Here is an 82,179-nt window from a genome sequence, read left to right as displayed (position 1 = left end):
TAGGCTTACTGATAGGCACAAGACTATCCCTTATTTTAAGAGAGTCCTCGTGTCCTCAGATACGTGGGGCCGCTCCACCTATCGCCCGGACGTCGGCGCGGCGGACTTGGGGGATGACTGGCCTGGTGGCTTTTTTTGCCCTTGCCATGGTTCCAAGTTTGACCTGGCCGGCCGCGTGTTCCGCAACGTCCCAGCGCCGCTCAATCTGGAGATCCCACCGCACGCGTATCAAGGCGAAACCCGTCTGGTGATCGGCCAGGATCGCAATGGAACCGGATGATGACTTACCCCGACAGTGCACTGCTGATCGTCCAACCCTGCGTTGTCAAGGAGGCGCCCATGAGTACCATATGTGTTATTGCCATCGTGCCCTCTGAGCTTTTGGAGAAGCTGGAGAAGCGCCTCGCAACCGTCCACGCGCCCGGATTGACCGCAACGAAAGTCAAGGGGTACGGCGAGTATCGGAATTTCTTCTCGAGCGATCTGACCACCCGTGCACACCAAGATCGAGATCTTCGCGGAGGAAAGCGACGTCGAGGCCATCACCAAAGCGATCATCGAGGTAGGACAATCCACCGTGCCAGGCGCCGGGATTGTGGCGGTAATCGCCGTCGAGAGGTTCTTGCATCTACACGTTCCCCCGGGAGCGTCAGTGGATACAGCCGAATGACCCGAATCGGCTGGTGCGTTGGGTGCCGGCGGGGATGAGCGCCCATGAATGCGGCGAGGCACAGATCGGCCGCAGGGCCAGATAACGATGCCCGTTGAACGGAGTTGCGGCGGCACGTGGCACCGGTCGGAATGCAAGTGGCACGAGCCGCGGCATTGCGTGGCCGGTAATTCAGTTCCAGAGGTGGGCTATGCAAACTGGCATGGCAGTGGCGCGTACGGGCGACACCGGGCGAGTATGGCGCTTGGCTCCGGGGCAATTCCTCCTGGGGCTGCTCCTCGTCACGTGGCTCTGTATCGCGGGCGCCGCTGGCGTTTCCCGCGCCGTGGGCGAGGAAGATCTTCTGCCGCCTGAGCGGGCCTTGCGCTTTGCGGCCCGGCAACTCGACGAACACGCCATCGAGGTGCACTTCGACATCGCGGACGGCTATCACCTCTACCGTGAGCGATTCGCCTTTGCTGCCCGGCCGGCAGGGGTGAAGCTCGGTACACCTGTGCTTCCACCAGGGCAGGTTAAGTACGACGAGGCGTTTGGCAAGGAGATGGAGATCTACCATGGTGGCGTCAAGATTCGCGTGCCAGTGGAGGTCACTCCTGCGGATGGCGAATGGACGCTGGTCGTGACATCGCAAGGCTGCGCCGACAAGGGAATCTGTTATCCACCGATGGAGAGCGTATACAAGGTGGGCGGCAGCCCGCTCGGCGGGCCTATTTGATAAGCGCGAGGGTGGCACGCCAATGGCGATGCTTGTGCCACCGACTGCAGTAACCTCTCCCGGAGCGGGCGAATACCAGGGCGGGCATGCGATACCGGAGATCGTGCCACATGGCGATGACGGCGACCGCATCATTCGCGCGCTGACCAGCCACCAGCTTGGGGCAATCGCGCTGCTCTTCCTCGGCTTCGGCCTGCTGCTGACGGTCACGTCGAGCGTGCTGCCGATGGTGCCGATCCTTTGGTCCATCGTCGTGGGCGAGCACGTGACACGCAGCCGTGCGCTGATCATCTCGCTAGACTACGTGCTCGGCTCGGCGGTAGCCTATGCCGGCGTCGGCATGGCCACCGGGTGGCTCGGTGAGAGGGTCTTGACAGGGCTGCTGACGCCCTGGGCGCTCGGGGCCTTCGCCACGTTGCTCGTGGCCCTGGCGCTATCGATGTTCGGGCTCCGCGCGCTGCTGCGGCAGCCCCGATCGACGACATCCGCACAGCAGCTGGATCGTCGGGCTGCCGCAGCACTGGGGGCGATGTCCGCGTTGGCCGTCGCGCGCATCATGCCGGCGCCGCTATCGAGCACGCTCGCCTATCTCGCACGAACCGGTGATGCCATGACCGGAGGCGGTGCGTTATTCGCATTGGCGATCGGCATGGGGTTGTCGCTGGTGCTGGCCGGCGTCGCCGCCGGCAATCTCCCGCCGCGCGCCGGGCACTGGCTGGAGGTGACCAAGCGTTGCCTTGGCTTTCTGCTGCTGGGCGAGGCGAACTTGGGTGATCACCCCGCTATTGCCACCCTGGGCCGTGATGGCAACGTGGGCCGCTCTGCTGCTGATCGCCGCAGTTTTCCTGGGCGCCTTCGATTCGCTTGGCCCCAAACCGCATGGCGTGGCCCGGCTGGGCAAGGGCCTGGGCCTGATCGCCGCGCTGGCGGGAACCATCCTGTTGGTCGGGCTGGCGTCGGGCGGGCGGGATCTGCTGCAGCCTCTGTCGCACCTGCGCACTCGCCAGTCGTCGCCAGCCACCGCCGCCGACCACGCGGTGGTGCACTTCGCGCGGATCCGCTCGGTGGCCGAGCTCGACGCACGTCTGGCGCAGGCCGTTGCGGCCCGCAAGCCGGTACTGCTCGATTTCTATGCCGACTGGTGTGTCAGCTGTAAGGAGATGGAGACGACTTTCAGCGATCCCGGAGTTCAGACGCAGTTGGCCGGGGTTGTCGTACTTCGAGCTGATGTGACACAAAACAACGCCGACGACAAGGCGTTGCTAAAGCGCTTCGGCCTATTCGGGCCGCCCGGCATCATCTTGTTCGGCGCCGATGGGCGAGAGAGCCCGGTGCGGGTCATCGGCTATCAATCCGCATCGCGTTTCCTTGATAGCCTCGAGCGCGCCTTCGGTAAGGAAGGCAGGCCCTAAGGATGACATCACCGACTCCAACCCGCGAGGATAACGGCACAATCCGAAAAAAAATGGGCTATGCAGTGCGCCACTGCGATGGTGAGTCCGGCGTGCTCGTCGCACTCGGCAGCAGCCGATGGGCGTAACGTGCAATCGGAAAATCGAAAGTACCACGCAAATTGATGCCTTCCAGACGAGTCGGCGCAATCTGGCGCAAATCCTCGGCACGCATGGATTCGCCGCCGATGGCCTCAATCGCGTCCAGCGCGCGCTGCATGTGCAGCGTGTTCCAGGCCATCACGGCATTGGACAACAAGGTCAGAGCCGACGACACCGCCGCCAGCGACGCATCGTGCCGGGTCAATTCCAACGGAATCTTGCCATAGTGGATGGCCCGCTGCACCGTGTGGACCGCCTCGCCGCGGTTCAAGGCATGCTGCATCTCATGGCGGAACGCGGGATTGGTGAAATAGTCGATGAGGAAGATCGTGCGAAACAGCCGCCCGAGATGCACGCCAGCCTCATAGATGGGTTGACTTTTCGCCGCTGCACCGAAACGCATCAGGGCCTGCACTGCCGTACATTGCCCCGCTTTGCACCGATGCCGCGATCCGGACCAGTTCGTCCCAGGCACGTTCGATCAAGACCAGCCGGACATCCGCGTCCGCCACCGCAGCCAATTCCGCCGGTATCTCGTGATCCCTGGGCACATGCAGGCGGCGATCGCGCAGGTGGGCAAGCCGCGGGCAGAGATCGAAGCCAAGTAGCCGGGACAGGCTCATGGCGAAATCGGTGTAGCCATGGGTATCGACCGCTAGTTGTGCCACGTCTTCCGATCCGCTCTGGCGGATGACGCCCTCAATGGCGACACCGGCCTGCCGCTCGTTCAGTAGGATCGGCTGGTCATAGAAGATGCCCCAGCGGTCCCGGACATGCGTGTACATACCGATCGATGCCGTGCGCCGGCGCGGATCAGCCCGTGCCCGCCAGACTGTGCGCGTGGTCTCCAGCGACATCATGTCCGACGACGCCAGATCGGCGCGCCCCCAGTGCTGGGCGATCGGGTGCTGATGCATGAAGATCAGGACGGCATCGGCGGCCTGGCGCAGTTTGCGCTCGTCCGCGATGCGATGCATCATTTGCCGGATCGCGCTGGGCGACAACTCCGGCACCATCCGTGCGAGGTCCGCCGCCGACATTGAGGTGCCGTGCGCCAGCACTGCAGCGTAGATCATCAGCAGCTCGCTGCGCGAATGCGGTTCCCGACCCAGCAGGAGCCAGCTGAAGTGGGTGCTGCTGTCAATCTCCAGCAGGATTTCGGGCAATTGTCCACCGGGGTGCCGCTCGAACAGCGCGCGTCGCAGCGCCTCCACAGAGGCTTCCGGTTTCTTTGCCGTGAGCGGATCGATATGGATGGCGCTATCAATGTTCAGCTCCCCACGCTGGACTGCATCGCGCAACCTGGCGAGCCCCGCGTCCAGGTGCGCCACCACAGGATCGAGGAACGCCTTGGCGTCCTGCGGCAGCTTGAGATGACCGTAGAAATGGTTACGCCGGGCTTGCCAATCCTCTTTGGAGATGAGTAGGGCCGCCTGACTGCGGAAGGCGAAGCTGTGGTCCAGGAAGACCGAGCCATTGCGCAGCGCCACCCGCAGGGCAAACAGCGTCCCCCACTCGAAGGCGGCCAGGGCCCGCTTGCGATCCAAGCCCTCTAGTGCTGGCTGCCAGGCGCGTCCCAATCGAACCATCACCCGATCAGGGAGCCAGTCGGCCCTGCGCGCATAGAGCTTGCGCAGTACCTCCATTGCCTCGATCACCGGGTGGGCCGACTGTGCCGCAAATGGCAGATGAACCAGTCTGCCCAGCAAGGCACGGGATAGCCTGTGTCGCGACAGGAGTTGCGCGCGGATGAGGCTGGCACGGCTCGCTAGATGCTGACCAGCTGCCTCGTCAGCCAGATTGCTCAGTTGCTGACAGAGGGCATCCCTTGTCTGCGTCTCGTCTGCGACCAGCGCTTTGACGGCGGCAGCGAATTCCCCCAACTTGGTACCTGGGTCCGGTCGGCCCGCGTCAATTAGGCGTCCGGCATCGTTGACGCATTTGCGAATCCAGTGCCGCAGCATGGACGACAATTGATCCGTGGCCGCGCATAAGGCATAGCGTAAAAAGCAAGCCGATTCCAGGCGGCGGGACTGTTGCGCGACCCGCTTGCTGACCGACGCCGGGCGGTTGGCACAGCGCCGCGCATAGTGCCGCACCACCGCCTCATTGCAGGCTGCCGGCCAACCGCTGTGGATGCCCAGCTTGTACAGGCGGTCGATCTTGTCGAACAACTCGCCCATCTGATGGGTCGAATTGCGTAGCGGGACAGCCCACAGCCATTGTTGTAGGCTCGGCCGGTCGTTTTCTGGCCGCGGTAGCAGGGCACCCCACGCATCGAGGGAAACCTCGCCGTAGGCCTGCACCAGCGCGTCAGCCAGGGCCGACTCGAATGCCTCTCCGGCCTGGCTGATCAGCCGCTTCAGCGCTCGGTCATGCGGAATCAGGATGCGATGCTCGTAGAGCCAGCGCTTCAACTCGTGCAGCAGGTCACTGCGGCTCGGTTGCCCTGCCAGCCGCTCCTTGAGCCAGCGCGTCACGTAACGTCGCTGATGCTCTGCCATCGGGCTGAACCCCAGGGCTTGGTAGGCCAGCATCTGATGGTCCACCAAGGTATCGGTGCGCCCGTCATACAGCGCGCTCAGCGTGCCCATGTCCGGCGGCGTGATGCCGAGTTGCGCGCCCACAAAGGCCCAGAGGAATTTTGGCACCTGCTTGTAGGCATCGAGGGTGCGCCCCGTCATGCGGACAAAGCCAATGTGAACGGCACAGGCCAAGCGGTACAAATGGCTGCGCCGCGCATGGATCAGGGCCCGCTCTTTGGCGGAGAAGGTGAAGAACGTGGTAAGCTCAAACTCGCTGAGTTCGCGCGGAATCTGCCGCATGCCCAGATACGCCAGTTGCCAGTGATCCATCGCGCTCTCCCAAGCGTAAGACGGACCGCTGAGGTTATCGGCAATGAGACCGGGACGCAACGTTTCGACACAATAAGTGCGCTATGAGGCAATCGCGCCCAACTGGCGACAGTAGACAGCAACTTATTGATTTACTGGGGTATTTTCCCGGACGCCGCCCGGAAACCCGCGTGAATGCTAAGGGTGGCTACCCCGGTAAATTGCACCGAAATCAAGGGGACGCCGATCACCGCCGTCATGCCGAGCAGGACCATCCCCACGGCGCGGGTCGCTAGTCCCAGCAACAGCAGAGCTGGGGCGGTCAGCTCGATTGACACCGCCAGGTAGGCCGCAGACTTCGAGGGCACCAGCGGCACCCGGTAGTCCCCGCGGAACAGTTCGAGGGCGGTATTCCAGTTGGCCAGCTTGGCCATCGCCGAGTTCCAGACGGTTGGCTTTTTCTCAACCCGCACAGCAAGACAGTTGCGTGACGTCCTTGGCAAAGGTCTGCGCCGCGAGCTTCAGCCCCTCGACCATCGTCAGGTATGGGAACAAGTGGTCGGCCAGCTCTTGCACGGTCATCCGCGCCCGGATCGCCAGCGCCGCCGTCTGGATCAGCTCACCCGCTTCAGGCGCCACCGCCTGCACGCCGATCAGGCGGTCCGATCCTGCCTCGGCAACCAGCTTGATGAAGCCGCGCGTGTCGAAGTTGGCCAACGCGCGCGGCACATTGTCGAGCGTGAGCAGGCGGCTATCGGTCTCGATGCCGTCGTGGTGCGCTTCCGCCTCGCTGTAGCCCACGGTGGCGACCTGCGGGTCGGTGAACACGACCGCCGGCACGGCGCTCAGATCAAGCGCGGCATCGCCTCCGGTCATATTAATCGCCGCGCGGGTGCCGGCCGCCGCGGCCACGTAAACGAACTGCGGCTGGTCGGTGCAGTCGCCGGCGGCGTAGATGTGTTGCGCGGTGGTTCGCATGCCGTTGTCGATGACGATGGCGCCCTGCGCGTTGACCGTCACCCCCGCCGCCTCCAGTGCCAGCTCACGCGTGTTCGGCGCGCGGCCGGTGGCGATCAGCAACTGGTCGGCGCGGATTTCGCCGTGCCCGGTAGTGAGCACGAATTCGCCGTTCGCGTAGGCCACTTGGCTGGCCTGCGTGTGTTCCAGCACCGTGATGTCCTCGACACGGAAGGCGGCCGTGACGGCCTCGCCGATGGCCGGATCCTCGCGGAAGAACAGCGTGCTGCGGGCCAGGATCGTGACCTGACTGCCGAGCCGGGCGAAGGCCTGCGCCAGCTCCACGGCCACCACCGACGAGCCGATCACGGCCAGCCGCTTAGGAAGGATGTTGCTGGCCAGCGCCTCGTTCGAGGTCCAGTACGGGGTGTCCTTCAGACCGGGGATCGGCGGCACAGCCGGACTGGCACCAGTAGCGATCAGGCAGCGGTCAAACGCCACCTCGCGCTCGCCGCCTTCGGCCAGGCGCACGCTCAAGGTGTGTCCGTTCTGGAAGCAGGCCTCGCCGCGCAGCACCGTGATGGCCGGCGTGCTCGCGAGGATGCCCTCGTACTTGGCGTGGCGCAGCTCATCGACACGCCCCTGCTGCTGGGCGAGCAGGCGCTCGCGCAGGATCGCCGGTGGCGTGGCCTGGATGCCCCCGTCGAACGGGCTTGCGCGGCGTAGATGGGCAATGTGGGCCGCGCGGATCATGATCTTGGACGGCACACAGCCAACGTTGACGCAGGTGCCGCCGATGGTGCCGCGCTCGATCAGGGTCACCTCGGCGCCTTGCTCGACGGCCTTGAGGGCCGCCGCCATCGCGGCGCCGCCGCTGCCGATGACGGCGATGCGAAGCCCGCAGCCTTCGCCTGCGGATTTCTCACCGCGGCCCAGCCAGCCGAACGCCTTGTCGAGCAGGCTGCCGCGCTTTTCCGCCGGCGGGGCCTCGGCGAGCATGGCCCGGTAGCCGAGTCCGGCCACGGCGCCAGTCAGCGCATCTGGCGACGTGCCGGGTTCGGCGGCGATTTGCGCCGTCCCCTTCGGGTAGGACACGACCGCAGACCGCACGCCCGGCACCTTCTCCAAGGCATCCTTGACGTGGACGGCGCACGAGTCGCAGGTCATTCCAGTAATCTTCAAGTGGGTCATACCACAGTTCCAATGTTCACTTCGGCAGCGGCCAATGCGGTCAGCCGCGCTTGACCGGGGGTTCACAGGCGTTCGGTGCCCCGCAGCGCTTTGCCGGCGAGATGAAGTCCCAGATCGATACGCCGACCATGAAACTCAGGCCGACATAGAGCAGCGCCTCGCTGCGCCGGCCAACCGTCAAATACACCGCCGTCAGTACCAGGAGTGGGCCGATCACGCCGAGTGCGGTCCGTTGCCACTGCCGATGGCTAAACCAGGCAGTCGCATTGGCGAGTAGCGCGATACCAGCGAACACCCGCAGCAGAACGCTAATGAACAGCCCTTCGTACTGGCTCAGGAAGCCTAGGCCAATAGCCGCGCCCAAGCCGGCGATGGCGGGAAAGCAACTCGCGCAACCCATCGCCGAGACGATACCGCCGAGCGCCCCTGCCTTGTTGGTCACGCGCGTGATCCGTCCCATGCGGTCACTCCCATGTTCGATCCGGGGCTTACCGCTTGACGCTGGACGGATAGCCCGCGTCCTCGGTCGCCTTGGTCAGTTTCTGCACGCTGGTCTTGGCATCGTCGAAGGTGACGACGGCCTGGCGCTTCTCGAAGCTCACTTCGGTCTTGGTCACGCCGTCGACCTTGGAGAGCGCCTTTTTGACCGTGATCGGGCAGGTTTCGCAAGTCATGCCCGGCACGGACAGCGTGACGGCTTGCATGGCGGCCCACGCCGGAGCAACGGCGGCGAGAGCGAGGGCGGCAAACAGCTTCTTCATGGCGAACTCCTGATCAGTAGAACCATGGCATCACGTAGGGAAAGCCGAGCGCAACCAGAACCAGCAGGGCGACGACCCAGAAAATGAGCTTGTAGGTGGCGCGTACCCGCGGGATAGCGCAGGCCTCGCCCGGCTTGCAGACTTGCGCCGGGCGTAAAACGCGCCGCCAGGCGACGAACAGAGCCAGCACTGCGGTGCCGAGAAACAGCGGCCGATATGGCTCCAGCGCCGTTAAATTCCCGATCCAGGCCCCGCTGAAACCGAGCGCGATCAGGAGCAGCGGCCCCAAGCAGCAGGTGGAGGCGAGGATTGCGGCGATGCCACCGGCAAAGAGCGCACGGCGCCCGGCTTGCAGTCGTGACATGCGTTTTTCCTTTCTTAGTAGGTAGGGATAGCGTAACCTTACTTCCGTACTTATGTACGGAGTCAAGCGATATGCGGAGCGGATTGGAGAGCCTGACCATCGGCGCCTTCGCCAAGGCGGCTGGTGTCAACGTGGAAACGATCCGGTTCTACCAGCGCAAGGGGCTGCTGCCAGAGCCAGATAAGCCCGCCGGCGGGATTCGTCGCTATGGCGAAACGGATGTGGTCCGGGTGCGCTTCATGAAATCGGCGCAGCGGCTGGGATTCAGTCTGGAAGAAATCGGTGAACTGCTTCGCCTGGAGGACGGCACCCATTGCGAGGAAGCGAGCAGCCTAGCCGAGCGCAAGCTCAATGACGTGCGCGCAAAGCTGGCCGACCTGAGACGCATGGAGGCCGTGCTGTCCGAACTGGTGGGCGCCTGTCATGCCAGCCAGGGTAACGTATCCTGCCCGCTGATCGCAGCGCTGCAAGCGGGATAAGTGCGCCAAAGGACGTAGTGGACGCGGGCTACGCTGCCCCAGTTCGTTCCGGCTTCTTTTGTACGGCTTCGGCGCAGCCAGCCTCATATGCCCCGTATCGAGGGGCAAGCGACCTAGTCGAGTCAGACATCGTCGGGGGGACAAAGCGGCACCAGCGGGCGCAGCGCTTGCAAGGCGCGCTTGTGCTGTAAGATCCAGTCGTACATTCCTCTACGACGCCCTCGGCTTGGCCAACGAGGGGCGGCCCAGTGGTTGGATACGACAATGTGGCGCCGTGTAAGTGCCATGCCGGTGTTGGCCCTGCCCGAGAACGGTCGTGAAGTCGTAACGCCGGTGAATTGCGGGTTCAGGCAGCGCTAGGCCAACGCACCTCCGGAAGCGATCGCAGCGGGCGGAATTTTCCATCTTGGAGCTTTTGGCTCTGACGCCACACGTAGTCGCCGGTCAGGTTGATGTGTTCCCAGCCGAGCGGCGACAGGTACGAAAACAGGGACGGATCGATGGGCATGCCGCGCTCCACCAGCGCCTGCACGGCACGTTCAAGGTAGACCGTGTTCCACAGGACGATGGCCGCGGTGACCAGGTTCAGTCCGCTGGCACGGTAGCGCTGCTGTTCGAAGTTGCGATCGCGGATCTCGCCAAGCCGGTAGAAGAACACGGACCGTGCCAAGGCGTTGCGCGCTTCCCCCTTGTTGAGCCCCGCATGGGAGCGCCGACGCAGTTCCAGGTCCTGCAGCCAGTCCAAGGTGAATATCGTCCGCTCGATGCGGCCGAGCTCGCGGAGGGCGACCGCCAGTCCGTTCTGTCGCGGGTAGCTGCCGAGCTTGCGCAGCATCAGCGAGGCGGTGACCGTGCCCTGCCGGATCGACGTCGCGAGGCGCAGCACCTCGTCCCAGTGCGTGCGAATCAGTCTCTCTTTGTACGCGCCGCCGATCATAGGGGCCAATGCCGGATAGTCGTCAGGATTGCCGGGGATGTACAGCCTTGAGTCCGCGAGGTCGCGAATGCGCGGGGAGAACCGGAACCCGAGCAGATGCATCAGGGCGAAGACGTGGTCCGTGAAGCCGTTGGTGTCCGTGTAGTGCTCCTGGACCCGCAGGTCCGACTCGTGGTACAGCAGGCCGTCGAGCACATAGGTGGAGTCACGGACGCCGACGTTCACCAGCTTGGAGTGATACGGCGCGTACTGATCCGAGATGTGCGTGTAGATCATCCGGCCGGGCTCCGAGCCATACTTTGGGTTGACGTGGCCGGTGCTTTCGGCACGGCCGCCCGCCTTGAATCGCTGGCCATCCGACGATGAGGTGCTGCCATCGCCCCAATGGGCAGCGAACGCATGGGCGGACTGCGCGTTGACCAGATCCGCCAGGCCCTGAGCATAGGTCTCGTCCCGAATATGCCAGGCCTGCAGCCAGGAGAGCTTGGCGTAACTGGTGCCCGGGCAGGATTCCGCCATCTTCGTTAGCCCGAGGTTAATGGCGTCGGCAAGAATGGTCGTGAGCAGCAGCGTCTTGTCGGCGGCAGGCTCACTGGTCTTCAGGTGCGTGAAATGCCGGGTAAAGCCGGTCCAGCCGTCGACTTCCATCAGCAGTTCCGTAATCTTGACGCGCGGCAGCATGAGCGCGGTCTGATCGATCAGGGTCTGCGCTTCCATCGGGACGGCCGCATCGAGCGGCGAGATCTTCAGGCCCGACTGAGTGATGATCGCGTCCGGCAGCTTGTTGGCGGCGGCCAACCGGTTGGCGGTGGCCAGCTTCAGTTCAAGCAGCCCGCGCCGCTCGCTCAAGTAGCGCTCGCAATCGGTGGCGATGGGCAGGGGCAGCAAGCGGCTCTGTCTGAGTGCGACGAATTTCTCGGCGGGCAGCAGGTACTCATCGAAATCCTTGAACTGGCGCGAGCCCTGGACCCAGATGTCGCCGGAGCGCAGGCGGTTTCTGAGTTCGGACAGCGCGCACAGCTCATAGTAGCGACGATCGATGCCGTTCTTGGTGCGTACCAGTGGCTCCCAGCGCTTCTTGATGAAGGAGGTCGGCGCGTCGGCCGGGACTTTGCGCACATCGTTGACGTTCATCGTCCGGATCGTATCGATGGCAGCCAGACTGCCGCCGTGCGGCCTGATCAAATATTGCGGCGCCATCAACATTGCGTGGCGCTGGTGCCGACTCTACTAGATTAAAGCGTATCGCCCGTAGGGCGGTGAGCGCTGCGAGTTGTACTTCCAGCAAGTTTTGCGCCCGGCCGTCCTTCGCTGCTGCTGGCCGACTGCGCACAAGTCGGCGACGTTGCAAGGCGGCGTTTGCCTGAAGCGACGCAATCAGGATGTCAAGGCGGGAGAGGTTAATGATGGCTAGATGATTGTTAGGCATGATGCATGAAGGCGAGGTCCGATAACAAAGGCACGCTGGCCGACGGTCAAACTGGCGGCGACTCCGCCGCCAGTTCGCCGCATTCCGCTACCGAATGAGCCGACCCAGCTACCATAGTGCTCCCGGCTGCGCCAGCCGCGCGGCAGGCTCAATCCGATCAACGCAAGCCCTGCGACGGCCCCAAATGCCGCCGCCGCGGAATTTCCGCCGCTGAGCACCCACGGTGCGATGACCAACCAAGCGCCAAAGCCGACATTGATCCAGCGCAGTAACCTTGCTACCTCTGCGAGCGCGGCCACAGCGACAACAATTACGAGCGCACCGATCAAATGATCGCTGTCCGCTAACGGCGGAATGGTGCCAAACAACAGGCGCGTGAACATCAGCGCGATGCCAACTCCGACACACGCAACCAGTGTCCAGGGCCATTGCACACCACGCAACGCCGACGCCATCGCGTCGGACAATGCGCTATCGAAACCGGGACGCCGGTCGCGCTGGCTTCCTGGCGAGGCGCCGCCCACGAAGAAGAGGCGAAGTACCGGCTCGCCGCGCCGATGCGCTTGTCCCAGAAACTGACCCATTGCAACCAGTTCATCCAACGTATAAGGGATCATCAGCGTCATTGCGCCCGCAGCGATCAGGCACAACGTGCACCAGGTCCCGATCACGATTGGCTGGATAATGATGAAATAGATGCTCACCACGCCAAGGGGCACGACGACGATCCCAAATGCCGCCACCATCCAAGGCATGGTGCGCCAACGCTGGCGCCCACCCATCGCGCCCATCAACACCTCCAGCAGATAACTGACCGCGCCAAGGCCACCGTCCGGAATCGGCCAGGACCGGGACACGGCGGAGGTAATAATGGTTTCCGTCCCGTTTTTTTGCGCGTCAGGAGAAAAGAACGGCTCCCAAACCGCCGCCGCATGGCCGAGTTGATACGCCGTGAGCTGGCGTGCGATCAGGAACCCGAACAGGGCCAGCCCGATAATGGGCAGCCGCTGCAAATAGGTGGACGGCGAGTACGTCCACCCGACCGGCAGATCGGACTGGTCCTTCATCGACGCCATGCTCATGCCTGGCATCATGGGTACGAGGATGGCAAAGGCGATGAGGAAGCCGCCGACGATCACATCGTTGTTGTAGACGGCCGGGGACGGCGCCCAGAACACCAGTGGCGCGAACAGCAACCAGAGCCCGACACAGGCGTTGCCCCACTGCGCCCATGAAAAGCGACGCGAAAGAGACAATGTGGCGAAGCCCATGATCAGGCTGCCGCTGGCCATGTCGCTCCAGCCCAGCCACGTCATGCGCAACGCAGGGGGCGCAAGACCGCGTTCTGCGGTCACTTGCATTACCAGCGTGCCAAACTCCCGAGTATCAAAGGCGCCCAAGACAAAAGGGCTTGTGAGTAACCAGGCACCAAGCAAGATGTTGAGATAATGCGCCCATAACAGGCTGTAATGGGCGTCGCGCATATGCTGCGCGTGCTCGTGCTCGTGCTCGTGCTCGTGCTCGTGCTCGTGCTCGTGCTTAGCGGCGGAGCCGCTGATTTCCGGCGCGCCCTTGACGGTCACGCTGCCGTGTCGCACCACGGGGTGATGGTCGGCGATGATGGCCGTGTTTAGCCGGTTAGCGCGATACCAACTGACCGGGTCCTGCTTCAGCGCCGCGATGATGCGAGGCATCGTTTCTAGAATTCGGCGCTCAGGCCGCCAATTTAGCCTCTCGCGCGCGCTGGCGCTGTCCACTTCATAATGATCGCTTGCCAGGCATCGCAGTTCCGGGTCAGAGGCGTCACCGACATTTCGCGCATGCTGGCAGCGTGAGTAAAGGCGCGCCCCGACGCCGGCCTGCGGCCGCATCGCTTCGCCCGGGCCATCCAGTGCGTGCAAAATTGCTGCCCGCAGTTGCCTTGGTGTCACTGCCTCCTCCTCGGCAAGCACTAACGACAACTTGCAAGGCAACTGGCCGCGCGCTGCGACAGCGTGCGCGACCGCCGCTGCCGCGTCATCGACGTGCAGGAACACATGGGCGGTGTCCGGATGTGCGTCGGCCCGGGCGACAAGGCTGGACTCGTAGCTTGCCGCGATCTGCTGCACCAGGAAAGCGTTATGACCGAGATCGTCGTAGAGCGGCGCGAGCCGCAGCATCAACCGCGGTACGGCGCCGAGTTCGTGCTGGAGCAGGTGCTCCGCCCTGATCATCATCGCCCGCAATGGCGATTTGGGATCGATGGGCGAGGCTTCATTGATCGGATTGCCGGGTTGCGACGGGGCATGGACTAGCAAGGTGCCGGCCAGCACGAATTGACCCACCGCGCACCGCAGCAATTCAACAATGATGCGTTGCAGGTTGCCGACAAGGTCGAGTTCCGCCGCGATCCGCTGCACGCTGCCGTCCGCATTGGGCGCGTCTTCCATCTCGCTGACCACATAGACGACCGACGTTATAAGCTCGCCGTGACCGGCTATCACCGCATCGAATGCCTGCGCCATATCTTTTTCACGTGTCGCGTCGATGCGAAGCGCTAGCGCACTGGGGAACGCTGCGGCAAGGTCTTCGCCATCGAGCGCGACCACACGGTATTGCTGCAACAGGCGCGCCACTACGGCGCGGCCGAGCAGCGATCCTGCCCCCACTACCAAAATCGTGTCCGTGCTATGTGCCAACGCCGACTCCTTGCCGGGGTGTTATCTGACTATCATGAAGAGACCGAGCAGGCCAGCCACGGCGGCCACACCGATCGCTGCGGACACTTGCCAGCGATGCACGCAGATCCACCACTGCGCACTGGTTGACTTCGCTTGATTGTCAAAGCGGCCATGTGCTGCAAACAAGCCCACGACCGGTACAAACAGGTTATCGGCCCGATCGGGGTGGGCGGGTTCCTGGGTCTGCTGTGCCTCATAGGCCTGTCTGGCCGCCACACGATCACCCAGGCCTGGGAAAAATCGACTGGACAGAATGGTTTTGGCGGCTGGCCAGCCCACCCATACCTCGCGAGGGCCGTGCGTGGCTGCCCAGACAATGGCCTCGCCGGCGATTTCCGGCTGGAATATTGGCGGCACTGGTTGGGCACGGCGTGGCAACTTGCTGCGGCACCAATCGAATTGCGGCGTATTGAACGCCGATAAATGCACCATCGTCAGTCTCACCGACGAATGATCGTGAACGAGTTCCGAACGCAGGGAATCGGTAAAGCCACGGATCGCCGCCTTCGCCCCACAGTATGCTGACTGTAGCGGGATGGACCGATAGGCCAGCGCCGAGCCGGTCTGCACAATACAGCCATGATTGCGCGCCGACATGCGTTTCAGCGCGGCCAACGTGCCATGCACCGCGCCCAGATAGACCACTTCCGTGACGCGGCGATACTCGGCCGCCGTTGTTTCGGCGACCGGCGCAAACACGGTCGTCGAGACATTGTTCACCCAAATCGTGATCAGTCCCAGTTCGAGCTCAATGCGCGACGCTGCTGCCTCCACCTGCTGGGCATCGGCGACATCGACGGGGATGCCCAGCGCCAGGATCCCCAGGTCGCGCAATTCGCTACAGACCCGGGCCAGGCGATCCGGCTCTCTTGCCAGGATTGCGATCCAGTCCCCGCGCTGCGCAAAGGCCCGCACGGCAGCGAGCCCCACGCCTGCGGTGCCACCGGTGACGACAACAACGTTGGGCGGATGCATTCAGGCCTCCCCGCGTTGCTGCGCTTGCTGAATGTCCAGCGCAGCCTGGATCAGTGCCAGATGGGTATAGCCTTGCGGATAGTTGCCCAGCAGCGCCTTGCTATCCGGGTCGATCTCTTCCGCGAATAAGCCGAGATCGCTGGCAAACGAGCAGATGTGCCGAAAGAGTTTGATCGCCTCCTTGGCCCGGCCTTGTCGGGCCAGGACTTGTACCAGCCAGAAGCTGCAGATGGCGAGGGTCGCCTCTTCTCCTGGCACGCCATCGTGGATGCGGTACCGATAGACCAGCGAATCCTTGGTGAGATCCCGCTGAATGCGGGCCACGGTTGCTTTCACGCGCGCGTCAGTTGGGGGGAGAAAGCCGGTCAGCGGGATCAGTAGCGCGCTCGCATCCAAAGCTGGCGATCCGAAACTTTGCGTGAACGCGCCAGTCCCGTGGTGAAACCCCTGCCCCTCGATGACGCGACGCAGCGCGTCCCGTTCGAGCTTCCAGACAGCAACGTTTCCGTCGAGTTGCCCAGCCTGTGCCAGCGCAATGGCACGGTCCAACGCGACCCAGCACATCAGCTTGGATGATACGAAATGCTGGGGCACCCCGCGCGTTTCCCAGAATCCTTGGTCCGGCTCACGCCAGCGCGCCGCGGCGGCGTCGGCTAGCCGGGCGAGCACGCGCCGCATTGGGGCGGACAGTGTCATTGGCATGCCCTGTTGGCACACCCAGGCCGCGTCGAGGACATGCCCATAGACATCCAGTTGCACCTGTTCCGCCGCCGCATTGCCGATACGCACCGGACGGGACGCACGGTACCCGTCAAGATGGCGAAGCTCCTGCTCAGGCAGGTTCGGGCTGCCATCGATCCGGTACATGATCTGCAGTCGTTTGAGATCGCAAAATCGCTCGATCCAACGAAAGAAGTCCATTGCGGCCTCGTGATGGCCCAGCGCCATCAACGCGCGCAGCACCATGGCCGAGTCGCGCAGCCAACAAAACCGATAGTCCCAATTGCGGCTGCTACCGATCCACTCCGGCAGCGAGGTGGTTGGCGCCGCCACCAGTGCTCCGGTCGGGCCAAACGTCAGCAACTTGAGAACACAGGCGCTGGTGCGCACTTCTCGTTCGAAGGGACCGCGATAGGTGCATTGCTGCTGCCACTCGCCCCAATGTCGTAGGGTCTCATCAAGGACCGCCTGGGGGTCGTGCACAGGCCGGTCCGGCCCGTCTTGTTGGAAGGACGCAATCGCCCACAGCGGCGCGCCGGGCCGCACGATGGCCACGCCTTTGGCGCGGTGCGCTTCGGTCGCCAGCGGCAGCGGCGGCGAACATACCAGGCTGAGACGTTGGTGTTCGCATACAGCGGTCACGCCATGCGAACCGACTTCCCATTGGTGGGGCTTGCGCGCATAGTCAAAGCTCGGACTGAACACTAGTTCCACCCTCACCTCGCCAACGGTCGCCTCAATGCGCCGCAACAGCCGATGGCACTCGGGTGAGTCATGGTCCAGCCGACTGCGTGCGAGACGCTCGCTATGCATGAAGTCGGTCAGGCGAAGGATCCCGCCGCTGGCTTCAAACATGGTTTCCAGTACGCCCCCTGGGACCCGGTAATAGCGCGAACTGATCGCACGACCCGTCGGCCGGATTTGAAAGTAGCCTCCTCGGTTAGCATCGAGCAATCTGCAAAATACGGCGCCGGCGTCAAAGTGCGGCATACAGCACCAGTCGATGGATCCCGACGTGCTCACCAACGCCACGCTATGCGTGTTGCCAATGACGGCATAGTCGGCAATGGGCGGATACCTGGGGTTGGTGAACACTCCGTCTCCTTGACCCTCGCCACGCTGGCAACACGCGTTGCCGAGGTCGGGATCCTGGCTTACATCTGGCGCTAGCGCGGGAAAGAACTACAACGCGCTATGCCTGCCGTTACACGGCTCAAGTTCGCGGCGTGCCATGGCTTCACCACCCGAGCCGCGCGTTGCCGTCCAAGATCGAGTCGTTGGGCTACCTGGATCTACGCCATGGCGCGACAGACCTGCGCGCACTCCTGACAGGCACGTGCGCACTCTTGGCAATGCTGCGCTTCGTGCTTGGCGCACTCCGTCCCACACTCTTCACAGACCTTCGCGCACAGCGCGCATATCGCGCGCGCGTACTGGCTGTCGCGCGCCATCATCGCCGCGGCATAGGCACATGTTTCGGCACAGTCCAGGTCGAGTGCGATGCAGCGTTTCATGGCCTCAACCTCTGGCTCACGCAGACAAGACGCAGCACAGTGATGACAGGCGACTGTGCAGGCGTGACAGGCTTCAATACAAGATAGATAGTTTTCATGTGGCATGGCAAAGCTCCTAAAGAAATTCGACCAGCGTTGCGAGACGCCGCCAAATTGAGAGCAATTCGCGCGCCACAGGAAGCAGACGACAGCATGGGAGCGACTGCCTTACAGGAGCATTACGCGACGATGACGAAACCGGTGACAGCACATGTTTTGGCCAGGCTGATGACGCTAAAGGAGCTTTTGCTTCGACGTGGCGCGCACTATGCTAAGTGGACGTTTCACCATTGCGCGAGGAGACAACGTGTTCGAACGCCCTAGCGATGCCATGCTTCGCCCCGTCTCACTGAGCCGCCGCCGACTGCTGGGAAGTCTGATCGCCGGAGGCGGCTTGGCGAGCCTGGGCGCGTATCCACGCGCCGTTTGGGCCTTGAAGAGCCAAGGCTATCCGGTCGTGCTGACAGGGACCACGTTTGACCTGGCCATTGGCGCGACGCCCATGTCGTTTACCGGCCGTATCCGGCCTACCACCAGTGTGAACGGCTCCATCCCCGCGCCGATTCTGCATTGGAAGCAAGGCACCGAGGTCACGCTGCGCGTGACCAACTTGCTCGATACCCAAACATCGATTCACTGGCACGGCATCTTGCTGCCGTTTCAGATGGACGGCGTGCCCGGTATCTCCTTTCCCGGCATCGGGCCGGGCGAGACGTTCGTGTATCGCTTTCAAGTGCGGCAAGCCGGCACCTATTGGTACCACGCGCATACCCGTTTTCAGGAGCAGACCGGCTTGTACGGACCGCTGGTCATCGAGCCAATGCATCCAGACCCGATCAAGGTCGATCGCGACTATGTCGTGATGCTCAGCGAATGGACGGATGAAAACCCGGAAATGGTGTTCGCGAAGCTCAAGAAGATGAGCGACGTCTATAACTTTCAGATGCCGACGGTGGGCGACTTTGCCCGAGATGTGTCCGAAATGGGGCTGTCCGAGGCCTTGGCTAAGCGCGCGATGTGGAACCAGATGCGAATGAATCCGACCGATTTGGCCGATGTTTCGGGAGCCACTTTTACCTACCTGATCAACGGCACGCCCGCAGATAAAAATTGGACAGCGATCGCTAAAGCCGGGGAGCGCGTGCGGTTGCGCTTTATCAACGGCTCGGCGACCAGCAACTTTGACGTCCGAATTCCCGGCGTGAAGATGACGGTGGTATCGGCTGATGGGCAGGATGTCGAACCGGTACCGGTGGATGAAATCCGCATTGCCGTCGCCGAGACTTACGACGTAGTGGTGCAGATGCCGGACGATAAGGCGCACACCATCTTTGCTCAGTCGATCGATCGCAGCGGCTACGCCAGGGCGACACTTGCACCGGAAGTCGGGATGGAAGCCGACGTGCCCAAGCTCGATCCGAAGACCTGGCTCACCATGGCCGATATGGGCATGGGCGACATGGCGGACATGGATATGGGCAGCATGGAAATGGGGGCCATGAAGATGGATCAGAAACCATCCATGGCCATGGATCGCATGGGGATGGAGTCCATGGGTGGCGCACCCACGATGCAACCAATGACGCCGGAGGCGGGCATGGGCGCCATGGGGGGCATGGGGGGGCATGACATGTCGACCATGTCCGGGCCAGCGAAGGACGCCCATGCCGGAATGGCCGGCATGGACCACGGCAAGTCCGACGCGAAGCCGGGGATGCAGAAAACCGGTGGCGAGATGGGGCATGACATGGGCAAGATGGGCAATATGCCTGGCATGGGGCCACAGGTCGACATGCGCTCGATGAACCCTTCCCGCTCGCTGTCGGATCCGGGGCCAAGACTGCGCAACAACGGCAGGCGAGTGTTGACCTACGCGGACCTTAAAACGCTCGGCCCGGTGATCGACAAGCGCCCGCCCAGCCGGGAGTTGGAACTGCACTTGACCGGCAATATGCGCCGTTTCATCTGGGGCCTCGACGGCAAGAAGTTTTCCCAAGCCGAACCGATCCGGCTCTACTACGGGGAGCGCCTGCGCATCACGCTGATCAACGACACCATGATGAACCACCCGATGCACCTGCACGGGATGTTCAGCGAGCTGGAAAATCACGAAGGCCAGGCGCTGGTCAGAAAGCACACGATCAACGTCCAGCCGTCCAAACAAGTCAGCTTCCTGGTGACGGCCGATGCGCCGGGACAATGGGCCTTTCATTGTCACTTGCTTTACCACATGGAAGCCGGCATGTTCCGCAAGGTCGTGGTCGCATGAGCGGGTTGAACCTCGCCAACGCCAGGGAGATTGACGTGCCCAACCACCGTCTCATCCTTCTCGCAAGCCTGGCTCTCTTGGCCAGCGTGCAGTGCCACAGCGTGGCGGCGCAGACGATGGCGCCGATGCCAAGTATGACACACGATACGCCGATGCCAGGCATGGCGCACGATGCCCCGATGCCACCAAAGACCGCAGCTCCAGCCGGGAAGCCAGCGCCAAGCCATCCCGCAGTCAGTCCGACAGAATCTGCCTCAGTGCCCGGCGGCGCGAATGCGATCATCCAGGTGAATGAGGCCCCGGTGCCGATGGCAGATCCGAACCGAGGCATTCCCATGCCTGGGGATACGATGGCCGATAACGATATCTACTATCAGGTGCTATTCGATCGCCTCGAGTACGTCAAGGCACCCGGCGGCTCTGGACTGGCCTGGGACATGCTCGCCTGGGTAGGACGGGATCTGAACCGGTTATGGGTCAAGTCGGAAGGCACGCGTCTGTATGGCAACACAGAGGATGCCAGAGCTGAGGCACTGTGGGGACACGCCTTTGCGCCGTTCTGGGATTGGCAACTGGGCGTGCGCCAGGATTTCGGCAATGGGCCGCCGCGGACCTGGGGCGCCTTTGGCGTGCAAGGCCTGGCGCCTTATTGGTTTGATATCGAAGCCACGGCTTATCTGGGGTCGTCGGGACGCGCTGCCGCCCGAGTGCGGGCTACCTACGATATTCGCTTCACCCAACGTCTGCTGTTGACGCCGGAGTTCGAGGCGAACGCCTATAGCAAGGCAGATGAGGCGCGAGGCATTGGCAGCGGCGTGTCCGAGTTCAAGCTTGGCTTGCGACTGCGATACGAGATCCGTCGCCAGTTCGCCCCCTACCTAGGCGTGGTGTGGGGCAAGAAGCTGGGCAATACCGCGGATTTTGCGCGTGCTGCCGGAGAGCGGACCACCGACAAGCAAATCGTTGCCGGCGTGCGAATCTGGTTCTGAACCCATTTGAGACGCCGGCCAGGTTCAAGCCCGCTGCTGGTTAACCGCCAACTTACTGTGCGATTACATTTCGTATCACGCCTGCGAAGGCCGCGCGCGGGAAAATAGAATGGTCATTATGACGCACGTGCAAGCAGCCATAGGGGGGCCCCGTTTGATGGGGCATTAGTCTGCGTCCTCTCCGCGTGCCATGCTGGCGCGCGTGGCACACGTCGCCGGCCAACTCAGGAAAGGACCCATGAAAGCCGGAAAGCTGCTGGTCCTGCTCGGTGGCGCGGCAATGGGCATCGCGCCCGGTGCGATTGGCGCCATTCAAATCGGCTGGGAGCCCAGGCAAGAGCTCAGCAGTAACTGGTGGCTGCAGTGCGGTGGCGTGCCGGCTCCTGCCGCGCCCGCGATGTGGCCTGCCGTGGACCATGAATGGGAAAGCAGGTCGCTGGACTGTACAGCGCAGCGGGACAAGGAAACCCCGCAGTATGCGCTTGCCGTGAACCCCCGGCACCGCTTATTCAAGCACGGCAACGGCGCCGCGGCGCCATCGAATACTGCCAAATCTAAGCCGTCGCGAGAGGCGAAGCGACAAAACCGTGACTGCGGCCAGCCCCGACCGGCGCCACCGCAATAGTCTAGACGTTCCCCCTTTTTCGGTACGCGCTTTCCGCGTGTGCCAACGCAGTCTCAACCTGTGCCACCGAGCCAAAGGAGATCTCGAAGATGAAAAGCAAACTTGTCGTTGCAAGCCTGATTGCCGCGGTATCGCTTACTGCCGCCGCGACCGATTTGAGCACGGTCGTGAAAACCTATGAGCTCAAAGACGGATCAAAAGTCCACGTTTTCAAAGACGGCAAGATGGGCATGGAGAACAAGTACGGCAAGTCCGTCAGCATGCCAGAAGGCAAGGTCATGGAGACCAAAGACGGTAGCAAGATCCTGATGAAGGGCAATGAGGTGTTCCGTCTGGACGACGCCCTCATCAAAGGTCACCGCGAAGGCGGCTAAGCGGGCGACCTGACACGGGCTCTGAGCAAGCGGGCGCCGTGCAGTGCCCTTGCTCGGAGCCCGTCCGGGCCGCTTGCCATGCTCAGCGTCACCCACGCGGCCCGAGCGATGAGCGAGCGCTGCATTATTTCTCAGCGTACACGGACACGCTAAGCGACCGAGAGGCCTGCAGTGTCAGGGCATGGCGACCATGAGCAGGGATGCGCAGCGATACCGGGCGCGTTCCGGGCATCGCGTGTCCGGCGTCATCCTGGGAAATCACTACGGTGACCTCGGCTGGCTCGTTGCGGGGATTGTCCAAAACCAGCACACACCCCTCCCCCGCACCAAGTGTTCGGCGCCAGGTCGCGTTGACCCGCGCCCCGACGTCGATCAGCCACTCCGTAGGGCGCGGCTCGGCCAGGCCACCGGGCACGAAAGCGGCAGGACCCCGATCAAGATCCAAAATGGGGGCGTGCGCCAACGCAGAAGCGCTAAGACTAACAAGCAACGCCGATAAGCCGGTTCGGATCAGATTCAATCGAAGTCTCCCTAAAAAAGAACTGGACGCAGGCTGTCTTCGTGGGATCTGACGGCCAGCATCATGACGCGGCATGCCACCTGGCACCTGGAAAGAACGGGGCGCTCCTGTTGACCCAAGGCGGCAACGCGATTGATTCTAGGGCGGCCGGTCTGTCACAGAGATTACGAGAACATGACAAGACATCATCCCGCCATCGCGCACTCTCCTGTCGTCTACTTCCCATTAGCCCAGCGCGAGCGCATGCCTGCTAACTCCGTGGGAATGGGCGACCGCTGCGCGCTGCACAAGTTGCATCCGCCCCAACAATGTAACCGGCTTGCAATGTCGCAGTAAGCTTGGTCTCACTAGACTTCAGTGCCTATCGAATACCAATAACGTGGCGAACTGGAGACGCTATGAAAAGAAGAAAGATGACCGCCGCTGGCATGCTGCTGGGGTCGCTGTCATTGGGGGCTTATGCGCAGACGAGTGTCACGCTATACGGCGTCGCCGATGTCGGCATCGAATATTTATCGAATGTGCCATCGTCGAGCGGCGGCACCAACCAGGTGCGCATGTCGGCCGGCAATATGTCGACCTCGCGTTGGGGCTTGCGGGGTACGGAAGATCTCGGCGGTGGCCTCAAAGCGGTGTTCGAACTGGAGAGCGGCTTCGCCCTTGATACCGCGCAGTCGAGTAGCGCCGGCCGGTTATTTGACCGGGGCGCACTGGTCGGGCTGTCCAGCCCATATGGTCAGCTGACCCTTGGTCGCCAGACCACGGTGCTATACGACACCGCCATTCAGTTTGATCCGATGGGTTTCGCGCCGCGATACTCGCTTTTCAAGAGCGACGATACCATTGCCGGTCGCGCGGACAATTCCGTCAAGTACAAGGGCACGTTTGGCGGCGTGACCGCCATGGCACTGTACAGCTTCGGCCGCACTGGCGGCGGCGAAGTCCCCGGCGAGCTGAAGGTGGACCGGGAGATGAGTGCGGGTCTGGTGTATTCGACTGGACCGCTTTCCCTGGGCGCCCTGTACGACGAGTACCAGGGGTCAACCGTTGCATCGCAGGGGCAAAAGGACCGGCGCGCGTTAGTGGGGATCAGCTATGGGATCGGACCAGCAAAGCTGTATGCCGGATATCGTTGGCTCAACGGAAATATCTCGAGCGCGGTAAGCGCAATGCGCTCCAACTTGTATTGGGCAGGCCTGCGTTATCAGCTGACCTCGGCGCTGTCGCTCACCGGCGCAGCGTACTATACCGATGTGCGGGGTTCCGGCGCCGATCCGCTGATGTTCGTGGCCTCGACCGATTACGCGTTTTCCAAACGCACCGACATGTACTTCAATGTCGGCTATGTCCGTAACAAAGGTGGCTCACAGTTGGGCTTGAACGGCTTTAACGCCAGCAGTGGCGCGCCGGTCAATGTCGTGCCGGGCGACAACCAGACCGGTGTCGTGCTGGGTCTACGCCATAAGTTTTAAGCAAAGCCGCCTGAATACCTGTTGATCCGGCACACAAATAGGGGACGTTCTCGAGAGGGTTAGTCAGATGATGCATGACAAAATCGACTCGAGGACGCTGTCGGTCGACGCGTTGAACGAGCGGCGACGGCGAGCGGTGAGAATGCGGCTTCAAGGCGTGAGCGTGAACGAGGCGGCGGCGCAGTGCGAGCTGACGCGCGCGACGGTGAGTGCGGCATTCAAGGCGTATGAAGCGGGCGGCTGGAAGGCGGTGGACACTACGCGGCCGGGACGACCCCGCGGCATTGGACGCACGCTGACGGCCGAGCAGGAGAGTGAAGTGCTGCGCCTGATTCGCGACCGTACGCCCGATCAGATGAAGATGGGGTACCCGCTGTGGCAGCGCCAGGCGGTGGCAAAACTGATCCGCGATCGCTACGGCATCGAACTCGCTGCACGCACCCTAGGTCTTTACCACGAACGCTGGGGCTTCACGCCGCAGAGGCCGATCCAGAAGGCCTACGAGCCGCCAGCGGCAGTGAAGAAGTGGCTCGATGAGGAGTATCCGGTCATTTTAGCGAGCGCCAAGGCAGAAGGCGCCGAGATCCATTGGGGCGATGAGACCGGCTTGCGCAGCAACGACGTACGCATGCGCGGCCATGCTGCGCAAGGCCAGGCGGCGGTGGTACGGGCGAACAACGAGTGCCATGGCTTGTCGGTCATCTCCAGCGTTACCAACCAGGGAACGATGCGCTGGAAGATATTCGACGGCGCGCTCAATTCCGACATCCTGATCAAGTTCGTGAAACGGCTGGTCAAGGGTATTAAGCGCAAGGTCTACCTGATCCTGGACAATCTGCGCGTGCATCACAGCAAGCCCGTAAAGGCGTGGTTGGCCGAGCACAAGCACGAAATCGAAGTCTTCTACCGGCCAAGCTACAGACCCGAACTCAACCCCGGACGAGAGGGCCTTCGCCGACCTCAAGCCGGCCGTCACAACGCTGGCGCCGGCGCGCACCAAGCTGCAACTGGTCAAGGCGACGTCCATGTACCTGTGAAGGTGTCAACGACAGCCCGAGCGGACCAAAAGCGAGTTTCGAGCCCAAACCGCTTCGTGATGCCGCATGAGATTCTAGATACAATGCCGGATCAATAGGTTGAACGGTCCTTTTACCGAAGGACCACTAGCCACGGCGCCGCAACGCCGTGGCTATTTTTATGCGGCGACGCGCTGGAGGCCAACCGTCTAGCTCCGGGCGGCGTTTCGCTGGCGGGGAAACGTCAAAATGAAGCGCGTAGTGCCTTCCGACGATTCCGCCGAAATCTGGCCCCCGTGCGCAAACATGATGGCTTGCGTGATGGAGAGACCCAGTCCCACGCTTTCGGACTCCGCACGGGTCCTTGATTTGTCGGCACGGAAAAAGCGGTCGAATAGCGATGGCAGCAACTCGGGACTGATTTCCTCGCCCTCATTCTCGACTACGATCGACGTGCTGCCGCCCTGCTCGCGCGTCTCGACCCGGATCTCTTTGCCGGACGGCGTATAGCGTAGAGCGTTCGAGAGCAGATTGCTGAGCGCTCGGCGTAACATCAGACGGTCGCCGGTAATTTTCGCCTGCCCATCAAGCCGTAGATTGACGCCCTTGTCCTCTGCCAGCGCGTCGTAGAATTCGAACAGCGCCTGTACTTCATCAGCCACGTTGATCGCTTCCTCATTCGGCAGTGTGATGCCGTGCTCCATCTTGGCCAAGTACAGCATATCGGACACCATGCGCCCAAGCCGCTGCAATTCCTCGGCATTCGAGGCCAGGACCTCTCGATATTTGGCGGCATCTCGCGGCTGCGATAGCACGACATGCGTCTGCGTCATCAGGTTGGTGATGGGCGTGCGCAGCTCATGCGCCAAATCGGAGGAGAATTCCGAGAGCCGCCGAAAATCATCCTGCAGTCGCTCCAGCATCGCGTTTAACGTGATCGCCAGATCTGCCATCTCGACCGGCACGGCTTCGACCGGCATGCGCGCATCCAGTTTGTTCGCGGTGACGCCCTTGGCGCGTGAGGCCATCATGCGCAGGGGTGCGAGCCCGCGTCGCGCCGCCCACCAACCAAAGAGACCGCTGGCGAGCACCGCCAATGTGGTATAGAAGGCCAGCGAACGACGAAATGCATGCATGAAGTGCGCGTGGATTTCCGTGTCCATGCCGACCACGACGCGCAAAGGTGCAATGCGCGGGTCAGCCGCACCAACCTGCGCGCGCATGCCGCGATACTCCTGCTCGCCTTGCTGCCAGACGAAGGTATTGTCACGCGCCAATTCGCGCGGAATCGCCTCGAAAGCAATCGCAAAATCGAAGTCCTTGGTCGCATACAGCTTGTGGCCTTGTGCGGTCTGCACCTGCGCGACGAAGCCAGGATGGTGATCGACCATTTCCCGAAGCCGCTGGGGCAAGCGCTCGGCCGGCGTTTCCTGCGCGATCTTTTCGATCAGGCGAATATTGTCGCCGAGCACCACATAATCCTCGGTGGCGAAGTGGCGGTCCATCGCCAGCCAGATGAGAACGCCCAAGCCCAGCAGCACCACGGCAGAGCAGAGCGAAAACAGGATGGTCAGACGCATCGTCAGGGACAGGCGATGCGTCATGCCTGCTCCTCCGGCGCTTCCAGCACGTAGCCCATGCCGCGCACGGTCTGAATCAGCTTAATATCAAAGTCATCGTCGATCTTCGCCCGCAAGCGGCGAATGGCCACATCGATCACGTTGCTATCGCTGTCAAAGTTCATGTCCCAGACCTGGGAGGCAATCAACGAGCGTGGCAGCACCTCGCCGCGCCGGCGAGCGAGCAACTCCAGCAGCGCAAACTCCTTGCTGGTCAGCGTGATGCGGCGCCCGGCCCGCGACGCCCGGCGCCTGCCCAAATCCAGCACCAGATCGCCCACCTGAATGCGGTCCATCGCTAGCTGTACAGTACCGCGCCGCAATAGCGTACGTACGCGCGCCAGTAGTTCCGAGAACGCGAATGGCTTGACCAGATAGTCGTCAGCGCCCAACTCCAACCCCCTGACCCGATCGGCCACGCTGTCGCGGGCGGTCAGAAATAACACCGGAACCGGGTTGTCCGCGGCGCGGATCGTCTGCAAAATACGCCAGCCATCGAGATCGGGTAGCATGACGTCGAGGATAATCAGGTCGTACGCTTCGTTAAGCGCCAAGTGCTGTCCGTCCAGCCCGTTGGCGACCAAGTCGACCACGAATCCTGCCTCGGTCAGCCCCTGGCGCAGGTACTCGCCGGTCTTGGATTCATCTTCTACCACCAGCAGCTTCATCTTCGTGCCCTCCCCCTCGTCTTTCGGATTATGTGCCCGCCTGTTGGACCGGCTCTAATACGGGGTAGTCTACCGAGACGCTCTGTGGGTAACCCAGACCTTACCGGAATGTAATGTTTGGGTAAGTTGACGGTAGCCTCGCTGTCGTTACTCTCTTGCTGCCGCCTTCCGACGCGGCCATTCAAGCAAAAAGGACTATTTCATGCGACGTGATCGACCGTCTGGCCTTGTGCTGCCTAATCTGCCGCGCCGCCGTTTTGTACAGGGTCTGGCCGCCGGTGGCGTGATGGCGGGGCTGTCTGGCTTGGGCGGTGCGGCCTGGGCTCAGCCGTCAGGCCGACCGGCAGATGTCTTATCCGGCACAGCACCAGTGCTGCGCGGGACCGACTTCGACCTCGTGATCGGCGAGTCGGTGGTCAACTTCACCGGGACGCCACGCGTCGCGACCACCATCAATGGCATGTTGCCGGGGCCGACGCTGCGCTGGCGTCAAGGCGAAACGGTGACGATTCGGGTCACGAACCGGTTGCGCGAGCACACGTCGATTCATTGGCACGGGATCATTCTGCCGTTCGAGATGGACGGCGTGCCGGGGATCAGCTTTGCGGGCATTGCGCCGGGCGAGACCTTCACCTACCGCTTCAAGGTCGACCAGATTGGTAGCTATTGGTATCACTCGCATTCGGGCTTCCAGGAGATGACCGGCGTGTATGGCGGCATTGTCATCGATCCAGCCACCGGCGTGGATGGCGTGCGAGCCGATCGCGATTATACCGTGCTGCTCTCGGATTGGACCGACGAAGATCCGATGCGCGTGCTCTCGAAACTGAAGGTTCAGAGCGACTACTACAACTATAACCAGCCGACGGTTATCGATTTTTTCCGCGACGTCTCCAGTGAAGGGATGAAGAGCGCGCTCGCTAAGCGCAAGATGTGGAACGAGATGCGGATGAGCCCGACCGATCTGGCGGATCTCTCGGGCGCCACGCTGACTTACTTGATGAACGGCGTCACACCGGCCGGCAACTGGACCGGCGTGTTTAAGCCGGGCGAGAAGGTTCGTCTGCGGTTTATCAACGGCGCAGGCAACACGTTCTACGATGTGCGCATTCCCGGCCTCAAGCTTAAGGTCATCCAAGTCGATGGACAGAACATCGAACCGGTAACCGTCGATGAGTTCCGCTTCGGCCCGGGCGAGACCTGTGACGTGCTGGTCGAGCCGCGCGACGAGGCCTATACCATTTTCTCGCAGTCGATGGATCGCACCGGCTATGCCCGCGGCACCCTGGCAACTCGAGCCGGGCTGGCGGCACCGGTGCCCGCCGTGGATAAGCCGCAGTGGCTCACCATGGCCGACATGATGGGCAGTATGGGAGGCATGGGCGGCATGGATCACAGCGCCATGGGCGGAATGAGCCATGGCGGCATGGCCATGCAAGGCATGGACCACGGCTCGATGGGCATGCAAGGCATGAACCATGGCGCTATGGCCATGGATCACAGCCAGCATGCCATGGGTAGCATGTCGGGGGGCATGGCGACCGATGCGTCGCTGAAGGTGCCCAGCACCAAGGCGCGCCACGCCAAGACCGAGTATGGCGCCACCACCGATATGCGCGTTGACATGGCGCGCACCAACTTGGACGACCCGGGCATCGGTTTGCGCGACACCGGGCGCCGCGTCCTGACACTGGCCGATCAGCACACCATTGGCGGTCCGTTGGACAAACGCGGTCCCGGGCGCGAAGTGGAACTGCACTTGACCGGTAATATGGAGCGTTACTCGTGGTCCATCGACGGGGTGGAGTTCGGAAATTCGACGCCGGTGCACTTTAAGTATGGCGAGCGGCTGCGCGTCATTTTGCACAACGACACCATGATGACGCACCCAATGCACATGCATGGCATGTGGAGCGAACTCGAATCGCCGGATGGCGCCTTCCTCGCGCGTCGACACACGATCGCGGTGCAACCGGCGCAACGCATCAGCTTCCTCGTCACCGCCGACGCCTTGGGCCGGTGGGCCTGGCATTGCCACCTGATGTTGCACATGGACGCCGGGATGTTCCGCGAAGTGGTGGTGGCCTGACCCTAACCGATATGCACATGGAAAAACCAACAAGAACAGTACTTGCCGCCGTGCTTGCTTCCGCTGGCATGAGCGCAGCTTGGGCCCAGCACGCCCACACCGAAGCGGTTCCAACGCAAACTTCGTCGCCCGCCGTCGCGGAAAAGGCGAAGTCCATTCCGAAAGCAAAGTCTTCGGGCAAGGTTGGCGGCACCGCTGCCACCGACGGCCAGATGCAAGGCATGGACTCGATGCAGGGCATGGACCACAGCCAGATGCAGGGCATGGACTCGATGCAGGGCATGGACCACAGCCAGATGCAGGGCATGGGTTCGATGCAGGGCATGGACCACAGCCAGATGCAGGGCATGGGTTCGATGCAGGGCATGGACCACAGCCAGATGCAAGGCACGGGTTCGATGCAAGGCATGGATCATGGCGACATGCAGATGCAAGGGGGGAGCGCGCCCGCGGATGCGCGCGACCCGCACGGTTACTCAGGGGGCTATCAGCTCGGCGTGGGTCAATACGCCATTGGTCCGCACCGTTCGCTGCACATGGCAGACGAACACCTATTTGCCTCGGTACTCGTTGACCGGCTGGAATGGGTCAAGGGAAATGAGAGCAATGCCGCTGCCTATGAGGCGCAAGCGTGGATTGGCAGCAGCTTTAACCGCCTCGTGATCAAGGCCGAAGGCGAATCCGAGAGGCGCAAGATCCACGAGGCGCGGACCGAATTGCTGTGGGGTCATGCCATTGCCACCTATTGGGACACGCAGCTGGGTATCCGCAACGATGCCGGCTATGGCCGGCCAACCCGAAACTGGCTGGCCTTCGGTATCCAGGGCCTGGCGCCATACTGGTTCGAGGTCGACGCTACTGGCTATATCGGCACCGAAGGTCGCACTGCGCTGCGCCTGTCAGCCGAGTATGAATTGCTAATTACCCAGCGCCTGATCCTGCAACCCCGAATCGAGGCCAATCTTTATGGCAAGAACGATCCCGAGGTCGGCGTGGGCAGCGGGCTTTCCAGCGGTGCCGTGGGTCTGCGCCTGCGCTATGAGTTCAGCCGTCAGTTCGCTCCCTATATCGGCATTGAACGGTACCAAACCTTTGGCAATACCGCCGACATGGTTCGCACCGCCGGCGGCCGAAGTGGCGAAACCCGTTTTGTAGCGGGTGTTCGCATGTGGTTCTAACCACGTATTTCAATCCACACTCATATTTGGAGTTCACCATGCAAGCGCCCCGCTTCACCATTCGTGCCGCTCTGGCAGCCGCCGCTGTGCTGGCTAGTACTGCAGCCTTCGCCCATCCAAAGCTGGTATCGTCCATGCCCGCCGACAAGGCCGAGGTGGCGGCGCCGCAGAAGATCGAGCTGAAGTTTTCAGAGAACCTCGCGACCCAATTCTCCGGGGCCAGCCTCGTCATGACCAGCATGCCCGGCATGGCCAACCATGCGCCGATGAAAATTGCCGCCAAGGTTGCCGGCAGCGACGACCCCAAGACCATGGTGATCACCCCGGCCCAGACGCTGGCGCCTGGCAGCTACCGCGTCGATTGGCGTGCAGTGTCGTCCGACACGCACCCGATTAATGGCAACATCGCGTTCACCGTGAAGTGATCCGCCGATGGACTGGGCAACTGTTGCAGTGCGTTTCGCACTCTATTTCGACCTGACTGCACTGTTTGGTCTGCCGCTGTTTGGCTTGTACGCACTGCGCCGTGAGGAAATGGCGTCGCCAACGGGTGCGCGCTTTTTGACGCTTGGCGCGGCGGTCGCGGCCCTGGGCATCGTCCTGTCGCTGGCCAATATCACCATCATGGCCAAGGGCATGACCGGTGCCGCATCCTACGCCGAACTGCAAGGCCATGTCTTCGAAATGATTGTGACAGGCACCGCGTTTGGCGCGGCCTGGGTCGTGCGACTCGTTGCCCTGGTCCTCTGCGTGCTGGTCGCGTTGTTTGTCCGCAAACGGCCAGAACTTCAATTCTGGGTTCTGGCTGCAGCGGGCGGCGTCGCGCTGTCCACGCTTGCCTGGGGCGGCCATGGCGCCATGGATGATGGCATTCGACGCTACATTCACCTTGCCTCGGATATCGCGCATCTAATGGCCGCCGGCGCATGGGTCGGCGCTCTGCTCGCGTTCGTGTTGTTGTCGCATCCCTCTGCCACACCTGCCAAGGTTGCCCTACTGAGCCGCACCTCAAACGGCTTCGCTCAGGTGGGTATGATCGTTGTCGCAACCTTGGTCATTACCGGCGCAGTGAACTATTGGTTGATTGTCGGTCCGGTCTTGCCAGAACTGTCGCTGAACTCATACGGTGGACTGCTGGCGTCCAAGCTGGCGCTGTTCGGTACCATGCTCGCCCTTGCCGCGGCTAACCGTTTTCATCTGAGCCCGCGCCTGGAGCATGCCCTACGGACGGGCGACCATGCCGTCGCCGTTCGTACCTTGCGGCGCAGCCTGATGTTCGAGACCAGTGCGGCAACGCTCATTCTAGCTCTTGTCGCCTCGCTCGGCATCCTATCCCCCGCGGGCATGTAGCCACGTTTTCACGAACCGCGCAGCAAGGCTGCGCTTGTCTTGCTCTCAAACAACCGCCAAGGAGATGCCATGAAGACGCTCAAGTCGTTGCTGCTGGTGTTGGGGCTGTCGCCGATGCTGGTGTGGGCTGCCGGCAGCATGGAGGGCCATGCGAGCCCAGCTAGCGCCAGTAAGTCCGCTGCCGGTCAGCCGGGCAAGCCGGCCAAGGTCTCACGCACGGTTAACGTGACCATGAGCGACACGATGCGGTTCGCGCCCGACTCGATTCAGGTCAAGCGCGGTGAAACCGTGCGTTTTGTCGTGCGGAATGTCGGCAAAGTGGAGCACGAAATGGTGATCGGTACCGCCGCTGAGTTGAAAGAGCACGCGCAGATGATGCGCAGCATGCCTGATGCTAAGCACTCTATCCCGAACCAGATTATGCTCGCACCTGGCAAACAAGGCACACTGGTGTGGCAGTTCGACGGTCCTGGGACCGTCGACTTCGCTTGTCTGGTGCCGGGCCATTTCGAAGCCGGCATGGTCGGCAAGGTGGCCGTCAAGTAAAAAGCGCGACGACGGGTGCGTCCGGCGGCGAACAAAACGGCGCACCGATGCTGAGGGTTCGACAGCGTAGGTTGGGTCATGGTGCCGCCGTGGCGGACCCGTTTTCTTGCGCGTGATCCTCCCCACTTGGAAGCGTTGACTTGTGGGGCATGACGTGGACCACATTGTTACCTGTCCAGAATGTAACGTTTGGGCAACGTTATCGTTGGAATGCCCTGATTAGACTAGATCGTGCGGCAACTCGCGTTTGGGTGCCGGTAGCCTTGCCAGTTGCCCACAGATCAGCGCAGCACCAAGCTGCGTGCGTCCTTGGCGCGGGTGGAAGTCGGGTTGTCGCAAAGGCGGGTCCGTTAGACCTTGCCGCACATCGACAGGGAGTCTCATTATGACTACCACGCAGGCTTTACGGATCGCACTGGCACTCTCTGCCTTCGGCATGGCGTCGGCGTGTGCGCCTTTGCCACCTGCTAGGGCCGATTTGTATGGTACCGTCGCTGCCGTCGAGACGGCGACTCGGTCGATCACGCTGCGGCCAGGTGCGCGATACGTTAATGTCACCTCTGGAGAAACCGTTGCTTTCCGGGGCGCCAACCGCACGGTGGCTTGGACCTTTATGACCACAAGTAGTGGACGATCGGCAGTTGCGCTGAACTTCCTTTTGCCGGATCTGCCGGAAGCCAAAGGCATCACGGCCATCATCGCGCCAAGCCCGCTCTATCGGGGCAGCTCATGACGTATTGGTTGCTTACTGGACGCTGTGCCAGACGACCACTTCGACAGCCCTCCCCCACGCCGCATCCGGACCAGTAGGCGGTGGAACGTCCGCCTTGGTCCGCTGACTTGGCGCTTGCAGACCCGAGGGGCACCGCCGGGTCTAGCCATATCGCGGCATACTGCGCAACGCGCAACGCATAGCCTTCAGTGCGCAAGTGCGTTTGCAGACCAGCCTAATGCAATTTAGCGAGAGCATGCAAAAAGTCACTGCCCCGCGGCGTGATGTGCAGACGATCGCCGTAAGCCAATTTTTCCAGATGCACCAGCTGCCGCTCAATCAATGCCTCGATCGACGCGTGATCGAGGTCGGCGAGATTGGGGGCTGCGTCGTCGATCAGCATAAGGGTGGCCACTTCATGTGGTGTCAGCATCGTAGTCTCCAGGACCCCTAGAAGTGAATCGGCGGATGGTTCCGCTCTCGTGGCGACGCGTTTCAGCATTCATTCAATGACCGCCGTGCAGACACGTCAAGGTAAATCACCGGCGCTGGGTCTACCATATGGCAATGCTCGACTTTCCATAACGGCTATGAGACTCGTCTTTCACCGGCGAGGCCATCCAGACCAGCCCCTGCATGGCATGCGCTACTACTCGATCATTGGGGCGGCGCTGGTCGTGCTTGGGCTTTTGTATCTCTTCTGGACGACGTAAGGGGATTAGTGCGGCGCAGCGTTCGCCGATCTTCGCCCACGACGAGTCATCGGCGTAGCGGCACGCGTGTTCGAGCCGTTTCGACGGCGCGCGACCGCTGCTCGCATACAGCTGTGTGCCACGCGCGAGCGGGCAGGCAGGCAAGAGACAGAAATTACCAGGCGCGATCCAAGCGCCTGAATACCAGCAAGCCGGCCGCTCAACGCGACATGTTCGTCAGCTGTGGCGTACACACCGCGACAGCTCGTGCAGGGTCACTGCAGCAGCCCAGGCTAGGCTCGAAACGGACGTAGGCGCCATCGCTGACCGGAGCGCCTGCTTGCGGTGTTTGCTTGGGTCGCTACTTCGGGCTCGCATACTGCGCGGTCGCTTCGCGCTGCGCTACTGCCATTTTCTCAGGCCAAGTGCTCTTGATGTACGCGAGCACGGCAATGATGTCGTCATCCGACATCGACTGGCCGAAGGCTGGCATGTCACTGACATAGCCTCTCGGCGCGGTCACGCCGGCAACGAGCCCGTTCTTGGTGATGGCAAACAGCACCGCGTCCGCATGGTGCCAGGTATGACCCGATGCATCATGCGGGGGCGCCGGCATCCGGCCATTTGCGAGCCGCTCGCGCCAGTTAGGCTGGCCTTCGAGCTTGACGCCATGGCACGACGCGCAGGCCTGTGCGTACAGCTGCCTGCCGCGACCGAGCTGCGCGGCATCCGTGGCATCGATGCGCAGTTGGCGCCCTTCCCTGAGCGTCTGCGGTCCACCGGAGGGTGGCTCCAGATAGCGTTTCGCCTTGAGCGCGACCCCGGTGGCCGCCGCGGCGGCCACCACCAACACGCAGGCCACGATCCAGCGCGACTGAGTTGACTCTTCCATGTCCTTTGTCTGGCAGTTCTGAAGTTCTGGCAACGCTTACCCGCGCAGCCCCGCTGCAGTCCTAGTCTTTCGAGAATGGCTTGCCGCTAAAATCCACTGTCACAAGCTTTCCGTCCATCTGCCCCATGCCTGGCGAGTTTGCCGGCATGCCGGGCACTGCGACCCCTTTCAAGGTCGGCTTCGCAGCGAGCTTGCGCACCGCTGCTGCCGGCACGTGCCCCTCCACCACCTGCGCGCTGCCATCGATCACCGCGGTATGGCAGGAGCCGAACTGGGTCGGGACGCCGAGCCTGGCTTTGACCGCCGTCATGTCGGACGAATCAATGACCTTGGTCTGGATGCCGGCCTGGTTCACGTGTTTGACCCATTCTGCACAGCAGCCACAACTGGGATCCTTGTACACCGTTAGCGTCGGCGAGGCCGCTTGCGCGCCGGTGGCGGCCGCGAGCAATGCGGCAGTGGCCAAGAAATACTTCATGGATTCTCCGAAAAACATCATGTCAATAGACAAGTCAGCACCGGTCGAGTGCCTCATCGCCAGCTTAAATCTCTGCCTGCCGCAGGCGTAGCGCATTGGAGATCACCGAGGCCGAGCTCAGGCTCATTGCCAACGCGGCAATCATAGGCGAAAGCAGCAAACCGGTGAACGGGTACAGCACCCCTGCCGCTAACGGTACCCCGAGCGCGTTATAGATAAACGCGAAGCCAAGGTTTTGTTTCATGTTGCGAATGGTTGCCTCGGATAGCTCGCGTGCGCGCGCAATGCCACGCAGGTCGCCTTTGACCAGCGTCACCTGAGCACTGTTCATCGCCACATCGGTGCCCGTGCCCATGGCGATGCCCACATCCGACTTGGCCAGCGCCGGGGCATCATTGATGCCGTCACCGGCCATGGCGACCACCGCCCCGCTTTGCTGCAGTTGGCTCACCAGCTGAAGCTTGTCCGCAGGCTTCACTTCGCCGTGGAACTCCGCAATGTCCAGCCTTGCGGCCACCGCCTTTGCCGTGGCCACGCCGTCGCCGGTGGCCATGACCACGCGGATGCCCTCGGCCTTCAGGGCCGCCAGCGCTTCGGGCGTTGAGCCTTTGACGGGATCCGACACCGCCAGCAGCCCGGCCAGACGGCCATCGACGCCAAGATACATAACGCTCGCGCCTTGTACGCGCAGCGTATCGGCTTGGGCGCGCAGCGCCTCGGTGTCGATGCCGTCGGCTTGCATCAGCGCCGTGTTCCCAATGGCGAGTGTCTTCCCACCGACCGTACCGCGCACACCGATGCCCGTGCTCGATTCAAAGTCCTGTGGCTTCTCCAGCGCCAAGCCACGAATGCGGGCCGCCTCCACCAGCGCCGCGGCCAGCGGATGTTCGCTGCCCTGGTCCAGGCTCGCCGCCAGCCGCAGGACCTCGTCGTCGGCATAGCCATTGGCGCCAATTGCACGCTCGAAGGCTGGCCGCCCCTCGGTCAGCGTACCGGTCTTGTCGACGATCAGGGTGTCGACCTTGCGCAGGTTCTCGATCGCGGCGGCATCGCGGAACAGCACGCCGTTGGTGGCGCCCTTGCCGCTGGCAACCATGATCGACATCGGCGTGGCCAGCCCCAATGCACAGGGACAGGCGATAATCAAGACCGCAACTGCATTGATCAGACCGAACACCCAACTCGGCGGTGGACCGAACAGGCCCCAGGCAAAGAACGTCACCACGGCGACGCCGATGACGCCGAGCACGAACACGCCCGCGACCTTATCGGCCATGCGTTGCATCGGCGCCTTTGAGCGCTGCGCCTGCGCCACCATCTGCACGATCTGGGAGAGCACCGTTTGTGCGCCAACCTTCTCCGACCGGATGATCAGGCTGCCTGAGGTATTCATGGTGGCGCCAATAACGCGGTCGCCTTCGCGCTTGGTGACCGGCATCGGTTCACCGGTGATCATCGATTCGTCCACCGAACTGCTGCCTTCGGTCACGATGCCGTCGACTGGCACCTTTTCCCCGGGCCTGACGCGCAATAAATCGCCGACATGCACATGAGTGAGAGGCACATCCTCCTCGGCGCCATCGCGCCCGATGCGGCGCGCCGTCTTGGGCGCGAGCCCGAGCAACGATTTGATCGCCGCGGAGGTTTGCGATCGCGCCTTGAGTTCAAGCAGCTGGCCGAGCAGCGTCAACGAGATGATGACGGCCGCGGCCTCAAAGTACACGCCGATGCGGCCGTGGGCGGCAAAGGTCTGCGGGAACGCATCCGGTGCCACGGTTGCCACCACGCTATAGGCATAGGCCGCACCGGTCCCCAGACCGATCAGCGTCCACATATTGGGGCTGCGATGCAGGAACGACTGGGCGCACCGCACGAAAAAAGGCCAACCCGCCCAAAGCACCACCGGCGTCGACAGGACCAATTCGACCCAGCTCTGCGTCGCCGCCTGCATCCACCCGAATCGATGGCCGAGCATGGCCAACACCGTGGTCACCACCGTCAACGGCAGCGTCCACCAAAAACGGTGCCGAAAATCCACCAGCTCCGGATTCTCGGTCTCGTCCAGGTCTGGCAACAGCGGCTCCAGCGCCATGCCGCATTTCGGGCAGTTGCCGGGATGATCCTGCCGGATCTCGGGGTGCATCGGACAGGTGTAGATCGTGCCCGGCGGCCCCGATTCCGCATCCGGGGCGGCTGAAGGGGCCGCGGCAGGCGCTGCCGCAGCCACGGCATACTTGGCCGGGTCCGCCTCGAACTTGCGCTGACACGATGCGCTGCAAAAATAATAAGGGTTGCCAGCGTGTTGGGTCTGGAATGCCGAGTCAGCCGACACCACCATGCCACAGACCGGATCTTTGGCCGTGCCGACACTTGACACAGGGCTCTCGTGCGGCGCACCGTGGCCATGGGAATGGTGCTGGTCAGCATGCGCGCCATGACCGGGGCTTGTTGCGTTGTCATGGTGGCCCGCTTTCGGTGGGTGGCGCTGGCTGCTGGGTTCATTCATGGAAGGCCTCCTGTTAGTCGTGGCGCTGTCCGTCCACTGGATCGCCGCCCTCTTTCGAAGGCGCGCTGCGCCCGTGGCCGCCATGGAATAGATGCATCAACGGGCACAATAACACTAGCGCAAACGGCAACCAGGAAGCAACCGCACTCCAACGCGGCATCCCGAGCGCGATGGCGGCGATCATTGCCACGGCAGCAAGGACGATCCCCCAACGCAGCGACCAGCGAAACCGACGGACTTGGCCGGCGTTGGTGCCGTGATGCGTCGATGGGGAATGACATGCTTTCATGACAGACTCTTTACTTGACCATGACGGGAAGCTGACCGGCAGTCAATCGCCGCGCCCAGCTTTCTTGTGATAACGGTAGAGCTTCCGATAATGGGAAGGTCAAGCCGGTTCGCGTCAACATTGCGCCAGGTCAAAAGGCCTCACGGTGATACACTGCCCGGCAAAAATGCACACCATGACCGACACCATCCGCATCCTCATTGAGCGCTGGAAGACCGATCCCGCCGGCGCCTATCAAACCTGGTTTCTTTGGCCGGAGCGGCTGAAGAATTTCCGCTCGATTCGGCGTGGCATCGGCGCGGTGGTCGACGAGATCCAGGCCGGTACATTCGGCAACGCGTATCGGGGGTCATCGCTCGAGACCGTGGTGTCTTCAATCGCAGAGCAACGGCAGATTTTCAAAGGCGCGGATCACGCCTTTCTGTGGAAGCCAAAACTGCGCATTCCAGACATCTATGAGCATGCCGACAATCAGCGTGCTTTTGCCAGACTGCTCCATACCTGCAACTGCTGTGACACCGAATCCGAAGTCCTTGATGCGATTCGCCAGCTGAGCAGCCTCGGCATCAAGGGTCTCGGGCCGGCGGCGGCCAACCTGCTGTATTTCATTCATCCCACGCTGGTGATGCCATTCAATACCGCGATTGTCAATGGCTATAACGCCCTGACAGGCTCGTCGGTCAAGCTTGGCAAATGGGATCACTATCTGGCGATGCGCGAGGGGGTGCTCGCCCTGAATCAGCGTTATCGGGATTTGCTCTCCAATGACCTTGGCGCGATCGCGGGCCTGCTGTTTGACATCGGCATGCAGCGCTATCCGCTGCCACCGCGGCAAGCGCAGGCCCACGATGTGGCCGTCTGGCAGCAGGAACTGGCCAAGGTGCGCGAGCAGGCTGCCGCGCTTGCCAGGCAGATTCAGCTGGGGCAGGCCGAAGACGCCACCCATACCGAAGTGCAGGGATGGCTGCGCGATCTCGGCAAGTCGCTCGGCTTTGCCGTTTGGATTGCCACGAACGACCGAAGTCGGCTGTACAACGGCGAGCCCTTGAGCCAGGGCTGTCTCTCAACGTTGCCGCCGGCGCTGCTTGTGGCGGGAGGCGATACCGTTCCATTGATTGACACTGTCTGGCTAAACGCCACCACCCTCGAGGTCGAAGCCGCCTTTGAAGTCGAACATACCACCTCGATCTATTCCGGCATCGTGCGCATGCTGGATCTGGCGCTCGGTTCCGACCAGTCCGCCCGCAAGCATCTCTTCCTCGTCGCACCCGATGATCGCGAAGGCGACGTGCGCGCGCAACTGAGCCGCCCGGCCTTTAGCCGTGTGTCGGCACTTAATATCCGCTATGTCCCCTATTCCAGCCTGCGCGAGCATCGCGAAAGCATTGCGCGCTTTGGCAGTGGCTTAAAGCCGATCGAGGCCATCGCGAGACAGTTGTGAGTCGCGTTCTGGCGGTGGTCTGCGATGGCGCGGGCAGTCTTCCTGGCTTTGGCGCGGCGCGGCGCTGGCTAACCGCACGTCGGCTCCCAGCGCCCACGCGAGTAGCAAACTTACCGCCCACGCCACCCAGAGGGTCGCGAGCGTGTGCGACAGGAAGTGCGCGCCCTGCGCCATGCGGGCCGCGCCAAGTGTGCCGCCCAGTAGCAGTCCGCCAGCCAGCCCAACCCACGCCCAACGACGGCCGGCGGGACGCAATGCGATCCCCCACACGACCCAGAGAAAGCCGGTGGCCGCGTGACCGGCAGGAAAGCATTGTCCCGGCTTGACGTCAGCTGGCAGCGGATCCAGCAGCCGCATATAGGGCAGGCTGCCGCCGAACTGAGCCATGTCCCAGGGACAATGGCGTCCCGTCATGAGCTTCAGGAGCGTGACGCTCAACGGGATCACCACCATGCCCGCAGCGGCAAGCAACACATTGCGACGCGGCAGCCAAGGCAGACGCCCTCGCCAGCCCAGCCAGCAGACACCCATGGCCGCGGCTACGGCGAGGTAAGTGAGCCACTTCGCGCCTTTGTGGAGCACCGCTTCAAATAGCCAGTGCTGGCGCAATGGGAAGACCGCCCGACCGGCATCGTAGAAACGGCCCTCAAGCCAGAGGTCAAGTTCGGTGCGCTGGAACACGTAGGCCAGCACCAGCGCGGCCGATGCCAGCAGCCACCATTGCTGGCGCAGCCAACGCTGACTGGCGGGCGTCTGAACCAACGGCATTTCTCTCATGAGCGGCATTATCCGTTGCGGCAGCGTGCCGACAAATCCATGGTGGCATCCCGGGTCTGGGTGCGGATATCCAGCAGGCCCAAGACCGTGGAGAATAAGTGGTCATGCGTGGCGGGTTCGCGCGCACGCGCGCGCAGGCAGGAGACATCGAGCCGCATGCGGTGGGCGAATGAGGCTGAGAACCACATCACCATCGGTACATCGGTCTGCTCCCGCGGAGCAATCGCGTAAGGCATGCCATGCAAGAACAGTCCGCGCTCTCCCAGCGACTCGCCATGGTCGGATACATAGATCATGGCCGTGTCATAGCGCGCCTCGAGTTGTTGTAGCCAGTCGATGGTGCGTGCGAGCATATGATCGGTGTACAGCAATGCATTGTCGTACGCGTTGCGAATTTGCTCTGGGGTACAGCGCGAGAGATCATCGGTGTCGCAAGTCGGACCGAACTGCGCGAATCGGGCCGGATACCGCCGGTAGTACGCGGGACCATGATTGCCGAGTTGGTGCAGGACCACGACCAAGCTGCCAGGTAGCTGGTGCCGCAAAGCTTCCGCCCCGGCTAACAACACTTCATCCAGGCAGCGGTCGCGATCGCATAACGCCGACATAGCCTGAGGATCCGGCTGCCACGTGGGCAGGCCTGCACAGACGCCTTTGCATCCCGATTGATTGTCTGCCCACCCCACCTTCAGTCCCGCTCGTCCGATGACGTGTAGCAATGACTCGCTGGCCTTGATGGCATCTTCGTCGTAATTGCGACGTCCCTGGGACGAGAACATACAGGGCAGAGAGACCTCGGTATTGGTGCCGCAACTGGTGACTTGAGCGAAATTGATCACAGCGCGCTGCGCCAGGTTCGGCGTCGTGTCATGAGGCGACCTGCCACTGAGCCCCCAGTTCGCCGCTCGTGCGGTTTCTCCCACGACCATCACGAAGAGCAGGGGCTTGTTGTGCTCGCCCCAGCTAGCGCCGAGCCGGGCATCGGTGCCCACCGGCTGGCGCGGCCGGTTCGCGATACTGGCATCGCGTGCCAGCGCCCCGCTAAAGGCGTACACTACATTGACCGGCGCGAGCAGATAGCGGATCTCCTTATGATTGCGCATCTGGGCTGCGAAATCCTTAAACACCAAGGACAGCGTCCCCACGCCGACAACAACGGCCACCAACATCGCGACCACGCGCAGGCCAACGCTTCGCGTCAGTGAACGCTGGCGCAGCGTCACCCACGGCAACAACAACAATGGTGGTAGTGCCAAGAGCGCGATGCTGCCCATCATACGCAGCGTCAGCAACTCGCGAGCTTCCGCCACGTCGGTGCGCAGCACATTGCGGGCCATGCCGGGGTCAAGGTAGATGCCGTATTGACCCATGAAATAGCTGGCACCGGCGGCCACTACGACCAATATTGTCAATAACGGTTTGGCGGTCCAGCGGTTCATGAACGGCGCCAGCAGCACAAAATGCGCCGTGACCAGCGCGGTGCCCACTGCCACGCCGTAGCCCAGATCGCGCAGCCCGCTCAACGGCCGTTCGGCGAAGAGCGCCCGCCAAAACGGACCGTTCAGGACGAGAACAAAATATAGGCAGCAGCCGAGCAGCAAGGTCTCGACGCCGACCTCCAGACGCCAGGGGCGACCCACCCAATTTGCGCGCGCCCCGCTTGGTGGTGTGTCGGGCGAAGGCGGGTCACGGCGCGACCGGTTTAGATTCGGTTCCAACATTGGCGCATGGGGGGAAAGGCCGGGCATTACCAGCCGCAGCCGTTGCAGCACGCAACGCTGTGTTGAGCCGGCGGTAGACAAAAAGAATCGCGCCGAAGGCGCGATGATGACTCGCTGGGCTGGGTGCGGTCCGGCCGCTGCAGCCTATGCCGTCTGCCTAGATCAGGCCTGGTCCGACCCGAGCCGGCGCATGGGCAAGGCTGAACCTCGGCGCGCGCGCAAGCACAATAACGGGTATCGGGACAGTTTCCCGATACCCGCCCCGCGTCAACGCACCGGCCCAGCAAGCGGCCCATCGCCCCGACGGGTCGGCGCGTTGCCGAGATTTAGGCGCCGTCGCTGAACGTGTCGCGAGGGCCTACGGCGTGGCTACCGTCGGTGAACGGGTCCCGCGTGCCCATGGTGTGACTGCCATCGGTGAACGGATCGCGCGTGCCCATGGCGTGCCCGCCGTCGGTAAAGGGGTCTCGCGGCGAATTGACGCCAGCATTCGCGATGCCCGCGACGCCACCAAGGGTTGCCACGGTCAATGCCACCAAGGCAGTCTTCTTCAATGTACGCATTCTATTTCTCCTTGTTTCGATAGTGGCTCAGTGAGCCTGCACTTGCAGTGTAGAAAGATGTACCCCACCAGGGCCTGACGACAAAATTACAAATGTGTCATGTTTTCACTCCTGGCAAACCGGCCTTTCTTAGCCACCGGTATAGAGCTTGCTGCGCTCGATATAGACGCGCACGCCTTGGGCGTTGGGCATCGCTGGGAACAGGACGCCAAGATCCACGGATTTTCCTTGAACAAGCTCGGCGAATGTCCAGGTGGCTTCCTGCGCGCCGCTGCGAAAAGTAACGGTGTCGCCGGAGGCCACATTGACAGACTTCAGGCCGGGAGCGAGCGTCACCGCGCGTGCAGCCGTGTTCGCTGGCGCCAGGCTACCGAAGAGCGTCGCCTGCGGCCCCAATGGAGTAGCAGCCTGCGCTATAGCCATCGCGCTGGGCACTGTGAGCGGTGCCGGTGAGCTGGCTTGGTCGGCGGCTTGCCGCCGCACGTGCTCCGCCCAGTTGTCGCCCGCATTGGTTCTGGTCTGGTCCGCACTCCACGCCGGTGAACTGGATAGGACGGAGAGGGCCGCCAGCGCCAATGCAGTCAAAGCGGTCAAAGCGGTCTTCTTGGTGTTCATGATGCGCTCCATAACGTTTCGAGGCATAACCTCTTAGGTGTCATGGTAGGCGGCTGGGACTCACGACGACGTTACTCGCGAATTACATCCCCGTAAGCTTTCCCGCATCCATCTGCGTTGCAGAAATGGGTACGTCGTCGCGGTTAACGACCTGGATTGTCAGTCGCGAGGGCCGCGCCTGCGACGCTTGCCCTGACGGCAGCGCGAGCCAAGGCATTCCGGAAGAAGGTCCGCTCTTGCGCACAGACGAGCCTGGCGAGCGCTTGAGACGCGGCCCGCGGCGTCCTCGTCGTTGACGCTAAACGCCGCGATGGGCCCATGCGTGACTGCGCTCTCTACAAAGAACATCCCTTCTTCCTGGCCACCAGCAACAGCGAGCCGCCTGCCGGGAAACGCAAGCCGGCCCGTATTAGGTTGTGCTCGAGGGTGCAAACACACCCGAGCGTGCCGTTCATGGCCGCCCCAATGCGAAACCCGTCGTCCATGGCATCGCCGGGCGGCTTGGCGCGCTGCCACAACCGGGAGATGGCCATCGCAGGCAGCAGCAGCGTCATGAAGGAGGTGACGTCCACGATTTCGAATCCGGCCGCCTCCACTTTCTTCACCAGTTCTTGGCGGGTATAGCGCCGCTTGTGCTTGGCCGCATCGTCCATATGGCTCCACAGCGACGGATGCTGGGGCACTGTCAATACGATTCCCCCATCATTCCTGCAGGCACGGTACATCTCCGCTAGCACTTGGGCGTCGTCGTCGACGTGTTCGATGACGTCAAACGCCCCGAGGACATCGAAGGCGTCGCTGTAGGGAATTGCGCGGGCATCCATCTGCAACAACTGAGCTTTGCATTTGCGCTGCCCCTTCATCAGTGCGCGCAACGAGGCCTCGCCGCCGACCAGGCGTGCACGCGGGAAGCGGGCCTGGACTGCGCGCAGGTTCTCCGCGGTCCCGCAACCGACGTCCATGAACGAGCGCAAGGCCGGAAAGTAGCGCTGCAGTGCGTCCAGGATCAGTTTGCGGCGATAGACGAACCAGAAGTGCGTCGCTTCGAGCTTCTCATACTCGACAAAGAGCGGTTCGTGAAACCCATCATGGTCGACCATCATGGCAGGTGCCAGGCAGAGCACGCCGGCGAGAACACGGGGCTGCCAACCGCACGCGGTGCACGCCCACACGTCAATTTTGAGCGGGGCCTTACATTGATTACAGATGCGCATCGCTGTCTCCAATATCGTGCTGCGCGCGCGACCGCCAGGCGACATCGCACGCCGCACCATAATTGCCCTGCCTTGCTCTCGCACAGGGACGAGCGCAGGCAGGTTTGTTTCGTCTTCGGTCAGGCCGAAGGACGACATCTACGAAGGTGGAGGTAGCCAGCCCAGGAGTTGCGTGGGCGGCGTCAGAGATGGCGGGAAGGCGGGCGCAGCAACGTCTCAGGCGTTGTGCTGGCAAATATCCACAGAAGAGACGCAGGTAGTGCGCCGTTCATGGGCAACGCTTGGGTCCCCAAGAAGGCAAAGATGGCAAGTGGCGAGGCGGCCGAGCAGGCAGAACACGCCTGACAACCGCGCGCCTTGCCGCGCGCTTTGCTTGCTGGACAGTGATGCGACCTCGGATCGCAGTGTGCGTCGGCCTCGTCGGCGCTCGCCTCGTCAGCGACGTCGATGGTGGCAAGGGTGGCAAAGAGACCGGCGCCCTGCCGCAGCTCGGTCAGCTCGCCGCACGAAAGAGTAGCCGCTGCGCCGACGTTCTGCATCGGCAATGCAAATACAACGAGCCAAAGCAATAGGTGGCGCAACAGCCTTCTCATCCGGCGGCATCAAGCATCAATTGAGTCGGGAGTCTATACGAGCCGCCTGTCAGTAGAATGACGGGGACATGACAGACGCAGCGCTTCCCCTGACTTTTTCCAACGGACGCCGGCGTCACTACCGGCGTCGGCACGCCTGCGGGCAATCAATATGACAGGCGAGTGCGTCAGTGGCCGCGTGAACCGTGAGCGGCATTGTGCCGGCGGCGCTCAGGCTCACGTCGCCCATGTTCGATGCCGTGGCGCGGCTGGCGATGCGCCTCGCGCAGCGCAGTGCCATGCCCGTACGAGGGCTGCGCATCATGTACCACCGCAACCGCGGGCACGACGTGCACAGCGGCAGGCGCCGGCCGTGACGGGTAGAGGCCTGCCCGACCATAGCCATCATGCGTGTAGACATGCGTCTGCGCATTGGCGTAACTGAACCCGATGACCAGCGCGGTGCCGACCAGGATTGGAAGCTTTTTCATGTTTTCTCCTTTGCATGTGTAGAGGGTGGGAGCATACGACTTCTGCATTGCCGGCAGTGTTCGCGTTTCCCTACAAATGTGAGCGCTTGTAACGCTATTGCCCTGGCAATGACGCGCGAGTCGAATTTGATGACTGCCGCGTAATGCTCGGGTAATGATGGCGGCAATTTCCAAACGGAAACGCTTGCTGCCAGGCCAAGACAACACAGAAAAAATTTCCTGCACGTAATGGTCGCGTAATACGAGCTGGTCGTGAATGTCAGCCGAGGAACATCATTGGGACGAAAGCCCAACCGAACATGGATGACCAGCTTGAAATGGTTGGGTAATTGCATAGCAATCTGAAGTAAGGTCGCTGAAAGATGGCCCGCAGCGGGCCATTCTGCAAAGGCAGATCTTGGTGCAAAAGCAATCAGAACCTAGATTCACGATAACGGCATCGCCGTTTGCACACCGCTTCGCTGGTTCCCGGTCGTGTCGCGCCCTGGACCACCGCAACGGACTCCCTTCATCTAGGAGCAAAGGAGAAATTCATGCGTGTCTTATTACTCATTACCGTCATGTTGTCCGGGTGCGCGACCGTCGCTGAACGTACCGCGCACGCCGAGCGCGATATGGAGACCTCATTACGCGTTGAGGGGCCTGCTTGCGAAAAGCTCGGCTATCAGAAAGACTCGGATCCGTGGCGTGACTGCGTGTTACGCCTCAGTGCCGGAAGTGGACCGTGTATGCATCGACGGTTTTGAAACGCATGCGCCGCGAATGCCGGGGCGATTCACGGCGGGTTCGCTCTCTACACCAGCCTGACGCCTAGCGCCTGCGCATGGGTGGCGCTTACCGGTCGTCTTCAATCGACGCGCGACGCCAGCCTACGCACTGCTTGACCTTACCCCCGTGGGAAGGTCCATAGTGCAAATGAGGACGGCATCGCGGCGATCACGCCTTGGCCGAACCACGCATCCAGCGGGGAATGCATGACGACTGCAACGCCAACGTTATTTGATGACGTGTTCGCCGCGTTCCGTCTGGCATGCGCACAGCAGCAGTACGGCGTGGCCGAGCACCTCCTGGCTGCCCTGGAACAATTGGCCGGCGACAAGCATCGCATGCTCGACGAGGTCTACCTGTCGTTCGCGTCGAACTGCCCTGCGGGCAGCGCCATGTCGGACTCAACCGTGTCTCGCGCAAGATGAAGTTCCATACTCAATATGGTTCCCGCGACGGCGCTACCGCACGTCGGCTCGGAGGGGCCCAATGTGTAAGCCCATGAATCGCCTTTGGCGTCTCGTCGTGCTGCTGACCCTGGCGCTGGCTTTGCCCCTGCGGGCTCAGGCCGGGCCGTTGGACAGCTGCTGTATCGCTGGCATCGCTCAAATGCCAGCACACATACCTGCTCAAGCGGCGCAAGCCAGTGTCGAGAGCGGCAGTCCCCATGACTGCGTCAGTCAATTCAGTTGCGCCGATGACCGACATGTCAGCGGCCCATCTCGTCTTCCCTGCACGATTTCCGCTTGTGCAATCCTCGCGGGCACGCCGTTGGCCACCGCCGCCGCCACGGATGCATGGACCAGCGTGTTGGTCGCGCATCCGGAGTTCGCATATCGCTCCGTCGTTCCGCCTCGCCTCGAGCGCCCGCCCAAACGGTTCTGTCTGTAGGGCGGTCCCGCACGGCAGGGTGCCGCACTGGGTGCCATCGCACCAACGTGCTCCTGTCTGATTTCGACATTTGCAGTGTCGCCTGCCGCTCGCTGGTGGGTTTAGGCGGCGCGCTGCATACCCAGAACGAGGAACATCATGAAATTCTTTCTTCACGCGCTAGGGGGCGCCGTCGCCCTGGGGCTCTCGCTGTCAGCGGTCGCCGGTCCGGACTGGTATGTGATCGAAAAGGCTCGTAATGCCAAGCGGGCTGAGGCGCAACAACAAAAACAGCAGACGGAGGACCACGCGGCGATGATGCAAAAGTGCCGCGAAATGTTGGGGCAGCCCAAGTAACCGAGCCTGGAAACCGGCGAGCTAGTTTGCGTGGCTCGCCGGAACGCTCCCCGGATGGGCTACCCCGTCTGCATTTGATCTGCGGCAAACGGCCGCGAGGGCAAAGTGCCGAAAGCGGCCAAACGCTGCTACCATTCGGCTCAAATCGGACATCTTCAACGTGCGTACCCGTTTTCGCCGGCTTTGGCTTGCCGCCTTCCTGCTGAGTACATTCCTGACAGTTCAGCTGGCAGCGGCCGCCTACGCCTGCGCGGGCAGCCGGTATTCGATGGACGGCATGGCGGACATGGCCGGGATGACGGAGTCCTGTCCCGAGATGACGCAGAAGGCCGAAGCGCCGGCTGCCCATGATGGCTTGTGCCTGGAGCACTGCCAGCTTGGCTCCAAGTCGGCCGACCACCCCAGCCCGCAGATTCCTGCGTTCCAGCCCGTGCTTGTCAATCTGGTTGAGCCGGCGATGGTGCCGATATTCGTCAGCCAGCGAGCGGTCTACGCCGACGCGGTGCCGCGCGCGCCCCCTCGCCCCCTGCCCATTCTCCACTGCTGTTTCCGAAACTAGCCTCCGAAGCAATGCTTGCTATCGTGCCCTGAAACCATGGTGTTCAGGGTGGTCGTTGCTTAGCGGAGGCTTTATGCATTTGCGTTTTCCCTTTGCGTATGGGTGCCATCTGACGCTCGCCCTTACGCTGTTCGCCGCTGCCCATCCCGGATGGGCGCAACCCGCGGCCGCACTCTCCTTGCAGGAAGCCGTGGCGCTCGCGTCTTCCCACTCGACGGATGCCGAAACATCGCACTCGGCGGTCCAGTCCGCCATCGAGATGGCGGTGGCTGGCCGGCAGTTACCTGACCCAGTCCTGAAGGTTGGCGTCAATAACGTGCCGGCGAACGGACCCGACCGGTTTTCCCTCGGCACGGAATCGATGACGATGCGCTCGATCAGCCTGATGCAGGAGTTCACGCGATCGGCCAAGCGTGAGGCTCGCGCCCAGCGCTTCGAAGCCGAGGCGTCTTCGGCAGAGGCCCAGCGTACGGCGGCGCTGGCGACGGTGCAGCGCGGCGCCGCGACGGCCTGGCTGGACCGCTGGAACGCCGAACGTGCCTACAGCGTGCTCAATGAGCAAGCGCAATCCATCAAGCTGATGGTAGACGCGGCGCAGGCCGCCTATCGCGGCAACCGCGGCTCCCGTGCCGACATCCTGGCCGCCGAACTGGAGCTCCGTCAACTGCAAGATCGCGAAGACGAGGCCCGCGCCGCACTGGTATCAGCCCGAGCGATGCTGCGACGCTGGGTGGGCGAGGCTGCAGAACTTCCCCTGGCCGAACCCCCTGGCTTTGAGGCGCCGGCCTGGCTCAATACCTTGGATGCCGGCGGCGTGGCGCAACTGCCGGAGGTGGCGGCGGCCGAGGCACAGGTTGGCGTCGCCGAGGCGGAAAGCCGGGTCGCTCGGGAGAACAAGATCCCGGATGTGAGCGTGGAACTGATGTACAGCCAGCGCGGCCCCGCCTACTCCAACATGGTTTCGCTCAACGTCTCACTGCCGCTTCCCTGGGACCAGAAGCATCGCCAGGATCGGGAACTGGCCGCAAAGCTTGCGCAGGCCGACGCCGCGCGCGCGCAAGCCGAAGTCGTACGCCGCGGCTTGCTCGGGCAGTTGCGCGGCAAGCAGGCAGAGCTGGCGCTCAGCCAGGCGCGGCTCGAGCGCTATCGGAGCACCACGGTGCCGCTGGCCAAGGCACAGACCGAAGCGGCCCTGACTGCCTATCGAGCGGGTGCCGGCACCCTGACCGCCGTGGCCGATGCCAGCCGCAAGGCGCTCAATATTTCGCTTGAGCGCCTCAAACTTGAGGCCGCCACCGCCCGACTCTGGGCGGACCTGACCTTCCTGATGCCGTTACCCACCGCAGTCCAGCCCACGTCACTGCAAGGAGCTCAACCATGAACAAGACCACGATTGCACGGACGGTGGCAGGCCTGATGGTGGTGGCAAGCGTTGGGGCTGCCTATTACCTCGGTCAACAGCAAGGGCGCCAGCAGTCGCCCGCGTCGGCAACCTCTGGCAGCAGCGCCAGCGGTGCCGCCCTCAAGGCTGGGGACATTGACCCGAAAACTGGCAAGCGCATTCTCTACTGGCACGACCCGATGGTGCCCGGACAGCGCTTTGACAAGCCGGGCAAGTCGCCGTACATGGATATGCCGTTGTCGCCGGTGTACGAAGAAGCCAGCGGCGGCGCGGCCGTCACCATCGACAGCCGCGTGACACAGAACCTTGGCATCCGCACGATCGAGGTGAAGACCGGCCGACTCGAGGCCGCACTTCAAGTGCCGGGCAATGTCGCGTTCAATGAACGCAGCATCGAAGTGCTGCAGGCCCGCACCAGCGGATTCGTGGAGCACGCGTACGCTCGGACCACCCTCGATCCGGTCAGCAAAGGTCAAGCGTTGGCGCAAATCTATGCGCCGGAATGGGTCGCGGCGCAGGAGGAATATCTGGCCGTGAGCCGGATGGACGGCAGCCTCCAGCGCGAGCTGCGCGAGGCCGCCATTGCGCGCATGCGTCAGGTGGGCATGACCGAGAGTCATATCCGGTTGGTGCAGTCCACCGGCAAACTGCAGCCGCGGCTGACGGTCACCAGTTCGGTCGACGGCATCGTCACCGAAATCGGTGCGCGCGATGGCATGACGGTTTCGCCGGGAACGACCCTGTTTCGCATTGCGAGCCTAGCAACCGTTTGGGTGATCGCCGAGGTGCCTGAGAGTCAGGCCGCCCCGTTGCGGCCCGGCCAGACCGTGTCGGCCACCGCGGCAGCCTTGCCCGGCCAGACGCTGTCGGGCAAGGTCGACGCCATCCTGCCAGATATCAGCGCCGGTACCCGCACGGTCAAGGTGCGCATCGAATTGCAGAACAAGGCCCGTCAGCTCTTGCCCGGCATGTTTGTCTCGGTGCGCTTTGACGCCGCTCCTGGGCCGGATCGCCTGCTCGTGCCCACCGAGGCGCTGATCCGTACCGGCACACGCACGGTCGCGATGGTGGCATCCGGCCAGGGCGGGTTCAGCCCCGTGGAGGTCAAGACCGGCGCGGCTGCAGGCGGCCAAACCGAAGTCATTGAGGGCCTCAAAGCGGGCCAGAAGGTGGTCGTGTCCGGACAGTTCCTGATCGACTCGGAGGCGAGCCTGCGCGGCACCGCGCAGCGCATGACCGCGCCCACGGCCGCCTCTGCAGCCGGCGCGTCGGCGCCTGGCGCCGCTGCAGCGCCCGGGCCGGAACATCAAGGCGTCGGCCGGATCGAGACCGTCACCGAGCAGAGCATGACGATCTCCCATGGCCCCATTCCGTCGGCGCAGTGGGGCGCCATGACGATGGAGTTTGCCGCGCCGCCAGCCGGCATGCCCAAGGGATTCAAGCCAGGGGATCAGGTCCGGTTCCGCTTCGGACTGGACAAGGACGGCGTGGCGACCCTGTCCGCGGTCGAGTCGGCCGCCGCCGTTGCAGGAGCGAAGCCATGATTGCCCGGCTCATCCTCGCCTCCATCCGCAATCGCTTCCTGGTGCTGCTCGCCACGGTCATGGTGACCGCCTGGGGGCTTTGGGCGGTACAGAGTACGCCGCTTGACGCGCTGCCAGACCTGTCCGACGTGCAAGTGATCATCCGCACGCCCTTCCCTGGCCAGGCGCCGCAGATCGTGGAAAACCAGGTGACCTATCCGCTCACCACGACCATGCTATCGGTGCCCGGCGCCAAGACCGTGCGCGGCTACTCGTTCTTCGGTGACTCCTATGTCTATGTGCTGTTCGAAGACGGCACGGACCTGTACTGGGCGCGCTCGCGCGTGCTCGAGTACCTGAATCAGGTGCAGTCGCGGCTGCCGGCGGCAGCCAAGCCCGCGCTCGGTCCCGATGCAACCGGCGTCGGCTGGATCTATGAGTATGCCTTGGTGGACAAGACCGGCCAGCATGACCTCAGCCAGCTACGGGGGCTGCAGGACTGGTTCCTGCGCTTCGAGCTCAAGTCCCTGCCCAACGTCGCCGAAGTGGCCTCGCTCGGCGGCATGGTCAAGCAATACCAGATCGTGCTGATGCCGGATCGACTGCGCGCCTATAACCTATCGCAGGCCAAGGTGCTGGCAGCGCTCAAGGGCGCCAACCAGGAAACCGGCGGCTCGGTGCTGGAGTTGGGCGAAGCGGAGTACATGGTGCGGGCGACCGGCTATCTGAAAACGCTGGACGACTTTCGCCAGATTCCGCTGGTCACCAGCGACGCCGGCATCCCGGTACGGCTGGGTGACGTTGCCACTGTGCAGCTCGGCCCCGAGATGCGGCGTGGCATTGCCGAGCTGAATGGCCAGGGCGAAGTGGCCGGCGGCGTCATCGTGCTGCGCTCGGGCAAGAACGCCCTGGAGACCATTGAAGCGGTCAAGGCCAAGCTCGCCACCCTACAGAAGAGCCTGCCCAAGGGCGTCGAGATCGTTACGACGTACGACCGCTCGGCACTGATCAAGCGGGCGGTGGCCAATCTCACCACCAAGCTGATCGAGGAATTTGCGGTCGTGGCGCTGGTCTGCCTGGTGTTCCTGTTTCACCTGCGCTCGGCGCTGGTGGCCATCGTCTCGCTACCGCTGGGCGTGCTGGCCGCCTTCCTGGTGATGCGCTACCAGGGCGTCAATGCCAACATCATGTCGCTGGGTGGGATTGCCATCGCCATCGGCGCGATGGTCGATGCCGCGGTGGTCATGATCGAGAACGCGCACAAGCATCTCGAGCACTGGCATGCCGACAATCCGCAGCGCGAACTCAGCGCCCATGAACACTGGCGCGTCATCGGCAAATCTGCCGCCGAGGTTGGGCCGGCCCTGTTCTTCTCGCTGCTGATCATCACGTTGTCGTTCATTCCGGTGTTCACGCTGGAGGCGCAGGAGGGCCGGCTCTTCTCGCCGCTGGCCTTCACCAAGACCTATTCCATGGCAGCCGCTGCCGGATTGTCCGTCACCTTGGTACCGGTGCTGATGGGTTACATGATCCGCGGAAAAATTCCGTCGGAGCAGGCCAATCCGCTCAATCGCTGGCTGATTCGCGGCTACCAGCCATTGCTCGGCAAGGTGCTCACGTATCCGAAGACCACGCTGGCGATCGCCGCCGTGCTGCTGATCGCCACCGCGTGGCCCATTATGCGCATTGGCGGCGAATTCATGCCGCCCCTGGATGAAGGCGATCTGCTCTACATGCCCTCTGCGTTGTCGGGCCTTTCCGCAGGCAAGGCCTCCCAGCTCCTGCAGCAGACTGATCGGCTCATCAAGACAGTGCCAGAGGTCGCGACGGTGTACGGCAAGGCGGGCCGCGCCGATACCGCCACCGATCCGGCGCCGATCGAGATGTTCGAGACCACCGTCCAGTTCAAGCCCAAGGACCAATGGCGTGCCGGCATGACCACCGACAAGCTGGTGGAGGAGCTCGATCGGGTCGTCAGGGTGCCAGGGCTGTCCAACATCTGGGTGCCACCGATCCGCAACCGCATCGACATGCTCGCCACCGGCATCAAAAGCCCGGTGGGGATCAAGGTCGCCGGTACGGACCTGAAGGAAATCGATCGACTGGCCACGCGCATCGAGGAGGCCGTCAAGTCGGTTCCCGGAGTCACCTCCGCGCTGGCCGAGCGGCTCACTGGCGGGCGGTACATCGACGTCGATATCGACCGGGCGGCTGCGGGCCGGTATGGCCTGAACATTGACGACGTTCAGGCGATCGTCTCGTCGGCCATCGGTGGCGAAAACGTCGGCGAAGTGGTCGACGGGCTTGCGCGCTTTCCGATCAATGTCAGGTATCCGCGCGACTATCGGGACTCCATCGAGCAACTGCGCAGACTACCGATCGTGACCGACAAGGGGCTGCAAATCACGCTGGCCGACGTTGCGCGCATCCAGGTTGTGCAAGGGCCGCCCATGTTGCGCAGTGAAAATGCGCGGCTCTCCGGGTGGATCTACGTCGACATTCGCGGCAGGGACCTGCGCTCTGCCGTGCAAGACATGCAGGTGGCAGTCGCCAGAGCCGTCCCGATGCCAGCCGGGTACTCCCTGAGCTGGTCGGGACAATTCGAGTATCTCGAGCGCGCCACCGCGAAGCTGAAGGTAGTGGTCCCGTTCACCCTGCTGATCATCTTCGTCTTGCTCTACCTGGTATTCGGCCGGCTGGATGAGGCGCTGCTCATCATGGGCACTCTACCGCTGGCCTTAATCGGCGGCTTCTGGCTACTCTATCTGCTGGGATACAACCTGTCGGTGGCCGGGATTGTCGGCTTCATTGCACTGGCCGGGGTCGCTGCGGAATTCGGCGTCATCATGCTGCTCTATCTGAAGCATGCCTGGCAGGAACGGCTCGAGGATGGGCAAAACAGTCTTGCGGCCCTGCTCGATGCCATCCAGGAAGGCGCCGTGCTGCGTGTGCGCCCGAAAGCGATGACCGTAGCTGTAATTCTGGCCGGCCTGCTTCCGATCATGTGGTCGCACGGAACCGGCTCAGAAGTGATGCAGCGCATCGCTGCACCGATGGTCGGCGGCATGGTGACGGCGCCGCTGCTGTCCATGTTTGTGGTCCCGGCGGTGTATCTGCTGCTACGCCGCCGTCAGATCAAGCAGGCTTCCCTTTCCCCCAACCTCACACCTCAGGAGGAATCACAATGAAACACCTCAAGACCCTCGCCGCCGCCCTGGCCATCATTGCCGCGCCGGCCGTGTTCGCCGCGGGTTCGATGGACGGCATGGACATGAAGGCGCCCGCCGCCTCGCAACAGGCAGCTCGGCCGGTGCCCGCAGAAATCAAGAAGATTGATGCGCAAACCGGGAAGGTCACGCTCAAGCACGGCCCGATCGAGAATCTGGGCATGCCCGGCATGACCATGGTGTTCCCGGTCAAGGATCGCGCCTCGCTTGGCAAGTTCAAGGAAGGCGATGCCGTGTCGGTGACATTCGACAAGGTGGATGGCGCGCCGACGGTCGTGGATATGCAGCGCAAGTAATCGCCCCATGCGCGCACGGGTTCGCCGCCGGCGGCCGTGCGCGTCACGGCATGGCCTAGCAACGTCACGCTGGCAGCCATGGGCGCCACTGCGCAACGATCCTGGCAAGCCAACTCCGAATCGAATCAGACCGTGCGCCACAACCCTTTTGATCTGCCCCACGATGTCCTCGTCGTCGTCCTGAGCTCACTGGCCATCCTCCTTTGTATGCTCGGACTGTTTGCTTGGTATCTGCGACGACGGCACGGCCCCCGGCGAATTCGCGACCAGCATGGCACGGTCTCGCGCAAGCGCACCAGGAAGTCGAGCAGACGGAGCAAATAGCGGTCGGAAAGGGGGCGTCCACTGGTTACCTCCTTGCAATGGCTCGCACGGCTGGGGGCTTCCATTCCGGTGCCCAGGCGCCGCTACGTTGCTTACCCGGACTAGCAACAGCTCAGACCGCCCATCATGCGCTGATGCATCAAAAGCATCCCTACCACACCAAGGATGGCAATCACGCCGACGGCGGCGCACACAATCAAGATGACTTTCCAAATTGACGATTTGTTCATACTCTCGCTCCTAGCGGCCTGTGTACGCTTTCGCGCCAATTGATGTGCCGCACCTGGTGCTGATCGTCGCCCCTGATTTCCTTGACAAGGATCTTTTGTATGACTGTTTGGTAAGCGGTCTTTTGAGGGCGTCCCTTGCGGCCGCCGGCGGTATCCGCTAGGCGTCTGAGGACTTGAGCGTCCAGGGCAGCAGAGCCTCGTAGTCGTCGGCGGTCTGTGCGTGTGGCAACGCCTTGAACAAGGCAACGAGATACTGATACGGATCGACGTCGTTGGCCTTGCAGGTTTCCACCAGTGAGTAAAGACTTGCGCTGGCGTTGGCACCGGCCACGGTGTCGCAGAAGAGGAAGTTTCTCCGTCCGATCACGAATGGCCTAATCGCGTTCTCGCAGGGATTGTTCGAGATCGGCCAAGTTCCGTTCTCGATGTAGCGCACGAGCTTTGGCCACTGCCCATGCAGGTAGTGCAGCGCCTTGCCGAACAGGCTTTGCGGCAGTACGGTATGCAGGTGTTGCAGCAGCATCGTTTCGATCTCGGCCAGCAGCGGCTGGCTTTGTTCGGCGCGAACTTGCTGCCGTTGTTCCGGCCTCATCTCGAGCGTGTGGCGTTCGATGGCAAACAGCTTGCCGATGCGCTGCAGGAATCCGGTGACCGTGTGGTCGGCGCGCTTGTCCTTGGGCAAGGCTTGCTCCGCCTCGACCAGGTAGCGCCGCGCGTGCGCCCAGCATCCGAGGTGCACCAACTGATAGGTGTTTGCGACGTCGTCGTATGGTGCATAGCCGTCGGTCATCAACACCGACCCAGGCTTGATGCCGGCATAGAGAGCCGTAGCCTGCTTTGTCTCGCGTGTGGGGCTATAGGCAAACAACCGTACCGGCGGGCCCGTGCCATTCATCTGCGCCCATAGGAAGCTCTTTCTCTGGGCAGGCCTGCCGGACTCCTTGAGCACCTGTACCGTTGTCTCATCACCGTACACGACGTCTGCTTCCAGCAGATGGTCACGCAGCAGGTTGATGATTGGCTGCACCGCTTGGCCTACTCGCACTATGCTTGCGGCCAGGGTGCCGCGAGAGAGGTCCCCGCCGAAGCGATGCAGCAGCGCTGCCTGGCGGTACAGCGGCAGGCCATCCTGATACTTCGAGGTGATGCACCAGGCCAGCGCCGATTCGGTAAGGAGTCCCTTGGGAATAATGCGTGCCGGTGCCGGCGTCGTCTTGATGCCGCCGTCGCAGCATGGGCAGGCGTACTTGACCCGCTGGTGCTGGATCACGCGGACCTGTTGCGGCACGATGTCGAGCTGTTCGCTGACCTCAACGGCAATCTCGACCAGAGTCTGGCCATCGAGGGGGCAGACGCGTTCCGATTCGGGTAGTTCGTGACGAACCTCGACACGGGGCAGCGCCGGGTCGAGCGGCTTACGGCCACGCTTCTTGCGTGTGTGCCCGGCCACTTCGGTCTCGGGCGTACCTTCTTCTTCCTGCGCCGGCTGCGCGGCCGCTGCCGCCATGGCTTCGGCCTCATTGAGGAACAAGTCCTTCTGCTCCGAGCCTCGCGCCTCGCTCTTGGCGGCGAACAGCTTACGCTGGAACGCCTTGAGCTGTTCCAAGAGCAGGTCTCGCTGGACCGTCATCACACGCAGCTCGCCCTTGATTGCCTCGCGTTCCGCGAGTATTGCCTTGAGCTCGCGCTCGGCGTCTCGCAACAGTTGCAGCTCGGCGGCGGTAACGGTGACGGGCGTGGATGGCATGGCGGGTTAGACCGCTGCCGCCAAGCAGCGTTCACGCAGCGCGATGGTATTCTCGGTGCGGGTGCCGGCGCATCGCCTCGATGTCGATTCCCTCGAGCAGCCAGTGCAACTGTTCGACCGTCAGCGTGGCCACCGACGCCTCGCGTGGCCAAGCAAACCGGTCCGCCTCCAATCGCTTCAACAGTAGCCAGAAGCCGTTGCGATCCCAGCCGAGAATCTTGATGCGATCGGCCCGCTGGTTGCGGAACACAAATACAGCAGATGCAAACGGATCCAGCCCGAGCGCCTGCTCGACCAGCAGTGCCAGGCCGTTGATGTTCTTACGGAAGTCCACAGCGTCGCGATGCAGGTACACCCGCAGCCCAGCGTCGAGGCGGAACATCAATGGCCTCCATTCAGGGCTTCGATCATTGCCCTTACGAGCGCCACGTGTCGCTCGTCGCATTCGAGCTCGAGTGATACCCCGTTGGGTAGCTTCGCGCTCAAGAGTGCCAGCGGTAGCGCTCGCTGCGGTGGCGAATCGGCAGTCGCTGAGGCCGCTTCGCGGCGAGGCACCACGACCTTTGCAGGTGTCTCGATCGGCCGCGAATCCAGAACCTCCTGGACAACCGGCACGAATGCCGGCAATGCACCTCGCGCCTGCGCTGAATCTCGGTACTCCCGAATCCATTTGCGCAACTGATTAGCGTTGATGCCAGCCTTGAGAGCCGTGCCCGAAACCGATGCTCCCGATTGAAGGCAGAACTCAATCAGACGCCGCTTGGCCGCTGGCTCGTAGTCGCGCTTCCCATTGGAGCGGACTCGCACCGCCTGCAGCGGAAATAGGTCAATCTCGTCTTGGATCATGTTTGCGTCCGCAAAGTCTTTGCGGACGCAAGCCTGCCAACGTTCAGCCTTCAATACCAGACGTCGTCAATTGAGCGCTTACACTGTTTGCCTGGTATCCGCGACGCCCACAAGCCCGACCGAAGGCTGCCCAATCAATGCGGCGCCGACTCACTGGCGCGCACCAGAAAGTCAGAAAAATAGCTGCAATTTCCTACACCAACCTCGACTGTACACATCTGATGATGTCCGAGCTTGTTCGCCTGCCATGCCCGACAGGCAATGTACTGCCAGTTGATCGCATCGCTGCAAGCGGAAAAAGTGCGCCGAAGGGCCTAATGGACGCGGCTAAGTTGCTCCGGCTATCGTACTGACTTTTGTCCTGCTGCTTCGTCGGAACCGGCCTCACATGCGCCGTCTCGACGCGCAAGCGACCTAGCCGAGTCAGCTATCGTCGCGAGGGCGAAGCGGCTCCAGCGGGCGCAGCGCTTGAACGGCGCGCTTGAGCAGCAAGATCCAGTCATCCAACTCCTCTATGATGGCCTCGGTTTCGTCCACGAGGGTCGGGCCAGTGGTTGGATACGACAATGCGGCGCCGTTGATCAGAGTATGTGCCATGCCGTGCAAGCGCAGCAGATCGTCGCGCAGTCCGGCTGGCTCACAGCAACGCGCGCGGATCGCATCGAGTTGTTCCACCACGCGCAGGATGGTGGTCGTGTCGAACGTGTCCCGAAGCGCTTGCAACGCCTCAGCGTCGACCCTGCCGTAAGGTGTATCGGTATCAGGCATGGCGAGGCTTGCGGACGGAATGGGCGGGAGCGGCAAAGAGGCTGTCGCGAATCCAGGCTTCCGGCACCCGCTCCAGGTTGAGTTTATAGTCGCCGAAGCGCTTGATGTTGCTAGTGAGGTAGGGACTCAGGAAGCCGATGTCGGCCACGTCGACTTTGATCCCTTCCTTCACCATCGCGCGCAGGGCCTGCATCATGTCCGCCGTGTTCTGAAGAATCACGGCCGAGGCGATCAAGTCGTTGTAGCGCAGACGCTTCTGCTGCTCATCGGGATCGTTCTCGGCCAGCACATCGCCGCCGAACGAGAACCATTTGGCAAAGCCATTGTAGGACTCGATCTTGTTGGTGGTGGCGGTGATCTCCTGGCGCAACTCGCGGCTGCCAATCCATTCGAGCAGGAACGCCGTGCGCACGACCTTGCCGAGTTCCTGCGCCGCCAGAAACAGGCGGTTGCGGCGGCTTTCCGAGCCGAACCGGCGCAGCAGGAGCGGCGAGGAGATTGTTCCGGCCTGAATCGATAGCGCCACCTGCATCAGGTCCTTCCAGTGGAAGGCGATCAGGTCCCAGTCCACGGTGTCCGAGAACAGCCGGTCGATGTGCTTGTATTTGATGTTCGCATCGGCACGGTAAAGCTTCAGATCCTGCCAATTGCGGATGCGCGGCATCAGGTTGATGCCCAGCAGATGCGTGAAGGCGAACACCGCGGCCGACTGACCCTGGGTGTCGGCATGCACGGTATCGGCCTCGACGCTCAAGCCGGCCTTGAGCAGACCCTCGATCACGTAGATGGCTTCCCACACGCCGGGCGGAATGAAATGCCGGAACACCGCGATGTAGTTGTCGGCCACATGCCGGTAGGCCACCGCGCCCATCTTGCGGTACCGAAAGTGGTAGCCGGCCAGGAGGTTGTTGTCGTAGAAGTCGTACTGGGTGCCGTCAGCCGCGACGGTCTTGCCATCCCCCCAGTGCTTGGGCAGGTCGAGCCGCAGATACAGCTCGATCAATTCCCGCTGCGCGGTTTCGAGACGCTCCAGGCTCAGATGCCGGCGGTTGACGAACGACATCATGTGCGGCGTGACCCGTTCCCCCATATGGCGGGCCGCCTGGGTGGGTCCCAGGTTGCAGCCCATGGCGAAGATGGTCAGCAGGTAGCGCTCGGCCGCATTGCGGATCTTCGGGTCGCTGCCGGAGAGCGGGCCGAAGTGCCGTGTGAAGCGGGTCCAGTGCTCGATGTTGGCCAGCACGTCCAGCAGGTTGCGCGTCGGCATACGTCGGATCAGCGCCTGCTGCAAGGCAACGGCGCTGGCCGGAATCTCCCGGGCGACGGTGCGCTTGAGCACCGGCTCGCCATCCTGGCCGATGGTGACGTGCTGGCGCTTGTCGGGAAAACCGGCATCCAGCGTGCGCGCCGTGTCGGCGAGCCACTGGCGCAGATACACCACGAAGTCCTGCGCGTTGGCTGGCATGTCCAGCTTGGCGCAGTATTCCGGCAGGCGCCGTTCGCATTCGCGCCAGGGCAGCAGGTGCGCACGGTAATCGGCAAAGGCATCCGAACCCACCACGCACAAGTCGCCGGATCGCAGCTCGTTGACCATATGCGACAGCACACAAAGTTCCAGATAACGGCGGTTGGTGGGCGCGCCCTGGTCGTGGGGGCGGCGCACCAGCTTGCGCCAACGCTCCGAGGCGAAGCTGACATCGACCTCGTCGGCGATCCATTCGCGGTGCAGGGATTCGTTGTCCAGCACCACCTCCAGCGCTGCCAGCAGGGTGCGAGACTGGCTGGTCGACTCCCATTCCAGCACCTGTGCCAGACGGAGCATCACCGAGCGGTGCGCCCGGAAATGCCGCCATAGCAGCGGCAGGTAGTTGTTGCCGCTGAAGGCCCGCACCTCCGCGCAACTCTCGCGCAGCGGCTCCAGATCGCCGGACGGCGCGAGGAAGCGGCGCACCTGCCGGCCTATCAGCGCGTCGTCCTGGCCATCGGCGACGATATCGACCACGCCGTCGAGCACAGTGACGAGTTTCTCCATCTGCGCGCGCTGACGCGACTGGATGCGCTCCATCTCGTCGCGCGCCCGCTTGTGGATCGCGCCCATGCGACGGATGAACATCTCCGCGAGGTCGTCGCGGGTGCGCACGCGCATATGATTGAGCAAGGCGACGATCAGCGTGTAGCGCTTCTCAGGCAGGATCTCCCGTAGATTGGCCGCGTCCAGGCTCATGGCCTGGCTGGCCAGCGAGCGCAGCTTCGAGGCAGGTACGCCTGCGATTGCTCGAGAGAAATCGCCAAAACCGTCCAGTAAGGTCAGGTGTTCTATGAGTAAGTTGAGATGCTTGCGTGATGGACGGCGCGCGTGGCGCTTGATGTTGTTGTAGGCGGTCAGGCGGTTGGTGAATTCCCGGGTGAGAAGCCGGTCCAGCCGCTGCTGATCCTCATCCGACAAGCGCCTTGCGACGCGTCGAAACAGCGCGGTCTGCGTGCGGCTGTGAATCTGCTCGGCAATGTTGACCAGGGTGGAAAACGCTGGCAGCTCGACCTGGTGCAGGATCAGCGCATCGATCGTGGCGTTGATGATGTCCACCTGCTGGTCCATCGTTTCCGCGGCTTCGCGCGCGGCGCGGATCGTGACCTCGTTGGCATCGGTGCCAATATAGGGCTGGACGCCGAGAAATTCGCGCACCGCCGTGTAATGCCGGTACAGCGTGGGGGACAGCTTGCGGTCATAGCCAAACGCGGCATCTGACGCCAGACCAGCGCTGGCGCGCACGTGGTCGATCACGACGACGGGAATGCTGTCCAGGTTGGGGAAGTAATGCAGTTGCTGGAAGACCTTCAGCAGCACCAGCAAGCCAAGTCGCGGACCTTGTCCACGGGTTGAGCGGGTGGCCCACTCCAGTTCCTCGGCATCCGGCGTGTAGCACGCCTGCAGCTCCTTGGTGGAGAAAACCTTCGGGAAACGCGGGTAGGCGGTACGCTCGACGGTGGCCATACAGGATCTCGGCAATCTCTGAAGGGCCAGCCAGTCTAGCCGAGAACGGTGGCAAAATTCTAGACCAGCGTTATAACTAACCTGAATGTTTTTGCTTGTCTATATAACCTCAGGGATTATGATAGCCGATTGCCCGCATCTTGGCACGACCCGCATCATGGTCACACCATGGGTGGTGGAGGAGGCGATCAGGACATGCACCGTTCGATGGCGCCTGGCATGAACAACATGATGTCGATGCAGTCGACCGGTGACATTGATCGCGACTTCGCAAACATGATGAAGATGCACCATCAGATGGCGATCGATATGGCGAGAACGGAAGCGGAAAAGGGTAAATCGCCTGAGATGAAAAGGATGGCCGACGATATCATCAAGGAGTCTCAACGCGATATCAGAAAGATCGACCAATGGCTGGAGCAGAGGAAATAGCGGTAAAACGAACCGGCTATTGGCATCCGGTTCCGGAATGCGCGGTTGCTTGCGCCCCGGCCAATCCTCAGTGAAGTGAACCCTGTACCCGGAGAATGGAAATGTCGACGCAAAACGCTAACGAGTCCCTCCGGGACAGCCAATCACCGCTATTCCAACTGAGCGACTATCTCGCTCGTCGAGTTGCTATAAGGGCAATCGGTCTGGGCTTGGTGATGGCATTGATCCCTCCGCTGTCCCACGGGTCGCAGCCGGGCAGAGGGATCACTGCGGGCTTCGAAGTCCGACTGATTCAATTGATTATTGACCATCACTATTCCGCATTGCGGATGACGGAGTTGGCGGCAGGTACCGACCCACAACGCACCGGCAACCTTACGCCCGACGAAGGCACGTCGCCAACGCCTGGCTACCCGGTCACCCGCCCGAAGTCTTCCCTTGATGAAGTGAAGTCAATGGCGAGGATGGAGAATCGCTCGCAGCGCGAAGAGATCGCACATCTGCGCGTGTTGTTGCGGCAATGGTACGGCATCGACTATGAACCTCGTGTGCGACAGGAACAGCAGCAAATGCTGGCTTTTTTGGACAACGCGCAACCCGGTAGGCAATTCGACCATGTTTTTCTGGAAGTCTTCAGCCGCCATCACTACACGTTGCTCCAACCGTTGAACGCATGTATCACCGGGGCGGACCGGCGCCATGATGAGCTGATCCGCCTTTGCACCCAGATGTGGCACGTCCAGACAGCGGCCGTCGACGAGATGCGACAGCTGCTTGAACGCCATTTCCACATTGCCGACTATCAGCCCTTCAGCGTAGACCGCCCACTGCACGGGCAAGCGGGTAGCCCGAGAGGGCAGCATAGCGGAGGAGACTAGTCCCAAGCGGGGACCAACAGGGCCACGGTCGAGGAGGCACTAGTGCCCCAACACGTAAACCGACCGTGGCTACAGCAGTCACTTTACTTGACGAACGCCGCGCATCGAGTGTGCGCCCACGCCCATTGTTGTCTGGCCAAGCCACGGTGTCATGCGCGCGCCACCAGCGGCTCATCGAAACCGCTCGGTGCAACGGCGTGTCGGTAGGCAAGGTCGCCAGCCGGATGGCCAAGCTCGATGTAGGTGCAACCCGGCGGGCATTGCTGTAGGACCGCGCGTGGAACTGGGTTAGCGACGCAATGCGGCCCGATTCAAGCAGTGGCGCATCGGGGAGAATGCAGATGACCGATTTTGTGTTCGACTGAGGAGCGTGCGAGCAAATCTTGCCGCTCGAGCCGGTGATCGCATTGCGTGTCCCGCGTGCGGCTCGACCGAAGGCAAAATAAGAATGCCGACTGGCCCTTTGGCGCACTTGTCGACTGGGTCTTTGGCCAAGCCCGTGGGCTCACGGACTGCAGCGCCCACTAGGATTGCTGACGGCTCCATTCGATGGCAGAATTCCCCCGCCCGCACCCCAATGCGGACATTGGCGCGACGCTCCCAGAAAGCTCGCGCTTTTTTTTGCGCCAGCTCAAGGCCGTCATGACGGGGCTTGGCGATCGGCCTGCTCCTGGTCGTCGCGTTCGTATGGCAATCCGTCAGGGGAAAAACTGGCGAACTTCTGCACGACACCGGCAAGCGAGCGCCGTGCAGGTCGGATCCGCAATTCGTCGCCGATGCGCTCGATCTCCAGTTCGATATCCGTATCCTCGTATGCAAGCGCGGCCGGAATACAAACCGCGAACGCGTCGCCATACTTGAAGGCTCTCGTGATGGCCATTTTTCCTCCGACGGTCGTCACGTTGCAAGCGACCGGGCTTAGCGCTGCGCACAATAACCGGCAGCTGCTTCGCCGGTGACGGCAGCCCGCGACGCACCTAAGGCGAAGAAGGTAACAGAGTCTCAGCGATCCAGCCAAGCCGTGCACGGCCGCGCCCGGTTCACTGCAGTGGGGTAGCTCCGCCTAAGGTGAACGTCATCAGCCCCTCATCGAGCGCCTTTTTGATGCAGCCAATCAATTGGCCTGAGGCCTGCGGCGTCAAGCTCAACACGGTGGGCAGCCCCTCCACCTGGCCAGAGACGCCCATGACGATATTGATGTCGACGCGGTCACCTTTCAGCGTCACGCTCAACGGCCCATCAACAGGAATGGTCAACGAGCGGTTTTGCGCCGCGGCGTCTTCGGCCCGCTGCTGTGCGCTCGCGTCATTGTTGTCTTCGGCCACTTGATGTCCTGGTTGATTATAGGGAAATGCCGTAACGCCACGCCACGCCCTGGTCCGGCACCGCGCATAACGGGAAGAATCCGGCGTTGCGCGCCATTATGCCCCGCCGAAACGTTGACGATGGAGGCATCCTGTGGGCGAGCCGTGAGGGCGCTGGGACATGTCTTATTTGTATCTAGTCATGGCAGTCCTCGGCCTTGACCGAACACCACCGCTGAAAAAGACGCCCGCCGCAGCGGGCGCTACGCCGGGTCGGGAATCCGGCGAAATCGATCGTCCGGTGAACACGGCGCGCTAGCGACGGTCCGAAAAGGGGCCTGAGTGTGCTGTCAGGCGCTGCAGCAGCACGGCGTCCTCCAACGGCGCCGGCGCTGGCTCCAGGTGCAACACCGGGGCGTCGGGAAATATCGCCGCGATCAGATCGGTCGGCATCGGTTCGGTGGGCAACGGGCCCAGTTGCAAGACCCGGCTGCCTTGTACTTCCGCCACCATCCAGCCTTCTGGTACATGGTAGAGGGCGGCAATCAACGGGTCGTCGGCTCGGTCGGTCATCGCACACATGAAAGTGGGCACGGCAGCGATTGTAGAGTCCAGTCGCCATAAAGTGCCAGAGACGGTACATAATCGGCGTCGGGAAAACCACACTGTCCCGCGCAATGAATCTGGCCCGACTTGAGGCAACTCTGCTCCTGCTGCACACGCAGGCGGCCGCACAACGCCGTCGCCTATTCAGGCAACGCTGGCGCCCTGGCCGCATTTGTGTGGCGCATGCGAACAGCGTGCTGTGGCGCTTGCATGCCCGTATCGCCCTGCTCGAGCGCTACCTGGCGAGCGCGAAGGCACAACGCCAATCCGACGAGCGAGCGTGGATTTTGCCGCCCATGGCTACGGTGTAGCGAATGGGCAACCCGCGCACGACAACGATGACCTCAGCTCCAGACACCGCCATTGCTCCCTTGCCGCCGCAGCCGATGACGGCTGCCCGCTTTTCGCCGGCCGCGTTGATGGTCCCGCTTGCCTTGATGCTGGTGGCCGCGATCACGGCGCTGACAGCCACCGCACTCCTGCAGATGCGCCGGGACGCGCTCGCCAGCGCCCGGGAGGCGTCAGCCAATCTTGCTTTGACTCTGGAGCGCAGCATCGCGCGCAACCTCCAGTTGCACGAGGCCTCGATGCGCCATGCGCTCGATGCCATGCGCAATCCGGCCGTCATGGCGTTGGCCCCGTCGCTGCGCCAGCGCGTGCTGTTCGGTGCGTTCAACGAAGGCGAAGACATCGGCGCACTGCTGGTGGCCGACGCACAAGGGCGCCTGATCCTCGATTCCCGGCACTGGCCGCCGCGCGCGGTGAACCTGGCCGATCGCGACTACTTCATCGCGCAACGAGACCTGGGGCAGTCCGCGGTCTACTTGAGCCGGCCGTTCCAGCCTCGCTTAGTCCCCGACAACCCGACATCGATCGCACTGAGTCTGCGCGTGCCGGGCCCCGACGGCCAATTCGCGGGCATCGTGGCCAGCACGCTGCGGCTGGAGTATTTCCGCAAGCTGTTCGCTGGCGTGGCCCTGGGCGAAGGCGGCGCGCTGGCGTTGATGCGCCATGACGGCACCATCCTCATGCGCCGGCCCCTGGATGCCAGCCTGATCGGCCGCACGGTGCCGACCACGCCCGCGTTTGCCCCCATGCTTCGTGAACCGCATGGCGAACTGATTGCGGCAGGCACAGTCGACGGCATACGGCGCCTGTACAGCTTCCGCCGGGTCGATGGTTTTCCGCTGACGATTGTGGTGGGGCGTGCGATGGACGACGTGCTGGCCGTCTGGCGCACGCGAGCGTGGTGGTTTGCCGGGCTGGTGATGGCGATGAACCTGGCCATCGTGACACTGGCCATCTCGCTGGCACGGCAATGGCGGCGACGCCTCGCGGTCGAAGCGCACCTGCGCTGGCTGGCGGACACTGACGGCTTGACCGGCCTGGGCAGCCGCCGCGCCCTGGATGAAATCGCCGACCGCGAATGGCGCCGCAGCCGGCGCGAGGTGCGGCCGCTGTCGCTGTTGATGATCGACGTGGACTATTTCAAGCAGTTCAACGACCGCTACGGCCATGTGGCTGGCGATGATGCGCTCGCCGCCGTGGGCAAATGCGTTCGCCAGCAGTTGCGCCGTGCGGGCGACTACGCGGGCCGCTATGGCGGGGAGGAATTTGCCGTGTTGCTGCCCGGCACTGACGCGGCGCGCGCAGCGGCCATCGCGGAAGCCGTACGGGCGTCGGTGCTTGCGCTCGGCATAGAGAACGCGGGAAGCCCCTTTGGCCGAATCAGCGTCAGCGTTGGCGTGGTGACTGAAGGCAATGGTAGCGCATCGCCCGTCTATCCGGACCTGCGGGCGTTCTTTCGTGCAGCCGACGAGGCGTTGTACCGGGCCAAGCGCGCCGGCCGCAACCGCGTGTTGAGCTTGCGCGCTGCCGATTCACCAGCATGATCGGCTAGTGGCCGCACCCATCAGGGAGGCTCCTTGCCGATGGGCGGGCCGCAATCCACCTCCCCATGGAAATTCTCAGGCGTGATGCCAGCTTGCAGCCCATCGAGGTCGTACTGCGCCTCGCGCAGCGGCTCGATGACAATGTGCTCTCCGCGTACGTCAACGGCCGCATTCACGCGCAAGTTAGCCGCTTCCATGATCGCGGCCGGGATGCGCACTGATGCGCTATTCCCCACTTCTTTCCTCCCTCACAGGCTCTCGCCGCGTTTTACTTCAATGGTCCAGGGGCAAAAACGCGTGGTGTAGGGCGATGGCCTCGGATGGCGGGGTTCGCGCATGCCGACTTTGCCACGTTTGCCCCTCAATGATCATGGCTGGCGCTAGGCGGTCCGCGTGGCGCGAGACACGGGACAAGTAGGCGTTGACGCCGCGCACCGCCGCTGCACAGGTGCCCGAGAGCACATAGCCAACCATGAAACCGACCGCGTGGTTCCCACCATACTTGCCGGCAGCGAATCGATCGACGCCTTCGATCACGTACTCGCGACACAAATGCGTATTCGATCCGGCGATCCGCTTGCATTCGATGATGGCATGGGGATCGTGCTCCTGCGTGCGCAAGAACACTTCGATTAAAACCAGCGGAATGTCGGTGCGCCCATCCGGCAGCACCACGCTGGGCGTCGAGCGCGACTCGGTGCCCGGCAGCACGACAAACTGCAAGGGCGAGTTCTTCAGTGCATGGCGCATGCCATCACGCAAGCGCTCGGTCATCAGTACCTCACCTGCGTCGGTGTTCACGTCTGCGGCCGCACACGCGTGCTGCCAACCTGCTGCCACCGTCACCAAGATAGCAGCCACCACCTCGGGAGCCAGTTCGATGAACTGCCTGCCAAGGGCCGATGACGTCTCATAAGGAATCCTCAAGCGCGCCCCCCTACAAAACTCTCCGCCACAACGGCATCGGCATCCTCCAATGCGGCAATGTCCATCCAGTGACGGCGCGCTGCCGGCTTGATGATGACCACCTCGTTGCGCCCGTGCAGGCGCAGTTCTCGCTCGGCACTGACTGCCGTGGCAATTTTCACTTGCAGACGATTGCCGATTCCCGCCAGCACGTCGCGCAACTTCCCGCCCGGACGGATCATGGACACGCTGCTCTTTCCCGGCCCCTCCTCCAAAATGAAGCGCACGACGCGAAGCGCGGCCTCCTTCGGCAGATCGATAATCTCTGCGCGCATATGCCGCTTCTTGCGCACAGAAAGCCACGCGTCCATGACGGACAGGAAGGTCCCTGCATACGAGGTCACTTCCACGTTACTGTCCGATGGCGCCATGGCGGCTTCACGCCCCTGCTCCCATTGCCAGCCCGCACGCAATAGTCCGTCTTGGATCACTACGCGGTCGGCCTGCCCTAGCTCATACAAATCGAACACGGCATCATCCAAGGCCTTCCAGTCTTCGGCCTGGACTTCGCGTTCGCGCAATGCCCGTGCGAGCACCAGAAGCCGCTGGCCTGCGGCCGAACTGACGGCGGACGAGAGCTCCGGCACCGGCAGCATCTCAACGTCTCGAATCAGCAGCTTTCGCTTGTAGACGCCGAACTCGGAAGCAGTCAGGCCGAAGAACCACGAAGCCAATGCGGAACTCAGAATCATGGCGAGCAGATCGGCCACCGGCTTCTGGCGCGCAGGCAATGACGCTGCGAAAAATGCGTCGGTGAAGATCAGATCCTGTTCAGCCACCGCCACGATCGCCCTTGGCTGAGCGAGCAGCATCTCCTTGACGATCAGCAGGGGCGCCCGATAGATTTGGCGTGCGCGCGGTCGTTGCGCCTTGGCATGGTGGTATCTCGCAAGACCGTCGGCAATCTGGAAGTGCCGCATATCACGGGTCTGCAGCAGCCCCAATCCGTTGAGCTCGCTGGCATCGAGCGTCCAGTTTTCCCGTTTGCCTTGGGTCAGCCCATCTCGGAATTTGGCATTCAGGACGGCAAGCCGCTCCCCCAGACTGCCATGCGTCATCGTCAGCTCATCGAGCAACATCAGATCCCGGCGACGCCCCACCGCGGCCGCTTTGAGCTTCAGGGGCTGCTTTTCGATTTCACCTAGCGTGAGCTTGAGGATGTCACTTGGAGCGACTTCGAACGAATGAGTTTTCGCGCCGCTGGGTGTCCATGGAATCTGCACGACGGTGATCTGATCGGCCCGCTGCTCGGACCGATGACGGGCGAAAAGCACCACTGCCGGCATCGTGGCGGTGGCGAACAGCCAGCTGCACAAGTTCGATAAATTGACCAGCGTCACCGGCGCCAGCATGCGCATGACATGGTGGGCCGCCTTCATTCCCGTGCCACTGCGGCTGAAGAACGGCGTGGCGCTCAGAATCACGCCAAAGCGAGTCTGCGCATGCGAAAACTCGGCCGCCCGCAGTACAAAGTCCAGGCCCTCTCCCCGCGGCTGCGTGGGTACCCCGGTGGTCATCGCTTGGCGCCGTGCCTGCGTACCGGATTGTCCCTTGAAGCTCCAGGGGGGATTGCCAACAATCAGGTCGAACTGCTTGAGCCCCGTCGACGTGGTTAGCACCGCCTTGCCGTCGCCTTGCCGTTCGATGGTCCTGGCATCGCCCACGAGCAACGTTCTGCCAATCAACGGCTCGAATTTGAGCGACTGTGATGGCTGCGGATCCGGATCGAGTTCGAGCGCGGCCAGGTACAGGCTGAAGGCGGCCACCCGGATCGCGGCTTCGCTGATGTCCACACCATGCACTTGTCCATAGAGGGTGGAGCGAATCAACTCCCGCGTGGGCGGTTTGCCACCGGCGCGCAGATACACTAGGCGCCGCAGTGCTTCGACTAGGAAGACCCCTGACCCGCAGGTCAGATCGAGCACCGATTCCCGTCCCGTCAGGCCATCCATGACCTCGTCGAGAATCAGCGACACGACTGACAGGCGCGTGTAGTGCACGCCGTTGCGCAATGCCTCCGATTTCTGCCCGTTCGCGTCCGGATCGGCATGCGCGAACTGTTCATAAATCGAACTGATCAGTTCGACCGGGATGACGTCGAACTGATACGGGAAGAATGTCAGCTGGCCAGTTTGCGGATCGACCGCTTCGAGGAACTCGGCGACGCGCTGCAAATGCTGAGCGGCCGGCGTCGTTCTCACCGACGACGGCGGGAACATGTCCCCGTTAAAGGTTTGCGCCAACCACTGAAACAGCTTGGTTGTAGCACTGCGGTCGCGCAGAATCGCCGGCAGCGCCGTGTAGCCGCACACGCGCCGCAGGCGCGCGGCACTGACGATGCCGCGGTCAATCAGGTATTGGGTAAAGATCACCCGTCCGATCAGCGCTTGCGCCGCGCTGCGTACCAGATTGCCGGCGACCAAATCCCGTTCGAGAAAGGCCAGGTCCGAAAGCAGCTTCTGGTCGACACCGGTCTTGCGATCCACCGCCGGTACTTGCGCCCAGAACTGACCGGTTTCAATCGCCAGTCGCCCGGCCAGTTCGTCCAGTCGATGCAGGGAGTCTTCGATCGTTTCGAAGCGCCCGATCAAGTGCTTTTGCGCGTCGCCCTCCTGCAGCGGGGTACCAAAGCCGTTGTACAAGTCGATGCGCTGGGGGGAAACGACCCACAGCAGTGGCGAAAATCCTTCGTTCCATACTTCACGCCGCCATTGGCTGACAACGTCATCGGTCGGGGGAGTCGCCTCGAACTTGAAGTAGACCGTTAGCGCCGAGGCGCTACGCCATGATGCATCCGGCACGAAGGCGCGGCCGCGCCGGGAAGCCTGGGCATCGCGGCCCAGTCGCAGGCCGGCTGCGGGTTGTCCGTCGGGAAGAAAACCCGTTGCCGCAAGAACGTGCTCTAGCGTTGCCGATATCACGCCCGGCTCCGTACGGCTTCGGGTGGAAAGGGAAGCGCAGCTTGCGCCGGCGCGCTCATCGCGGGCAACACCTGTTGTTGCAAGCGGGCAATCAACGGATCGAGCGCAACCACCAGTGTCGGTTCCGTCAGTACGTCTTTGCCGCTCCACGAATCGGCCCCATGCAGGCTGGCCGTGGTCGGTGTGACCAGCACGATGGCGCCTTCCATCAGTGGCGCGCTTGCGGCGAGCACCCGGAACAACGCATCCACACCGACACTGACCGAACCGATGTGAACGCCCAATGAACTAACCAACGCCTGGGTGACGGACAAACCGAGCAAGTCGGCGAAGCTAAAGCGGGCCGCTTTCCCCGTCTTCGAAGCGAGGTAGGGGATGGCCTTGCGCCAATGCCTGACGGTTTCCGTCGACACCCCGGTGAGGGTACGCATTTGATCCTGCGTGAACTGAATAGCGGTAACAGTCGGCATTCGCGTTGCTAACAACATAAATATGCGTTGATTCTCCCATGTACTTCCGTTTGAGGCAACGGCATACTGCGATAACAATCGCGGCACGACGGAGTTCCATGCGAGCGACGCTGGAATGACAAGACATCTACTAAGCCACAGCCGGCGCTTGACATGGCCGGCTTGGTCTTCGACGGCGCGGTCACCCTCGCTCTGCTGATTTCCTTGGAGACCGGGGGCAATCTTGCGCTGACGCTCGAGCGCAGCATCTCCCGCACCCTGCAGGTGCATGACTTGCGATCGCCGGCGTCGCAACTTCGTTGCAGGAACCCGCTGTCGTGTCGCTGCCCGCCTCCTGCGGGAGCGCGCCCTCTTCGACTTCGCCATCAATGCCCAGGACACGGGATCATTGTTCGTCAGCGATGCGCAAGGAAAACTTGCGCTTTGACTCGCAGCAGTGGCCGTCAAGTCGCTCTACGTCGCACATCGCGATTACTTTTCAGGCGCGCCACTGGGATTACGCCGGGCTGTACATCAGCCGGCCGTTTCAAGGGCGCCTGCAGCCGAGCGATAAATTCCTGGAGCTGAGCCGGCGCCTGATTTCGCCTGACGGCAGCCCGGCGCTGGGTACAGTGGCGTAACCCCTTGCTAAGCCCACCGGAGGCCGGGATTGCCGCTGACGGCATGAGCGCGCTTGCCCCGCTTGGCAACGGGGGCACGGTATAGTATCGACGGGGTGGCAACGTCGGGAGCATCGGATGCGAACAAGAATACGGAAGTCGGGCAAGGGCGCCTCGCTCCGGCTCCCGGCCGAGATCGTGGCAGCGACCAGGGATGAGTATGACGTAGAGGCTCTGATCACCGGCATCACACCTGAAAACCGCCACGGTGAAGTGGATTTCGGCCCGGCCGTGGGCCAAGAACGGCAGACATCCGGCCATCAAACGACGTCTGCCAAGCCCCATTCACCGAGCAGACGCCGGCCATGATGGCTGCGGGCACAGCGGCTCCTCTTCCAGGCTGCTATACAATCGATGCATGAAACCCGTGGATGGCTCGCGCATACGCTATGGCGACCAAGTGCGCCTTGCGTTGATTGATGGCCATCACTATTCGATGGCTGAGGCGACGCGCGCTTGTGGTTTGTATGGTCGGCTGATTGAAACAGGGCACCGCCTCGCCAGCCCGGCGTCACTCGTAGCGGTGCAGATCGCGCGCCGCGACCGCGCTGCCGCCAGTGCCCTGCAGCTGGAACGGCGCGTCAAGGCGCCTCCGCGTCGACCGTTTTAGCCCGCCTGCCGTCACAGGCGGCTTTTTTGTCGCCCCACCGTACCGGCAGCCGATCGGTGCGCTTCATCCCTGGCCGCACCAGCCTACTCGCTACGGCCGGCTGTCCCAGAACATCCGCGGAACGCGACCACGATGCCCAACTGATAGCTGCCGGCCCGGTCGGTGCCCTGATTTCGGGCTGGGATTTGACCGTAGAGGGTTGGCGGCCGCCGGCGGTCCCTCGTGCGCCCGGCCCGCCAGCGCCGCCCCCTCACCCTCGACCCCGGTGGTCGGCCGATCGCCAATGCAGAAGCGACGCCCCCTGTTCATCGCTGCGCAAGCGCACACAGTAGAGGGGGTCCTGGCGGTGGGAAGGATGGCTGCCGGCTTCAATATCGTCCAGCCAGCGCGTGATGGCGCGATGCTCGCTGTCGATCTCCCAACGCGCGGCAGTCCGGAACAGTTCAAGCAAAGGGGAGTCCCGATTCCATTCGCAGCAGGGCCATACCGATTGCATGGTGTATAGGTAACCGTCTGGGGACACCTGCGCCCCCTCCTTATAGGAAAGCACGCCAGCATCGCGCATCGCATGCGATTCCTTTAGAAAGCGATACATCTCTTGCTGCGCGAGCCGCGAGGGCAGCGCCCTGCCCCGGCTTCCCCAGTCTAGCTCTAGGTCCTGCACCGCCACTTCAAACGGGCATTGCACCGGCTCTTGCCCCAACTCATCAGGCTGGGTCTTGATCCAACAGAACGCGCCGAACCCGGCCTTGACGCGCTCCCACCGACACCCGCAGGTGCCATGGCGCTGCCTGATCTGCTGCTGGACGGACTGGCAGTACCACGCTGGAGAGCCTTCGGACGTATCGCCGGTATCCTTATAGAAGGCAAACAGGGAGTCAAACCGCAAGCCACGCCCGCCAAGACGTGCCAGCTCGCGACTGACTGCGCCCGGAAATCGGGTCTGATGGACGATCCAAGTGTCACCGCAGTCGGCAAACAGCGGCTCGAGCTCGGTGGGCAGCGGGGCCAGCGTGCGCAGCTGGCCAATGGCCTGGGCCATCGCGACTTTGCCACGATGCGTACCTGCCTCGGACCGCCACAGCTCGCCAGCCTGCATCCGCTTGGCGGCTTCGCACGCGTCGTGCACCCACGATGCCAGCATCAACAGAGCGCCGGGCTCGCGCGTCGGGAATGCCGGCGCGAAGTCCGGCCAAGCGGCGCAATGCCCTTGCATCAAGCGCTTTAACTCCCGTATGCGGCGGGCCCCTATGGTGCCGGTCCCGTCGGCCGGCACTGTGGTCAGCGCCACCCGATGTACGGGGCAGTTGGCCAACCACGGCATCTCGTGCAGGTAGCTGTGATAACCATGTTGCGCACAGGCTGCGCAATACCGAACGCTCGCTTCGTGGCTGTCGACCGGAGGGGGCGCATAGGTGCCGCACTCCTGCAAATCGAGCGTCTGTTGGAGTACGTCGGCCAACCGCGCCGGGTTCTCGCGCAATAGCGATGACACCCGCGCGACGTCATCATCGGAGGGAAATCCCGGATGGTGTGGCTCGATTCCCAGGAACGCGGAGCCGGCTCGCGCGGAAATGCGATTGAACGCGCAAAACCTGGCGACCAACGAAAGCGCCGACTCGTAGGGCCGCAGATTATCTGGCCACCAATTGATCGAGGGATAGCTCGCCACCGCTAACTGCCCGCGGCGATGATTCTCATGTGGTCAGAGAAGTTGGTCTTGGCCAATTCTCTGAGCCAATTCTCGTAGCAGGTCGCCTCGTCCCAGTCCATGCCGCGGGCCAGTTGGAACAGCACGCTCTCGGTCGCCTTGGCAACGTGTTGCATCGGAAACTCATGCCGCCGTCGCGCCTGCTGCGGTGACAACTCGACCAGGGCGTTCCAGAGAAGCTTGGCGCTGCCGGCCAGCCGGCGCCCGCGGGCAAAGTCCTCTGGCGCAAAATACGCCAGAAACGGCACCCCGCTGTCGACCGGCCATTCGGAGTCGACGTCATAGCCGTTCAGCACATACTCGATCTCCTGCACCGAGCGCAGACCGTGAAAGCGCGCATGGGCTGCCATGAAGCGGGCGGCCACATGCGCGTTGCCGGTGCTGGCCATGTATTCATGTCGATAGTTCAATTGATGCGTGCCGACCGAGAAGACGCTGAGCAGGTAACCGTCGTAATCGAGATCGTTCTGCAGGCCCACCAGCCACTTCCACTCGCGCAGCGTCAAATCCTGCGCTTCGTCAATCAACAAGACGACATAGTTGCGACACGCATTGTTGGCGATGGCAATGAAGCGTTGCCGACAGAGATAGGCCGCCTCGACCCGCTTGGGCACCTTGGCCGGGTTGACGAACTCGAAGTGCGACGCCATCAGAATCTGATGCCAGAACGCCGCTTCGTTGGAATGACTGTCGGGGCGTCGGCTCCATACCACCAGGGGCACGACTGCGCTAAATCGCTCCTCCAGCACCTTGCCGACATACCACTGCACGCAACGCGACTTGCCGAGCCGCGACGCACCATAGATATAGCCGCCCGGGCGCTGCTGATCGATCCATTCGCCCATCTGCTCGATCATGGCATGCATCGGCGGCGTGTAGATCGCATACTGCTTGGTCACAATGCAGTGACGCGGATCGATGCGCTCGGGCAGCGAGAACGACACGTTCTACTCCGTTCGCGCCATGCGCCGCGGGGGAAGCTCACCCTTCCCATCCGTGCCCGGGTCACCGGTTGTGTCAGCCCGTGTCACGGCCGGCGCGACCTCGGGCGCCTCCCCACCTCGGGATGACCCGCCGCGACCGCGCTCCAGCGCGGCATCAAGCATCACGGCGCCAATGGAAAGCTGGGAGGCCGCCGCCAAGATGCGCCTGGCTTCCAGGTACGCCGGATGAACCGGGAGCTTCTTGTGCGGCTGCGTCTCGACGTACTGGATGAAGGCTTCGATCGCATCGCCGCCGGGGGAAATCGCAAACTGGCCTCTGGCACAAGCGCGGCAGATGGCCGCGCGTACCGCCAGGCTATGCGGCGATAAGTGCCATGGCGGCGCTGCGCGCAGCACCCCCAACGGCACACCATCGAGCGTTGAGGCCAGCGCAACGCGGCAATCGTCCTCTTCATGGCAGATCACCCAGATCTCGGTGCCCACCAGATCCTGCCGGTTGTGCAGTACCTCGTTGCTGTAGCGGCCATAATGGAAGGTCACGTACGGTGCCCGCCCCACCGCCGCGCCGCCCCTGACCACACAACGCCTTCTCACGCTAAACAAGCCTTGCATGGCGGCGGCATCCACCCGGCGCCACGTCTCGCCGCCATGCCGATGCAGGAAGGCCGCATACTGCAAGGGCGTCCGGTTGCCAATGCCGCGGTGAGGGGTAGCGTTATAGTTGGCGATCAGCACGCCCAACAGCTCTTCGGCATATTCGTACTGGAAGCGGCTGGCCAGCGCCACGCCGTCTGGCTCACGGCCCTGCCGATCTTGCGGCTTCGCCCCGGTCGTGTTGGTCAAGCGCTGAAAGCCACGTCCGGCGAGGTTGCGGAAAAACGACTCAATGAACGGGCGATCGTCTTTGCTTCGTCGTGCCGCGAACGAATTGCGCGGCTCCAGCAGGGTCGAACCCACGGCCTGTTGGAGCGCAGCGCGAACGTGCTGGCAGGTTTCCGCCAGTGCGCCGTCGACGCTGGTTTCATCCCAACACAGCCCCACAAATTCCTCGCCGAGCGAGCCAAGCAGCCCTGCATCAGGCAAGTATGGGGTGTCGGAAAAGGTCACGGGACGCAGCTTCGGCCGGCTCAGTCCGGTCTTGATTGCCCGCAGGACATCGTCTTTCGAGACTTCTCGCCCGGTGCTGAAGTAGTAGCCAACCACCGCGCGCGAGACCACCTCGAGGATCACAATCACCCAGAGCCGGTGCACGATCTTCTCCGTGAAGCCGCCGCCGGCGAGCGGCAGCGACACGCAGAAGCGACCGTCCAGTTTGTGCGCGTCCATTTCGACCCGCTGCATGAACCGCAGGGCCGGCCGACCGGATCCATCGCCGGCTTTCAGCTTGCGCACCAGATCGGCTCCCCCGATGCTGGCTGCGAGCGATTTCGGGTCCGAGGACAGCACCTGTTCAACGAAGCGACAGATCGTGAAGTAAGCGCGAGTCGATGTATTGAACGGCCAGTCGCCGCGCGCCTCATAGCCGCGCTCGCGCAGTTGGTCAAGAAACCACAGCCAATGCCGTCGGGGCGATCGCCTGGCCTCGGATAACCGTTTGGACGATGGGCTAGAGCGAATCCGGGATTCGAATGACAGGCGCAGTTCCGGGTGCGCATCCAGCGTGGCTTGCAGCGCTCCGGCTGCCCCGCCGCCGAACCGGTCGACACGGATTTTCGTGCGGCGGCGGTATGGCCGTACTCTTAGCCACGGCACCAAGCCACGCCAACCATACGGCTGGCCATCTGGATGCGCCTGAAGACAACGCTCGGAAATCAAACGATAAACTTGCTTGTCACTGAACGAGGTCAGACGCTTGATGGTGTGGGCGTCGGCGCCGGAAAGATAAAGCTGGACCGCGTGTTTTCTGGAAAAGTACAAGGCGCGCCGCGGATCGTCGAGCGCGCCCTCGTCTGGCGTTGGCCAACCCGACGTGTCGACGCGTTGGCCACGAACGACTCGCCCGCCGCCGTAATGTTCATCGTTGCCTGGATCCATGAAGCGGTCCTCGACTTGGCAGGACGGGCGACATTGCCTAGGAAAACGTTTGAACGATAGAAGGCTTGCACGAGAATGCAAGCGACGCATCGGGCCAGGGCTGACACGCAGTCAGGCTAGGCGCGTCTCACAGGAGAAGTCCGTAGTGAACTTGCTACAGCCTTTCCCACCCCGTCTGCCGACCGTCGCTGCGGTCCTCTTCCCGACAGTCGCGCGAGGCTGGCAAACTTCCCCAGGACACCAGCAAGCGAGCGTCGTGCCGGGCGGATACGCCCAGTTCATCGCCTGCCGCTCGATCTCTGCACAGATTTGTTACAATTTTTAACTCGATGAGCCAGCCCTCTTTTCATTGTGAGCGGCAATGGGAAACCCCGACGAACTAAGCAGAGAAGAGCTGTTGCTCCGCCTCATCGAGCGCTACGTCATGATTGGTGGCCGTTACTACCGTGACATACCGGCGGAGCAACAGGCGCAATACCTACCCGACGTCTGCGAGAGCGAATCGTATCGATGTGAACGGTTGCGACAGCTGCTATATGAGCACGGCGCATTTCGAGGAGTGCCCTTCCGAAAGGGACCGATCGAGGTGATGGACGCCTTTATCGCCGAGGGTCCGCAGCGGCTTGCGGCAGAGCGCGAGAGACAGCGCGCCAGTGCCGAAGAAGACGAGCAAATGCGGAACCGACTTCTTGCACGGCAAAGAGAGCGCGAACCTCAGATTGACAAGACCGCAGACAAGCACCGCCGGCTGAGCTGGCTACCTTATGAGTCGGGGCCCAAAGGCCAGATTCTCGACCTCGTCAGTGCAAGCGTCAAGAAGTTGCACGCGGTCCAAATCGCCAAGCAGCTCGAGATGGAAGTAGCCGATGTTCTGGAAGGACTGGCGTCGCTGATCAGGTCAGAACGCATTATTGCGAGGGGCGACGGCACGTTTAAACTGGCAGACGAATAACCTGCCGGGGAGACACGCCCCTTCGCACGCTACCTGACAGACTGAAGATGTAACATGGCCGCCGTACATCCAAAGAACACTTTAAGTTGAACCGTTCAACGCAGTAACAATTTTCTGCAACGTTTGTTCAACTAAATTTGTTACTAGGCAAGCGACAAGCAGCGTCACGCCGTCAGTGCGTGAGTAACAAAATTACGCAAAACAACGGGTCCGTTAGACACGCGGATTCGGTTTGAAAGATTCGGTGTTTTGAGCGGGAACTCCCGCGGCACCTGACCGTGGGCGGCCTTGCTGATGCCCATTCAGGCCCCCAATGCCTGTCCTATCTGCCGTGCTCCTTTTACTTCATTGCTAGCCAAAGCCGCGTGCTGGCGATGCCGATACCTGGCTCGCCGGTCAGGTCACCGACCAGTGCAATCTCCAGACGCCACAGGCGCTGGCTGGTCGGCAGTCTGCGTTCCGTCAGGTAGCGCTCCAATGCCCGCCGCGCCACCGGCGGCAGGGCCACCTTGCCGCAGCGCCCGCCCCTTCCCCGTCAGCTTCAGCTACTCGTCACCCTGCCCGTCGATCTCGATATCGCTGAGCCTGGCCGCGATCAACTCGCTGGCCGGCAATCCGGTGGTTTAGCCGAAGTCCGGCACGAAACGCAGGCGCTGCGCGGCCGCGGCCTCTCTGCCCGAGGACTACTCGAGCCCGTCGGCTATGGTCCGCACCAGCTTCCATTCGCCTTCGGTGAAGGCGTGCGAATTGTCCAGCGCCGCCGTGCGGCCACCGCCCGGACCTTGATGCCGGCGAACGGATTGGCGAGGACGTATCGCTGCTGGACCAGCCAGCGGAATCGCACCAAGAATCGACAGCGCATGAGCGGCCGAGCGTGCCGATAGTGCGCCGTTGAATGGCCGCCAGTCCGGCGACGAACGGGGGCGTGGCGGACCGACCCACCGCTCGCGCGGCGTGGGTCGACGCAGGAAGGCGCGATAGGGACGGCGTCCTCGGCGCCGAAGGCGCGTGCCGGGAGCCAGCGACCGATGTCGTCGGTGATCGCGGGCCGTGGCGGCGGGAGCGTGCGCAAGACGTCGATGGCACGGTCGGCATGCCTGCCCTGCTTCCCCGGTTCGGACGCCGGTATCTCGAACAATGCGGCCAGATCCTCGCGACCGCGCTCGCGTGCCAGCAGGCAAGCCGGCGGCGAATGCGGCCGAGCACGGCCCGCGAGGATCGGCCGTGCGCCCTCTCCTCCCGCAGGTACTGCGTCACGGCTTGCCGCGAGCTAAGGCCGGCGTGCCAAGCGCCCAGCGCGGCTCGGGAGGCGGCATCGGGGAACGCCGGGGAAGCGTCGGCAAGCCCCGCATCGATGCGCGAGCTGGCGGCTGGTGCAGGGTCAGGTCGGGTCAGACCATGCAAAGAGGATCCTCTCTGCCAGCGGCACTGACAGAGGAACGACCACATCTGGCTCAAACAAGTCCTGCAAGCCGGCCGCGAATGAGAGTGTCCGCATCGGCAACGATCCGTGAGATGAGATCGTTCACCGACGGAACATCCCGGATGAGCCCAGCCACCATGCCGCAGGACCAGGCCCCGGAATCCAGCTCGCCCGAGCGCATCACCTTCGGATAGACGCCACCCACCTCCGGAATGATGTCCTCAAAGGTAATCCGAGAGCCAAGCTGGCGCTCTTTCTCCAGCAGCCGCTCTACGCCCACGTTGTTCAATACACGTTCGGTGTTGCGCAATGGGCGCATCACCAGCCGCGTATCCAATTCGGAGGCCTCAAGAATCGCCTGCTTGACGTTCGGATGCACCGGAGCCTCGGCCGTTGCCACAAAGCGCGTCCCCATATTGATCCCATCGGCTCCCAACGCCAGGGCAGCGACCAGCGAACGGGCATCCGCCATTCCGCCAGATGCCAGAAATGGGATCCGAAGTTCATCGGCCGCACGGGGCAGCAGAATGAAATTGGGCACATCGTCTTCACCAGGATGCCCCCCGCATTCGAAACCGTCGACACTTACCGCGTCGCAGCCTATCTCTTGCGCCTTGATCGCATGGCGGACAGAGGTGCATTTGTGGATCACCTTGACGCCCGCTTCGTGAAGCATCGGTATCCATTTTTGAGGATTATTCCCAGCCGTCTCCACGATCTTCACTCCCCCGTCGAGGATCGCGCGGATGTAGCCCGGGTAGTCGGGCTGCGTGCGTGCTGGCAAGAATGTCAAGTTGACTGCGAAAGGCTTGTCGGTCATGTCGCGGCAACGTGCAATCTCCCGTGCCAGATCACCTGGGGTGGGCTGGGTCAGCGCCGTCAGGGTTCCAATACCTCCAGCATTCGATACAGCAGAGGCCAACTCCGCCAGGCCGACAAAGTGCATGCCCCCCTGCATGATCGGGTGCTGGACGCCGAAAAGTTCTGTGATGCGTGTTTTCATAGCGACCTCACTTTCTGCTTAGGCCCAACAGGTCCAGGATTTCCTTCTCCTGCTTCATTGTTTCAATTGCGAACTTGTGGAACTCCGCCGAGCTTCTGTACTCCGGCTCCATGTCATAGCGCGCCAGTGCGCGCTTGAATTCGGGCTGGTGCATAGCCTGTTTGAAGGCGTCGTGCAGCTTTGCCACGATGGCGGGATCCATTCCTTTGGGCCCCACCAAGCCCCAGTGCGATGTTTGGGTCAGCGGAATACCAACCTCATGCAGAGTCGGCACATCGGGGAAGCTTTCCATCCGCTTGCCGCCCCACGTCACAAGCAGGCGCATCTTGCCTTCCTTGACAAAGGGTGCCCAGGCAGAGGTCTCAGCCGCCGATTCGATCTGGCCTCCCATGATGGCCTGCATCGATTCCGCGGTCCCCTTGTACGGAATGTGGTGCAGCTTGATGCCCGCCTTCCTGGATATCTGCTCCATCGTGAGGTGGTTCGTCGTGGCGACTCCCGGTGTGCCATACGTCAGTTCCCCTGGCTTGGACTTGGCCGCAGCAACGTAGTCCTGCCAGGATTTGATGGGAGAACTCGATGGCACGACGATCCCGAATGCGTAGCCCGTCAAGCCAATGATGTAGGTCAAGTCCGTGGCAGGATTCCATTTCGCGTCAGTCGTATACGGGAGGCGGTAAATCCCCAGGGAGGCAATGCCCAACGTGTACCCATCGCTGCTAGCGCTTTGCATGACGATGCCCGGCATGGTGCCTCCTGCGCCTGGTCGGTTTTCAATGACGACCGGCTGCTTGAGGATCTTGGAGACTGACTCGGCGAGCACCCGCATCGGCGTGTCCGTCGATCCACCGGGCGCAAATCCGATCACGATCTTGATCGGACGAACGGGATAGGGCTCCTTGGCAAATGTGGGCTGGGCGAATGCTGCGCCGATCGCCAACAAACAGGCGAAGAACTGCGGTTTGGTCATATTCTGATGCTTCCGAAAACGTGGCTCAGCTGTTTCGCACTCGGTTGACCTCTTCCTCGACGTCGCGCAAACGATCCTTGCCAAAGAAGATTTCTTCACCGACGAAGAATGTGGGAGAGCCGAAGGCGCCCCGCGCGTGTGCATCCTGCGTATTCACCAACAGCCGGTTTTTGACGTCCGGCTGCTGGCTCGCGGCAATCAGGGCGGACGCGTCAAGACCGGCGGCCGCCAGTTCGCTTGCGATGACCTCCGGCTCGTCCATCTTTTTCTGCCGCTCCCACATGCTGGCGAACACAGCGTCAACATAGGACTCGAAACAGCCCAACGATTGGGCCGCGACTGCGCCGCGCATGATCTGCAGGGTATTGACCGGAAAGTACGGATTGCTCCTGTACTGAGTCAGTCCGTGCTTGTTGACGAAGCGATTGAGTTCAAGCAGGTCATAGGCGCGTTTGGCTGGAATCTGCGCATTGGCCTCTGCAGGCGAGCGGTTGTTGCTCAATTTGAACAAGCCGCCTAGCAGGATCGGGACGTATTCGAACTTGGCTCCGCTCCTGGCCTCGATCTCGGGAATGACCTTATGGCTCAGATAGGCGTTGGGACTTCCGAAGTCGAACAGGAATTGGACGGTTATCGGGTTCATGGCTTGACTCTGCTTCAATGTTTTGAGGGCCCACGTGCCGCGGTTACCACGGCTCCATCCACGGACGAATTTCGGTCTCATGCGTCCATGCGTCGCGCGGCTGCATGTGCAACTGCCAGTAGAGGTCCGCGATGCGTGCCGGATCGACGATGCCGCCCCGGTCCTTGGTGGCATAACGTGCAGGGAAGTTGGTCCGGATAAATTCGGTGTCAATGGCGCCATCGATAATCGGGTGGGCCACATGAATGCCCTTGGGCCAGAGCTCCCGGGCCATGCTTTGTGCCAGGGCGCGCAGGCCATGCTTGGCCCCGGCGAAGGC

Annotated in this window: 67 protein-coding genes and 7 pseudogenes (1 of these 74 cut by a window edge); 28 read left to right on the top strand and 46 right to left on the bottom strand. The window is 62.5% G+C overall.

Translation table 11 applies throughout. The features are described 5' to 3' along the window. Positions 1 to 280, top strand: a pseudogene (locus HTY53_RS17405) (Rieske 2Fe-2S domain-containing protein); the annotation flags it as partial. Positions 281 to 442: 162 nt separating this feature from the next. On the opposite strand, the gene HTY53_RS17400 reads toward HTY53_RS17405, so the two are convergent. Beyond that, on the bottom strand, positions 443 to 628 hold the full coding sequence (locus tag HTY53_RS17400; RefSeq protein ID WP_170265909.1) for a hypothetical protein: 186 nt from the start codon (positions 626 to 628) through the stop codon (positions 443 to 445). A gap of 232 nt (positions 629 to 860) precedes the next feature. Between HTY53_RS17400 and dsbD the strand changes: the two are divergent. Next, positions 861 to 2,797: pseudogene (gene dsbD / locus HTY53_RS17390) on the top strand (protein-disulfide reductase DsbD). Between the two features lie 58 nt (positions 2,798 to 2,855). Here the strand turns inward: dsbD and HTY53_RS17385 are convergent. The 6 genes and pseudogenes from HTY53_RS17385 to merT form a co-directional block, all read right to left on the bottom strand. Then, a pseudogene (locus HTY53_RS17385) lies at positions 2,856 to 5,793 on the bottom strand (Tn3 family transposase). Between the two features lie 218 nt (positions 5,794 to 6,011). Further along, positions 6,012 to 6,275: pseudogene (locus HTY53_RS17380) on the bottom strand (DoxX family membrane protein); the annotation flags it as partial. Further along, positions 6,235 to 7,920 carry a mercury(II) reductase gene (gene merA, locus HTY53_RS17375; protein WP_062799379.1) on the bottom strand — a complete coding sequence of 562 codons (1,686 nt, stop codon included), beginning with the start codon at positions 7,918 to 7,920 and terminating at the stop codon, positions 6,235 to 6,237. The gene merA and the pseudogene HTY53_RS17380, both read right to left, overlap by 41 nt. Positions 7,921 to 7,960: 40 nt before the next feature. Continuing rightward, positions 7,961 to 8,380 carry an organomercurial transporter MerC gene (gene merC / locus HTY53_RS17370; protein ID WP_062799381.1) on the bottom strand — a complete coding sequence of 140 codons (420 nt, stop codon included), beginning with the start codon at positions 8,378 to 8,380 and terminating at the stop codon, positions 7,961 to 7,963. A 28-nt stretch (positions 8,381 to 8,408) separates the two neighbouring features. Continuing rightward, positions 8,409 to 8,681 carry a mercury resistance system periplasmic binding protein MerP gene (merP, locus tag HTY53_RS17365; RefSeq protein WP_062799383.1) on the bottom strand — a complete coding sequence of 91 codons (273 nt, stop codon included), beginning with the start codon at positions 8,679 to 8,681 and terminating at the stop codon, positions 8,409 to 8,411. Positions 8,682 to 8,694: 13 nt separating this feature from the next. Continuing rightward, a complete protein-coding gene (merT, locus tag HTY53_RS17360; RefSeq protein WP_062799386.1) occupies positions 8,695 to 9,045 on the bottom strand; it encodes a mercuric ion transporter MerT in 351 nt (116 codons plus the stop codon). Positions 9,046 to 9,116: 71 nt separating this feature from the next. Between merT and merR the strand changes: the two genes are divergently transcribed. After that, the gene (merR, locus tag HTY53_RS17355; protein ID WP_062799388.1) at positions 9,117 to 9,524 is read left to right on the top strand and encodes an Hg(II)-responsive transcriptional regulator; all 408 of its coding nucleotides are present in this window, start codon (positions 9,117 to 9,119) and stop codon (positions 9,522 to 9,524) included. A 346-nt stretch (positions 9,525 to 9,870) separates the two neighbouring features. On the opposite strand, the pseudogene HTY53_RS17350 reads toward merR, so the two are convergent. The 5 genes and pseudogenes from HTY53_RS17350 to HTY53_RS17330 form a co-directional block, all read right to left on the bottom strand. Beyond that, positions 9,871 to 11,622, bottom strand: a pseudogene (locus HTY53_RS17350) (Tn3 family transposase); the annotation flags it as partial. Between the two features lie 249 nt (positions 11,623 to 11,871). After that, on the bottom strand, positions 11,872 to 14,568 hold the full coding sequence (locus tag HTY53_RS17345; protein ID WP_174107781.1) for a vitamin K epoxide reductase family protein: 2,697 nt from the start codon (positions 14,566 to 14,568) through the stop codon (positions 11,872 to 11,874). Positions 14,569 to 14,589: 21 nt separating this feature from the next. Then, positions 14,590 to 15,585 carry an SDR family oxidoreductase gene (locus tag HTY53_RS17340; RefSeq protein WP_053821783.1) on the bottom strand — a complete coding sequence of 332 codons (996 nt, stop codon included), beginning with the start codon at positions 15,583 to 15,585 and terminating at the stop codon, positions 14,590 to 14,592. Next, on the bottom strand, positions 15,586 to 17,400 hold the full coding sequence (locus HTY53_RS25080) for a glycoside hydrolase family 15 protein (protein WP_053821782.1): 1,815 nt from the start codon (positions 17,398 to 17,400) through the stop codon (positions 15,586 to 15,588). Between the two features lie 197 nt (positions 17,401 to 17,597). Next, complete coding sequence (locus tag HTY53_RS17330; protein ID WP_062799392.1) at positions 17,598 to 17,924, bottom strand: four-helix bundle copper-binding protein; 327 nt, start codon at positions 17,922 to 17,924, stop codon at positions 17,598 to 17,600. A 265-nt stretch (positions 17,925 to 18,189) separates the two neighbouring features. Between HTY53_RS17330 and HTY53_RS17325 the strand changes: the two genes are divergently transcribed. From HTY53_RS17325 to HTY53_RS17300, 6 genes and pseudogenes are all read left to right on the top strand, one after another. After that, on the top strand, positions 18,190 to 20,127 hold the full coding sequence (locus tag HTY53_RS17325; RefSeq protein ID WP_053821781.1) for a copper resistance system multicopper oxidase: 1,938 nt from the start codon (positions 18,190 to 18,192) through the stop codon (positions 20,125 to 20,127). Beyond that, positions 20,124 to 21,116, top strand: a complete 993-nt coding sequence (locus HTY53_RS17320; RefSeq protein ID WP_223819835.1) for a copper resistance protein B — start codon at positions 20,124 to 20,126, stop codon at positions 21,114 to 21,116. Before HTY53_RS17325 ends, HTY53_RS17320 begins: the two co-directional genes overlap by 4 nt. A 238-nt stretch (positions 21,117 to 21,354) precedes the next feature. Then, positions 21,355 to 21,741 (top strand): hypothetical protein, encoded by a 387-nt coding sequence (locus HTY53_RS17315; protein ID WP_144200242.1) that lies wholly within the window; start codon positions 21,355 to 21,357, stop codon positions 21,739 to 21,741. 89 nt (positions 21,742 to 21,830) lie between these two features. Further along, positions 21,831 to 22,115 (top strand): periplasmic Cu(I)/Cu(II)-binding protein CopK, encoded by a 285-nt coding sequence (copK, locus tag HTY53_RS17310; RefSeq protein ID WP_053821780.1) that lies wholly within the window; start codon positions 21,831 to 21,833, stop codon positions 22,113 to 22,115. Positions 22,116 to 23,033: 918 nt separating this feature from the next. Continuing rightward, entirely contained in the window at positions 23,034 to 24,107 is a 1,074-nt protein-coding gene (locus HTY53_RS17305) for a porin (RefSeq protein ID WP_053821779.1), read from the top strand. A 70-nt stretch (positions 24,108 to 24,177) separates the two neighbouring features. Then, a pseudogene (locus HTY53_RS17300) lies at positions 24,178 to 25,214 on the top strand (IS630 family transposase). Between the two features lie 118 nt (positions 25,215 to 25,332). On the opposite strand, the gene HTY53_RS17295 reads toward HTY53_RS17300, so the two are convergent. Both HTY53_RS17295 and HTY53_RS17290 read right to left on the bottom strand, forming a co-directional pair. After that, complete coding sequence (locus HTY53_RS17295) at positions 25,333 to 26,727, bottom strand: heavy metal sensor histidine kinase (RefSeq protein WP_053821778.1); 1,395 nt, start codon at positions 26,725 to 26,727, stop codon at positions 25,333 to 25,335. Beyond that, positions 26,724 to 27,410: a heavy metal response regulator transcription factor gene (locus HTY53_RS17290; RefSeq protein ID WP_053821777.1), complete on the bottom strand. Its 687-nt coding sequence runs from the start codon at positions 27,408 to 27,410 to the stop codon at positions 26,724 to 26,726. The genes HTY53_RS17295 and HTY53_RS17290 overlap by 4 nt, the downstream gene beginning before the upstream one ends. Positions 27,411 to 27,612: 202 nt before the next feature. Between HTY53_RS17290 and HTY53_RS17285 the strand changes: the two genes are divergently transcribed. The 6 genes from HTY53_RS17285 (at position 27,613) to HTY53_RS17260 (ending at position 33,306) form a co-directional block, all read left to right on the top strand. After that, complete coding sequence (locus HTY53_RS17285) at positions 27,613 to 29,499, top strand: copper resistance system multicopper oxidase (protein WP_053821776.1); 1,887 nt, start codon at positions 27,613 to 27,615, stop codon at positions 29,497 to 29,499. A gap of 17 nt (positions 29,500 to 29,516) precedes the next feature. Beyond that, complete coding sequence (locus tag HTY53_RS17280; protein WP_254600002.1) at positions 29,517 to 30,677, top strand: copper resistance protein B; 1,161 nt, start codon at positions 29,517 to 29,519, stop codon at positions 30,675 to 30,677. A gap of 38 nt (positions 30,678 to 30,715) precedes the next feature. Beyond that, a complete protein-coding gene (gene copC / locus HTY53_RS17275; RefSeq protein ID WP_053823086.1) occupies positions 30,716 to 31,102 on the top strand; it encodes a copper homeostasis periplasmic binding protein CopC in 387 nt (128 codons plus the stop codon). Between the two features lie 7 nt (positions 31,103 to 31,109). Further along, a complete protein-coding gene (gene copD / locus HTY53_RS17270; protein WP_053821775.1) occupies positions 31,110 to 32,027 on the top strand; it encodes a copper homeostasis membrane protein CopD in 918 nt (305 codons plus the stop codon). A 69-nt stretch (positions 32,028 to 32,096) separates the two neighbouring features. After that, the gene (locus tag HTY53_RS17265; protein WP_053821774.1) at positions 32,097 to 32,573 is read left to right on the top strand and encodes a cupredoxin domain-containing protein; all 477 of its coding nucleotides are present in this window, start codon (positions 32,097 to 32,099) and stop codon (positions 32,571 to 32,573) included. 385 nt (positions 32,574 to 32,958) lie between these two features. Continuing rightward, positions 32,959 to 33,306 carry a CzcE family metal-binding protein gene (locus HTY53_RS17260; protein ID WP_082371461.1) on the top strand — a complete coding sequence of 116 codons (348 nt, stop codon included), beginning with the start codon at positions 32,959 to 32,961 and terminating at the stop codon, positions 33,304 to 33,306. A 214-nt stretch (positions 33,307 to 33,520) separates the two neighbouring features. On the opposite strand, the gene HTY53_RS17255 is transcribed toward HTY53_RS17260, so the two are convergent. The 5 genes from HTY53_RS17255 to HTY53_RS25075 form a co-directional block, all read right to left on the bottom strand. Then, entirely contained in the window at positions 33,521 to 33,718 is a 198-nt protein-coding gene (locus tag HTY53_RS17255) for a hypothetical protein (RefSeq protein ID WP_082371627.1), read from the bottom strand. Positions 33,719 to 34,338: 620 nt separating this feature from the next. Next, on the bottom strand, positions 34,339 to 34,869 hold the full coding sequence (locus tag HTY53_RS17250; RefSeq protein ID WP_053821772.1) for a c-type cytochrome: 531 nt from the start codon (positions 34,867 to 34,869) through the stop codon (positions 34,339 to 34,341). 61 nt (positions 34,870 to 34,930) lie between these two features. Beyond that, entirely contained in the window at positions 34,931 to 35,347 is a 417-nt protein-coding gene (locus tag HTY53_RS17245; protein ID WP_053823085.1) for a DUF411 domain-containing protein, read from the bottom strand. Positions 35,348 to 35,411: 64 nt separating this feature from the next. After that, positions 35,412 to 37,853, bottom strand: coding sequence for a heavy metal translocating P-type ATPase (locus tag HTY53_RS17240; RefSeq protein WP_116359819.1), 2,442 nt, complete (start codon positions 37,851 to 37,853; stop codon positions 35,412 to 35,414). Positions 37,854 to 37,866: 13 nt separating this feature from the next. After that, a complete protein-coding gene (locus HTY53_RS25075) occupies positions 37,867 to 38,037 on the bottom strand; it encodes a DUF2933 domain-containing protein (protein WP_223819837.1) in 171 nt (56 codons plus the stop codon). 280 nt (positions 38,038 to 38,317) lie between these two features. Between HTY53_RS25075 and HTY53_RS17230 the strand changes: the two genes are divergently transcribed. After that, the gene (locus HTY53_RS17230) at positions 38,318 to 39,583 is read left to right on the top strand and encodes a type II restriction endonuclease (RefSeq protein ID WP_116359826.1); all 1,266 of its coding nucleotides are present in this window, start codon (positions 38,318 to 38,320) and stop codon (positions 39,581 to 39,583) included. On the opposite strand, the gene HTY53_RS17225 is transcribed toward HTY53_RS17230, so the two are convergent. From HTY53_RS17225 to HTY53_RS17195, 7 genes are all read right to left on the bottom strand, one after another. Next, positions 39,548 to 40,351, bottom strand: coding sequence for a phosphatase PAP2 family protein (locus HTY53_RS17225; RefSeq protein WP_217435659.1), 804 nt, complete (start codon positions 40,349 to 40,351; stop codon positions 39,548 to 39,550). The two genes, HTY53_RS17230 and HTY53_RS17225, sit on opposite strands and share 36 nt — an antisense overlap. A gap of 17 nt (positions 40,352 to 40,368) precedes the next feature. Then, entirely contained in the window at positions 40,369 to 42,000 is a 1,632-nt protein-coding gene (locus HTY53_RS17220) for a phosphoethanolamine transferase (RefSeq protein ID WP_232346782.1), read from the bottom strand. A 407-nt stretch (positions 42,001 to 42,407) separates the two neighbouring features. Continuing rightward, positions 42,408 to 42,644: a hypothetical protein gene (locus HTY53_RS17215; protein ID WP_116359816.1), complete on the bottom strand. Its 237-nt coding sequence runs from the start codon at positions 42,642 to 42,644 to the stop codon at positions 42,408 to 42,410. A gap of 129 nt (positions 42,645 to 42,773) precedes the next feature. Then, positions 42,774 to 43,259 (bottom strand): CzcE family metal-binding protein, encoded by a 486-nt coding sequence (locus HTY53_RS17210; RefSeq protein WP_116359825.1) that lies wholly within the window; start codon positions 43,257 to 43,259, stop codon positions 42,774 to 42,776. Positions 43,260 to 43,594: 335 nt separating this feature from the next. Next, on the bottom strand, positions 43,595 to 44,362 hold the full coding sequence (locus tag HTY53_RS17205; RefSeq protein ID WP_227311959.1) for a class I SAM-dependent methyltransferase: 768 nt from the start codon (positions 44,360 to 44,362) through the stop codon (positions 43,595 to 43,597). 293 nt (positions 44,363 to 44,655) lie between these two features. After that, on the bottom strand, positions 44,656 to 45,054 hold the full coding sequence (locus tag HTY53_RS17200) for a hypothetical protein (RefSeq protein ID WP_144200244.1): 399 nt from the start codon (positions 45,052 to 45,054) through the stop codon (positions 44,656 to 44,658). Between the two features lie 179 nt (positions 45,055 to 45,233). Then, on the bottom strand, positions 45,234 to 45,536 hold the full coding sequence (locus tag HTY53_RS17195; protein ID WP_035862553.1) for a hypothetical protein: 303 nt from the start codon (positions 45,534 to 45,536) through the stop codon (positions 45,234 to 45,236). 974 nt (positions 45,537 to 46,510) lie between these two features. Here HTY53_RS17195 and HTY53_RS17190 point away from each other — a divergent pair. From HTY53_RS17190 to HTY53_RS17160, 7 genes are all read left to right on the top strand, one after another. Then, positions 46,511 to 46,729, top strand: coding sequence for a hypothetical protein (locus HTY53_RS17190; protein WP_116359815.1), 219 nt, complete (start codon positions 46,511 to 46,513; stop codon positions 46,727 to 46,729). Positions 46,730 to 47,330: 601 nt separating this feature from the next. Beyond that, positions 47,331 to 47,528 (top strand): hypothetical protein, encoded by a 198-nt coding sequence (locus HTY53_RS17185; protein WP_053821766.1) that lies wholly within the window; start codon positions 47,331 to 47,333, stop codon positions 47,526 to 47,528. A gap of 160 nt (positions 47,529 to 47,688) precedes the next feature. Next, positions 47,689 to 48,087, top strand: coding sequence for a copper resistance protein (locus tag HTY53_RS17180; RefSeq protein ID WP_116359814.1), 399 nt, complete (start codon positions 47,689 to 47,691; stop codon positions 48,085 to 48,087). Between the two features lie 73 nt (positions 48,088 to 48,160). Next, entirely contained in the window at positions 48,161 to 49,468 is a 1,308-nt protein-coding gene (locus HTY53_RS17175) for a TolC family protein (protein WP_116359813.1), read from the top strand. Next, the gene (locus HTY53_RS17170) at positions 49,465 to 51,033 is read left to right on the top strand and encodes an efflux RND transporter periplasmic adaptor subunit (protein ID WP_053821765.1); all 1,569 of its coding nucleotides are present in this window, start codon (positions 49,465 to 49,467) and stop codon (positions 51,031 to 51,033) included. The genes HTY53_RS17175 and HTY53_RS17170 overlap by 4 nt, the downstream gene beginning before the upstream one ends. Continuing rightward, positions 51,030 to 54,200, top strand: coding sequence for an efflux RND transporter permease subunit (locus tag HTY53_RS17165; protein WP_116359812.1), 3,171 nt, complete (start codon positions 51,030 to 51,032; stop codon positions 54,198 to 54,200). The genes HTY53_RS17170 and HTY53_RS17165 overlap by 4 nt, the downstream gene beginning before the upstream one ends. Beyond that, the gene (locus tag HTY53_RS17160) at positions 54,197 to 54,535 is read left to right on the top strand and encodes a copper-binding protein (RefSeq protein WP_053821763.1); all 339 of its coding nucleotides are present in this window, start codon (positions 54,197 to 54,199) and stop codon (positions 54,533 to 54,535) included. The genes HTY53_RS17165 and HTY53_RS17160 overlap by 4 nt, the downstream gene beginning before the upstream one ends. A gap of 711 nt (positions 54,536 to 55,246) precedes the next feature. Here HTY53_RS17160 and tnpC (HTY53_RS17155) read toward each other — a convergent pair. The 5 genes from tnpC (HTY53_RS17155) to HTY53_RS17135 all read right to left on the bottom strand — a co-directional run bounded on the left by tnpC (HTY53_RS17155) (position 55,247) and on the right by HTY53_RS17135 (position 61,442). After that, positions 55,247 to 56,836, bottom strand: a complete 1,590-nt coding sequence (gene tnpC / locus HTY53_RS17155; RefSeq protein ID WP_034021473.1) for an IS66 family transposase — start codon at positions 56,834 to 56,836, stop codon at positions 55,247 to 55,249. A gap of 31 nt (positions 56,837 to 56,867) precedes the next feature. Then, on the bottom strand, positions 56,868 to 57,218 hold the full coding sequence (gene tnpB / locus HTY53_RS17150; RefSeq protein ID WP_017514072.1) for an IS66 family insertion sequence element accessory protein TnpB: 351 nt from the start codon (positions 57,216 to 57,218) through the stop codon (positions 56,868 to 56,870). Continuing rightward, positions 57,218 to 57,682: an IS66-like element accessory protein TnpA gene (gene tnpA / locus HTY53_RS17145; protein ID WP_017514071.1), complete on the bottom strand. Its 465-nt coding sequence runs from the start codon at positions 57,680 to 57,682 to the stop codon at positions 57,218 to 57,220. The genes tnpB and tnpA overlap by 1 nt, the downstream gene beginning before the upstream one ends. A 423-nt stretch (positions 57,683 to 58,105) precedes the next feature. After that, positions 58,106 to 58,450 carry a Tn3 family transposase post-transcriptional regulator TnpC gene (gene tnpC, locus HTY53_RS17140; RefSeq protein WP_053821762.1) on the bottom strand — a complete coding sequence of 115 codons (345 nt, stop codon included), beginning with the start codon at positions 58,448 to 58,450 and terminating at the stop codon, positions 58,106 to 58,108. Then, complete coding sequence (locus tag HTY53_RS17135) at positions 58,443 to 61,442, bottom strand: Tn3 family transposase (protein WP_116359811.1); 3,000 nt, start codon at positions 61,440 to 61,442, stop codon at positions 58,443 to 58,445. Before HTY53_RS17135 ends, tnpC (HTY53_RS17140) begins: the two co-directional genes overlap by 8 nt. A 129-nt stretch (positions 61,443 to 61,571) precedes the next feature. On the opposite strand from HTY53_RS17135, the gene HTY53_RS17130 reads away from it, so the two are divergent. Both HTY53_RS17130 and HTY53_RS17125 read left to right on the top strand, forming a co-directional pair. Further along, entirely contained in the window at positions 61,572 to 61,874 is a 303-nt protein-coding gene (locus tag HTY53_RS17130) for a DUF305 domain-containing protein (RefSeq protein WP_217435658.1), read from the top strand. A gap of 101 nt (positions 61,875 to 61,975) precedes the next feature. Further along, positions 61,976 to 62,752: a DUF305 domain-containing protein gene (locus tag HTY53_RS17125; RefSeq protein WP_223819833.1), complete on the top strand. Its 777-nt coding sequence runs from the start codon at positions 61,976 to 61,978 to the stop codon at positions 62,750 to 62,752. Positions 62,753 to 63,392: 640 nt separating this feature from the next. Here HTY53_RS17125 and HTY53_RS17120 read toward each other — a convergent pair. From HTY53_RS17120 to HTY53_RS17110, 3 genes are all read right to left on the bottom strand, one after another. After that, complete coding sequence (locus tag HTY53_RS17120; RefSeq protein WP_116359809.1) at positions 63,393 to 63,632, bottom strand: AbrB family transcriptional regulator; 240 nt, start codon at positions 63,630 to 63,632, stop codon at positions 63,393 to 63,395. A 160-nt stretch (positions 63,633 to 63,792) separates the two neighbouring features. Continuing rightward, entirely contained in the window at positions 63,793 to 64,077 is a 285-nt protein-coding gene (locus HTY53_RS17115; protein WP_116359808.1) for a hypothetical protein, read from the bottom strand. A 294-nt stretch (positions 64,078 to 64,371) separates the two neighbouring features. Beyond that, on the bottom strand, positions 64,372 to 64,629 hold the full coding sequence (locus HTY53_RS17110) for a hypothetical protein (RefSeq protein ID WP_147310448.1): 258 nt from the start codon (positions 64,627 to 64,629) through the stop codon (positions 64,372 to 64,374). A gap of 347 nt (positions 64,630 to 64,976) precedes the next feature. Between HTY53_RS17110 and HTY53_RS17105 the strand changes: the two genes are divergently transcribed. Further along, positions 64,977 to 66,554 (top strand): sensor domain-containing diguanylate cyclase, encoded by a 1,578-nt coding sequence (locus HTY53_RS17105; RefSeq protein ID WP_254600001.1) that lies wholly within the window; start codon positions 64,977 to 64,979, stop codon positions 66,552 to 66,554. A 20-nt stretch (positions 66,555 to 66,574) separates the two neighbouring features. Here HTY53_RS17105 and HTY53_RS17100 read toward each other — a convergent pair whose 3' ends face one another. From HTY53_RS17100 to HTY53_RS24810, 4 genes are read right to left on the bottom strand one after another with little or no spacing between them, the layout of a single operon-like run. Then, positions 66,575 to 66,790, bottom strand: a complete 216-nt coding sequence (locus HTY53_RS17100) for an AbrB/MazE/SpoVT family DNA-binding domain-containing protein (RefSeq protein ID WP_174107780.1) — start codon at positions 66,788 to 66,790, stop codon at positions 66,575 to 66,577. Between the two features lie 37 nt (positions 66,791 to 66,827). Beyond that, positions 66,828 to 67,481 (bottom strand): hypothetical protein, encoded by a 654-nt coding sequence (locus HTY53_RS17095; protein ID WP_254600000.1) that lies wholly within the window; start codon positions 67,479 to 67,481, stop codon positions 66,828 to 66,830. Then, positions 67,478 to 70,441 carry an HsdM family class I SAM-dependent methyltransferase gene (locus tag HTY53_RS17090; protein WP_174107779.1) on the bottom strand — a complete coding sequence of 988 codons (2,964 nt, stop codon included), beginning with the start codon at positions 70,439 to 70,441 and terminating at the stop codon, positions 67,478 to 67,480. Before HTY53_RS17090 ends, HTY53_RS17095 begins: the two co-directional genes overlap by 4 nt. Next, entirely contained in the window at positions 70,438 to 71,181 is a 744-nt protein-coding gene (locus HTY53_RS24810; RefSeq protein WP_223819829.1) for a hypothetical protein, read from the bottom strand. Before HTY53_RS24810 ends, HTY53_RS17090 begins: the two co-directional genes overlap by 4 nt. Before the next feature lie 747 nt (positions 71,182 to 71,928). On the opposite strand from HTY53_RS24810, the gene HTY53_RS17080 reads away from it, so the two are divergent. Continuing rightward, on the top strand, positions 71,929 to 72,180 hold the full coding sequence (locus HTY53_RS17080) for a hypothetical protein (RefSeq protein ID WP_144425785.1): 252 nt from the start codon (positions 71,929 to 71,931) through the stop codon (positions 72,178 to 72,180). Positions 72,181 to 72,430: 250 nt separating this feature from the next. Here HTY53_RS17080 and HTY53_RS17075 read toward each other — a convergent pair whose 3' ends face one another. From HTY53_RS17075 to HTY53_RS17065, 3 genes are read right to left on the bottom strand one after another with little or no spacing between them, the layout of a single operon-like run. Next, positions 72,431 to 73,852 (bottom strand): hypothetical protein, encoded by a 1,422-nt coding sequence (locus HTY53_RS17075; protein ID WP_174107778.1) that lies wholly within the window; start codon positions 73,850 to 73,852, stop codon positions 72,431 to 72,433. A 2-nt stretch (positions 73,853 to 73,854) separates the two neighbouring features. Continuing rightward, complete coding sequence (locus tag HTY53_RS17070) at positions 73,855 to 74,835, bottom strand: ATP-binding protein (protein WP_053821748.1); 981 nt, start codon at positions 74,833 to 74,835, stop codon at positions 73,855 to 73,857. A 3-nt stretch (positions 74,836 to 74,838) separates the two neighbouring features. Continuing rightward, entirely contained in the window at positions 74,839 to 76,869 is a 2,031-nt protein-coding gene (locus HTY53_RS17065; RefSeq protein WP_174107777.1) for a hypothetical protein, read from the bottom strand. A 361-nt stretch (positions 76,870 to 77,230) separates the two neighbouring features. Between HTY53_RS17065 and HTY53_RS17060 the strand changes: the two genes are divergently transcribed. Then, entirely contained in the window at positions 77,231 to 77,821 is a 591-nt protein-coding gene (locus tag HTY53_RS17060; RefSeq protein WP_174107776.1) for a hypothetical protein, read from the top strand. A gap of 343 nt (positions 77,822 to 78,164) precedes the next feature. Here the strand turns inward: HTY53_RS17060 and HTY53_RS24635 are convergent. The 5 genes and pseudogenes from HTY53_RS24635 to HTY53_RS17035 all read right to left on the bottom strand — a co-directional run. Continuing rightward, positions 78,165 to 79,177: pseudogene (locus HTY53_RS24635) on the bottom strand (hypothetical protein); the annotation flags it as partial. Between the two features lie 98 nt (positions 79,178 to 79,275). Then, positions 79,276 to 80,247: an NAD(P)H-dependent flavin oxidoreductase gene (locus HTY53_RS17050; RefSeq protein ID WP_174107774.1), complete on the bottom strand. Its 972-nt coding sequence runs from the start codon at positions 80,245 to 80,247 to the stop codon at positions 79,276 to 79,278. A 7-nt stretch (positions 80,248 to 80,254) separates the two neighbouring features. Next, positions 80,255 to 81,217, bottom strand: a complete 963-nt coding sequence (locus HTY53_RS17045; RefSeq protein ID WP_174107773.1) for a tripartite tricarboxylate transporter substrate binding protein — start codon at positions 81,215 to 81,217, stop codon at positions 80,255 to 80,257. A 25-nt stretch (positions 81,218 to 81,242) separates the two neighbouring features. After that, positions 81,243 to 81,860 carry a 2-hydroxychromene-2-carboxylate isomerase gene (locus HTY53_RS17040; protein ID WP_174107772.1) on the bottom strand — a complete coding sequence of 206 codons (618 nt, stop codon included), beginning with the start codon at positions 81,858 to 81,860 and terminating at the stop codon, positions 81,243 to 81,245. Positions 81,861 to 81,903: 43 nt separating this feature from the next. Next, positions 81,904 to 82,179, bottom strand: the 3' end of a protein-coding gene (locus HTY53_RS17035) for an SDR family oxidoreductase (RefSeq protein ID WP_174107771.1). It continues 453 nt past the right edge of the window; 276 of the gene's 729 nt are visible here — the last part of the coding sequence; its start codon lies beyond the right edge, outside the window — the gene reads right to left on this strand; its stop codon occupies positions 81,904 to 81,906.

It is taken from the genome of Cupriavidus gilardii, assembly GCF_013314895.1.
GTDB lineage: Bacteria > Pseudomonadota > Gammaproteobacteria > Burkholderiales > Burkholderiaceae > Cupriavidus > Cupriavidus gilardii_C.
Note: the sequence above shows the minus strand (reverse complement) of the source record. Positions and strands in the feature narration are given on the sequence as shown.

Bases quoted from the DNA above. Each gene is read 5' to 3' on its own strand.
- HTY53_RS17330 (WP_062799392.1), bottom strand. From the start codon at position 17,924: ATGCCACATGAAAACTATCTATCTTGTATTGAAGCCTGTCACGCCTGC.
- merP (WP_062799383.1), bottom strand. From the start codon at position 8,681: ATGAAGAAGCTGTTTGCCGCCCTCGCTCTCGCCGCCGTTGCTCCGGCG.
- tnpC (WP_034021473.1), bottom strand. From the start codon at position 56,836: ATGCCATCCACGCCCGTCACCGTTACCGCCGCCGAGCTGCAACTGTTG.
- HTY53_RS17290 (WP_053821777.1), bottom strand. From the start codon at position 27,410: ATGAAGCTGCTGGTGGTAGAAGATGAATCCAAGACCGGCGAGTACCTG.
- HTY53_RS17120 (WP_116359809.1), bottom strand. From the start codon at position 63,632: ATGGCCATCACGAGAGCCTTCAAGTATGGCGACGCGTTCGCGGTTTGT.
- HTY53_RS17260 (WP_082371461.1), top strand. From the start codon at position 32,959: ATGACTACCACGCAGGCTTTACGGATCGCACTGGCACTCTCTGCCTTC.
- HTY53_RS17125 (WP_223819833.1), top strand. From the start codon at position 61,976: ATGTCGACGCAAAACGCTAACGAGTCCCTCCGGGACAGCCAATCACCG.
- HTY53_RS17170 (WP_053821765.1), top strand. From the start codon at position 49,465: ATGAACAAGACCACGATTGCACGGACGGTGGCAGGCCTGATGGTGGTG.
- HTY53_RS17080 (WP_144425785.1), top strand. From the start codon at position 71,929: ATGAAACCCGTGGATGGCTCGCGCATACGCTATGGCGACCAAGTGCGC.
- HTY53_RS24810 (WP_223819829.1), bottom strand. From the start codon at position 71,181: ATGCACCTGCAGGGTGCGGGAGATGCTGCGCTCGAGCGTCAGCGCAAG.
- HTY53_RS17230 (WP_116359826.1), top strand. From the start codon at position 38,318: ATGACCGACACCATCCGCATCCTCATTGAGCGCTGGAAGACCGATCCC.
- HTY53_RS17045 (WP_174107773.1), bottom strand. From the start codon at position 81,217: ATGACCAAACCGCAGTTCTTCGCCTGTTTGTTGGCGATCGGCGCAGCA.
- HTY53_RS17210 (WP_116359825.1), bottom strand. From the start codon at position 43,259: ATGAACACCAAGAAGACCGCTTTGACCGCTTTGACTGCATTGGCGCTG.
- HTY53_RS17295 (WP_053821778.1), bottom strand. From the start codon at position 26,727: ATGACGCATCGCCTGTCCCTGACGATGCGTCTGACCATCCTGTTTTCG.
- merA (WP_062799379.1), bottom strand. From the start codon at position 7,920: ATGACCCACTTGAAGATTACTGGAATGACCTGCGACTCGTGCGCCGTC.
- HTY53_RS17175 (WP_116359813.1), top strand. From the start codon at position 48,161: ATGCATTTGCGTTTTCCCTTTGCGTATGGGTGCCATCTGACGCTCGCC.
- HTY53_RS17250 (WP_053821772.1), bottom strand. From the start codon at position 34,869: ATGGAAGAGTCAACTCAGTCGCGCTGGATCGTGGCCTGCGTGTTGGTG.
- HTY53_RS17280 (WP_254600002.1), top strand. From the start codon at position 29,517: ATGGAAAAACCAACAAGAACAGTACTTGCCGCCGTGCTTGCTTCCGCT.
- merR (WP_062799388.1), top strand. From the start codon at position 9,117: ATGCGGAGCGGATTGGAGAGCCTGACCATCGGCGCCTTCGCCAAGGCG.
- merT (WP_062799386.1), bottom strand. From the start codon at position 9,045: ATGTCACGACTGCAAGCCGGGCGCCGTGCGCTCTTTGCCGGTGGCATC.
- HTY53_RS17185 (WP_053821766.1), top strand. From the start codon at position 47,331: ATGAAATTCTTTCTTCACGCGCTAGGGGGCGCCGTCGCCCTGGGGCTC.
- HTY53_RS17050 (WP_174107774.1), bottom strand. From the start codon at position 80,247: ATGAAAACACGCATCACAGAACTTTTCGGCGTCCAGCACCCGATCATG.
- HTY53_RS17305 (WP_053821779.1), top strand. From the start codon at position 23,034: ATGAAAAGAAGAAAGATGACCGCCGCTGGCATGCTGCTGGGGTCGCTG.
- copK (WP_053821780.1), top strand. From the start codon at position 21,831: ATGAAAAGCAAACTTGTCGTTGCAAGCCTGATTGCCGCGGTATCGCTT.
- tnpA (WP_017514071.1), bottom strand. From the start codon at position 57,682: ATGATCCAAGACGAGATTGACCTATTTCCGCTGCAGGCGGTGCGAGTC.
- HTY53_RS17105 (WP_254600001.1), top strand. From the start codon at position 64,977: ATGGGCAACCCGCGCACGACAACGATGACCTCAGCTCCAGACACCGCC.
- HTY53_RS17205 (WP_227311959.1), bottom strand. From the start codon at position 44,362: ATGATGGTCGACCATGATGGGTTTCACGAACCGCTCTTTGTCGAGTAT.
- HTY53_RS17160 (WP_053821763.1), top strand. From the start codon at position 54,197: ATGAAACACCTCAAGACCCTCGCCGCCGCCCTGGCCATCATTGCCGCG.
- HTY53_RS17325 (WP_053821781.1), top strand. From the start codon at position 18,190: ATGCTTCGCCCCGTCTCACTGAGCCGCCGCCGACTGCTGGGAAGTCTG.
- HTY53_RS17135 (WP_116359811.1), bottom strand. From the start codon at position 61,442: ATGGCCACCGTCGAGCGTACCGCCTACCCGCGTTTCCCGAAGGTTTTC.
- HTY53_RS17400 (WP_170265909.1), bottom strand. From the start codon at position 628: ATGCAAGAACCTCTCGACGGCGATTACCGCCACAATCCCGGCGCCTGG.
- HTY53_RS17040 (WP_174107772.1), bottom strand. From the start codon at position 81,860: ATGAACCCGATAACCGTCCAATTCCTGTTCGACTTCGGAAGTCCCAAC.
- HTY53_RS17340 (WP_053821783.1), bottom strand. From the start codon at position 15,585: ATGCATCCGCCCAACGTTGTTGTCGTCACCGGTGGCACCGCAGGCGTG.
- HTY53_RS17165 (WP_116359812.1), top strand. From the start codon at position 51,030: ATGATTGCCCGGCTCATCCTCGCCTCCATCCGCAATCGCTTCCTGGTG.
- HTY53_RS17240 (WP_116359819.1), bottom strand. From the start codon at position 37,853: ATGAATGAACCCAGCAGCCAGCGCCACCCACCGAAAGCGGGCCACCAT.
- tnpC (WP_053821762.1), bottom strand. From the start codon at position 58,450: ATGCCTGATACCGATACACCTTACGGCAGGGTCGACGCTGAGGCGTTG.
- HTY53_RS17060 (WP_174107776.1), top strand. From the start codon at position 77,231: ATGGGAAACCCCGACGAACTAAGCAGAGAAGAGCTGTTGCTCCGCCTC.
- HTY53_RS17110 (WP_147310448.1), bottom strand. From the start codon at position 64,629: ATGACCGACCGAGCCGACGACCCGTTGATTGCCGCCCTCTACCATGTA.
- merC (WP_062799381.1), bottom strand. From the start codon at position 8,380: ATGGGACGGATCACGCGCGTGACCAACAAGGCAGGGGCGCTCGGCGGT.
- HTY53_RS17255 (WP_082371627.1), bottom strand. From the start codon at position 33,718: ATGCTGACACCACATGAAGTGGCCACCCTTATGCTGATCGACGACGCA.
- HTY53_RS17225 (WP_217435659.1), bottom strand. From the start codon at position 40,351: ATGCCGTTGGTTCAGACGCCCGCCAGTCAGCGTTGGCTGCGCCAGCAA.
- HTY53_RS25075 (WP_223819837.1), bottom strand. From the start codon at position 38,037: ATGATCGCCGCCATCGCGCTCGGGATGCCGCGTTGGAGTGCGGTTGCT.
- HTY53_RS17065 (WP_174107777.1), bottom strand. From the start codon at position 76,869: ATGGATCCAGGCAACGATGAACATTACGGCGGCGGGCGAGTCGTTCGT.
- copD (WP_053821775.1), top strand. From the start codon at position 31,110: ATGGACTGGGCAACTGTTGCAGTGCGTTTCGCACTCTATTTCGACCTG.
- copC (WP_053823086.1), top strand. From the start codon at position 30,716: ATGCAAGCGCCCCGCTTCACCATTCGTGCCGCTCTGGCAGCCGCCGCT.
- HTY53_RS17245 (WP_053823085.1), bottom strand. From the start codon at position 35,347: ATGAAGTATTTCTTGGCCACTGCCGCATTGCTCGCGGCCGCCACCGGC.
- HTY53_RS17195 (WP_035862553.1), bottom strand. From the start codon at position 45,536: ATGAAAAAGCTTCCAATCCTGGTCGGCACCGCGCTGGTCATCGGGTTC.
- HTY53_RS17215 (WP_116359816.1), bottom strand. From the start codon at position 42,644: ATGCGTACATTGAAGAAGACTGCCTTGGTGGCATTGACCGTGGCAACC.
- tnpB (WP_017514072.1), bottom strand. From the start codon at position 57,218: ATGTTCCGCCTCGACGCTGGGCTGCGGGTGTACCTGCATCGCGACGCT.
- HTY53_RS17315 (WP_144200242.1), top strand. From the start codon at position 21,355: ATGAAAGCCGGAAAGCTGCTGGTCCTGCTCGGTGGCGCGGCAATGGGC.
- HTY53_RS17320 (WP_223819835.1), top strand. From the start codon at position 20,124: ATGAGCGGGTTGAACCTCGCCAACGCCAGGGAGATTGACGTGCCCAAC.
- HTY53_RS17265 (WP_053821774.1), top strand. From the start codon at position 32,097: ATGAAGACGCTCAAGTCGTTGCTGCTGGTGTTGGGGCTGTCGCCGATG.
- HTY53_RS17285 (WP_053821776.1), top strand. From the start codon at position 27,613: ATGCGACGTGATCGACCGTCTGGCCTTGTGCTGCCTAATCTGCCGCGC.
- HTY53_RS17190 (WP_116359815.1), top strand. From the start codon at position 46,511: ATGACGACTGCAACGCCAACGTTATTTGATGACGTGTTCGCCGCGTTC.